This is a genomic window from Kitasatospora sp. NPDC058492, assembly GCF_042720685.1.
Classification (GTDB): Bacteria; Actinomycetota; Actinomycetes; order Streptomycetales; family Streptomycetaceae; genus Kitasatospora.
This window is the reverse complement of sequence record NZ_JBHXMU010000012.1, coordinates 1-111,161: the sequence shown is the minus strand read 5'-3', so window position 1 is coordinate 111,161 and position 111,161 is coordinate 1. Positions and strand designations below refer to the sequence as shown.

The following is a 111,161-nucleotide window of genomic DNA, read 5'->3' as shown; positions in this document are numbered from 1 at the left end:
CCGGACCGGTGCGGGCCCGGCGGCCGATTGTCAGTGGTATCGGCTACGGTCCCCGACATCCGAGAAGAATCCGAGAAGAAATCGTTTCCGAGGAGGGCCGGATGGCGATCCACCGTCGCATTCACGCCGCATTTCCCGTTCACGCCGTCATCCGCGCTCACGCCGTCGTCCGCGTTCGCACGGCCATCCGTGTTCACGCCGTCCTCCGGAGACTCGGCCGGAAAGCACGGATGTGGTGGCCGGCGCCGCCGACCACCACATCCGTTCACGTGTACCTCAGGCCCCCTGGGGCCGCCCGGCCAGTCCTGCCGGGCGGGCCCGGCGGGACGTGCAGGCCTTGCGGGCCGGCACCGGCCGGCTGCTCAGCCTCGTCAGGCCGCCGGGAAGATCGCCGCGTCCGGCTTCAGCAGTTGGCCCGGCTTCGGCGCGGTGCCGTCCACCAGGTAGCGGGTGACCAGCGCGTTCAGCGCCTGGCTGCGGCCGACGGCGCAGTGCTCGATCGAGTCCACGCTGACCAGCACGGCGTTGCCCAGCTGCTGCTGCATCCGCTGGGCGAACTTGTACTGGGTGGCCGGGTCGTAGAGGTTGCCGATCACCATGACGGTGTTCGAGGTCTTCTTGTTCCACGGGCCGCTGAAGCGCTCGGCGTCCCGGGCCGGGGCCGGCCAGCTCGCGCAGGCGGGCGCGTCGAAGGCCTGGTAGCGGCCGAAGGTCGGCGACTCCTTCTCCCAGGCCTTGGCGACGTTCGGGAAGACCCGGTCGTTCGACGGGTACGGCTTGTCCTGGCAGTTGACGCCCATGTAGGAGTCGTCGGCGGTGTACTCGGAGTCGACCGGGGCCTCGCGCAGCGCCCGCGGGGCGTTCACCGCGAGGATGTTGGCGTCGTCGTCCGAGACGGTCGCCTTCGGCGCCATCAGGGTGTTCGCGGCCGGCTTCTGGACCAGCTGGTACGTCGCCTGCAGCGACTTGGCCAGCGGCGCCAGCTTGGCCTGCGAGTACAGCGCGCTGGCCACCTCGCTGGTGAAGGTGCTCAGCGTCACCTGGGAGCCGTTCGGCAGGGTGACCGGGCTGGTCCGCAGGTGGTCGCGGAGCTGGTCGAACTTGGCCCGGGTGTCGCCCTCGCCGAAGGCGCAGCGAGGGGCGCCGGCGGCCTGGCAGCGCTTCAGGAACTCGTCCAGGGCCAGCTCGAAGCCGCCCGCCCGCTGACGGTCGTACTCCAGGCCGTCGTGCAGGCGCAGGTTCGGGTCGACGTTGCCGTCGACGATGATCGTGCGCACCTTGTTCGGGTACATCCCGGCGTAGGTCGCGCCGATCAGGGTGCCGTAGGAGAACCCGGCGAAGTTGAGCTGGGAGTCGCCGACGGCGCGGCGCATCCGGTCGAGGTCACGGACCACGTTGATGGTCGACATGTGCTCGATCAGCGGGCCGGCGTTCTTGCTGCACGCGTCGGTGTAGTCCTGGTCCGCGTCCAGCGTCTCGTTGATCTCGGCCTTGGTGACCGGCACGCCGACCATGCGGCCGTTGACCGCGTCGGCGTCCTCCTGGGTCTTGAAGCACTTGAGCGGGTTGCTCCGGGCCACGCCGCGGGGGTCGAAGCCGACCAGGTCGAAGCGCGACTGCACCTCGGTACCGAATCGGGTGGTGGTCGCCCACAGGTAGCCGCTACCACCCGGGCCGCCCGGGTTGAGGAACAGCGAGCCGATCCGCTTGGACGGGTCGCTCGCCCGCCGGCGCATCATGGCGATGCCGATCTTCTCACCCGACGGGTTGTCATAGTCCAGCGGCACCGGGTACACGGCACAGTCGTAGATGCCTGGGTCCGGCTTGTTCGGGTCGGGGTTACACGGGGTCCAGTTGACAGCGGCGACCTTCGCCTCGGCCGCCGCACCCGGCGCCAGGTCTATCGGCGCCGCCGACGCCGCGACAGCACTACCGGTGACGAGGGCGAGGGCGCAGGTGACCGCTCCGGCCAGCGTGGATATACGGGACAAGGAACCTCCTCAGTACTGAAAGGGCGGCCCCAGCCTGTCAGTCTGAGATCTCCATGTGAAGACCTGGAAGCAGCGTAAATGTTTCGATGGCTTCCATTTTGCGACCGGATTATTCTGTGAATGAACCAACTTGACGGTTGGTTGACCTGATGATTCGTCACCATGGAACCCGGACCCCCGGACCCCCGGACCCCCGGGCCCCCGGACCCCCGGACCCCCGGACCCCCGGACCCCCGGAGCGCCGCTCGACAGCCGGCGGAGCACCCGCCCACACACCCGCCCGCCGCCGGCGCCCGGCCGCCCCGCGCAGCGCGGCCGCCACCGAACGCCGGACGGTCGACTTGACTGGGAAACTGATGAGGCGCCATATTACTTTCATGACGCAACGCCCCGACGCCGACAGCGGCGCCCCCACCCTCGACCAGGCACGCCGCCAGATCGCCCGCTACGGCCTCACGGCCGACCCGCAGGCGATCCTGGTCGCGGCCCGGCTGATGGCGGCGGGCGCCCGGATCGGCCAGGCCGGGGAGGTGCACTTCGCCCGGTTCGGGCTCTCCACCGGCCGCTACCGACTGCTGGCCGATCTGGAGGACCACGGCGGCGAGAAGTCACCCTCCCAGCTCGCGGCCGGCCTCGGCGTCTCGCGGGCGACCGTGACCGGCCTGGTGGACGGCCTGGAGCGGGAGGGCCTCGTGGTCCGCCGCCCGTCCGTCGAGGACGGCCGCGCCAACGTGGTGGTCCTCACCGCACGCGGCGCGCAGCGGCTGCGCGATCTGGCGCCCGAGCACTTCGCCCGAATGCAGGCGCTGGTCGGCGGGCTCTCGGTCGAGGAGCGCGCCACCTTCCTCGACCTCCTGGCCAGGGTGGTCGAGGGCGCCGACGCGCTGACCGCGGACTGACCCGGTCGAGAACGGCGGGCCGCGCAGGCGGCCCGCCGACTTCACGACCCAATAGTTAGGCACCTAAGCACAAATAGTTAGCCACCTAATCACTTTCACCCAAGCACCTCCGCAGGAGAGGCCCATGAGCAAGAAAGCACCCGGCGCACCACCCCCCTTCACCCTGTGGCGGGAGGTCCTCGTCGCCTACGCGATGCCCGCCGTGATGGCCGGCATCGGCGGGGCCGTCACGCACCAGCCGCAGCTGATGATCGCCGCGGCCACCACGATCGGCGGCACCTCGGCCGTCGTCGCCACCCTGGTCGGCTCCGCCCTGCGACGCCGGTCCAACCGCTCCCCGGACGGCCGGGCACCGCGCGCACTGCTGGCCCCCGCACTCGGCCTGGCCGCCGCGGCCGTCGCACTCACCGTCGGCCTCGCGGCCGCGCACTGGCTGCCGCAGATCCACGGGCTCGCCACCAGCCCCTGGCCCGGCCGCCTTCCGATCGACCTGCCGGTCTCGTCGGCGATCGCGGCCACCGTGATCACCTGGCGCTGGCGCGGCAGCCGCCGGCCCCGATCCCCGCAGCACCGACTCTCCACCCGACCGGAAGGACAGACCTCATGATCGTCGTCATGGGCGCCGGAGGCGCCACCGGCGGTGCCACCCTGCGCAGCCTCGCCGCCCTCGGTGCACCGAGCCGCTCACTCAGCCGCGACCCCGCCCGCCTCGCGGCCGGACTCGACGACCGGACCCTCGCACTGACCGAGACGCTCCCGGCCGACGCCGCCGACCCGGACTCGCTGCGCGCTGCCTTCCGCGGCGCGCACCAGCTCTTCCTCACCATGGCCAACGGCCCGCACCAGGTCGAGCACGAGCTGGCCGCGATCGACGCGGCGGTCGAGAGCGGCGTGGAGCACATCGTCAAGATCTCCGCACCCGCAGCCGAACCGGACTCCCCCGTGGCCGTCTCGCGCGGCCACCATCTGATCGAGGAGCGCCTGCGCGCGTCCGGCGTCACCGCGACGGTGCTGCGGCCGTACGCGTTCATGCAGAAGCTGCTGCTGCTGGCACCCGGCATCGCCGCCGCCGGGGTGGTGCACGGCGCCATGGGCCAGGCCCGCTGCAACTACGTCGACGCCCGGGACATCGGCGACGCCGCGGCCAAGGTGCTCACCCGCCCGGAGCTCGCCGGCGGAACGTATCCGCTCACCGGCGGCCGGGCGTACAGCTACCCGGAGCTCACCGGGCTGCTCGGCGAGCTGCTCGGCCGCCCGGTCCGCTACCTCGACCTGCCCCCGGCCGGGCTGCACGCCCATCTGGTCGAGCGGGCCGGGATGCCGCCCTGGCTGGCCTCCCACGTGGTGGAGATCCAGCAGCTCGCGGTGGTCCGCCGGGAGGCGCCCGACGACACCCTCACCCACCTCACCGGGCGCGCCCCGCGCACCCTGGAGGCGTTCCTCCAGGAGCACCTGCACTGCTTCCGCTGACCGGTCGGGCGCCACTCGGGCACCACCCGGGCGTCATTCGGGCGCCTCTCGGACACCGCTCCGACAGCGCTCCGACACCATGGCGGGCCCGGCTGCCAGGCCGGAACCGGGCCGGGAAGCCGGGCCCGCCACCCGAAGGGAGCAGCATTCCCTGTGGCGTGGATCACGATCGAGAATTCGTCCTGACGATCCGTCAATTCGACTGACATCCAGTCACATGACTTCCACGCCTATCCAGTTGTTGACTGACACAACGTCAGCTCAGGCCATTTCCGGCCTAGTTGGGCCAGGTGTCGGGCCGTACGGCGCCTCGCACCCGGGGCTACCATCAGTCGGGTTGTCCGCTCCGGCCCCGGAGTGGGGTCACCCCGTCAGGCGAGTGCTCCCACCGCCCCGAAGGGCCGGGCATCAGTCGGAACGGGGCGAGGACGAGGAGCGTACGGGCTGCCATGACAGCTGAACCGAGCACGGAGCAGTCCCCCACGTCGCCCCAAGCCACACCACCCCAAGCCACGCCACCCCATGCCGCACCGCCGCAGGCCCTCTTCCCGGGCCGTCCGGCCGCCGCACCGCGCACCCTGGTCGACGTCCTGGACGCCACCGTCCGCGCCCATCCCGACGAACCGGCCCTGGACGACGGGCGCACCGTGCTCGGCTACCGCGCCCTGGCCGCCGAGGTCGAGCAGCTGCGCCGCCGGCTGGCCGCCGCCGGGATCGGCCCGGGCGACCGGGTGGGCGTGCGGGTGCCCTCGGGCACCAACGACCTGTACGTCTCGATCCTCGCCGTGCTCGCCGCCGGCGCCGCCTACGTGCCGGTCGACGCCGAGGACCCGGACGAGCGTGCCCAGCTGGTCTTCGGGGAGGCCGGCGTCGCCGCGGTGCTCGGCGCCGACCGCGCGCTGACCGTCCACCGCGAACGCCCGGTGCCCCACCCCGGCGAGGCGGCCGCGGACCCCCGCCCCACCCCGACCGACGACGCCTGGATCATCTTCACCTCCGGCTCCACCGGCCGCCCCAAGGGCGTGGCCGTCACCCACCGCAACGCCGCCGCCTTCGTCGACGCCGAGGCGGCGCTCTTCCTCCAGGACGAGCCGATCGGCCCCGGCGACCGGGTGATGGCCGGCCTGTCGGTGGCCTTCGACGCCTCCTGCGAGGAGATGTGGCTGGCCTGGCGCCACGGCGCCTGCCTGGTGCCCGTCCCCCGCTCCCAGGTGCGCAGCGGCGCCGACCTCGGCCCCTGGCTGGCGGAGCAGGAGATCACCGTGGTCTCCACCGTCCCGACGCTGGCCGCGCTCTGGCCGGCCGAGGCGCTCAACGAGGTGCGGCTGCTGATCTTCGGCGGCGAGGCCTGCCCGCCGGAGCTGGTGCAGCGGCTGGTCACCGAGGGCCGCGAGGTCTGGAACACCTACGGCCCCACCGAGGCCACCGTGGTCGCCTGCGCCGCGCTGCTGACCGGCGACGACCCGGTCCGGATCGGCCTGCCGCTGGACGGCTGGGACCTCGCCGTGGTCGACGAGGCCGGCGATCCGGTCGCGGCCGGCGGCACCGGCCAGCTGGTGATCGGCGGGGTCGGCCTGGCCCGCTACCTGGACCCGGAGAAGGACGCCGAGAAGTACGCGCCGCTGGCCTCGCTCGGCTGGGAGCGCGCGTACCGCAGCGGCGACCTGGTCCAGGCCGACCCGGCCGGCCTGCTGTTCCTCGGCCGCACCGACGAGCAGATCAAGCTCGGCGGCCGCCGGATCGAACTCGGCGAGGTCGACGCGGCGCTCCAGGCCCTGCCCGGCGTGGCGGGCGCGGCCGCCGCCGTCCGCACCGCGCGCGGCGGCAACCAGCTGCTGGTCGGCTACCTGGTCGTCCAGGACGGCTTCGACCGCGAGCAGTCCGTCGAGCGGCTGCGCGCCGAGTTGCCGGCCGCCCTGGTGCCGCTGCTCGCGCCGGTCGACACCCTGCCCACCCGCACCTCCGGCAAGGTCGACCGGGCCGCGCTGCCCTGGCCGCTGCCCGAGCTGGAGAACGCCGGGCCGAGCGAGCAGCTGTACGGCACCGAGGCCTGGCTGGCCGAGCAGTGGTCCGAGATCCTCGGTGTGGCGGTGAGCGGCCCGCGCGACGACTTCTTCGGCATCGGCGGCGGCAGCCTGGCCGCCGCCCGGCTCACCACGCTGCTGCGCACCCGCTACCCGAACGCCGCCGTGCTGGACGTCTACCAGCACCCGACGCTGCGCAAGCTCGCCCGGCACCTGGAGCGCACCGCCGCCCAGGGCGGCCAGGCCCGCACCGTCGCCCTGGTGCCGACCAGGGCCAAGCTGCTCCAACTGCTCCTGCTGATCCCGCTGTTCACCGTGGTCGGCCTGCGCTGGACGGTCGCCCTGCTGGCCGCCGGCAACCTGCTCTCCCACCTCGGCGACTACCCGTGGGCGCCCACCGCCTCGTGGTGGGCGGTCGGCGCGGGCGCCCTGGCGCTGTACACCCCGGCGGGCCGGCTGGCGATCGCGGCCGGCGGCGCCCGGCTGCTGCTGCGCGGCCTGCGCCCGGGCAGCCATCCGCGCGGCGGCGCCATCCACCTGCGGCTCTGGACCGCCGAGCGGCTCGCCGAGCTCAGCGGCGCCACCGCGCTGTCCGGTGCCTGGCTGGTCCGCTACGCGCGGGCGCTGGGTGCCAAGGTCGGGCCCGAGGTGGACCTGCACTCGCTGCCGCCGGTCACCGGGATGCTGAAGCTGGGCCGGGGCTGCGCCGTCGAGGCCGAGGTGGACCTGTGCGGCTACTGGCTGGACGGCGACCGGCTGGAGGTCGGCCAGGTCAAGGTCGGCTCCGGTGCTGTGGTCGGCACCCGCTCGACCCTGCTGCCCGGTGCCCGGGTCGGCAAGCGCGCTCAGGTGCTGCCCGGCTCCAGCGTCACCGGGCAGGTGCCGACCGGCCAGCGCTGGGGCGGCGCGCCCGCCGTCAAGCTGGGCCGCGTCGAGCGGGCGTGGCCCAAGGAGCGCCCGCCGCACCGGGCGTTCTGGGCCGCGCTCTACGGCGCCAGCGGCACGGCGCTCGGCCTGCTCCCGGTGGCGCCCGCGCTGGCCGCGCTCGCGGTCCTCGCCGGTTTCGTCCACCAGGGCGACGACCTCGGCGCGGCGTTCGGCGGCGCGCTGCTCGGCCTGCTGCCCGCCACCCTGGCGTACGGCGCGGTGTACGCGGCGCAGTTGGTGGCCGCCGTCCGGTTGCTGAGCCGCGGTCTGGTCCCCGGGGTGCACCCGCTGCACGGCCGGGTCGGCTGGCAGGCGTGGACCGTCACCCAGCTGATGGACCGGGCCCGGGAGGTGCTGTTCCCGCTGTACGCGGGGCTGGTCACGCCGCTGTGGCTGCGGGCGCTCGGGATGAGGGTCGGCCGGGGCGCGGAGGTGTCCACGGTGCTGGCGCTGCCCAGCCTGACCACTGTCGGCGACGGCGCGTTCTTGGCGGACGACACCCTGATCGCGCCGTACGAGCTGGGCGGCGGCTGGGTGCGGCTCGGCGAGGCGAAGGTCGGCGAGCGGGCGTTCCTCGGGAACTCGGGAATGACCGCGCCGGGGCGGGCGGTGCCCAAGCGGGGCCTGGTCGGCGTGCTGTCGGCGACGCCGGAGAAGGCCAAGAAGGGCGGCTCGTACCTGGGCATGCCACCGATGCGGCTGCCGCGCGCGGTGGACGAGGCCGACCAGAGCCTGACCTACGAGCCACCGGCCCGGCTGCTCTGGGCGCGCGGGCTGGTCGAGCTGGCCCGGCTGCTGCCGGTGCTCGCCTCGGGGGCGCTCGGCATGCTGACCGTCGCGGTGCTGTCCCGGCTGTCCGTCTCCTGGCCGGCGGGCGTGGCCGCGCTGCTCTCGGGCCTGGTGCTGCTGGGCGCCGGCACGGTGGCCTGCCTGGTCGCGGTGGCGGCGAAGTGGCTGCTGGTCGGCCGGTTCCGGGCGGTGGAGCACCCGCTGTGGAGCAGCTTCGTGTGGCGCAACGAGCTCGCGGACACCTTCGTCGAGGTGCTGGCGGTGCCGTGGCTGGTCGGCGCGGTGCCGGGCACGCCGGTGCTGAACCTCTGGCTGCGGGCGCTCGGCGCGCGGGTCGGCCGCGGCGTCTGGTGCGAGAGCTACTGGCTGCCGGAGGCGGACCTGGTCACCCTCGGGGACGGCGTCACCGTCAACCGGGGCTGCGTGGTGCAGACGCACCTCTTCCACGACCGGATCATGCGGATGGATACTGTGGTCCTCCGCGAGGGCGCCACCCTGGGCCCGGGCGGCATCGTGCTGCCCGGCAGCACGGTGGGCGCGCGCAGCACGCTGGGCCCGGCCTCGCTGGTGATGCGCGCCGAGTCCGTCCCCGCCGACACGCGGTGGCTGGGCAACCCCATCGAGGCGTGGCAGCCCACGTCATGACCACCCGTCCCGGCCCGCAGGAAGTGCCCGCCCCCGTGAACCCCAAGCACGTCCCGGCGGCCGCCGGCGCCCCCGACCCGTACTTCCCGGCCAGCGGCGACCACCGCTACCGGGTCCACCGCTACGAGCTCGCGCTGGACTACCGGCCCGGGCCGAACCGGCTGGCGGCCTCGGCCCGGCTGAGCGCCGTGGCGGACGCGGCGCTGGCCGAGTTCGCGCTGGACCTGGCCGAGTTCCGGATCGGGCGGGTGCTGGTCGACGGCAAGGCCGCCCGCTACACCCACCGCGCCGGCAAGCTGCGGATCCGCCCGGCCAGGGCGCTGGCGGCGGGGGCGGCGTTCACCGTCGAGGTGCACTACACCGGCAACCCCCGCCCGGTGCGCAGCCCGTGGGGCGGCCTGGGCTGGGAGGAGCTGACCGACGGCTCGCTGGTCGCCAGCCAGCCGATCGGCGCGCCGTCCTGGTTCCCGTGCAACGACCGGCCCGCCGACAAGGCGACCTACCAGATCGCGATCACCACGCCGTCCCCGTTCACCGTGCTGGCGAGCGGCCGGCTGCTGACCCGCACCACCCGGGCGTCCAGCACCACCTGGGTGTACGAGCAGAGCGCGCCGACCTCGCCGTACCTGGTGACGGTGTCGATCGGCCACTACCGGCCAGTGCCGTTGGCGGCCCGCCCGGCCGTGCCGCAGACCGGCTACGTGCCGGAGCGGCTGGTCCCCGCGTTCACCCGGGACTTCGGCCGGCAGCCGGAGATGATGGCGTACTTCGGCGAGGTGTTCGGGCCGTACCCGTTCGGCGAATACGCGGTGGTCGTCGCGGACGAGGAACTGGACGTCCCGGTGGAGGCGCAGGGCGTCGCCACCTTCGGGACGAACCACCTCGGCGGCGGCTGGCAGCGCGAGCGGCTGATCGCCCACGAGCTGGCGCACCAGTGGTTCGGCAACAGCGTGACGATCGCCGACTGGCGGCACATCTGGCTCAACGAGGGCTTCGCCAAGTACGCCGAGTGGTTGTGGTCCGAGCACGCCGGCGGCCCGGCCGCGGCCACCCACGCCGCCGCCGCGCACGGCCTGCTGGCCGGGCTCCCGCAGGACCTCAGGCTCGCCGACCCGGGCCGCAGGCTGATGTTCGACGACCGGCTGTACCAGCGCGGCGGCCTGGCCGTGCACGCGCTGCGGCGGGCGCTGGGCGAGGACGCCTTCTTCGCGATGCTGCGGGACTGGACGAGCGTCCACCGGCACGGCGTCGTCGGCACCGCCGACCTGCTCGCGCACGCCTCCCGGTACACGACCGCCCCGCTGGCCCCGGTCTTCGAGGACTGGCTGCAGCGGCCCGAACTCCCGCCGCTGCCGGGCTGACCGGACCGGCGGCGACATCGCGGGGCGTTCACGGGGCATTCGCGGCGCGATCGCGGGGCGTTTGCGGAGATAACGGGTGGATCCTTCGGAGCGGCCTGGCTAGGTTGTTCGTCTGTCGCCCGTCCGTGTCGACCGGCGGCCCCCGCCTGCGGACCTCGCCGACGGTCTCGCCGGCGGACCTCGTGGCAGACCACGCCGACGGGCCTCCCCCGCCGGACCGCGCCGAAGGATTCAGAGGATCAGATGACCGATCAGTCCGACGAACTGCTGCCGACCACCCGCCGCGCCCTACTGCACCGGATCGCCGTCGCCCAGGCCGAAGGGCGCACGCCCTCCCTGGCCGCCGGAGTGGTCCGGGACGGCCGGCTGGTCTGGAGCGGCGCCCGCAGCATGATCGACGGACACGCGCCGACCCCCGACGTCCAGTACCGGATCGGCTCGCTCACCAAGACCTTCGTCGCCGTGCTGGTGCTGCGGCTGCGCGACGAGGGCCTGCTCGACCTCGCCGACCCACTCGCCCGCCACCTGCCCGGCACCCCGGCCGACGGCGCGACCATCGCGCAACTGCTCGCCCACACCGCCGGACTCGCCGCCGAGACGCCCGGGCCCTGGTGGGAGCGGACCGACGGCTCCCTGCGGCCCGGACTGGACGACCTGCTGGAGCCCGGCGCCGCGATCAAGCACCCGGCCGGGCGCCTCCACCACTACTCCAACCCCGGCTACGCGCTGCTCGGCGCGCTGGTCGAGCGGCTGCGCGGCGAGCCCTGGGGCGAGGTGCTGCGACGCGAGGTGCTGGCGCCGCTCGGCATGGACCGCACCACCCTGCTGCCCGAGCACCCGCACGCCGGAGGCTTCGCCGTCCACCCGTGGGCCGACGTCATGCTGCCGGAACCGCTCACCGACACCGGCCTGATGGGCCCGGCCGGCCAACTCTGGTCCACCGTCGCCGACCTGGCCCGCTGGGCGGCCTTCCTCGCCGCCGGGGACGACAAGGTGCTCGCCGCCGACTCGCTCGCCGAGATGCGCCGGCCCGCCACCGGCCCCGACAACACGACCTGGACCACCGGATACGGCCTCGGCCTGCAACTGCGCCGCCACGAAGGCCGGGTGCTGTACGGCCACACCGGCTCGATGCCCGGCTTCACCGCCGCACTGTGGGTCAGCGACGAGGACGGCCTGGCCGCGATCGCCCTGTCCAACGCCACCACCGGCGCCGGCACCACCCTGGTGGCCACCCAGTTGATCACGCTCACCGCCGAACACGAGCCCCGGCTGCCCGAGCCCTGGCGCCCGCTGCCCGAGGTCGACGAAGAGCTGCTGGCCCTCACCGGCCCCTGGTACTGGGGCACTTCGGCGCAGGCCCTGCGGCTGCGGGCCGACCGCGGCCTCGAACTGACCTCGCTCACCGGCGGAGCCCGCAGCTCCCGCTTCCGCGCCGAGCCGGACGGCACCTGGACGGGACTGGACGACTACTACACGGGCGAGACCCTGCGGGTGGTCCGGGCGGCCGACGGCACGGTCAGCCACCTGGACCTCGGCTCCTTCATCCTCACCCGCGAACCCTACGGCCCCGCGCCCGTCATCCCGGGCGACGTCGACCCGAAGGGCTGGCAGGCCTTCTAGGACCTGCCGGGGGCGCGCCCTGCTCGGGGCACGCCGGTCGCGCACAACATCGCACCCGTCCGCGGGAGTTCCGGGGGAATCCCCGGAGAGAGTGGCCGGCCCGGGCGCACAGGCGCCCGGGCTGTCCACCCCCGGCGGGCGAGCGCCCGGTGCCCGGCAGATGACCGGGAGGCGACGGGTGGTCCCATTCAGCAGTTGCACATCTGCGCTCCGCCGCGCCGCAACATGGATGCCAACCGGCTCGGAGAGATATACGGGGACCGGTTCGCGTGCAGGCCCAACGCCTGCGGGCCGGGCCGGTGCCCTGGCGATCCAGGGCGCCGCCGATCGTGCTGCCCTGGAGGGTCCGCCATGACCACCGTCCCCACGTACACTCCGACCGCAGTAGCCCCCACCCAGGACGCCCCCGCCGTCCCCGCCCCCCGCCGGCCGCAGGCCCCGGCCGCCTACACCGTCTCCCTCGCCCGCGACGCCGACGACGTGCGCGCCGCCCAGCGGCTGCGCCACCAGGTGTTCGCCGCCGAGCTCGGCGCCGTCCTGCACAGCCCGGTCGCCGGCCTGGACGTCGACCCCTTCGACGAGTACTGCGACCACCTCCTGGTCCGCGAGGGCGAGCACGGCGCCGTCGTCGGCACCTACCGGCTGCTGCGCCCCGAGGCCGCCCGGCGGGCCGGACGGCTCTACTCCGACGGCGAGTTCGAGCTCTCCGCCCTGGCGCCGGTCCGCCCGGGCCTGGTGGAACTCGGCCGCTCCTGCATCCACCCCGACCACCGGGGCAACGGCGCCGTCATCAACCTGATGTGGGGCGGCATCGCCCGGTACCTCTCCGACACCGGCAACACCTGGGTCGGCGGCTGCTGCTCGATCCCCCTGGACGACGGCGGCGCCACCGCGGCCCGGGTCTGGGACACCGTCAGCGCCAAGTACCTGGCCCCCGAGCAGTACCGGGTCACCCCGCGCCGCCGCTGGGACGCCACCGGCGTGCCGCGCGCCGAGCGCGGCGCACTGCCCGCCCTGCTCCGCGGCTACCTGCGGCTCGGCGCCTGGGTCTGCGGCGAGCCCGCGTACGACCCGGACTTCGACTGCGTCGACCTGTACGTGCTGCTGTCCCTGGAGCGCACCGACCCGCGCTACCTGCGGCACTTCCTGTCCGGACTGCCCGCCCGGCCCCTCGGCGCCTCATCATGAGCGTCTGGCTGCCGACGGCCCCCTGCCGGCCCGAGACCTGCCTGGCCGACCCGGCGCCCGCCGTCTCGCACCCCCGGCGGGCGCTGCGGCTGGCGGCCTGCCTGGCGGCGGTGCTGGCGGGCGTGCTGCTCAGCCTGCCCCTGCGCCTCCTCCCGTACGGGACCCGGGAGCGGCTGATCCGGCTCTGGGCGCGCGTCCTGTTGCACACCCTCGGGGTCACCGTCCACCTCGGGACGCCGGGCGGCACGCTCGGCGGCGGGACGCTCGTGGTGGCCAACCACGTGTCCTGGCTGGACATCCCGCTGATCGCGGCGGGCCGCCCGGGCCGCTCACTGGCCAAGACCGAGGTCCGCCGGTGGCCGGTGCTCGGGCCGCTGATCGCCTGGGGCGGCACGGTGTTCCTGGACCGCGACCGGCTGCGCGCGCTGCCCGACACCGTGGCGGCGGTGGCCGAGGTGCTGCGCGCCGGCCAGCCGGTGATCGTCTTCCCGGAGGGGTCCACCTGGTGCGGGCGGGAGAGCGGCCGCTTCCGGCCCGCACTGTTCCAGGCGGCGGTGGAGGCGGGCGCCTTCGTCCAGCCGGTGACGATCCGCTACCGGCTGGCGGACGGACGGCCGACCAGCGTGCCCGCCTTCATCGGCGACGACGGACTGCTCACCTCGCTCGCCCGGGTGGTCGCGGTGCGCGGGCTGGTCGCCGACGTGACGTTCCTGCCGCCGATTCCGCCGCCCGCGCCGCAGGCCACCCGGGCGGGGGCGCGCCGGGAGCTGGCCCGCACGGCGCAGGCGGCGGTCGAGGGCATCCGCTGACGTGGCGTCGGCACGCGGACCGGTCAGGTCGGTCAGGTCGGTCTGACCGGTCAGACCGGCCGGGCCTCGGCCAGCGGCTCCGGACCGGGGCTCGGGTCGAGGTCGGGGTCGGGGCCGGGGCTCGGGCCGGGGTCGGAGCCCGGGTCCGACGCGGAGTCGGGGGCCGATTCCGGGAGGCCGGTGCCGCCCGGGGCGAGCGGGCGGGCCCGGCCCAGCAGGACGGCGACCAGGACGGCGGTGACGGCGAGCGCGGCCGCACCGCAGCGCGCCGCGAGGTGGAGGCCCTCGATGAAGGCGCCGTCCACCGCGTCCTGGACCGGGCCGGGCAGCACGGCGGCCGCGCCGCCACCGCCGCGCCCCGCCCCGGCGGGCGCGTCCGCGATCGGGCCGACGGCGTCCGGCGGCACGCCGAGCCGGTGCAGGGCGGCGGTCAGGCTGCCGGTCATCCGGTTGGTCAGCACGGCGCCGAGCACCGCGATCCCGAGGACGCCGCCCAGCTCGCGCAGGGTGTTGATGCTCGCCGAGGCCATCCCGGTCTGCGCCGGGGCGACCCGTTGGAGCACCGCGATCGACACCGGGGTGAAGGTCATCCCCATCCCGAGGCCCATCGCGAACAGGGTCCACAGGTACTCGACGTAGTGGGCGTGCTCGCCGTAGAGGGACAGCCCGCCGAGGCCCGCCGCGCACAGCGCGAGACCGAGCACCAGCGGCAGTCGGGGCCCGTACCGCGAGGTCAGCCCGCCGGAGAGGGGGGCTGCGACGACGATCATCGCGGTCATCGGCAGCCCGGCGTAGCCGGCGTCGGACGGGGACCAGCCGAGCGGGCCCTGCATCAGCAGCGGCAGGAAGAAGAGCGCGCCGAAGATCCCGAAGCTGACCATGAAGCCGCTGAGCAGCGCACCGCCGAGGGCGCCGTCGCGGAACAGCCGCAGCTCCAGCATCGGTTCGGCGAGCCGCAGTTCGAGCACCAGGAAGGCGGCCAGCAGCACGAGCGCCGCGGCTCCGCAGAGGAGCACCCGGGTGTCCGTCCAGCCGCGGGTCGGCCCCTCGATCAGCGCGTAGACCAGCAGGCCGAGGCCCGCGGCGGAGAGGACGAGGCCGCCGAGGTCGATCCGCCGGGCACGCGGGGGGATGTCCGGGAGCACGCGGGCGGCGAGCACCAGTGCGGCCACGCCGATCGGCACGTTGATCCAGAACACGCTGGCCCACCCGAGGTGCTCGACCATCGGCCCGCCGACCACAGGGCCGATCGACAGGCCCAGCGCGGAGACCCCGGACCAGAGGCCGATGGCCTTGGCGCGCTCGCGCTCGTCGGTGAAGACGTGGCGCAGCAGGGCGAGGCTGCCCGGGGTGAGCAGCGCGGCCCCGACGCCTTGCAGCATCCGGGCGCCGACCAGCAGGCCGATCGTTCCGGCGAGCGCGGCGAGCGCGGAGCCGACCGTGAACAGCGCGAGGCCGAGCCGGAACATCCGGGTACGGCCGTACCGGTCGCCGAGCGCGCCGCCGGTCAGCACGAACCCGGCGTAGACGAGGCTGTATCCCTCGACGACCCATTGCAGGCCGCTGATCCCGGCATCCAGGTCCTGGCCGATGCGGGGCAGGGCGTTGTTGACGATGACGTTGTCCAGCATCGACATGAACATGGTGACGCAGAGCGTCAGTAGCGCGAGCCGTTTGCGCCGGGCGCTCGACTCCTGCATGGGAACCCTCCCGATTCCTAGCCCCTAACAGCGTTAGGGAGTGGTGCGGCACGCACAGAGTGCCCCTAACGGTGTTAGATTGCAAGCGGGATCTCGCGCACGGGCGCTCGCCACGGACAGTCGCCGCGAGACTCGCGACCGGAGAAGACCGGATGAGACCGCTGGAGGCGTCCGCACAGCCATGCCGGAGAACGACGACACGACACCGCCACTGACCAGGGACGCGCTGACCCAGGCCGCGCTGCGGGTACTGGAACGGGACGGCCTCGACGGGCTGTCGATGCGCAAGGTCGCCGCCGAGGTCGGCGTCAAGGCGGCCTCGCTGTACTGGCACGTCCGCAACAAGCAGGAACTGCTCGACCTGCTCACCGACGCGGTGATGGCCTCGGCCGAACCCCCGCCGCGCGAGGGCGGGTGGCGCGAGCAGTTCCACGCCTACTGCTGGCGCTACCGCCGGCTGCTGCTCGACAAGCGCGACGCCGCCAAGGTCGTCTCGGGCCGCCTCTCCCCCGGGCCCCACCTGCTCGGCCTGATGGAGGACCAGCTCGACCGGCTCCGCGCGGCCGGCTTCTCCGACGCCGACGCCGCCATGGCCACCTACCTGCTGGGCGCCTTCGTCCAGGGGTTCGTCCTCCAGGAACAGTCCCCGATCTCGGCCGCCGAAGTCCTCGGCACCAGCCGCCGGGACATCGCCGACGCCGCCGGCGACCGCTTCCGCGCCCTGCCCTCCGACACCTTCCCCAACCTCGTCGCCCTGGCCGACGAACTCACCGAACCCGACATGGACACCCGCTTCGAGTTCTGCGTGCAACGCGTCCTCGACGGGCTCGCGACCCTGCTGCCCGCCGAACAGCGCTGACCCCACCACGGCGGGCCCGGCCGGCCGGGCCCCGCCCCGGGCCCGCCGAAAATCCGCGGCCCGGCCTGCGAGCGCCCGCTAGGGTCTGTCCGGGCACCCCGGCCGCACATCCACGGAGGAGTTCCGCGATGCCCGAGCTGCACCCCCACTACGAGCCCTACGCACAAGGCCTGCTGGACGTCGGAGACGGGCAGCGGATGCACTGGAACGCCTCCGGCAACCCGGCGGGCAAACCCGCCGCGATCGTGCACGGCGGGCCCGGGTCCGGCCACCGGCCGGGCGCCCGGCGGTACTTCGACCCCGAGCGGTACCACGTGGTCCAGTTCGACCAGCGCGGCTGCGGACAGAGCCTGCCGCACGCCGCCGACCCGGCGACCGGGCTGGAGCACAACACCACCGAGCGGCTGATCGCGGACATGGAGCGGCTGCGCGACCACCTCGGCATCGAGAAATGGCTGCTGTACGGCGGCTCCTGGGGCTCGACGCTGATCCTCGCCTACGCCCAGGCCCACCCCGAGCGGGTCTCCGAGATCGTGCTCTGCGGCGTCACCACGACCCGCCCCGAGGAGACCGACTGGCTCTACCGGGGCGTCGCCCGCTTCCTGCCCGGCCCGTGGGAGGAGTTCCGGAACTTCCTGCCGGCCGCCGACCGCGACGGTGACCTGGTGGCCGCCTACAGTCGGCTGCTCAACAGCCAGGACGAGACCGTCCGGCGGGCCGCCGCGAACGCCTGGGCCACCTGGGAGGACGCCGTCATCGCGCACGAGGCGCTGGGCAAGCCGAACGCCTACAGCGACCGCCCCACCGACGCGCTGATGGCGTTCACCCGGATTACCGCGCACTACTTCGCGCACCACGCGTTCCTGGCCGACGGCCAACTGCTGCACAACGCCGGACGGCTGGCCGGTATCCCGGGCGAACTGATCCACGGCCGACTGGACCTCGGCTCGCCGCTCGACACCGCGTGGCGGCTGACCCGGGCCTGGCCGGAGGCCCGACTGACCGTCATCGACGAGTCCGGGCACACCGGGAGTCCGGCGATGACGGAGGCGGTCCTCGCGGCGATCGAGCGGTTCGCCTGACCTGCCCGCTCGTCCGGTCCCCTTGTCCGGTCCGTTTACCCAGTCCGCCTGTCCAGTCCGCCCGGCCGGTTCGTCCACGGGCGGACGGGCGGTTCACGCGAACGGCCTCCGCCTACGATACGAAGCATGATCGCCTATGTCCCAGCCGCCCTGTTCTTCCTGTTGTTCGGAATCGGGGTACTACGCGACCGCCGCCAGTTCAGCAATGCCGTCCTGCTCGGCATCGCCGTCTCCCTGCTCGCCCTCGCCCTGCTCACCGAGCTGCGCAAGGCGCCCACACTGGTGATGGAACTGGCGGCGGTGGCGATCATCCTGCTGCCGGCCCTCGGCACGGCGGCCCTGGTCTGGTTCCTGATCGCCAACGGCCTGACCATGACCCGCAAGGAGGGCAGACGGCCCGCCAACCTGCTGTCCCTCCTCGTCGGGCTGGGCATCCTCGCCGTCATCGCGCTGCTGCTCGCTGCTCTGGCCACCCGCTCGCCCCGGCTGGGCGTACTGGCGGGCACCGCCGTCCTGGTGGTCGGCTACATCTCCTTCCTGTTCGTCTGCTTCGTCGGCTACGCATTCCTCTACGGCCGCCACCGGCCGCGCCGGAACGTGGACTTCGTGGTCGTCCTCGGCTCCGGCCTGATCGGCGGCGAGCGCGTCCCGCCGCTGCTGGCCAGCCGGCTCGACCGGGGCCGGGAGGTGTACGACAAGCAGGCCGCGCGCGGCAACCCGCCGGTGCTGATCACCTCCGGCGGCCAGGGCCCGGACGAGAAACTGCCGGAGTCCCACGCGATGGCCGACTACCTGACCGGGCGCGGCTTCCCGGCCGAACACATCGAGCGCGAGGACCGCTCCCGCACCACCGAGGAGAACCTGCTCTTCAGCAAGGCCATCATGGAGCAGGCCAAGCCCGACTACCGCTGTGTCGTGGTCACCAACAACTTCCACGCCTTCCGGGCGGCGCTCACCGCCCGCAGGACCGGCGTCAACGGGCAGGTGTTCGGCTCGCCGACCGCCGCGTACTACTGGCCGAGCGCGACGATCCGCGAGTTCGCCGCCGTGTTCCTCTCGCACAAGCTGATCAACTTCGGGATCTGCGGCCTCCTCGCGCTCTGTGGGCTGCTCGCGGTCCTCTGAACCGCAGCCGACCCCGGGCCCCGGCCGCCGAAGCGACCGGGGCCCGGCCTTACCTTCAGCCGAACCTCCGTCAGGTCTCCCTCCGGTCCTCCGAACCTCTGCCCAGGCCTCCGGTCATGCCACCGGTCGGACCACCTGTCAGGCCGCCGGGCGGGGCGCCAGGATGGCGCAGGTGGTGGTGGCGTGCGCGTAGAGCTTGCCGTTCTCCACCCCGACCACCCTCGCCTCGGCCGTCGCCATCGTCCGGCCCAAATGCAGCACCAGGCCCTCGCAGCGCAGCAGCCCCGAGTCGGCGAACAGCGGGCGCAGCATGTGGACGTTCAACTGCGTGGTGGTGTAGCCGATCCCGGCGGGCAGCCGGCTCAGCACGGCGCAACCGAGCGCCGAGTCCAGCAGGGTGGCGAGGTAGCCGCCGTGCACGGTGTTCATCGGGTTGTAGAGGTGATCGCCGAGTTCGCCCTCGAACACCGCCGTGCCCGGCTTCACCTCGGTCAGATGGAATCCGAGGGTGCTGCAGATCGCCGGCTCCTGAATCCGGCCCGCGAGGATCTCGTGCAGGATCTCCTCTCCGCTCAGGCGCGGGAAGGCGGAGATCGGCGGGCCGGCCGTCCAGGTGTGGGTCCTGGTCCGGGGCACCTGGCCCTCCAGGGCCTGCCGGCCTTCAAGGAGCTCCTGGCCCTCCGGGGACGTCGCGCCGCCGGGGTCTGCCTCATTCGTCGTCATGGGATCAACCTGCCTTGTTCGCGCACGCCCCTCAAGTGCCTTCCGGGGTACGGCCGGCGCGCGGCCCCCGGACATCGGACCATGGCGGTCCACGCCATGGCGGGGCGGTGGACCTCGGGTGGCCGTCACATGGCACCGGGGCGCGGGGCGCGCCACGCTGCACGGCATCCGCCCCCACTCCTCCCCCACCCAGGAGCCCCCATGCCTCTCCGTCCTGCCGCCGCCGCGTTGCTGACGGCCGCCGCACTCGCGATCGGCACCACCGCACCCGCCCCGGCTGCGGCCGACACCGTGAGCGGAACCTTCCAGCAGGTCACCGGATTCGGCGCCAATCCGGGAAACCTCGCGATGTACTCCTACACCCCGGCCGGACTGCCGAGTGGCGCGCCGCTGGTGGTCGCGCTGCACGGCTGCCTGCAGACCGCCAACGACTACTACCGCAACTCCGGTTGGACGACCTTCGCCGACCGGTACGGCTTCGCGGTCGTCTTCCCGCAGACCAGCAGTGCCAACAACAGCCTCTCCTGCTTCAGCTGGTTCGACGCGACCAAGGACGCCCGGGGCGCCGGCGAGGCTGAGTCGGTGATCGAGATGGTCACCAAGGCCAAGGCCCTGTACGGCTCGGACGGCCGGCGGGTGTTCGTCACCGGGCTGTCGGCCGGCGGCGGGATGGCCTCCGACCTGCTGGCCGACTACCCGGACGTGTTCGCCGGCGGGGCGATCGACTCCGGCCTCCCGGCCCAGTGCGCGACCACCCAGGGCGCCGCCTCCGGCTGCCAGAACTCCGACCAGGGGCTCACCCCGGCCCAGTGGGGCGACAAGGTCCGGGCCGCGTACCCGGGCTACGCCGGGCCCTGGCCCCGGGTGGCGATCTGGCAGGGCAGCGCGGACACCGTGGTCAGGCCGGTGAACGCGACGGAGCTGCGCGACCAGTGGACCAACGTCCAGGGTGTCGGCCAGAGCCCGACCAGCACCCGGAGCCTGCCGGGCGGCACCACCGAGGAGGTCTACGCCGACGCGGGCGGGCGGCCCGCCGTGGCGCTGTTCACCATCGCCGGGATGGGCCACGGGCTGGCCGTCAACCCCGGCGCCGCAGCCGACCAGTGCGGGGCCACCGGCAGCTACTTCCTCAACACGATCTGCTCCAGCTACTACACCGCGCAGTTCTGGGGCCTGGACGGCGGCACGGGGCCCACCAACCCCGGCCTGCCCGCCCCGACCGGGCTGACCGCGACCCCGGCGGGCCAGAGCTCGATCGCCCTCGCCTGGCAGGCCGTCAGCGGGGCCGCCTCCTACCAGGTCTACCGGGACGGCACGATGGCGGGCAGTGCCACCGGCCCGTCCTTCACCGACACCGGGCTCGCCCCCGGCACGTCGTACGGCTACACCGTGGCGGCGGTCGACCCGTCGGGCGCGGTGGGCACCCGATCGGCGGCGGTGACGGCGACCACCGGCGGCGGCGCCGCGCAGTGCTTCACCGACAGCAACTACAACCAGGTCCGGGCCGGGCGGGCCACCCAGAGCGGCGGCCTGACCTACGCACTCGGCTCGGGCCAGAGCATGGGCCTCTGGAACACCTTCGTGACGCACACCCTGAAGCAGACCGGCCCGGGCTACTTCGTGCTCGCCGACGGCCAGTGCTGAGCGGGCGAAACCCGACCTCCGGCTCATCCGTCCCCCTCTCCCGGGCGCAGCCCCGCCTCTCCTGAGCGCAGCCCGGCGAACAGGTCGGTCTCGGACCCCTCGCCCTCGACCGGCACCAGGCTCCGGGCGAGGTGGTAGTCCTCCGTCGGCCAGACCTCGCGCTCGATGTCCCGTGGGTGGGCCATGAACGCGACCCCGGGCTCGATCTGGGTGGCGTGCGCCAGCAGTGCCGCGTCCCGTACGGCGAACTGCTCGGCGCACGCGATCCGGGTGGTGGTGGCGAGGGCGGGCGGGGTGTCCGGCCAGTCCGCGAGCAGTGCGCCCATGCCCGAGGGGACGCCCCGCTCCGTCATCGCGTCGTGCAGGGTCTGGAACCAGGCTCTGGAGAGCGCCAGGTGGTAGTAGAGCTTCGCCGCCTGCCAGGGTTCCCCCGTCCCGGGGTGGCGGCCCGGGTCGGCGGCGGCCTCGAAGGCCTCGACCGTGACCTGGTGGGTCATCACGTGGTCGGGGTGCGGATACCCCCCGGTCTCGTCGTAGGTGACCACCACGTGCGGACGGAACTCCCGGATCAGGGCGACCAGCGGCGCCGCGGCGGCCGCCACGGGCTGGGCGGCGAAGCAGCCCGCCGGCAGCGGTTCGCCCGGGCCCGGCATGCCGGAGTCCACGAAGCCGAGGAACTGCTGGCGCACCCCGAGGATGCCCCGGGCGGCTGCCATCTCCTCGCTCCGGATCCGGGCGAGGTCCGCCCGGACCTCGGGGCGGTCCATGGCCGGGTTGAGCACCGAGCCGCGCTCACCGCCGGTACAGGTGGCGACCAGGACGTCCACCCCCTCGGCGGCGTACCGCGCGAGGGTGGCAGCGCCCTTGCTGGACTCGTCGTCGGGGTGGGCGTGGACGCTGAGCAGGCGGAGCCGCCCGGCGTGCTGGGTGAACACGGCGCCTCCGTACGTGGCCGATGTGGTCATGCGCCCTCCCCGGGTCGTCCGTCCGGCGGCCGCTCCGACCGCCCGGAAGAAACTTAGGACGGACCCAGTGATTAGGTCAAGCCTAATTTCTGGGTCCGACCCAGCGAACTGCGCTACGCTGCCCCCATGACGGAACCCACAACGGAAACCGCGACGGAAACCCTGACGGGAACCGGGGCCGCCCCGACCCTGCGCGAGCTCAACAAGCGCCGCACCCGCGAGGCGATCTCGCACGCCGCGACCAGGCTCTTCATCGAGCAGGGCTTCGACCGCACCACCATCGCCGAGGTCGCGACGGCCGCCGGAGTCGCCAAGATGACCGTCACCAACCACTTCCCGCGCAAGGAGGACCTCCTCCTCGACCTGCACGAGGAGATCGTCGGTCGGCTCGCCCGGGCGGTCGCCGAGCGTGCGCCCGGCGAGTCCGCCCTCGCCGCGCTGCGCCGCGACTGCCTGGCCGGCCTCGACCGGCACGACCCACGGCTCGGCTTCTCCGGCCCGGCGTTCGCCCACACCGTCGCCGACAGCCCCGCCCTGGTCGCCCGGATCCGCGAGCTGCACGAACAGAGCGAGACCGCCCTGGCCGAGACCCTGGCCGAGGCCACCCGCCCCACGACAACCGGCACTCCGCCCGGCGCGCCGGGCAGCACACCGGCCGGCCCGCCGGTCGACTTCGAGAGCCGGGTGGCCGCCGGGCTGCTCGCCGCCGTCGACCGCACGGTGTTCACCGAAGTGTTCCGCAGGCTGCTGGCCGGCGACGAGGCCGCCGCCATCACGGCGGCGGTGCGCCCCTCGGCCGTCCGGGCCTTCGACCGACTGGAGGGCGCCCTGGGCACCTTCGCCGTCCGACCGGGCTCCTGACCTGCGGCGCGAGACGCCCACCCGTGGAGAGCCCTTGACGAAAGGTTGACCTGCTCACGGCAGAAGGTTGACGACCGCCGCCCCTATCGTCGGCCCATGCCCTCACAGCCCATCAGGCCCACCACCCTGCCGGTCCTGCCCTACCGCAAGCCCACCCGAGGCCGGGACTACTGGGTCCTGGACAACGTCCTCCCCGACCCGGACGCCGTCCGCGAGCGCTGTCTGGCCCGCGGCGACTGGACCGAAGGCTACCCGCACCGCCCCGAGACCTGGCCCGGCCTGCGCACCATGCCCGGCCTGGAGCCCGACGAGCTGGCCCGGGTGGAGGCCCTGGTCCGCAAGGCCACCGGCGCTCCCCGGCTCTGGGTGCAGAGCACCCCGGGCGGCGGCACGCTCAACCACAACTGCGTCCAGGTCGTCGGCGCCGGGGAGTCGGAGTCCCGCCCGCACACCGACTCCCGCGCGCTCTGCCGCTACGCCGCCGTGCTCTACCTCAGCCCAGGCGCGCCGAAGGACGCCGGCACCAGCTTCTACCGCCAGCAGTTCCCCGGCGGACGCCTCGGCGGGAACCTCGTCAACGCGCCGCACAACAACCTGGTCGAGGCGCTCGGCACCCGCCACGTGCCCGCCGACCACTTCACCGAGGACGTCCGCGTCCCCAACCGCTACAACCAGCTGCTCCTCTACCACGCCAACCTCATGCACAGCGCGACCTCCTACTACGGCGCCGAGCTGCCGGAACGTCGGATGACGGCCGTCTTCTTCTGGATGGCCTGACGGACCGACAGCACGCCCGACCACCGAACGCGGCAACCGAACGCGGCCGCCGAACGCGGTCTCCGGAGCTGCCGAGGACTCACCGCCCCCTTGACCCGGCCCCGCCCGCACCCCCGAGAGTGGCAGGGGCGGGCCGCGCCACGGCGGCCGCAGCGGAGAGGGGACCACCCGTGAACGCACCCTGTCTCATCCTCGACATCGGCGGCGTCCTGGAATACACGCCGAGGACGGGCTGGCCGGAGCGCTGGGAGCGCCTGTTGGAGCTGCCGCCGCACGCGATCGACGAGCGGCTGCGGGACGTCTGGCAGGCCGGCGCGATCGGTGGCATCACCGAGCCGGAGGTGCGTGAGCAGGTGGCCGCCCGGTTGCACCTCGGTCCGGCCCAGGTCGAGGCCTTCATGGCCGACCTCTGGGAGGAGTACCTGGGCACGCCGAACGAGGAGCTCATCGCCCACGTGCGCGGGCTGCGCGGGCGGGCCCGGCTCGGCATCCTCAGCAACAGTTTCGTCGGCGCCCGCGAACGCGAGGTCCCGCTCTACCGGTTCGACGAGCTGGTGGAGCACATCGTCTACTCGCACGAGATCGGGACCGGCAAGCCCGACCCGCGCGCCTACGAGATCACCTGCGCCGAGTTGGGCGTCAGCCCGGTCGACTGCCTCTTCATCGACGACCACGCGCCCAACGTCCAGGCCGCCCGGGCGGTGGGCATGCAGGCCCATCTGTTCGAGGACAACGCCCCCGCCATCGCCCGCATCGCCCGTCACCTCGGCGACGGCGACGGCGACGGCGACGTCCGTTGACGGGCTGAACGGGCTGAGCACTCACTCCGTACGTGGGGGCAGGACGGACACCCCTGACGGCCCGGCGCCCGCCACGGCGCCACCCCGACCGAGGCCCCGGAGACCACGCGCGGCCCCGCACCGATTGGCGACCGCCGCGTCCGGGGACGCTGGCCGCATGCACCAGGACGCCGTACCGCCGACCGAGACGATCCGCCCCGATTGGGCCGGGATCGACCAGCTGCCGACCACCGACCTGCTCCGCCTGATGAACGCCGAGGACCGCACCGTCCCCGCCGCGGTGGCCGGGGAGTTGGTCCGGATCGCCGCCGCGGTGGACGCCACGGCGGCACGGATGGCGGCCGGTGGGCGGCTGGTCTACGCCGGGGCGGGGTCCGCCGGGCGGCTCGGAGTGCTGGACGCCGCCGAGTGCCCGCCGACCTTCGGCACCGATCCGGGCCTGGTGGTGGGCCTGATCGCGGGGGGCGGGACCGCCGTGACCGAGGCCGTCGAGGGCGCCGAGGACCGCCCGGAGCTGGCGGCGGCCGACCTGGCCGCGCTCCGGCTCACCCCGGCCGACACCGTGGTGGGCGTCTCCGCCTCCGGCCGCACGCCGTACGCGCTGGCGGCCGTCCGGACCGCACGGGCGGCCGGGGCACTGACGGTCGGACTGACCTGCAACCGGGGCTCGGCGCTGGTGGCGGCGGCCGAGCTGGGGATCGAGGTGGAGGTCGGCCCGGAGGTGCTGGCAGGGTCAACCAGGCTGAAGGCGGGCACGGCGCAGAAGCTGGTGCTCAACATGCTGTCGACGGCCGTCATGGTCCGGCTCGGCCGGACGTACGGCAATCTGATGGTCGACGTCCGGGCCACCAACGCCAAGCTCCGCGCACGGGCCCACCGGATCGTCACGGAGGCCACCGGCGCCGACGAGGCGGCGGTCCGCCGCGCGCTCGCCGCCACCGGGGGCCGGGCCAAGGACGCGATCCTGGTCCTGCTCGCGGACGTGGACGCGCCGACCGCCGCCCGGCAGCTCGCCGCCTCCGGCGGGCGGCTGCGCGAGGCACTGCGCGCCCACCGCCGCTAGTACTCCAGCAGGACTTCGATGTTTTTCCTGCCGGAGTACTGACGGCTCGCCGGTCAGGGCACCGGGACGCGGTACGGCTCCGGGGCCGGCTCGGCCCGGTGGTGGTGGCGGGCCGGGCGGAGCGGCCACCAGAGGGCGCGGCCGAGCAGGGCGGCGACGGCGGGCACCAGGACCAGGGACAGGACGACGGCGGAGAGCAGGATGCCGAGCGTCAGCGCGAAGGCGACCTGTTCGCTGCCCGGGGTGGCGGCGAGGGTCGCGAAGGAACCGGCCAGGACCAGGCCGGCCGTGGCGATGGCGGGCGTGGTGTGCCGTACGGCGCGGGCGACGGCGGCGCGGGGCGGGCCGGGGCGCTGCATCTCCTCGCGGATCCGGTCGGTGATGAGGATGTTGTAGTCGGTGCCCAGCGCCACGACGAACAGGAACAGCACCAGCGGGAGGGTGAAGCTGACGCCCGGTTCGCCCAGCCCGTGCTGGAACAGCAGGGTCGCGGCGCCGAGGGTGGCGGCGAAGCCGAGCCCGACCGAGAGCATCAGGACCAGCGGGGCGAGCAGGCTGCGCAGGAGCAGCAGCAGGATCAGGGCGATCAGGGCGGCCGCGACCGGGAAGACGATCGCCAGGTCGTGGTCGACGGCGGTGGAGATGTCGGCGAAGATCGCCGCCGTGCCGCCCACGTGGGCGCTGGTCCCGGCGGGTGTGTGGGCGGCGACCGCGGCGCGGACCGGGCCGGAGGCCAGGTCGCGGGCGCGCCGGCTCTGCGGGTCTGCGGTCAGGTAGAGGTCGATCCGGGCGGCGCGCCGGTCCCCGTTGAGGACGGTGCCGCCCGTCTTGCCGACGCCCTCGACCTGGGTGAGGGCGTGGGAGAGGCCGTCGAGCCGGCCGGGGGTGAGGGTGGTGCCGTCCGTGGTGACGACGTAGACGCTCGTCGGGTCGGAGACGCCGGCCGGCAGGGTGCGGGAGATCTCGGCGGCGGTGGCGGCGGCCGGGGTCCGATCGCCGGCGCCGCCGAGGCCGTAGTCCATCCGGATCCCGGTCATCCCGGCGGCCAGCGCGCCGAGCAGGGCGAGGGCGGCGAGCAGCATCGGCAGCGGCCGCCGGGCGACGAGCGTGCCGAAGCGGGCGGCGAAGCCCTCGTCCGGCTGGCGGCGCAGGCTGCGGGAGGGCCAGAACATGCCGCGGCCGCAGGCGGCGAGCAGGGCGGGCATCATGGTGAGGCTGCCCAGCAGCATGACCAGGACGGCGACGGCGATGGCCGGGCCGAGCGAGCGGAACTGGCCGAAGCTGGCCACGCCGAGGGTGGCGAAGGCGGCGACGATGGTCAGCGCGGCCGAGGTGATCGCGGTGCCCACCCGGGCGGTCACCTGGGCGGCGGCTTCGCGGGCGGGCTGCTCGGGCCGGGCCCGCAGGTGCTCGCGGAAGCGGAAGAGCAGGAAGAGCAGGTAGTCGACGCCGATGCCGAGCAGGACCACGGAGACCAGCCCGGGGGTGCCGGCGTCGAGCTTGAGGCCGGTCAGCGTCGCGGCGACGGCCACGGCTCCGCCGGCCGCGCTGCCGATCATGGCGACGGCGAGCAGCGGCAGCAGGGCCGCCGCCACGCTGCGGAACACCAGCACGTTGAGCAGGACGATCAGCCCCATGACGAGCGCGCTGCCGACCGTCGCGGCGGTGCGGTGGGAGTCGGCGGTGTCCACGGCGTCGGCCAGTCCCCCGGTGAACCCGGTGCGCATCCCGGCGTCGGCGAACTGGGCCCGGGTGGCGTCCCGGAACGCCCGGTAGACGCCCTGGACGCCCTCGGCCGCGGCGTTGCCGGTCAGTTCGACGGAGAGCAGTTCGAAGCCGCGGTCGGGCGCCACCATGGCCGGGGCGACCCGGGGGGTCTGGGACCGGTCGGGGACGAGGAAGGCCGGCTCGTCGTCCTTCCTGGGCATGACGACCCGGCGCTGGGCGAGCTTCGCCGCCTCGGCCTCGACCCGCTGCTGGTCGGCGGCGGTGAGCGCCTGGCCGTCGGTCCTGGCGACCAGCACCGTGACCGTGGTGGCGTCGGGCTTCATCCCGAAGTTCTCCTCGGCGATCCGCAGCGCGGCGGCCGAGTCGTAGCTCTTGGGCAGGAAGTCCCCGGTCTGGGACTGGGTGACGCGGGCGAGCAGCATCGGGCTCAGCAGGGCCAGGGAGAGTCCCAGCACCACCCAGAGGGTGATCACCTTCCACGGGTTCCTGGTGGAGTATCCGGTCAGTGCGCGGATCACGATTTCCTCCGGCGGTGGACGCGAGCGTCCGCAAGGTCGGTCTCGGCTCCGGGGGTTCCCGGCCGGGTTCCAGACCATCACCCGGGGTGGGCCGCGGACGTCCCTGCGACGGACGATCCGCACCGGGGCCCCTACTCCTCGGCCGGGCCCGGACCCGGGACCGTGGTCCTGGTCCGGCCCCCGTGATCGGCCGTGGGGACCATGCCGGGGCGGGGTGGGCCGATGCCAGAATGGGGTCATCGGGCCTGTTCAGAGCCTGTTCAGGGCCTGAAACAGGCTCTGATCGGGGCCTGATCGGGCTCATCGGGGCTCGTCAGGGCTCATCGGGGCTCGTGGCTCGTGGCTCGTGGCTCGTGGCGCGTCAGGGCTCATCGGTGAGGCGCGGCGCGGGCCGGGCACGGAGGGGGAACGGACATGGGCGGTCATCAGCGCCCCGCGATGGACACGGCACTCGGGGCGGACCCGGCACACCCGGCACACCGGGCGAGCGGGAGCCCGGGGCCCGGCGGGGTGGCGGACGCGCCGCCGGAGACCGACGGCGCGCCGTGGACCCACGCCGACGCGCTGGTGGCCGCCTGCGTCTGCACGCTCGACCTGCTCAACTACCTGCTCTTCAGCGAGATGGACGGGGTACGCCGGGTGACCCCGCCGGGCCTGCTCCTCGTCGCGCTGTCGGCCCTGCCGCTGCTCGTCCGGCGCCGCCACCCGGTGCCGGCGCTCGCCGTGGTCCTGGCCGTCGAGGCCGCGATCGACCTGTCCACACCGGCGAGCACCCACTTCGGCGCCGTCCTGATGGTCGGCCTGTACTCGGTCGCCCGGGTCCGCCCCGCCCCGGTGACGGCGGCCGCCGCGGCGGCGACGACGGTGCTGACCACGCTGAGCCAAAGCCACCTGCGCGTCCCCTCCTGGCAGGCGCTCGCCGGCACCTCCTGCTCCACCCTGCTCGTGGCCGGCGCCGGCCTCGCCGTGGCGCGCTGGCAGCGGGAGGTCGCGGCCAACCGCAAACTGCTGGCCGAACGCGCGGTGGCCGACGAACGCCGCCGCATCGCACGGGAGTTGCACGACATCGTGGCGCACCACATCACCACCATGCAGCTGATGGCCGGCGGCGCCCGGGCCAACCTCGCCCACCCGGAGGTGGTCCGGGACGCCCTGGTCACCCTGGAGTCCTCCGGGCGACTGGCCCTGCGGGAGATGCGCCAGCTCCTGGACGTCCTGCGGGCCGGCGACGAACCGGACACCGCCCCGCCCTCGCCCCAGCCCGGGGCCGAGGACCTCGGCCGGCTGGTGGACGAGTCCCGGGTGGCCGGCCTGCCGACCGACTTCGGCGTCCACGGGCCCCGCCGCCCGCTGCCGCCCACCGTCGGCCTGACCGTGTTCCGGATCGTCCAGGAGGGCCTCACCAACGCCCGCAAGCACGCCGGGCCCGCCCGCGCGACCGTCACCCTGACGTACGGTCCGGACCGGGTCACCGTCGAGGTGCGCGACGACGGGAGCACGGCGGGCACGGGCGGCGCCGCACCGCAGGAGGCGGTGCCGGCCGGCGGCAGGAGCGGGTACGGCCTGATCGGCATGCGCGAGCGCGTCGCCCTGCACGGCGGCACCCTGCGGACCGGACCACGTCCGGAGGGCGGCTTCGCCGTCCTGGCCGACCTGCCACTGGCCCCGGAGGAGACGGCCGACGCGGCCGTCCAGCACGGAACGGCGACGGCCCGGTGAGCGCGCACGACGGCGGCCCGGTGGGCGCGCACGACGACGACCCGGTGAGGTCGAACGACGACGGCCCGGTGGGCGCGGTGGCACCGGGTATCCGGGTCCTCATCGCGGACGACCAGCCGCTGGTGCGGCGCGGCCTGTCCCTGATCCTCTCCCCCGACCCGTCCTTCGAGGTGGTGGGCGAGGCCGAGAACGGGGAGCAGGCCGTCACCGCCGCCCGCCTGCTGCGCCCCGACGTCGTGGTGATGGACATCCGGATGCCCGTGCTCGACGGGGTCGGCGCGACCCGGGAGCTGGCCCGCACCCTCCCCTCCTGCCGAGTCCTCGCCCTCAGCACCTTCGACATGGACGAGTACGTGGTGGCCGCGCTGCGCGCCGGCGCCCACGGGTTCCTGCCCAAGGACGTCTCACCGGAGGAACTGGGCGCGGCGATCCGCACCGTCCACGCCGGCGAGGCGGTGGTCGCCCCGCGCCTGCTCACCCGGCTGATCTCCACCTACGTCCGGGCCCCGGTCGGCGCCCCGCCGCCGGTCACCGACACGGGCGGGCTGACGCCCCGGGAGGTCGAGGTGTGGCGGCTGATGGCCACCGGCCACGACAACACCGAGATCGCCCGGGCCCTGGACATCAGCCTGTCGACGGTGAAGAACTACATCACCAGCATCTTCGGCAAGCTCGACGTCCGGGACCGCGCCCAGGCGGTCATCGCGGCCTACGAGTCCGGCCTGGTCACCGCGCGCACGGGAGGCGGGTAGCGGGGGCTTTCCGTCTGCGGGCCCTTGTCGACCGCGAGCTCCACCTGCCCAGGTCCTGGACGGAGTATCGGGACCGCTGCCGCGCGGCGAAGATCCCCGGCCGACGCCTGGCAGCGGATCCCGTACGGTGCCGGCGCAAAAGGACCGCGTATCCACGACCGGGCGGCCATCCGGCTGCCCGCCGTGGCGGAGTTCGACTACCGGGGCGAGGTCCAGGTCCGCCAGCGGTGGGCACCGGCCCGCCGCAGCCTGAGCAGGCCCAGGGTGGTCATGACGGTCACGCGAGCCCATCCGCCCCGAGTGCCTCGCGCGCGATCTCGGCCCGGAAGCCCTCGATCAGGACGCGCAGCCCGTACTCGAAGTCGGCGTCGTGGTCGGTCATGCGCAGCACGTCGGCCGCCTCGCGCAGCAGCGGGAGGTCGCGCAGGGCTTCGTCCGGGAAGGGCGGCCGGGCGCGGTCGGCGGCGTCCTGTCGCCAGGCCTGCTCCTCGGTGACCCAGCCCATGATGTAGCGGTCGATGGTGAGCAGCAGTCGCAGCGCGGTGCGGGGCCGCAGGCCGGCCTGCCGGAGGGCGTCCAACTGGGCTTCAACGGCGGGCAGTTCGTCTTCGGTGGGCAGCGTTCCGGCGTGCACCCGGGCGCCGTCGCGGTAGGCGAGCAGGGCGTGGCGCTTGGCGCGGGCGTCGGCGGCGAGCCAGTCCGGCCAGTGCTCCGGATCCGGGCTGCGGTCGGCCGGGAGGGCCTCGGCGAGCATCGCCTCGGCCATCAGGTCGAGCAGTTCCCGCTTGTTCTTGAAGTGCCAGTACAACGCGGGTGACTGGACGCCGAGTTCGCGGGCCAGCCGCCGGGTGGTCAGGCCGTCGATGCCTTCCTCGTCGAGTACGCGCAGCGCGGTGCGCACCACCTCGTCGCGTTGCAGTGCCACCGCCGGCCGCCTCTCCGTCATTCGCTTGCCCACTCCACCTTATCGCCGCTAAGTTCCCGAGCTGGAATTTATCAGCGATAAGGAGAGCCGTCATGGTCGACGGCCCGAAGGGACCACCACCCCATGACCTCCGGAACGGACCGCCCCCGGTCCCGACTGCTGCCGAACACCGCGCCCTGGCGGTCCTCCCGCGACTTCCGCCTCACCTGGACGGCCGGCACCGTCACCCTGCTCGGCTCCGTCCTCACCATGACGGCGATCCCGCTCCAGATCGCCGACCTCACCGGTTCACCGCTGGCCGTGGGCGCGGTCGGCGCCGTCGAACTCCTGCCGACCATCGTGTTCGGCCTCTACGGGGGCGTCCTCGCCGACCGTGCCGACCGCCGAACCGTCGCCCTGGTCACCGAACTCGCACTCGCCGCACTGAGCGCCCTGCTGCTCGCCAACGCGCTGCTCGGCACCCCCGCGCTCTGGCCGCTGTACGCGGCCGCCGGACTGGCAGCGGCACTGCAGGGCCTCCAGCAGCCCTCGGCGGAGGCGATGATCCCCCGGCTGGTGCCGCCCGACCAGCTGGTGGCGGCGGGCAACCTGCTCTCGCTGCGCTGGAGCATCGCCGGGCTGGCCGGCCCGGCCACCGCCGGAGTGCTGATCGCCACGGCCGGCGTCCCGGCCGCCTACCTGGTCGACCTCGGCACCTTCCTGGTCTCGATCGCCCTGCTCACCCGGGTCCGGCCCGTCCCCTCACAGCGGGACGCCGAGGCACCGCGGCTGCGGGAGTTCGTCGACGGCGCCCGGTACGCGGCCCGCCGCCCCGACCTGCTGGGCACCTACCTGGCGGATCTCGCGGCCACCGTCTGCGCCCTGCCGACCGCACTGTTCCCCTTCCTCGCCCAGGAGTTGGACGCGGTGTGGGCGCTCGGCCTGCTCTACTCGGCCGCTGCGGCGGGCGGCCTGCTCGCGGCCGCCACCGGCGGCTGGACCGAGCAGGTGCACCGGCACGGCCGACTGGTGCTGCTCTGCGCCGCCCTCGTCGGCGCGGCGACGGCCGCGGCCTCGTTCGCCCCCGGCCTGTGGGCCGTCCTGCTCTGCCTGCTCGTCGCGGGCGGCGCCAACCAGATCGGCGACACCTTCCGCAGCGCGATCTGGAACCAGTCCATTCCGGACGAACTTCGGGGCCGTGCCGCCGGTCTGGAGATGCTGATCGGCTCCGCCGGCCCCGCCCTCGGAGACCTGCGGGCCGGCGGTCTCGCCGCCCGGCAGGGCATCCGCGTCGCGCTGCGCACCGGCGGCCTGCTCTGCCTGGCCGGCACCGCCGCCCTGTCGGCCGCGCTGCCCGCGCTCTGGCGCTACGACCAGCGCGACCAGCTAAGCCACCTCGACCAGTCTGCCCAGCCCGACCGACACCATCAGCCCGCCCGACCCGACCGACAACCCACGCCATGACCGCCCACCCCGACAGCGGCGAACCGGGGCGCCGTCCCTCAACCCCGGGCGGGCACCGTGGCGTGCCGGGCGATCAACGCGCCGAGCCGGCCCGGGTCGCCGGTGCCGCGCTTGGGCAGCAGGGTCAGCACGTGCGTCTGCTCGTCCCCGCCCAGCAGGACGAAGAGTTCGGGCGTCTCCAGGTAGTACGGAAGCTCCCGCCAGGCGAGTTCGGTGCTGGACACCGCGTTGGTGACGGTCACCCCGGCCTCGCCGAGGACGATCCGGAACTCGCCCTTGTCCGCCGCCATCCGCCGCACCTGACGCAGTTGCAGCCAGGGCAGTCCGACCACCAGCAGCAGCGCGACCGCGAGCATCACCAGGGCCGGCGGTCCCACCGTCCGGTCGGCGACCGAGGTCAGCACCGCGCCGGCCGCGGCGCAGGAGGCGATCAGGTACCTCGACCGCCGGGCCCGTCGACCCGCCGCCGTGCCCCGGGCCCGGGCCGCGAAGGCCGCCCGGAAGTCCGCGGTCGTCGGCGTGTAGCGGACCTCGACCGACTCCTCCACCTGCTTGCCGCCCTCCGCCCGCGCCCCCTCCGCACCCTCCACCCGCAACCCCTCCGTACCCTCCGCCCGACGCCTCTGCCGCCGGATGCTAGCAAAGGCCGTGTGCACCCGATCCATCACCCTCTCCCTCCCTTCGCGGTGACGCGATTCCGCCGCTCCCGGGCGGGCATCGTTGACCTCCCGCCGCACCCGGCGGTTGGCTCACCACGAGCCGGCCGCCGGGGAGTTCGGCGCGGCCGGCCGTACCCAGGGGAGGGACCAGATGACCCGCACACGTTCCGCACCACACCTGCTGCGCGCGGCCGGCGCGCTGGCGGCGGCCGCGCTGGCCGCCGTCACGGTGGCGACGCCCGCCCAGGCGGACGCGCCGCACGGCCGCACCGAACGGGTGTCCGTCGGGCTCGGCCAGGCGCAGCCCGACGGCGCCTCGTACGCCGCCGGTCTGAGCGCCGACGGCCGCTTCGCCGTCTTCACCTCGAAGGCCGCCAACCTGGTGCCCGGCGACACCAACGGCAAGTCGGACGTCTTCGTCCGGGACCTGTGGACCGGCCGGACCGAGCGGGCCAACACCGGCGCGGACGGCGCCCAGGCGGCCGACGACTCCTTCGACGCCACGATCAGCGGCGACGGCCGCTACGTGGCGTTCAGTTCCTACGCCACCAACCTCGCCCCCGGCGGGAACCTCGGCTTCGAGGACGTCTACGTCCACGACCGCTGGACGGGGACCACCGAGCTGGTGTCCACCGGCCACGACCCGGCCAAGCCGCAGGCCGGCCGGCAGTCCGGCCACCCGTCGATCAGCTGGGACGGCCGGTACGTCGCCTACCAGTCCAACCGCTCCGACCTGGCCCCCGGCACGGTCACCTGGACAGGCGGCAACATCTACGTCACCGACCGCCGGACGGGCGGGACCCGCCTGGTCAGCGTCGGCGCGGACGGCACCGAGGCGAACGCCTCCTCCGCCGAGCCGGTGATCAGCGGGGACGGCGGCTCGGTCGGCTTCATCTCCAAGGCCACCAACATCATCGGCCAGGACAAGCCCGGCGCCCTCGCCGCGAAGGCCGCCGCCGAGCTCGACGCCGTTTCCGACGAGGAGTTCGTCCGCGACTCCTTCCGGCACGACGACCAGCCGACGATCCTCAAGCCCCGCTTCTACCCCCTCTACGTCCGCGACCTCCGCGCCGAGCAGAGCGTCCTGGCGAGCACCGACGGGGCGGGCGGCTACCGCGGGGCGGCCTCGCCGGCGCTCAGCCAGGACGGCCGGTACGCCGTCTACTCGGCGCTGCTCCAGGACGGCAACGGCCCCTGGGGGCACCACTTCGAGGTGTACGTCCGCGACTTGGAGGAGGGCACCGAGACCCTGGTCAGCGCCGGGCTCCCGGGGACGAAGACCTCCGGCGACTCCTACCACGCGCAGATCACCGCCGACGCCCGCTGGGTCTACTTCGATTCCGACGCGGCGAACCTGGTGCCCGGGGACACCAACAACGCCGGGGACGTCTTCCGGCGCGACCTGTGGACCGGCCGCACCGAGCGGGTCAGCGTGGCGACGGACGGCTCGCAGACCGCCGGCGCCTCGGAGCGGCCGTTCGTCGACGCCCTCGGCACCACGGTGCTGTTCACCTCCGAGGACGGCACCCTCGTCCCGGGCGACACCAACCAGGCCCCTGACGTCTTCCTCCGCCGACTGCCGCTGCTCTGACCCGGAGCCGGCCGAACCCGGCCCGTCCTGGTCCGTCCGGGCCGGGCCGGGCCGGGCCAGGCCGGGCCAGGCCGGGCCGGACCCGGCCGTGCTCAACGCGCCGGCAGCAGGTACCCCAACTGCGATACCGCAGGCCACAGTTCGTCCGCCAGCCGGGCCGCGCCCGCCACCGCGCCGACGAACACCTCGGGCGCGCCCGCCGCGGCCACCAGCCCGCCCTTGGCCACCGTCGCCAGCCCGGCGACCAGCCCCGCCCCGGCCGCCGCCCAGATGCCCAGCGCGAGCAGCGCACCCGCGCCCAGCCCGGCCAGGAACAGCTCGCCCTCACGGGTGAACAGCCGCTGGTCGCGCTGCACCGCGGTGGCCAGTTCGGGGAGCAGCGTCGGCCCCAGCGTGCGGGCGCGCTGGCGGGCGGCGATCAGCCTGAGCATCGCCTCGCGGATCTTGTCGGGCAGTTGCACCGACCGCAGCGGCACCCGGTGGATGTGGTAGAGCACCAGCCCGTCGTAGCCGGGGCGCCCGTTCGCGGGCCGCGGGTGGTCCTTGAACTCCGCCCGGTTGGTGGGCCAGTAGCAGATCCAGTCGACGGAGGTCTCCCCGTTCGCCTCGGTGACGTTGAGCGGCATCGGCAGCACCATCAGCCCCGCGCCGAGCCGCCAGTCGGTGCCCGCGCCGACCACCGTGTCGGGCAGCTGCTTGACGGCGGTCTGCTGCATGACGGCCAGCCGGTTCCCGATCATCCGGCCGCACGGGTCCCGCAACACCGAGATCTTGCCCTGGAGTTCGCGGTAGGTGTCGAGGGCGCCGCCCTCGGTGCCGACCTCCAGGGCTTCCAGCCTCAGCTCCGGCACGTGGTTCTGGATGCCGAGCATGTCCGGTTTGAGCGCCCCGCCGGGGGTGAGCTCGCGGATCGCCTTGACCAGTTTGACCGCCGGGGTGCTCCGGTCCTTGAGCATCCGGGTGATCGCCTCGACCTTCGCCGCCGGGAAGACGTTGCGCAGGTCCTCGGAGAGCACCTGGAGCACCATCCGCAGTACCGGGTCCGGCGGCTGCTGGGTGAGCCTGGCGTAGGGCAGCGCGTCCTGCTGGTCGAGCCTGCCCCGGCCGGGCGTGCCCCACCACTCGCCGATCCGGTCGAGCTGGAAGGTCACCCAGGTCGCGCCGGGGCGGGCCTCGAAGTCCGTCCCGAAGTGGTGGCGGATCCACAGTTCGGCGGCCAGGTACTCGAAGACCGTGGGCGGCTCCGCGCGTGGCGGGCCCAGCAGTTGGCAGGCGTCCTCGTCGCGCAGGAAGCTCACGACATGTCCTTGAGCGGGCTGCTGACGGCGATGTCGGTGCCGGAGGTCGGCGTGTACTCGTTCCACTCGGCGATCAGGGTGCCGCGCCGGCCCGGGCGGCGGACCGGGAACGGTGTCAGGGTGCCGTCGTGGCGGTGGGTGAGGCCGGCCAGCAGCAGGTGCCGCCCGTCGTCCGGGACCCGCACCACCCGGGCGGTCTCCTGGATCCGGCGGTCGTCGTACTCGTCGACGAGCACGACGGCGTCCGCCTCGAAGCCCGCGCTGGACGCCACCGGCACCAGGACGGGCGCTCCCCCGGCGGCCGGTTCGACCGCGGCGGCGCAGGTGGTCACCACCTCGTCCTCCAGCAGCAGCGCGCTGCTGCCGGGGTTGGCCGGCGGGATGCCGGGGTAGTTCCGGTCGTCGTAGGCGGCGATCTCCCGGGCGATGGTGAGGTACGGGTGGTCGGCGGGCAGCGGGGCGCCGTGGAAGCCGCCTTCGGCGAAGCGCACCCAGGCCTCCTCCCAGCCCTTGCGCACGGTGAGCACCACCCGGGCGCTGCCCGCGCGCAGGAAGGCCTGCCGGTTGGCGTCGGGGTGGGTGATCCTGCTGACGAAGCCCCAGGCGGCGGGCGCGTCCCAGAAGTACGAGTAGAGGAAGGTGACGACGTTCTCCCACTCGATGGCCTGGTTGATGAAGGCCACCTCCGCCTCGTGCCCGAGCACGGCCGCCCAGGCCGCGGCGCTCACCCCGATCCCGCCGGTGTCGTCGCCGGGGAAGCCGGCGCCGTGGCGCAGCCGGTCGGGGTCGTTGCCGACGGAGGCCTTGAACGCGTCGACCACCTCCTGCGGCATCACGTGGTAGTCCACGCCGAGCAGGAAGCGCAGCACGCCCTTCATGACCTCGTCGCTCTCCTCGCGCCGGAGCGTGAGGGTGTCCACGCCGTTCAGCCGGTCCCGCAGGGCGGCGGCGCGGGCGGCGAGGTCCTGCTGTTCGGCGTAGTACTTGGTCTGGGCGGCGTTGAACAGGGCCGACCAGACGCCGTTCTGCCACTGCCGCCGGGCCTCGTCGGTGGGTTCGACGACGGCCGTGAGGCTGAGCCAGGTCTGCCGGTTGTTGACCAGGTGGAAGCTCACCACGGACGGCCCGCCCGCGTGCCGCAGCAGCGCGCCGTTGGCCGGGTCGGCGAGGTCGACCGGGCCGTGGGAGCCGAACGGCTCGTTCCACTCGGGGATGGTGCTGCCGAGCACCTTGAGGTTGTAGTTGTAGTCGCCGGTGCGGCTCTCGGAGGCGAACTGGAACCAGAGGTTCTTGATCCAGTAGCCGTCCGGGACGGTGAGCGGCGGCGCGTCGTAGATGCCGGCGCCGTCGTTGTTCGGCGCGGTGGCGTTGACGTGGACGTCCGGGTGCGGGCCGGGGGCGAGCTGCACCACGGCGCCGTACCGCTCGGCGAGCACCAGGTAGTGCGGCTGGCTCTCGCCGGGGCGGACCTCCTCGGTGATGTCCGAGTGCGGCACGTCGAACTGGAACGGCCCCACCTTCGATTCCAGCGCGGCGAGTTCCGCGTAGGCCTCGCGCAGCGCGCCGGCCGGTTCGGGGATCGCCAGGTCGTAGGTGAGGCGCAGCCCGGAGCGGTAGAGCCGGACCCGCCACTTGCGCATCATGCTGAAGTAGTCGATCCGGATCGGGTCGGTGGGGCTGGCGTTCTTCAGCGTGCGGGTGGTGGTCTCCGAGGAGCCGGTGACGGTGGTCGTCGTGATGGTGACCTTGTGCTCCTGCTTGGTGCGGGAGGAGGCCTTCTGGGTGAGCGTGGTCGCGTGCTTGCGGCTGTCGGTGGCGGACTGGGAGTCGGAGTTCTGGCTGGTCATGCCTGAGGTGACGGAGCCGGAGATGAGCGGGATGCCGCCGGAGACGGTGCCGGTGACGTTGAACTGGTTGCTGTGCTGCAACTGGTTGGTGGTGGACTGGGAGAGTTCGGTGTTGTCGGTGACGCCGGTCTCGCTGACGTTCTCCAGCGTGTCGGTGACGATCGAGCTGAACTCCTTGGAGGTGACGGACCACTCCTTCTGGGAGACGGCCGTCTCCTCCAGCGGCGCGAGCGGGATGGTGGCGACGAGTTCGCCCCGCTCGATGCCGGCCGGGGCCATCTCCAGGCGTTCCAGGTTCATCATGCCGATCGGGGTGACGGCCGCGTTGTGGTCGTAGGCGGCGTTCGCGGCGGCGGCCCGGGCGGCCAGCGCCAGGCCCTCCTCGGTGCCCGCGGCCCGGCGCACCCGCTCCAGCGCGTCGCCGAGGGCGCGCAGCGCGGCGCCGTCGACGGCGGCGAGGGCGGCGAGGGCGGCGGCCCGCAGCGTGCGATCGGCCGGGGCGGCGGCGCCGGCGGCGAGCAGTTCCCAGGGCAGGTCCGCCGTCACCTGCTCGCGGACGGCGGCCACTTCGCCGGGGCGCAGGTCGAGTCCGCGCAGGTAGGCGTGCCCGGCGAAGGCCGGGCCGCGCTGCGGGCCGTCCACCCGGAGCGGGACGAGGGTGGCCTTCGGGATGCTGCGGGCCGCGTGGCCGAGCACCGGCGGCTGGCCGTCCGGCCACGGTGGTGTGGGCGGGGTCGGCGGCGTCGGCGGTGCGGGTGTGTCCGGGAAGTGGTCGGGCATGGCGGTCCCCTCCGTCCGTCTGCTGCCCCGAGCCCTACCCGGCGCCGCCCGGGGGACGCGCCGCGCCCGAACGGCTCGCGGCGCACGGCGGGTTGCGAGGAAGTGCGGCAGGGCTGCCGGGCCCGCCCGCACGCCCCTCAGAGCGTGAGCGCCCGCGCCGACGCCCAGAGCATGAGCGCCCGCACGCCCCTCAGAGCGTGAACGCCCGTACGCCCCTCAGAGCGTGAACGCCCGTACGCCCCTCAGAGCGTGAGCGCCCGCGCCGACGCCCGGATCGGCGCCGGGAGTTCGGTGCCGCCGCGCAGATGGCGGTCCACCGCCGCGGCCGCCGCCCGCCCCTCGGCGATCGCCCACACGATCAGTGACTGCCCGCGCCCGGCGTCCCCGGCGACGAAGACGCCCGGCGCGCCGGTGGCGAAGTCGTCGTCCCGGGCCAGGGCGCCGTCCGGGCCGGTGGCGAGGCCGAGTTGGGTGATCAGCCCCTGGTCCGGCTCCGGGCCGCTGAAGCCCAGCGCGAGCAGCACCAGCTCGGCCGGGACGCTCCGCTCGGTGCCGGCCCGGGGGCTGCGGTCGGCCGGTTCGGCCTCGGCGAAGCGGACGGCGGCCAGCCGGCCGTCCGGTCCGGCCTCGAAGCCGAGCGTGGTCGCCGCGAACACCCGGGGCCCGGCCGCCGTGGCCCCCGACTCCTCGTGCGAGGTGGTCTCCCGGTACACCTTCGGGTGGACGGGCCAGGGCTGCCCCGGCGCCCGGCACACCGGCGGGCACGGGTTGATGTCGAGCTGGGTGACGGAGGCCGCGCCCTGGCGCAGCGCCGTCCCCAGGCAGTCGGCTGCGGTGTCCCCGCCGCCGACGATCACCACGTGCCGGCCCTCGGCGGACACCGGCGGGGCCGCGCGGTCGCCCTCGTCGACCCGGTTCGCCCAGGTCAGGTAGTCGATCGCCTGGTGCACGCCGGGCAGGCCGCACCCCGGCACCGCCAGCTCCCGGCAGGCGGTCGCGCCGACCGCCACCACCAGCGCGTCGCACCCGGCCCGCAGTTCCCCGGCCGCGAGGTCCCGGCCGACGAACACCCCGGTGCGGAAGTCCGTGCCCTCGGCCCGCATCTGGTCGAGCCGCCGGTCCAGCCGGTGCTTCTCCAGCCGGAACGGCGGGATCCCGTAGCGCAGCAGCCCGCCTAGGCGGTCGGCCCGCTCGTACACCGTGGTGGCGTACCCGGCCCGGGTCAGCTGTTGCGCGGCGGCCAGGCCGGCCGGGCCCGACCCGACCACGGCCACCCGCCGCCCGGCGCTCCGCTCGGGCGGCTGCGGCAGGTCCCAGCCCTCTTCCCAGGCCCGGTCGGTGATCGCCAGCTCGACGTTCTTGATCGTCACCGCCGCGCCGTCGATGGCCAGCACGCACGCGCTCTCGCAGGGCGCCGGGCAGAGCCGTCCGGTGAACTCGGGGAAGTTGTTGGTCGCCAGCAGCCGGGCGGCGGCGGCCCGCCAGTCCGCGTCCGCCACCAGCCGGTTCCACTCCGGCACCAGGTTTCCCAGCGGGCAGGCGTGGTGGCAGAACGGCAGCCCGCAGTCCATGCAGCGGCCCGCCTGCCCGCCCACCACCGGCAGTGGCGCCCGCGGCCGGTACACCTCCCGGGAGTCCCCCAGCCGCTGCTGTGCGTCCCGCCGCTCGCGCTCGGCGCGCGGGGTGGTGAGGAAGGCCATCCGGTCTGCCATCGCGGCCTCCGGCGGGGTGTGCCGACAAGGACCCGGTGGCACCCCCGGCGGACACGCCACCGTGTGGCCACCGTACGCCCGTCCCCGGCGCTGCGAAAGCCGCAGCCGGTACGGCCACCGGCCGGGCCCGGACCCGCGGACCCAGGGACCCGACGGAGGCCGTCGCCCGGACCCGCCGGACGCCGCCGCGGGCGCGCCGGGGAGAATCGGGGCCATGACCCACACCGTGCTGATCGCCGAGGACGACCGGGCCATCCGCGACTCCCTCACCCGCGCCCTCCAGCTGGAGGGCTACCGGGTGAGCACCGCCGCGGACGGCGCGCAGACCCTGGCCGCCCTCACGGAGCAGCGCCCGGACCTGCTGGTGCTGGACGTGATGATGCCCGGCCCGGACGGCCTGGAGGTCTGCCGCCGCCTGCGCGCCGACGGCGACCGCACCCCGGTCCTGATGCTCACCGCCCGGGTCGAGGTCCCGGACCGGATCGCCGGGCTCGACGCCGGGGCCGACGACTACCTGGTCAAGCCCTTCGACGTGGACGAGCTGTTCGCCCGCCTGCGCGCCCTGCTGCGCCGCAGCCCGCCCGAACCCGCCGGCGGCGGCGTCCTCGCGGTGGCCGACCTGCGGGTCGAGCCGCACGCCCGGCGGGCCTGGCGGGCCGGGCAGGAGCTGGAGCTCTCCCGGACCGAGTTCGACCTGCTGGAGCTGCTGACCCGGCACGCGGGCTCGGTGCTCGACCAGGCCACGGTGTACGAGCAGATCTGGGGCTACGACTTCGGCCCCGGCTCGAAGAACCTCGCGGTGTTCATCGGCTACCTGCGCCGCAAGCTGGACCGGCCCGGCCTGACACCGCTGATCCACACCATCCGCGGCGTCGGCTACACGCTGCGCGAGTCGTGACCGGCCGTGGCCGGCCGCGGCCGCGGCTGCTGTGGCCGCGCCCGGGGCTGCGCACCACCGTCTCGCTCGCCTTCGCCGCGATGGCCGCCCTGGTCGCGGTGCTGATCGGCGCGCTCGGCTACCGCTCCGCCGCCCGGCTGATCCGGGACGATGAGGCCGCCGACTTCACCGCGGCCGTCCAGGCGGTGCACCAGCAGGTCGGCCGGGAGATGCTGTTCCCCGGTGACTTCAACGGCACGAGCGGCCTGAGCGAGGATCTGCTGCGCCCGATCCGGGTCACCTCGCAGTCCCTCGGCCCCGACGGGGAGGTGCTGCCCGGCACCGCCCGGATCGACCTCCGGCCGACCCCGGAGGACCGCTCCCTCGCCCGCTCCGACGCCCCCGGCCAGGCCTCGTCCGGACTTCGGCCCGTGCACGGCGACACCTACCGGGTGGCCGTGGTCTCGCTCGGCGGCGGCCGCGGCGCGGTCCAGATCGCCCAGCAACTGAGCCCCACCGAGCACCTGCTGGCGACGCTGCGGATCCGTACCGGGGTGTCGGTGGCGGTGGTCGCGGTGCTCGCGGGCGGGGCCGGCTGGCTGCTCGCCCGGCGGATCACCGGCCGACTGGTCCGGCTCACCGACGCGGCCGAACTGGTTGCCGCCAGCGGACGGTTGGACGTTCCGGTGCCGGCCGCCGGGACGGACGAGGTCGGCCGGCTCGGCCGGGCCTTCGACCGGATGCTGGGCCGGCTCGCCACGGCGAAGGAGAACCAGCGCCGGCTCGTCCAGGACGCCGGGCACGAGCTACGCACCCCGCTGACCAGCCTGCGCACCAACCTCTCGGTCCTGCCCAGCCTGGACCGCCTGCCGCCCGCCGAACAGGCCGCACTGATGGCCGATCTGGCCGAGGAGGCACGGGAGTTGACGCTGCTGGTGGAGGAGCTGGTGGCGCTCGCCGCGGACCGGAAGGCCGACGAGGAACCGACCGAGCTGGTGCTGGCCGAGCTGGTGCGCGAGGCCGCCGCACAGGCCCGGCGGCGCAGCGGCCGGGAGATCACCGTGGACGCCGACGACACGGTGGTCACGGCCCGCCCGGACGCGCTGGCCCGGGCGGTGGGCAACCTGCTGGACAACGCCGCCAAGTTCGACCCGGCCGGGACGGCCCCGATCGAGGTGGTGGTGCGCGGCCGCCGGGTCGAGGTGCGCGACGGCGGGCCGGGGATCGACGAGGCCGACCTCTCCCGGGTCTTCGACCGCTTCTACCGGGCCACCGCCGCGCGCAGCCTGCCCGGTTCGGGGCTGGGCCTGGCCATCGTGCACGAGGTGGCCGGCTCGCACGGCGGCGAGGCCTTCGCCGCCAACCGGGACGGCGGCGGCGCCGTGATCGGCTTCACCCTCGGCCCGTAGGGCGTGTCCTCGAAACCGCCGTCCGCGCAACGCCGCCGTGAGACCGCCGTCAAACCGCCGCGAGCAGCCCGCGTCCGAGCCAGTCGGCGTTGTCCTTCACGCCCGGCAGGACGAAGAAGTACCCGCCGCCGGTCGGCGAGATGTAGTCGACCAGCGGCTCGTCGATGAGCCGGGTCTGGGTGGCCTCGAACTGCCGCACCACGTCCTGCTGGTAGCAGCAGAACACCAGGCCCATGTCCAGGTTGCCGGCCTTGTCGACGCCCCGGTCGTAGTTGAAGCCGCGGCGCAGGATGCGCGAGGTGTCGGTGTCGGCGGTGCGCGGGTTGGCGAGCCGGATGTGCGCCTTGAGCGGGATCGCCTTGCCCTCCGGGTCCTTGCCGTAGTCCGGCGCGTCGGTCTCCTGGCGGCCGTCCAACGGCGCGCCGGTGTCGCGGCGGCGGCCGAACATCTTCTCCTGCTCGGCGAGGGTGACGCGGTCCCAGAACTCGATCAGCATCCGGATGATCCGGATCACCTGGTAGCTGCCGCCGGTCGCCCAGGCGGGCTCGCCCAGTCCGTCGGTGACCCAGATCAGCCGGTCCATCTCGCGGGCGGAGGTGGTGTCGGGGTTGACTATGCCGTCCTTGAAGCCGAGCAGGTTGCGCTGGGCGCCGTCCGGGCGGGACTCGTTCTGGAAGCCGTCGATCCGCCAGAGGATCTGCATCGCGCCGCGGGTGTGCCGGGTGATGTCGCGCAGCGCGTGCAGCACGGTGTCCTGGCGGTCGGCGCAGATCTGCAGCGAGAGGTCGCCGTGGAGTTCGGCGGCCTGCAGATTGTCGTTGGGGAAGGTCTTCATCGGGGCCAGCTTGGTCGGCTTGGCCTTGGCCAGCCCGTACCGGTCGTCGAACAGCGAGGCGCCGACGCCGACCGTGACGGTCAGGTTGTCGGTGGGCACGGTGGGGCCGAGGATGCCGCTGTCGGCGGGCGGCGCGCCGACGCCGAGGTCGGGCGGGGTGCCGCCGGCGGTGAGGAAGCGGATCCGCTCGGTCAGGGTCTTGAGGAGGTCCTCTAGGCCCTTGCGGTCCTGGGCTATCACCTGGCAGGACAGGAAGGCCGCGTAGCCGGGGGCCGGGGTGGTGACGCCGGCCTGGTGGTCGCCGTGGAACGGGACGGCCCCGCTCTTCGCCTGGCGGCTGTCCCCGGCGGAGGCCGGGCCGGCGGCCAGGGTGAACGCCCCGCCCGCCAGGACGGCCGCCCCGGCGGAGGCGCCGAGGGCGGTCCGGACGAAGCTGCGGCGGGCCGGGCCGGCCGGGCAGCCGCCCTCGGCGACGGCCGGGGCGGGCGCGGCGGCGTGCGGGAACGGGCAGGAGCCTCCGGTGGCAGCGGTGTGGTCGGTCATCAGGCGGCCTTCCGGATCTCGAGCAGGGCGGGGATGGGGGCGAGGTCTTCGAGCAGCTCGCCGGTGGCGCCGTTGAGCTGGCGGCGGGCGTCGGCGGGGAGCTGCTCCAGCGCGGTCCAGCCCTCGGGCTTGTGGGCGGCGGCGACCAGGTCGCCGACCCGCTTCATCCCCGCGTCGACGCGGGTGAGCAGCTGCGGGTCGCGCTCGTCGAGCAGCGGCTGCAGGACGGTCAGCAGTTCCCGGGTGCCGGCCAGGTTGGCCTGGGTGGTGGCCAGGTTGGTGCCGCTGCCCTGGTCGGTGTCGCCGGTGAGCTCGAACTGGAGGGTGTTCTCCAGGATCTCGTGGGCGCGCAGCGGGAGGTCTCCGGGGTCGAAGTCCTGGCCGGGGAAGTCCTGCCCGAGCTTGGCGACGTCGGCGGCCAGTTGGTCGGCGACGGGCGTCAGGTCGGCGGCGGACTGGCCGTGCCAGAGGCCGTACTCCAGGCGCAGGAAGCCGGTGAAGTCCTTGTCCTGGGCCTTGTCGGCGAGCCCGTCGGGCCGGCCGTCGATCTTGCCGTCGAGGTCGGCGAAGGTGCCGTAGGCGGCGCCGAGCGAGGCGTACTGGAGGTGGGCGGTGAGCCAGTCGGCCTTGGCGGTGGCGAGGTCGCCGCCGTGGACGTCGGCCTGGAGCTTCTGGGTCTGCGTCAGCAGGGTCGCGAGGCCCTTGTCGACGTAGTCCTTGTAGGCGTCGAGCGGGCCCTTGAGGTCGTCCTCGGCGACCGGCTTGACGGCCTTGACCTGGCCGCCGCCGGTGACGTGCACGGCGGCCGAGGTGACGGAGGTGCCGCCGGTGGGTACGCAGCGCCAGGCGTAGTCGCCGGAGCCGATGGTCGCGGTCAGCGCGCGGGTGGTGCCGGGGGCCAGGCCCTCGATCTCGCCGTAGACGGCGCCGCTGGCCGGGTTGACCAGGTAGACCTCGGAGACCTTGTCGCCGGTGTTGTGCATCTGGAACACCTGCTGGCCGGGCAGCGGGGTGCTGAAGCCCTTGCCGCACTCCTGCTCGGAGACGGACACGGTTGCGGAGCTGCTCTGCTTGCCGTCGCTGACCGCGATCACGGCCCCGGCGATCACCACCGGCACCGCGACCAGCGCGGTCGGCACGGCCCAGCGCGGCCGTCCGGACCGCACCGGCCCGGCGGCCTCGGGCGCGGCCGCGGCCGCCCCGGCCTTCTCTCCCTGCGCCGCCTTCCCGGGGGCCGGAGCGGTCTTGCCACCGCGGACGCCCTCGACGAACAGCGTCATCACGATGCACAGGTAGGCGAGGTAGCCGACGACCTGGAGGACCGTCATGGTGACGGTCAGGTTGAGGGTGCCCTGCACCAGCGTGGCGTACCAGGAGGAGGCGTCCAGGTGGCCGCTCAGGTCGAACGCGTACGAGCTGCCGCCGCCGACCAGCCCGGACTCCTGCAGGTCGCGCAGGCCGTAGCCGAGCACGCCCGCCGCGACCACGATCAGGCCGGCGCCGGTGATGGTGAAGAACCGGGTGAGGTTCATCTTCAGCGCCCGCCGGTACAGGCCCCAGCAGAGGCCGGCCGAGAGCACCAGGCCGACGGCCGCGCCGAGCAGCGGCCCGGTGGACTCCCCGGCGGTGCGCACGTTGGTCCACAGGAAGAGCGAGGTCTCCAGGCCTTCGCGGCCGACGGCCAGGAAGCTGGTGAGCACCAGCGCGCCGGCGCCCATCGCCAGCGAGGCCTGGACCTTCTCCTTCAGCTCGGCGGAGAGGGTGCGCGCCGAGCGGCGCATCCAGAACACCATCGCGGTGACGAAGCCGACCGCGATCAGGCTCAGCACCCCGCCGAACGCCTCCTGGGCGTGGCCGGAGAGGTTGGCGGCGGTGAAGGTGAGCACCGCGCCGAAGCTGAGGCTGAGCGCGATCGCCGCCGCGACGCCGGTCCACACCTGCGGCAACCGGGCCTTGTGCCCGAACCGGACGAGCGTGGCGACCAGGATCGACACGATCAGTCCGGCTTCCAGACCTTCGCGCAGCCCGATCAGAAAGCTGGGAAACGCCTCATCCCACATGCAGCGGGCTCCTCCCCCGGTCACCCCGGGTCGTACCTGAACTCGGCGGCCCGCCGCGGGTGGCGGCGGCGCGGCACAGCCGAACGCCCCGGACACGAGGGTCCGGGGCGCTTCGACTTAGCTTAGGCAAACCTTAGAGCCGTCGTGGTCAACAGCACCCCCCGTTCAGGTAAGGGTTCGGTATGAGGGCTGCCGAGCCGGCCCGGCTCAGCCCCACCACTGCTCCGGCACCGTCTCCGGCTCCGCCGGCACCGCCACCGGCGCGGCGGCGGGCGTCACCAGCAGCTCGCCGCCGCCCGTCTCGGCGACCAGGTAGCCGCACTCGCGCAGCACGACGGCGGCCGCACCGCTGACCGCCTCGCGCGCTCCCCGGGAGGGCGGCCCGTCCGGCCCCTCCCCCGGCGACCAGCCGACCGCCACCCCCGGCGACCGATGGCCGATCCGCAGCAGGGACGGGCCCGGCCCGGCGTCGATCCCGGCGCGGGCGAGGGCCGCGGTGACGTCCTCGAAGAGTTCAGGGTGATCCACCATTGGCGCAGCGTAGGCCCGGGATCGCGCGACCTCCGGACGCGGCGCGCGCCGAAACGGTTCAGCGGCACCCGGGCGCAGCACCGCCACCCGTCCGGCGGCCGATCAGGCGCCAGGACCCCCCGTACGGACCGACACGAGCGGCCGTACGGACCGATGGACGTGCACAGTCGGCCCCCTGCCGACAGCATGACAGAGTAAGCGCTCCATCACCCTGAGCAACGGGCCAGTGGGTCACCCGCTCCGCGTGCCGGTTCAGCCGGCGGGCCCGTATCGAGAGGTCCCATGATCACAACACTTCGCCGGCCGGCGTCTTTGCCGGCGGGCCTCCAGCCCGGCACGCCGAGGACGCCGGGGAGCCCGTCGTGAGAACCGACCAGCAGTCGCAGCCGGGACCGGTGACCAGCACGCGCGCCAACCCCGCGAACAAGGCCGAGGCCCTGGCCGACTGGACCGACGGCCGGGTCGGCATCTACTCCCTGGCCAAGGCCAATCTGCGCAAGATCTTCCCGGACCACTGGTCCTTCATGCTGGGCGAGATCGCGCTCTACACCTTCGTCATCATCATCATCACCGGCGTCTGGCTGACCCTCTTCTTCAAGCCGAGCATGGGCGAGGTCATCTACGACGGCTCGTACGTCCCGCTCAAGGGCATCCAGATGTCGGAGGCCTACGCCTCGACCATCGACATCAGCTTCGAGGTGCGCGGCGGCCTGCTGATGCGCCAGGTCCACCACTGGGCGGCGATCGTGTTCGTCGCCTCGATGCTGACGCACATGATGCGCGTCTTCTTCACCGGCGCGTTCCGCAAGCCCCGCGAGATCAACTGGGTCTTCGGCGCGCTACTGCTGTTCCTCGGCATGTTCGACGGCTTCATGGGCTACTCGCTGCCGGACGACCTGCTCTCCGGCACCGGCATCCGGTTCATGGAGGGCGCCGTCCTGGCCGTGCCGATCGTCGGCTCGTACCTGCAGTTCTTCATGTTCGGCGGCGAGTTCCCCGGCCAGGACATCGTGCCGCGGCTGTTCACCGTGCACGTGCTGCTGATCCCGGGGGTCATGGTGGGCCTGCTCGCGGCGCACCTGATCCTGGTCTTCTACCACAAGCACACCCAGTTCGCCGGGCCCGGCCGGACCAACGACAACGTGGTCGGCATGCCGCTGATGCCGGTCTACATGGCCAAGGCCGGCGGCTTCTTCTTCCTGGTCTTCGGCGTGGTCGCGTTCATGTCGGCGATCGCCACCGTCAACCCGATCTGGGCCTACGGCCCCTACCGGCCCGACCAGGTGTCCACCGACGCCCAGCCGGACTGGTACATGGGCTTCTCCGAGGGCCTGGTGCGCGTGATGCCCGGCTGGGAGATCAGCGTCTGGGGCGGCCACACCCTGAACCTCGGGGTGTTCGTCCCGCTGATGGTCTTCCCGACCGTGCTGCTGATCATCTGGTGCTACCCGTTCCTGGAGGCCTGGGTCACCGGGGACCGCGGCGAGCACCACATCGCCGACCGGCCGCGCAACGCACCGGTGCGCACGGCCTTCGGCGCGGCCTGGATCGGCCTCTACCTGATCCTGCTGGCCGGCGGCGGCAACGACCTGCTCGCCACCCACTTCCAGCTGTCGATCAACGCGATCACCTACGCGGTGCGCACCGGCTTCTTCGTCGTGCCGGTGGTCGTCTTCGTGGTCACCAAGCGGTGGTGCCTGGGCCTGCAGCGGCGCGACAAGGAGAAGGTCCTGCACGGCCGGGAGACCGGCGTCATCAACCGGCTCCAGCACGGCGAGTTCGTCGAGGTGCACGCCCCGCTCCCGCCGGGCCGGATGTTCACCCTCACCGCGCACGAGCAGCCGCAGCCGGAGGACCTGCCGCCGGAGGTGGACGAGAACGGGGTGGTCCGCAAGGCCGGGCTGTTCGCCCGGGCGAGGGCCAAGCTGTCCCGCGGCTTCTACGGCGAGGGCAGCCAGATCGCCAAGCCCACCGCCGAGGAGCACCAGGAGATCAGCAGCGGCCACGGCCACCACTGATCCCCGCGCACACCCGAGGGCCCGCTGCGCCGTCATCGGCGCGGCGGGCCCTCGGGCGTGCCGGCGGATCGGCCCGGCTCAGGCCTCAGGCCCGCAGGGCCGCCGGGACGACGGCGAACAGCGCCGCCGCCAGGGTGACGGAGAGGCAGAGCGCGGCCCAGCGGGCGCAGATCCGGCGGCACTCGCTGCGGTAGCGGGCGGCCAGTCGGCGGCAGCGCTCGACGGCACGGTCGACGACCTCCTCGGCGTAGCGCAGGCGGTCGGCGGCGTAGGCCTGCTCCAGGCTCTCCCGCTCCGCGGCGGGCAGCCACGGGAACTGCCCGGCGAAGGCCCGGGCGTCCCGTTCGGCCGCCGCCACCTCGGCCTCCCAGGCGAGATAGCCCTCCAGCCGGGCGATCTCCGCCCGGGCGTTCACCCGGCCGCCCCCGGCGGGCCGGCCCTGCCGAGGGGTCCGCGCTCCCGGCGGACGCTGTCTGCCACCCATGACCGCTCCTCATGTCCTGTCGAGGCGTGCTGTCGGGACGCCCTGTCGAACCGTCCCGCCGAACCGGCGCGGGAGACCGCTCCGCAACCAGGCCACTACTATCAGTGACCACACGGGCGGGCAGGGCGACTCGCCGAGCCGCCGCGCGACTCCTCGCAACCCCGCCGGGGCGGATCCGCCCCGGAGTGTCGGCTCCGAAAAAGTTGCGTGCCGCGCACTCTTGCGCGGCGCGCAGGTTTCCAGGGAGAGTGGCTGGCATGACGAAGAGTCAGATCGGTCTGCGGGAACGGAAGAAGGCCGCGACCCGGGAGGCACTGAGCTGGGCCGCACTGCGCCTGGCGGTGGAACGGGGCCTGGAGAACGTCCGGGTGGAGGACATCGCGGCCGCGGCCGGGGTGTCACCGCGCACCTACAACAACTACTTCTCCAGCAAGGCCGAGGCCATCGTCTCCCGGCACTGCGACCGCATCCGGCTCGTCGGCGAGGCGCTGCGCGAGCGGCCCTTGGCCGAACCGCTCTGGGAGGCGCTCACCCGGGCCACCCTCGCGCCCTTCGACGGCGCGGCGGAGCAACCGGACCCGCAGTGGACCGCCGCGGTGCGGCTACTGCTGCGCGAACCGGCCCTCCAGGCCGAGCTGGCCCGCGCCGGCGCGGACGCCGAGGCCGGGCTCGCCGCAGCGGTGGCCGCCCGGACCGGGGCCGACCCCGGCGGCCTCCACCCCAGACTGGTCGCCGCCGGCGTCCTGGCCGCGCTCAGGGCGGCCAGCGACGTATGGCTGCGCGCCGACCCGCCGGTACCGCTGCAACCGCTCCTGGCGGAGGCGCTGCGGCAGCTGGCGGCCGGCCTCCCCGAACCGTCGTCCTCGTGAACTCACCGTCGCACAGGGGGATCTACCATGACCCACGATGTCATCATCGCCGGCGCCGGCCCGAACGGCCTGATGCTGGCCTGCGAACTGGCGCTGGCCGGAGTCCGGCCGGTGGTGCTGGACCGGCTGGCCGAACGCTCGTCGGAGCAGAAGGCGAACGGGCTGGTCGGCCAGGTGATCCGGCTGCTGGACCACCGCGGCCTGTACGAGCGGCTCGGCGGCCCGGGCGCCCCGGCCCCGGTGCCCCGCTTCGTGTTCGGCGCGTTCCCGCTGGACCTCCGGGAGCTCGACGGAAACCCGCTGTACGCCCTGCCGGTGCCGCAGCACCGGATCGAGCAGGCCCTGGCGGAGCGGGCCCGCGAACTCGGCGTGACCGTGCACCACGGCCGCGAGGTCACCGGCCTGACCCAGGACGAGGCGGGGGTGACCGTCGAGGTCCACGGACCGGACGGGCCGCAGCGGCTGCGCGCCCGCTACCTGGTCGGCGCCGACGGCGGCCGCAGCACCGTCCGCAAGCTGGCCGGGATCGGCTTCCCCGGGGTCACCTCGCCCGACCCCGTCGCGCGCATCGCCCACGTGCGCCCGCCCGAGGGGCTGCAGGTGCTCGACACCGGCGAGGTCCTGCTGCCCGGCTGCCCGACGCCGTTCCGCCCGTTCACCCACACCCGCACCGCGCACGGGGTGTTCGTGCTCGCCCCGATGGGCCCGGAACTCGCCATGATGGCCACCATGGAGTGGGACGGCCCGCCCGTCGACGAGACCGTGCCGGCCACGCTGGACGAACTGCGCGCCAGCGTCCGCCGGGTGACCGGCGCCGACCTGCCGCTCGCCCCGGCCGGCACGCCCGGCGCGCACACCCCGCGCCGCCAGGTCGGGCACAACACCCGGCTCGCCGAGCGCTACCGCGAGGGCCGGGTGCTGCTGGTCGGCGACGCCGCGCACGTGCACGCCGCCACCGGCGGTCCGGGCCTCAACCTCGGCCTCCAGGACGCCGCGAACCTCGGTTGGAAGCTGGCCGCCGACCTCCAGGGCTGGGCCCCGCCCGGCCTGCTGGACAGCTACCACCGCGAGCGGTACCCCGTCGGCGAACGGGTCTTCATGCACTCGCAGGCCCAGATGGCCCTGATGTCCCCGGGCCCGGCCGTCACCGCCCTGCGCGCCCTGTTCGGCGAACTGCTCGCGTACCAGGACAACCTCGGGCGGATCGCCGCGCTCATGGCGGGCAGCGACGTCCGGTACGACACCGACTGCCCGCACCCGCTCGCCGGCGGCTTCGCGCCGGACCTCCCGCTGACCACCGCCGCCGGCCCCACCCGGCTCGCCGAACTGGCCCGCGGCGGCCGGGCCCTGCTGCTCGACCTCGCGGGGGGCTCACCACGGCTCGCCGACCTCGCGGCCGGCTGGAAGGGCCGGGTGGACGTGCTCACGGCCGACTGCCCGCAACCGCCCGCCGGCGCGCTGCTGGTGCGCCCGGACGGCTACGTCGCCTGGGCCGCCGCACCCGGGGAGGAGGATCCGGACGGGCTGCTGCGCGCGCTGCACGCCTGGTTCGGCGAACCGGACTCCGCCCGCTGCTGAGCACCCGCACCCGGACGCCCCCCGGCCCCGGTCGGGGCGTCCGGGGCCGGGGGGAGAGAATGGACCGCATGTCCCCACGTCGCCCCGCGCCCCGCGCCGCCGCCTCCACCCCCCGGCTGCTGCCCTCCTCCCCCTGCCCCTGCGGCCTGCCCGCCGCCTACGGCGACTGCTGCGGGCGGCTGCACCGCGGCCAGACGGCGGCCACCACTGCCGAGTCCCTGATGCGCTCGCGGTACAGCGCCTTCGCCGCCCAGGACGAGGCCTACCTGCTGCGCACCTGGCACCCGGACACCCGGCCCGCCGAGGTGGACTTCGACCCGGCGCTGCGCTGGACCGGCCTGGAGGTGGTGTCCACCACCGAGGGCGGCGCCTTCCACGCGGAGGGCACGGTCGCCTTCCGGGCGCACTGGACCGAGGGCCGCGAGCAGGGCGTACTCACCGAGCACAGCCGGTTCGTCCGGCACGAGGGCGCCTGGGTGTACCTCGACGCACTCTCGCTCGGCTGACCCTCGGGGCCCTCGGGGCCCTCGACGGGCGAACTCCTACAGGTAGTCGTCCAGTCGGCCGAGGGCGAAGCCCTGCGCGGTGACGTCGTTGACGACCTTGCGGAGCAGGTCCGGCATCGAGGCCTTCCAGAGGTCGACGCCCCGGAAGTGGGTGAGGATGATGTCGCCCGGGTGGAGCTTCCGGTCGTCGTAGCGCCACTCCATGTGGTCCGGGAAGGCCTCCTCGTTCCAGAGCGGCACCGCCTGGACCCCGCAGGACGCCGCCGCGCGCAGCGTGTCGTCGTTGTACTCGCCGTACGGGGGCCGGAACAGCCGGGGGCGGACGCCGATCTGCTTCTCCAGCTGGTCCTGCTGACGGCAGATCTCGTCGCGCTGGGCCCCGTAGTCGAGGACCTTCAGGTTGCGGTGGTTGATGGTGTGGTTGTTGATCTCCACCCCCTGGGCGTGCAGATCGCGGAAGTAGCCGTAGTTCTCGCGGGCCAGGTAGTCGGAGATGTAGGTGCTGAGCGGGATGCCGAGTTCGTCGGCCATCCGGGAGAACTCCGGGTCCTTCTCGGAGCCGTCGTCGACGGTGAGGAAGACCACCTTCTCGTCGGTCGGCACCCGGTAGACCACCGGCGGCCGCCCCTCCTTGAGCTTCACGCCCTGCGACTGGGCCAGCACCGGCCTGGTCGCCGGGCGTGGCGGCGCCTTCAGCGGCGGGGCCTCCAGGCCCCATCGGTGCGCGGTCTCCAGGGCCGCCCCGGTTTCCGACTCCTGGCGGGCGACCGCCTCGGTGCCGGCCTCCTCCTCCTTGCGGGCCAGGCCCGGCAGCACCGGCAGCGCCTCGGGCGGGCGGCCGACCCCGTGTTCGACGACGGGCACGGCACCCGGCGCGGGCGGGACGACAGCCGGCCGCGCGGGGTCGACCGGCCCGGCACAGCCGGCGGCGACGGCGGAGAGGCAGACGGTGGCCAGCAGACCGGTCCGCACACCCGCCCGCACACCGGCGCCGCGTCCCTGAATTCCCCTCAAACCCGCATTAATGCGATGATTTGATGATCGGTTCATAGCAGCACTGCTCCCCCGCAGCGCACCCCCGCCAATCCCCTCGTCACCCGTACGGGGCAACGACGCGCCGGGCCCCTTGCCCTTCCTTTGCCGAACCGGCCGGGCACCCGAACCGGCCGGGCACCCGAGTCGACCGGGCACCCGCGCGAAAACCCGATTGCGGCCCGGGCCGGCGACCACCGATCATGCGCCCATGACCGACACCGCGCCCCGCACCGCCCGCCTCTGGTCCGTCGCCACGGCGGACGTCACTGCACCCGAGGCCCTGGCCCTGCTGCGCGAGTACTACTACGACGTGGCCAACCGCTACTACCGCCTGCACCTCGGCCGCGAAGGCACCCCCGAGGAACTGGAGTCGGGGCTGGCCGGCTCCCCCAGCGACGACCTCGCCGCACCGGACGGGCTCTTCCTGCTCGGCCACTACGACGGCGCGGCCCAGTCCTGCGCCGGGCTGCGCCGACGCGACGCCGACACCGTCGAGCTGACCCGGGTGTTCGTCCGCCCCGGCCTGCGCGGCACCGGCGGCGGCGCCCGGCTGCTCGCCGCCGTCGACGAGGCCGCCCGCTCGCTCGACGCCCGGCGGATCGTCCTCGACACCCGCCTCGACCTGGTCGAGGCCCGCGCGCTCTACACCCGCCACGGCTACCGCGAGATCCCCGCCTACAGCAGCGGCCCGTACGCCCAGGTCTGGTACGGCAAGGAGCTGGCCGGCTAGGTCGTGCCCTTAACCCGCCTGCGTCAGGGCGGCCGCCAGCTCCGCCGTCGAGGGCGGGTTGGCGCCGGGGCGGGAGACGGTCAGCGCGGCGGCCGTCACCGCCTGGGTGAGGCAGCCGGCGAGGTCGGCGCCGGCCGCGCGGGCGTGCAGGAAAGCCGCCGTGAAGGAGTCCCCGGCGCCGACGGTGTCGGCGACCGGCACCGGAACGGCTGCGGCCCGCGCGTGCCCGCCCTCGGCGGTGAGCGCGAACGCGCCGCCGGCACCCAGGGTCACCGCGACCACGGCCGGGCCGAGGGCGAGCCAGCGGCGCGCGACCGCCTCCGCGTCCTCGCCGGGGTAGAGCCAGGCCAGGTCCTCGTCGCTCGCCTTGACCACGTCGCTCAGCGCCACGCAGCGCTCGACCCGCCGCACGGCCTGCGCCCGCTCGCCCATCAGCGCGGGGCGCACGTTCGGGTCGTAACTGATCTGCGCCCGGCCGCGCCACCGCTCGACCAGCGCCAGCACCACCGCCGCGCCCGGGTCGGTGACCGCCCCGATCGAGCCGAGGTGGATCGCGCCCGGCGCTTCGGCGAGTTCGGTCGGCGGCAACGTCCACCCGATGTCGAAGGTGTAGCGCGCCCGCCCCTGTCCGTCGAGGCGCACCACGGCCGAGGGGGTCCGCGCCACCCCCGCGGCCCGGACCACCACCCCCGCCGACTCCAGGTGCGCCCGGATCAGCCGGCCGTTGGCGTCGTCCCCGAGCTGGGTGAGCAGGGTGGCGGGCCGCCCCAACCGGGCCAGGCCGTACGCGACGTTCGCGGGGCTGCCGCCGGGGTGGACGGTGTCCGGGGCGCCATCCGTGCGGACGACGTCGGCGACGCACTCGCCGATCACCAGAACGTGCGAATCGGGGCTGGTCACGGCGGCTCCTGGCATCCGGTACGCGGGCGTCGTCTCGGCCGCCAGCCTACGGGGTGCACCCGGGCATGAAGGACGGCCGCCGGACCTGGCCAGGTTCTCCGACGGCCGTGGCCTCGTCCGTCAGGGGGCGAAGCACTTCGAACGTTAGTCAGCGCGCGGCGGCCCCGCCATCGCTGTAGGCCGTCCGGGGGATGGCCTCGTGTCGACAGCCGTCCGGGCGGCGGCGCCGGGCGGGTGCCCCGGTCCGCTAGGGTCCGTGCCCGGTGCGTCGCGCACGTACCGCCGGCCGGCCCCGCTGCTCACCGGGGCTCCCGAAGCCACGAGTCCCGAAGCCAGGCCCCCCGGGGCCACGACTCCCGAAGTGCGGTGATCGCCCTGTCCAGGCCCCGTCTCGGCCTCGTCCTCCCACTCGTGCTCAGTGCGGCGCTGCTGTCCGCCGGCACCAGGGCCGCCACCGCCGCGGACGGCCTCGGCGACCCGGTCTTCCCCTCGCTCGGCAACAGCGGGTACGACGCCCTCGCCTACGACCTGTCCTTCGACTACCGGGCCGCTACCCGCACCGTCGACGCGACCGCGGTGATCACCGCCCGGCCGTCCCGCACCCTGGCGCGCCTGGAGCTGGACGCGCTGGGCCTGACCGTGCGCGCCGTCCGGGTCGACGGGCGCCCGGCGGGGTTCGCCGCCCACGACGAGAAGCTGACCATCACCCCGGCCCGGCCCCTGCACCGCGGCACCACCGCGCGGCTGACCGTCGAGTACACCGCCGACCCGCGCGCCAGGCTCCCGCACACCGGCTGGGTCCCGACCCCGGACGGCTTCGCGGTGGCCGGCCAGCCGGACAGCGCGCACACCGTCTTCCCGTGCAACGACCACCCCAGCGACAAGGCCCGGTTCAGCATCGCCGTCACCGCGCCCGACCGCCTGCTGGGCGTCGCCAACGGGGAGTTGGCGCAGACCGAACGGCTCGGCGACGGCCGGACCACCCGGCGCTACGCCTCCCGCGAGCCGATGGCCACCGAACTGGTGCAGGTCTCCGTCGGGAACTACACCGTCCGCGAGCGCACCGGCCCGCACGGCCTGCCGCTGCGCGACGTCGTCCCGACCGCCCGGGCCGCCGAACTCGAACCCGCCCTGGCTCTCACCGCCGACCAGCTGACCTGGGCCGAGCAGCACCTCGGGCCGTTCCCCTTCGAGACCTACGGCCTCCTGCCGGCCGACACCGACGACCCGGCCGCGTTCGGCTTCACCGGCCTGGAGACCCAGACCCTCACCCTCTACAAGCCGAACTTCCTGCGCCAGCCCGAGTCCGCGATCGGCTCGCACCAGATGCACGAGCTGGTGCACTCCTGGTTCGGCGACAGCGTCTCCCCCGCCAGCTGGGCGGACCTGTGGCTCAACGAGGGGCACGCCGACTACTACGCCCTGGTCTACCGCTACGAGCGCGGCTGGCCGGACGCCTGGGGCCACACCACCCTGGTCGACCGGATGCGGGCCCTCTACGGCCTCGGCGACCAGTGGCGGCACGACTCCGGACCGGTCGCCGCCCCCAGCGCCGCCAAGCTCTTCGACAGCCAGCGCTACACCGGCGGCGCGCTGGTGCTGTTCGCGCTGCGCGAGCGGGTCGGCGCCGAGGCCTTCGACCGGATCGAGCGCACCTTCCTGCGTGAGCACCGGTACGGCACCGCCAGCACCCGGGACTACCTGCGCATCGCCTCCGAGGTCTCCGGCCAGGACCTCTCCGGCTTCCTCACCGACTGGCTGTACGGGCTGCGCACCCCGCCGATGCCCGGCCACCCCGACTGGACGGTCACCCCGGTGACCGCGGACCCTGCGGCCGCCGCCCGTGGTGTCCCCACCGAGGCGCCGCACGGCTCCGGGACGCTCTGACCCACCGTCGCCCGGCCGGCCCGATCCGCGGTCCGCCCGATCCGTGGTCCACCGCCCCCTGCGTCCCACCCGTACGCCCCTGGCGCGCCGCATCGTGCGCCCGGACGCCCCGTGAGCGCCTCTGGCCGGACGGGCCCGACGGGGCCATCGTGGTGCCCACGGCCCGCCCGCCGCCCGGCCGAGTCCCGGCCGGCTCGCGGGCCGTCCAACCTCCCCGCGCCGGCCAGCCGAAAATCCCCGTGCCCGGAAGACAACCCGGAACACCGTCCAGCACGTTCATCAGCTGTGAGTAGGACACCACGATCGCGGCCCAGCAGGCCGCCACGGCTGACAGGGACGGCACGGACACCATGGCGGGGACGGCGGGATGAGGGATGGCACACCGGACTTCGAGGAGTTCGTCTCCGCCTGCGGCCCGAAGATGCTGCGGGTGGCCTGGCTGTTGACCGGCGACCCGCACCAGGCCGAGGATCTGCTGCAGACCGCGCTCGCCAAGGTCTGGCCCAAATGGGACCGGATCTCCATCGACCGGCCCGAGGCCTACCTGCGGAAGGTGCTGGTCAACTGCAACGTCTCCTGGTGGCGCCGCCGCTGGACCGGCGAACTGCCGCACGGCGAACTGCCGGAGCCGCCGCCGGCGAACGCGGACCCGTACGAAGGGGTGGTGCTCGGAGAGGTGGTCGCCCAGGCCGTCCGTGCCCTGCCGCCGCGCCAACGGGCCGTGGTGGTGCTGCGCTTCTTCGAGGACCTCAGCGTCGAGGAGACCGCCGAGGTCCTGGGCTGCAGCACCGGCACGGTCAAGAGCCAGACGCACCGCGCGCTCGCCGGCCTGCGCGGCCGGCTGCCGGCCCGGGAACTGCTGCTGGCGGGGGGACCTCGTGATCGGTACTGACCTGCTGGACCCGGACGACCCGAGGCCGGACGGCGGTGAGGGCGAGGACGAGCTGCGGATCCTGCTCCACCAGGCCGTACCGGAGCTCGCCACGCCCGAGGACCGGATGGAACGGGTGCGCGCCCGCGCCATCGGCACCCAACGCCGACGGCGGGCCGCCGGGCTCGGGGCCGGACTGACCGCCGGGCTGGTCGCCGCGGCGCTGGCCGCCGCGCCCGCGATCGCGCCCACGCCGGAGCGGGGGGTGGCGGCGGGGCCGAACATGGCGGCCGGACCGGCCGAGACGGTGCCGGGCGGGGAACCGCCCGCTCCGACGGCCGGCGCCGGCGCCAGCACGACACCGACCATGGTGCCGACGGCCAGGTCGCAGATCCACTTCACGTCGTACCCGAACCTGGCCCTCGACCTGCCGAGCGGCTGGTACAGCCAGGGCACCTTCAGCGGCGACCCCCGGAACGGCATCGGCTACCTGGCCAACGGGCCGATCGGCCCCGTGTCCCCCTGCCGGACGGCGGGCATCGCCTGCCCGTCCGACACGCTGTTGCCCGTCGGCGGCGCCCTCCTCACCCTCCGGTTGGTGGACCAACCGGACCTGGTCGGGAAGTTCACCACCTCATCGGCCGTCACCTCCGACATCGCGCTCGACAAGGAATGCCTCACGCTCGGCGGCACCCGTGAGCTCATCGGCCACCGGGCCGTCGCCCGGACCGGCACGCTGGTGCTGATCCAGCTGACGGCCTGCATGCGGGTGCCGTCGCACCTGACGATCCAGCAGGTGCAGCAGGTGCTGGACTCGATCCGGGCCGCCGAGGGGAGCAGTCCCTCGCCGACCACGACCCGCTGAGGACCGTCCGGGCCGTCCGGACCGCCCCGGGTTCAGTGTCAGTGGCTCCTGCTAGCGTCCCGAGCACGATCAGAGAACGGGGGTCCTCTCATGGGTGGCGAGCGGCGACGGGCAGGTGCCGGGGGCTGCGACCGGTGGACGGCGCGGCGGAACGGCGAAGGTGGCGTGGCGGCCCTGCACGGTGCGGACGCCCTGCCGATCACCGGCGGGCTGATACCCGGGGTCTGGTCGGTCTCCTCGGGTGCTGCCAGGCGGGCGTTCCACCGGTCCTGACGCGACCGGGACACGGCGGTGCGGGCCCGGCGGCCGTTGCCGGGCCCGCACCGGGCGGGTCAGTACCGGGCGGCTCAGTACCGCAGGACGGCCGCGATGTGGCCGCGGGCGTCGAGTTCGCCGGTGGGGACGAACTGCACCTTGGCTCCGGTGTCGAGGGCGCGCTCCACGATCTCGTCGACCATGTCCTCGCGGACGTCGGGCTCACCGGCCGCCGCCGGGACGAGGTGGTTGTCGGTCACCCGGACGGGCTGCCAGTAGTCCTCCTCCACCGCGACCACCGCGGCGCGGCCCTCGGCGACGGTCTGCCAGACCTCGTCGATGCCTGCGGCCAGGCCCTTCACACCCTGGGCCTGGTCGAGGCGCTCGTGCAGCTCGGTGACGGCCTTGCTGCCCTGCTCGGCGACCGTGGACCGGACGGCCTCGGCCACCGCGGCGGCGGCGGCATGGCCGAGGCCGCCGCGCGAGACCTGGGCGGTGGCCCGCTTGGCGGCGGTGCCGACCTCGTCGAGCAGGGAGATCGCGGCGGCCTCGCCGAGCACGTACAGCGGGCGGTTGTCGGCCTCCAGCACGGCGGCCAGCGCGGTGTCGGCCGAACGCAGGAAGCGGCGGGTCTCCTCGTCTCGGAAGGTGCTCGGTACGTCCCCGATCCGCTCCTTGCGCTCGACGTCCCAGTCCGGCGGGACCTGGTCGAGCGGGAAGGCGGCACTCGTGTGCTCGGCCAGGTGCGCCCCGCTGCCGCTGAAGAGGGCGACCCGGTCGGCGGCGACGGTCAGCACCCAGTAGGGCGCACCGGCGGTGTAGGCGGAGACCAGGTTGCGGGTCAGGAAGGTCTCGGACAGCACGACCCGGGCGGGCACCGGGCGCGGCAGGGACCACACCTGGTGCTCGCCGGGGGCGGCGTAGATCACCAGGCCGTCCTCGGCGTGCACGAGGTCGACCTCGGTGAGCGCGCGGTCCAGCTGCTCGACGACGTCCAGCCGGTCGGCCCGGCTGACCGCCTCGTCGGCGTGCAGCCGGTTCTTCGCCTCGGCGACGAGGTTGCGCAGGCGGACCGGGTCCTGGGTGTTGTCGGGCTCGCTGCGGTGGGTGGGCAGCAGAACGGAGACGGCCGGGTAGCGCCGGGGGCGGCGCAGCTCGGCGAGGACGGCTGGCGTTAGCTCGGCTGCGTGCATCGGGTGCCCTTCGTGTCGCGGTGGGGGGTCCTGGTCGATGAGACCGACGTCGATGAGACCGAAAGTGTGGTGATTCAACCGATTTGCCGGAATCATTCCCGACCCCTCCCCATCCCACCGCCCTCCCACGCCTCCCGCCACCGGAAAAGGCCCGGGGCCCGGCAGCCCGTCCGGCGCCCGCGGTGCCGCCGTTCGGCCGACCGGCCGTCACCGGGCTGCGGCTGTGCCACGGCCCCGGCCGCACGGCCACGGACGAGGGAATCCGCCGCCGCCCTCGTAACCCGCCCGGCGGATCGTCGTTGGACCCGCCATGAAGAAGCGCAGCATGCTCGCCGTCGCCTCGCTCGCCGTGGGTTTCGTGGCCTCGCTCACCGCACCGAGTGCGCACGCCAGTGCCGTCGGGGGGCAGGACGGAATGTCCGGGTCGCTGACCAGTGCGCCGGACGCGTTGCCGGGGCAGGTCGGGGACGCGGGCGGCGTGGTCGGGGAGGCGACCGGGTACGTGACGGGCTCGGCCGACGGACTGGTCGGTGTCACCCCCGCATAGCTCGCAGCAGCGCGGCGGTACGGCGTCAGGGCAGCTGGGCGCCGAGGTCCTGGGTCCAGTAGACGCCGGCGGGGCCGGTGGCCAGACCGATGCCGACGTCCTTGAAGCCGCAGTCCAGCATGTTGGTCTGGTGGATGCCGCCGTCCATCCAGTGGGCGACCACCGTGGCGGGGGACGTCGGGCCCCGGTCGAGGTTCTCGCCCCACTGGGACCAGCGGTAGCCGACGGCGGTCAGCCGGGCGTCGGTGCGGACACCGTCCGGGTTGACGTGGTCGAAGAAGCCGCGGGCGACCATGTCGTCGGCGTGCTTCTGGGCGGCCGTGTGCAGTCGGGGGTCGATCCGCAGGGGGGCGCAGCCCACCTTGCCGCGTTCGGCGTTGACGAGGTCGACGAGTTGGCGCTCCGGGCTTGGCGGCGGCGGGGCCACCGACCGGGTGGCGGTGGGTGACGGCGTGGCCGTCGCCGTCTCGCTGGGGGTCGGCGTGGGCGTGGCCGCCAGGGTGACCGGGGCGGAGGCCGGGGTCGCGGTGGGCACCGGGGCGGCGGGAGCGGCGGCCGGGGTGGTGGGTTCGGGGGCCGCCTCCAGCGGGGTTTCGGCGGGGTGCGACCAGACCAGGGCGAGGGTGGTGACGGTCACCACCGCCACCGCACCGCTCGCCAGGACGGCCTTGCGCGCGGCGGTCCCGGCCCAGCCGCCATGGGTGCTCGCGGCGGTCGGGGCGGCGGTGGCGACGGTGGCCGCGGTGTGCTGGAAGTGCAGCAGCGCGGGCGATCCGAGCGGGATCGGCACCAGGGCGAGGCCGGCCAGCAGCCCTTCGGCGGGGAAGAGGTCGCGGCCGAGGCGGTCGCAGGTGGCGCAGCCGCGGATGTGGCGGGCGATGCGCTTGCGCCACACGGAGTTGGGGGTGCCGTCGAAACCGGTGGTGACGTCGGCGAGTTCGGGGCAGCGGGGGTAGGCGCCGAGGGCGCGGACGACGATCCGGCCGGCTTCGAGCTGCTTCTTCATCCGCTGCACGCGGACGGCGGTGTGCTGCGGGGTCAGGTCGAGGGCTTCGGCCAGTTCGGCGCGGGTGAGTTCGCCGCTGGCCTCCAGCCACCAGAGGGCGAGGAGTTCGCGGTCGTCGGGGTCGAGCCAGCGGGTGGCCTCGGCGACTTCCCGGCGCTGGCCGGAGAGGCCGAGGCGCAGGACGGTGAGGTCGGTGAAGTCGGCCCTGGGGTCGGCGAGTTCCCAGGTCTCGTCGAGGCCGCCGACGGTGGGCTGCTGCTGGCCGGCGGCGTGGCGGCGACGGATCTGGTTCATGGTGATGGCGACCAGCCAGGAGCGGAAGGACTCCGGCTCGCGCAGCCCGTCCAGGCCGTCCAGGGCGCGGATCATGGTCTCCTGGGCGACGTCGTCGACGTCGGCGTGACCGTCCAGGGCGCGCCCGGCGACGTTGTAGACGAGCGGCAGCCAGGCGGCGACCAGCGCCTCCTGGGCCTGCCGGTCGCCCGCCTGGGCCGCGCGTACCAGGGTGGTCCCGGTCCTGTTCTGCACGTCAGCGTTCATGGTCCGCACTCCGTCTTGCCGTGTTCCGTCCGCCGCTGCCTCCTCGGAGACCTGTGGTGAGTGATCAGATAACAACAATTTGCGCGGAATCGGAAAACGGGCCCTGCCGGAGGGCCGGTCAGGCCGGGGCGGCGAAGACCTGGGTCCACCAGGGGCCGCCGGAACCGGTCCGCACACCGACCCCGAGCTGCTTGAACGCGCAGTTCAGGATGTTCGCACGGTGACCGGGGCTGTTCATCCAGGACTCCATCACCGCGGCCGGGTCCTTCTGGCCGCGGGCGATGTTCTCGCCCCAGGTGCTCCAGCGGTAGCCGGTCGCCTCGATGCGGTGGTCGGCGTGGTCTCCGTCGGGGCTGGCGTGGTCGAAGTAGTTGCGGTCCGCCATGTCGTCGCTGTGCGACTGGGCGGCGCTGGCCAGCCGGGGCTCGGCGCTGACCGGGCCGCAGCCGGCCTTGGCGCGTTCGACGTTGACCAGGTCGACGACCTGCTGGGCGGAGGAGGGCGCGGCGCCGCCGCCGACCGGGGTGGGCACCGAGGCGCTCGTAGGGGCCCCGGTGCGCTGCGCGGCGGCCGGGGTGCCGGTGGGCTTGGCGGGAACGGGAGCGGTCACGGGCGTGCTCGGGCCCGGCTTCCCGGTGGCCGTCGGGGTCGGCGTCGCCCTCGCGGTCGCCGGGGCTGTCGGGGACGCCGGGGCGGCGGGGGTGGTCGCGGCGGCACTGGCCGGAGCCGACGCCGGGTCGGTGGCGGCCGAGGTGGCCGGGGTGGCCGGCGGCGCGGCGACGTCGGGGCCCGCTCCCCCGGCGCCGGGGACCTGGATGCCGTCGTGGGTGCCGGCCTCGGCGGCTATCAGGGCGGCGTCCGCCGCCATCGCCTGGCCGGTGGTGTCCCGGTCGGCCTGCTTGCCGCCGTAGGCCGCGTAGCCGGCGCCGACCAGGGCGGCAAGCAGTCCGGTGCCGGCCACGGCGGCGGCGACGGCGGCGACCGGACCGACCGGACCGCGCCGTCGGGCCCGGCGGCCCCGACCTCCGGGGCGTTCCGTGTGCCGCTGGGCGGCCCGACGCGCGGCGCGGCCGCCGGGTCGGCCGGAGGCTCCGCTCCGTGCACCGCTCTCGGCACCGATCGCCGGGAGGATGGTCGTCCTGTCGTCGCTGTTCACGTGCCCACGCTTTCTGTCCGGGTCGGCGGGTCGGGTGCCGACACCTGGGAGACCGCCCGGCGGCGCGCCGATAACAGAAAGTCCGAACGAATGTCCGGCGGCAGGATCACGGGCCCGGCCGCGACCGCACCCGGGGCCCGCTCCCAGGGCACGACCTCAGGCCGCCCGGACACGGGTCACGGGGCGTCCGGGGCCATGTCGTAGGTGACGAACATGGTCCGGGTGGCGACCTGGTCGTACTTGCTGCGGGCGCGGTGGTTGTCGTCGGCGGTGATCCAGCGGACGGTGTTCCAGCCGCGCTCGGCGGCGATCGCCCGCAGCCGGGCCAGCAGCTGGTCCACCGCTCCGCCGCCGCGCACCTCGGGCGCGACGAACAGGTCGTCGAGGAAGCCGCCGACGGCGCCGTGCAGGGGGCGGGCGAAGGGGCGGTAGTGGGCGAGCCCGACCGGCGTGCCGTCGCCGTCGCGGACCAGCAGGCCCTCCAGTTCGTGGTCCGGGTCGTGGAGCCAGGACCAGACCAGTTCGGCCTTCTCCTCCGGCATCGGCACCCGGTAGAACGCGCAGTAGCCACGGAAGAGTTCGCGCCAGGCGGGGTAGTCGGCGCGCTCCGGCGCGCCGACGCTCCAGCGGGTCGTGGTGGTCAACTCGGTCTCCCTCGGTCGGGCGGGCCCCGGGGTCGCCGGGCCGCGGTGTGGCGCCAGCATGACGGGCCGCCGGCTCCGCGCCGAACTCCACCACGGCCAAGACCGGCCGCCCGCGCACTCCACTCCGGCGCGGTACGGGCGCGCCGCCCGCCGTGCGCCGGCCGGTCGGGTGGCCGATCCTGGACGCCCGGCCACGCACCACCCGAGGAGCGCCATGCGGCTGCGGCACCTGGCCCAGACGTCCCGCGCCGTCGCCGCCGAGCCCGGACGGCGGGCCAAGACGGCGCTGCTCGCGGACTGCCTGCGCGCACTGGGCCCGGCCGAGGCCCCGGCGGCCGTGGGCCTGCTGTCGGGCGAGTCGCAGCGGCTGCGCACCGGCGTCGGCCCGGCGGGCCTGCGCGACCTGCCGCCGCCCGCCGCCGAGGCCTCGCTCGGCGTCCGGGATACCGAACGGGAATTGGAGCGGATCGCCGGGGTGCACGGGCCCGGCGCGCAGGCCGAGCGGCGGCGGCTGCTGGCCGGGCTGTTCGCCCGGGCGACCGAGGTCGAGCAGGCGTTCCTGCGCGCGGTGCTGGTCGGCGAGCTGCGCCAGGGCGCGCTGGACGTGCTGGTCGGCGACGCCGTCGCCCAGGCCGCCGGGGTGCCCGCGGCGGCGGTGCGCCGGGCGCTGATGTTCCGTGGCTCCGCCCGGGCGGTGGCGGAGGCGGCGCTGACCGGCGGGGCGCCCGCGCTGGCCGCGTTCCGGCTGGAGGTGGGCCGGGCGGTGCGGCCGATGCTGGCCGCCTCCGCGCCCGACGTGGCCTCGGCGCTGGAGCGCACCGGCCCGGCCGCGCTGGAGTGGAAGCTGGACGGCGTCCGGGTGCAGGTGCACCGGGACGGCGCGGAGGTCGCGGTGTTCACCCGCGGCCTGGACGACATCACCGCGCGCGTCCCCGAGGTGGCCGAGGCGGCGCTCGCGCTGCCGCTGCGCTCGGCGGTGCTGGACGGCGAGGCGATCGCGCTCGGGCCCGACGGGCGGCCGCGTCCGTTCCAGGAGACCGCCGCGCGCACCGCCTCCCGGCGGGATCCGGAGCGGCTGCGCGCCGAAGTCCCGCTCAGCGCCTTCTTCTTCGACCTGCTGCACCGGGACGGCGAGGACCTGGTGGACCGCCCCGGCCGGGAGCGGTGGGCGGCGCTGGACGGGGCGGTGCCGGAGGGCCTGCGGGTGCCCCGCACCGAGACCGGGGACGGCGAGCGGGCACTGGCGTTCTTCCGCGAGACCCTGGCCCGCGGTCACGAGGGCGTCCTGGTCAAGGACCCGGCGGCCGGGTACGCGGCCGGGCGGCGCGGTGCCGGCTGGATAAAAGTGAAGCCCCGGCACACGCTGGACCTGGTGGTGCTGGCCGCCGAGTGGGGCAGCGGCCGGCGGCGCGGTCTCCTCAGCAATCTGCACCTGGGCGCCCGGGCGGCGGGCGAGCCCGGACTTGGCCCGTGGGTGATGCTCGGCAAGACCTTCAAGGGCCTCACCGACGAGACGCTCGCCTGGCAGACCGCCGAACTCCTCGCCCGCGAGAGCGGGCGGGACGACTGGACGGTGCGGGTCCGGCCGGAACTGGTCGTCGAGATCGCCTTCGACGGTCTCCAGCGCAGCCCCCGCTACCCGGCGGGGCTGGCCCTGCGGTTCGCCCGGGTGGTGCGCTACCGGCCGGACAAGGGCGCGGCCGAGGCCGACACCGTCGCCACCGTCCGGGAGATCGCCGCCGCCGAGGGGCTGTGAGCCGTCCTTTGGCGGAGTAACGTCAATTTCAAACCCCTTTGCGGCGGCGCTGGACCGGCTCCGAACCGAATCGGCCATTCTGGACGATCCCCGCATCGCCCCTCCGTGGACGCAAGGGTGGCGGTTAGGTTGGCAATGACAACGAGAGGCGGCCGCCGGACGCCCGGCGCCGCATTGGCGAGAGGTGCTCGACCATGAAGGTGAGCGTCGACCGGGACCGCTGCTGCAGCTCCGGGATGTGCGTCCTGAACGCTCCGGAGATCTTCGACCAGGACGAGCAGGACAGTCTGGTGGTCCTCCGTCAGACCGAGTTCAAGCCCCCGCAGTTCGCCGTGCTGAGGCTCGCCGCCGAGCTCTGCCCGGGCGGCGCGATCACCGTCACCGAGGAGGACTCCGCCGAGGACGCCGGCTGACGCCCCCACCGGCTCCCGACGGTCCCCTGCCCGCGCCGACCCCGGCCACCGTGACGACCGCCGCTCCCGGCCGCCGTCGCGCGAACCGTCGACCCCGGCGCCACCCCACCCACCCGAGGACATTGCGACGCAAGGAGACCCCACCTTGACGAGCACACCCACCGCCCGGACCTTCCCGATGCCGGCCCCGCGCGACGCCGGCTGCCCGTTCAGCCCGCCGCCCGCCTACACCGAGGCCGCCGCGACGGCGCCCATCACCCGCGCCGCCCTGCCCGACGGCGAGTCCTGCTGGCTGGCCACCGGCTACGCCGAGGTCCGCACCATCCTGTCCGACCGCCGCTTCAGCGCGGACGCCCGCCACCCGGGGTTCCCGATGCTGGTGCCCGGCCGCCGGGAGGCCCTCCTCGCCAACCCGAGCTTCCTGCGGCTCGACGACCCCGAGCACGCCCGGCAGCGCCGGATGGTCACCGGCGACTTCCTGGTCAAGCGGGTCGAGGCGATGCGCCCCGGCATCCAGCAGATCGTCGACGAGGCGCTCGACCGGATGACCGACGGCCGGACCGAGGCCGACCTGGTCGCCGACTTCGCGCTGCCCGTCCCCTCGCTGGTGATCTGCCTGCTGCTCGGCGTCCCGTACGAGGACCGGGACCGCTTCCAGGGCCTCAGCCGGACCCTGCTCAACAAGCACAGCTCGGCCGAGGAGGTCCAGGCCGCCTCGGACGAACTGCGCGAGTACCTGGGCGGCCTGGCCGCCCGCAAGCGGGAGGAGCCGGGCAACGACATACTCAGCCGGCTCGCCGTCCGGGACGACCTCACGCCGGACGAGGTCGCCACGACCGGCATCCTGCTGCTGATAGCCGGGCACGAGACGACCGCGAACATGATCTCGCTCTCCACCGCCCTGCTCCTCGACCAGCCCGAGCAGATCGCCAGGCTGGCCGACCCGGCCGCGCTGCCCGGCGCCGTCGAGGAACTGCTGCGCCACCTGACCATCGTGGACCACGGGCTGCCCCGGGTCGCCTTGGAGGACGTCGAGCTGGGCGGCACCGTGATCAAGGCCGGGGAGGGCGTGATCGCGCTGATCTCCACCGCCAACCAGGACGAGGAGATGTTCGGCGGCGCCGACCTGCGGCCGGCCGACGAGCTCGACCTCGACCGGGACGCCCGGCGGCACATGGCCTTCGGCTTCGGCGTGCACCAGTGCCTCGGGCAGCCGCTCGCCCGCGCCGAGCTCCAGATCGCCCTGGCCACCCTGTTCCGGCGGCTGCCCGGCCTGCGGCCGGCGGCCACCGGGGAGGGCCGGAAGTTCCGCTCGGAGGCGTTCATCTACGGAATGCGGTCGCTGCCCGTCACCTGGTGACGGCCGTCGGACGGAGGGCGGGGCCGGCCGGCGACCGGACAGGGTCCAGGTCCTGTCCGGTCGATCTTGGCGCCCGGCAAGATCGGCCGGACAGGGTCTAGGGGCTCTCTTTCGGATCACGTCGGATCAGCGCGCGGCGTCGGAGTGCGTGCATCGCAAGGCGGAGGAGGGAGTCCATGCGGTGGGGGCACCTCCCGGCCGGAGGCTGGGGGCCATCGGCGACCGACGACAACGCGGCGAGGTGCGTGCTCCGGCGTCGCGCGCCCGGCATGATCCGAAAGAGAGCCCCTAGGCCGTTCGGCTGGCCCCGGGGCCGGGGCGGGGGCAGGCTGGGGGGTGAGAGACAGACCCGGCCCTGCCGCACCCCGGCTCGGAGCGCGCCCGGACCGGCCGAGGAGACGGAGCCCGCCATGACCGACATGAGCGAACGGGCCGAGATGAGCACGGACCGTGACGAGGACGTCCGCGCCGCGGATCCCGAAGAGGGCATCACCTCGATGCAGAACCTGCACGCGCAGGACACCTCCCAGGCGGAGGGCGAGCCCACCCTGGAGGAGTCCGGTCCGGACCGCTGAACAGCTGTGAGCACCCGACCGCCCGGTGGGACCGGGCGGTCTTCGCGACCGCAGGTGTCGCTGCCCGGACAGCGGCTCACCGGCGGGGGAGGATAAGCGCATGACCGAACACGATCAAAACGGCAGGCAGGCCCGACCGCCCGTCGACCCGCGCACGTCGTGGGCGACCTGGACCACCCAGTCGATCATCAGCGGCCCCGGCGGGGTCGCCACCACCGAGATCGGCCCCATCTCCGGCGACCTCACCGTGCACACCACCTGGGTGGACGGCGAGGCCCGGCTCACCGTCCAGTACTCCGGCGCGCTGGACTGGTACACGGTGACCGGAAGCCCCGTCCCGGCGGCCGACGAGACCACCGCGCGGGCGATACACCAGGCGATGGTGAACGGCGTCAAGGCCGGCCGGGGCGCGGCCGCCCCGGCCCCGCCGGACAGGCTCTAGCCAGGAGCCCCCCACCGGACAGGACCCAACCAGAAACCTCAGTCCCCCGGGACGACCTCGCCCCGCACCGCCGGCGCCGCGGCGGCCCAGTAGGCGCGGTCGACCGGGGGACGCGCACGCAGGTCCGCGCGGACCTCGCCGGCCAGCCGGCGGGTGTCGCGCCGGTTGACGGTGGCGCCGATGCCGGCGCCGACCAGCAGCGGGGTGAGCGACGGCAGGCGGCGCAGCGAGCTGCGGGTGAGTCGGCGGCTGAGCTGCTGGCGCACCTCCGCCCCGAGCGCCAGTGCGGCGAACCCGGCCGGCCGGGACAGCAGCTTCGCGTCGATCCCCCGGCGGTTGGCCCAGGCGCTCAGGTAGGCCCCGGCCCGCTGGGTGACACTGCCCGGCGCCCGGGCGCCGTAGACCTCGTGCAGTTCGGCGATCAGCTTGATCTCCACGGCCGCGACGGCGAGCGTCTCGGCCGCGATCTCCACCGGCATCGCGGGCGGCACCGGCAGCATCGCCGCCGCGCCCACGCCGGCGCCGAGCGCGCCGGAGGCCCGGGCCGCGCCGGTGACCAGCAGGTCGGCCAGCGCCTCGGGGTCGGCCGCGCCGGGGTGCTGGGCGCGCAGCGTGGCGAGGTCGCGCACGGGGATCCGCGGCGCGGCCTGTACCAGCTGCTCGGTGAGGGCCCGGCCGCCGAACGCGGCACCCTTGGCGGCGACCCGGCCACCCCGGCCGAGCAGGTGGGCCACGTTCGCCACCAGGGCCCGGCCGCGGCCACGGCCGGCCCGGTACTCGGCGATCTGCCACTCGCCCTCGGGCTGCTCGGCCCGCTCGACCAGTTCGGCGAGCTCGCCGGCCAGGCCGGCGTCGGGCACGGGGGCGGGCACGGGGGTCGGGGCGGGCTCGGGGACAGGCCTGGAACGTCCGGGTTTACGGAAGACTGCCATGGATGTCCGGTACCCCCTCCGCCCCCGGGGTACGCCCTACCCGGTGATCTCGACCCCGCGCCAGAACGCCACCCGGCCGCGGATCTCCTCGGCCTCCGGCTTCGGGTCGGCGTAGTACCAGGCCGCGTCGGGGTTGGTCCGCCCGTCCACGTCCAGCGTGTAGTAACCGGCGGTGCCCTTCCAGCCGCAGACGGTGGTGGTGTCGGACGGACGCAGGAATTCGGTCCGGACGGATTCGACCGGAAAGTAGTGGTTGCCCTCGACGACGACGGTCTCGTCGCTCTCGGCGACGACGGTGCCCTGCCAGCGCGCTGTGGTCATGCCGCCGATTCTGCCCCAGGGGCGGACGGCACCCCGGTGGTTCGCGGAAATCGTCCGCGGATGCCGGACGGCCAGGACGGCGGTCAGAGCAGCGGCCAGGGCAACGGTCAGGGCAGCGGCTCGGCGTGGACCGGCAGGTGCGGGGACTGGTGGCCGCCGCTGGCGAGCATCCGGACCTCGCCGGCGTTGCTGATCTCGGCACGGACGATGCCGCTGGCGTCCTCGTACACCGGGTGTCCGCCCGGGCCCGTCGCGCTGGTGCGGACGACCACGACGACGTCCTGCGGGGCCTGGGTGCCGGGGGTGCCGGGGAAGGTGAGCACGTAACGGTTCGCGGGGGTCATCTCCATCTCCTGTCCCGATTGTCCCGATCTCCTGGTCCCGATGCGTGGCCGCGTTCGGCGGGCCCGCCGAACGGCGGTCGGCCTACGCGGTGGCCTCGGCGGCCCGGGCGGGCGCGCCGCGGACCTCCAGCTCGGTGAGCAGCCGGGCGGTGGCCTCGGCGACCGCGTCCACGGCCCGGTCGAAGGCCTCGCGGTTGTGCGCCGCCGGGGCGCGGAACCCGGATACCTTGCGGACGTACTGCAGCGCGGCGGCGCGGAAGTCGTCCTCGTCGGCGTCGAGCGTCACCGGCGGGCGCAACGTCTTGATGTTGCGGCACATGCACCCAGTCTCGCGCGTGGACGCCGTACTGGCGACCCCCTCCCGTCACACGCACCTCACGGCGGCGTCATCCGGCCGGATTAGGATGCCGGACGAACGAATCCCCCCGTCCCGCCGCGCCTCCCCGTCCGCGGGCGTCACCCCGGAGTCACCCCCTTGCCTCTCGCGCTGCTCGCGCTGGCCGTCACCGCGTTCGCCATCGGCACCACCGAATTCGCCGCCATGGGGCTGCTCCCCCAGGTCGCCGACGATCTGCACGTCTCCATCCCGCAGGCCGGCTGGCTGATATCCGCGTACGCGCTGGGCGTGGTCATCGGCGCCCCGCTGCTCACCGCGCTGGCCTCCGGCCGGCCGCGCAAGGCGGTGCTGGTGGCGCTCGCCGGGCTGTTCGCCACCGGCAACCTGCTGTGCGCGCTCGCACCGGACTTCTGGACGCTGGCCGCCGCCCGACTGGTCACCGGACTGCCGCACGGCGCATTCTTCGGGGCCGGCGCGGTGGCCGCGGCCGAACTGGTGGCCCCCGACCGCCGGGCCCGGGCAGTGGCCGTGATGTTCTCCGGCCTGACCATCGCCAACATCGTCGGCGTGCCGGCCGCGACGCTGCTGGGCCAGCACCTGGGCTGGCGGGCGACCATGCTGGTGGTCGTCCTGATCGCCGCCGCCGGGACGCTCGCCATCGCCCGGCTGGTGCCGTCGCTGCCCTCCCCCGGCCAGGCCGGGCTGCGGCACGAGCTGCGGGCCTTCCGCGACGGGCAGCTGTGGCTGGCGCTGGCCACCGTGGTGTTCGGCTGCGGCGGCTTCTTCGCCTGCTACAGCTACATCGCGCCGCTGCTCACCGAGGTCTCCGGGTACGCCACCGGCTCGGTGACGCTGGTGCTGGCGCTGTTCGGGGTGGGGATGACGATCGGCAACGTGATCGGCGGGTTCGCGGCCGACCGGGCGCTGCGCCCGACGGTCTGCGCCGCCTTCGTGCTGCTGGCCGCCACCCTGGCGCTGTTCGCGGTGACCGCGCACGCCCGCTGGTCGGCCGCCGTCACGGTGGTGCTGATCGGACTGTTCGGCTTCGCGATCGTGCCGGCGGTACAGACGCTGGTCCTGCAGAAGGCGCGCAGCGCGCCGACGCTGGCCTCGGCGACGGTGCAGGGCGCGTTCAACCTGGCCAACGCGCAAGGCGCCTACTTCGGCGGGCTGGCCCTGGACGCCGGGTTCGGCTGGACGGCGCCGACCCTGGTGGGCGCCGTCCTGGCCGCTTCGGGCGCGCTGATCGCGGTGCTCGCCTGGGCGGCCGACCGGCGCCGGCCCGTGCCCGCCGCACCCGAGCGGGCCGCGGCGGCTCCGGCCACGGCGGCTCCGGTCGGCGTCCAGAATTAGGCCTGGGGCTGGGGCTGTGCCAGGGGTTCGAGCTCGCGGTGGGCGGCGGCCAGCAGCAGGTAGCCCTCGCCGTTGGCCTTGATGCCGGCCTTCTCGTCCTCGGTCAGCTCGCGGCGGACCTTGGCCGGGACTCCGGCGACCAGCGAGCCGGGCGGCACCCGCATCCCCTGCGGCACCACCGCGCCCGCCGCGACCAGCGAACCGGCGCCGATCCGGGCGCCGTTGAGCACGGTGGCGTTCATCCCGACCAGGGCGTCGTCCTCGACCACGCAGCCGTGCAGCACCGCGTTGTGCCCGACCGAGATCCGCTCGCCGACCACCAGTGGGAAGCCGGGGTCGGCGTGCAGGGTGCAGTTGTCCTGGATGTTGCTGTCCTGGCCCACGGTGATGGACTCGGCGTCGCCGCGCAGCACCGCCCCGTACCAGACGCCCGCGCCGGAGCCGATCGTCACGTCCCCGACCACGACGGCGTTCGGTGCGAGGAAGGCGCTCGGGTCGACGGTGGGCGCCTTGCCCCCGACTGCGGCGATCAGCGGCTCTGCCATGTCTCGTCCTCCTGGTGACGGTCGGCCGTTCCTGTCGCCGGACAGCGTAGGGGGCGGTCCGACCCGCGGCCCACGCCCTACCCCTGCCCGCCGCAGACGCCGGCGTTCACCACCCGCTGCCAGGCGGCGAGGGCCGCGGCCGGATCCGGCGTGTCGTAGAAGGTCGTGCTGTTGGCGAACTGGCGCTTCCCGTCGAGCGAGCCGAGCATCATCGTGCTGTAGCCGGGGATCCCGCCGGCGTGGCCCCAGAACGCGCCGCACGGGGTGTCCACCCGCTGGAGGCCGAGCCCGTAGGCCTGGCCCCCGCCGTGGGCGGTGGTCTTCTGCATCTCGGCGAGTTCGGCGGGGCGCAGCAGCCGGCCGCCGAGCAGGGCGCGGATGAACGTCGTCAGGTCCGCGGTGGTGGAGATGCCCGCGCCGGAGGGGCCGGCCATGGAGGGGTTGAGCGCGGTGACGTCGGCCGGGCCGCTGTCGAGCTTGAGGTAGGCGTGGGCGTGCGGGCCGGGGATGACCGGGGAGTAGAGCGGCATCGAGGTGCCCGTCAGGCCGAGCGGGCGGATGATCCGGCGTTCCACCTCCTCGTTCCAGCCGTGGCCGGTGAGGTGTTCGATGATCAGCGCGACCAGGGCGTAGTTGGTGTTGGAGTACTGCCAGTCCTGGCCGGGGCGGAAGGCGGGCGGGTACTTGTCGGCGAGGTCCACCTGGTCCTGCGGGCTGTAGGACGTGTAGCGGCCGGTGTCGAGCCAGTTCTGGTCGTAGGAGTTGAAGGCCGGGTCCTGGGTGTAGTCGGCGACGCCGCTGGTGTGGTTGAGGAGTTCGCGGACGGTGATGTCCGCGCTGTTCGGCACCGCGCCGGGCAGCAGGCTCTCCACGCGGTCGTCCAGTCCCAGTCGTCCCTCGCCGACGAGTTGGAGCAGCACGGTGGCCACGAAGGTCTTGGTGGTGCTGCCGATCCGGAAGCGGCCCGCGGGGTCGGCGGGGGTGTCGGCGCCGAGCCGGGCGACGCCGCCGGCGGCGCGGTGGACGAGCCGGCCGTTCTCCCGTACGCCGGCGAGGGAGGAGGTGGCGACGTTCTTCGCGGTCAGGTCGGCGAGGGCGGTGTCGAGGGCCGTCCAGTCGGTGCTGCGCTCGGTGGCACTCGCCGGGCGGGCCGCGTCCTGGGCGGCGGCGGCCGGGGCGAGCGCGGCGATCAGGCCCGCGCCCGCGAGGGCCGCGACGGCGGCGCGCAGGGCCGGCCCGCGTCGGCGGCGCGGGGTGGTGGCGGCTGGGTCGGTGGTCATGACGTCCTCCCTGGTCCGGTCGGCAGGGCGGTCAACATCCGCCGCTGCCACGGTCTTTGACACCATGGCAGGGCGACTGCGGGGCGGTCGTCAGCCTCCGGGGCAGCACGTCTGCTACCTGGGGAGGGGCGTGACCCTGACGGGGTCCCGGAGCCGCGCCCCCGAGACGGGTCGGGGGCGCGGCGGGCCGGGGCGGGTCAGGAGGCCGGTGCCTTGGTGCGCAGGATCTCGATGAACGCGCGCAGCCACGCCGGGTGGTCGGGCCACGCGCGGGCCGAGACGACCACGCCGTCCACCACCGCCTCGCCGTCGACGAATTCGGCGCCCGCCGCCTTCACGTCCGGTGCCAGCGCCGGGTAGGCGGAGCTGCGGCGGCCGGACAGCACCCCGGCGGCGGCGGTGATCAGCGGGCCGTGGCAGATCTGTGCGACCGGCTTGTCGCCGGCGAAGAAGTGCTGGACGATCCGCTGCACGTCCGGGTCGTTGCGCAGGTACTCGGGGGCGCGGCCGCCGGGGATGACCAGCGCGACGTAGTCGGCCGGGTCGACGTCGGCGAAGGCGAGGTCGGCGGGCCAGGTGTAGCCGGGCTTCTCGGTGTAGGTGTCGTAGCCGTCGACGAAGTCGTGGACGACGAACTGGAGTCGCTTCCTGGTCGGGGCGGCGATGTCGACCTGGTAGCCCTCCTCGCGCAGCCGCTGGTACGGGTAGAACACCTCCAGCGACTCGGCGGCGTCCCCGGTGACGAGCAGGATCTTCGATGTCATCGCCGACATCCCTCCACATGGTCGAGCGTCCGACACGGCGTGGACCCCGGCCGGTGGCCACCGGCCGCGGGCCCGGACCAACCTCCCGCACCGGCCGCGCCGTTGGCAACAGGGCGCACCGGGCGTACTGCGGCGCGTCACCGGGCGTACGCGCCCGCCGGGGGCCGTGCGCGCCCGGTCACCGCCCGGCTGCGGGCCGCGGCTGCCCGCGTCCTAGACTCCTGCTGCCCGCCACGACCGCACACCGGAGGAGCCCATGCCGGACCGCACCACCTACCTCGTCCTGCCCGGCTACCAGGACTCGGGCCCCGAGCACTGGCAGACCCGCTGGGAGGCCGCCGAACCGGACGCCTTCCGCCGGGTCCAGCAGGCGGACTGGGACCACCCCGACCAGAGCGACTGGATCGCCCGGGTGGACGCGGCGGTGGCCGGGGCCGCCGCCGACGGGCCGGTGGTGCTGGTCGCCCACAGCCTCGGCTGCGTCACGGTGGCCCGCTGGGTGGCCGCCGCGCCCGCCGGGCGGACCGCCGCGGTGCGCGGCGCGCTGCTGGTCGCCCCCGCGGACATCGACACCGCCGAAGTCCCGCAGCTGACCGGCTTCCGCCCGGTGGCCCTGGCGCCGTTCCCGTTCCCGGCCGTGGTCGTCGCCAGCACCGACGACCCGTGGGTCAGCCCCGAGCGGGCCCGGCTGTTCGCCGGGGCGTGGGGCGCCCGGTACGTCGAGCCGGGCGCGTACGGGCACCTCAACTCGGGCTCCGGGCTGGGCGACTGGCCGGAGGGCCGCAAGCTGCTCGCAGAGCTGTGACGCATCGGACGGGGGGACGATGAGGAACCGGATGCCGAAGGCCAGGCGCACCCTGGTCCGGCTGCTGCTGGCGGGCGGGGCGGCGGCCGTGCTGCTCTACACCGAGGGGCAGTGGGAGAGCCGCTCGGGCGGGCTGATGCTGGTCGCCGACCTGCTCAACCGGCCCGAGCTGCTGCTCGGCGCGGCGCTGGCCGCGCTGATCGCCGCCGCCTGGCTGGGCGACCGGCGCACCGCCGTACGGACGGCCACCCGGGCGGTCACGGTGACGGCCGGGGTGGTGTTCCTGCTCGGCGTGCTGGCCGCGCACAAGGTCTCGGCGGCCGAGACGCGCAGCCGGGAGACCGCCCCGGCTCGCCAGGAGCTGGCGCTGGTCGTGGTGCACCGCTCGTACGCCACCGCGCCGAAGGACAACGACGACTGGCAGGTGCTGCTGGAGGTCGGCGCGGGCTGGTCCGCGCGGCGCTGGTCACTGGCCCAGATCGGCCGGGCACCGGACGACGCCCGGCTGGTGGAGGCGAGTTGGACCGGCCGGGACCAGATCACCGTGGTCACCGACTCCTACCGGCGGGTCTTCAACCTGGACCAGGACACCGGCGAGCCGGTCGAGGCGCGGTAGCGTCCGCGCTACGGCAGCCCCACCGCGTGGGCGAACCGCCTGAGTACGGGTACTCAGGCGGGGCCGGGCGGTTCACTGGTCCTGGTTGTCGCCGGGGTCGGCCGGCGCGGCGGGGGCCAGCGGGGTGGACTGCCCGGACTGCGTGGACTGCCCGGACGGCGCGGAGCGGCCGACCGGACTGTTCGGGTTGAGCGGGCCGACCGGGTTGCCCGTGCTGCCCGGGGTACTCGCGTTGCCCGGAGTGCTCGCGTTGCCGGGGCTGCTCGGGTTGCCGGGGCTGCTCGGGCGCTGCTTGCCCGAGCCGCTCCCGCAGGTGCCGGTCGGCGAGCCGCTGGGGGTGGCGCAGTTCGGGTCGCGCTTGGGCGGGTCCGGGATGTAGACCGTCGGGAACTCCTTCTCCGGCATGTTCCGGACGGCGTCGCTCATCGCCTGCTCCCAGATCGGGCCCGGGCCGGTCGCGCCGAAGACCTCCTGCTGGTAGTGGCCGCCGATCCGGATGTTCTTCATCGGCACCTTGGTGCCCGGGCTGCCCAGCCAGACCGAGCCGACCAGGTTGCCGGTGTAGCCGGTGAACCAGGCCGACTTCTTCTCGTCCGTCGTCCCGGTCTTGGCCGCGATCTGCCGGCGGTCGTCCAGCCTGAGGTCCTTGGCGGTGCCCTTCTCCGTCACGCCGAGCAGCACGCTGTTGATCACGTCGGCGGTGTCCGTGGACATCGCCTCGGTGCACTTGGCCGGGCTCACCGGGACGTCCTTGCCGTCCACCGTGGAGATCTTGTTGATCGCCAGCGGCGCGCAGTAGGTGCCGCGGGCGGCGAAGCTCGCGTACACGTTCGCCATCGTCAACGGGCTCACCTCCTGGGTGCCGAGGCCGAGGGCGGGCAGCTCCTGCAACGGGTCACCGCCGGCCTTGCCGGTGACACCCAGCTTGTTGGCCATCTGCTTGACCGCGCAGAGGCCGATCTCCTGCTCCATCTGCACGAAGTAGGTGTTCACCGAGAGGGCCATCGCCTCCTTGAGCTCGTACGGGCCGACCTCGCGCGCGCTCTCGTTCGGGATGCTGCCCTCCTTCTTGCCCTTGCTCAGGTTCTTCCAGGTGCCGTCGCAGGTCCTCATCGTCGGCCAGTCCATGCGGTTGGGCGAGTCGTACCGCTGGGTGGGCGGCAGGCCGGCCTCCAGGGCGGCGGCGGCCACGATCGGCTTGAAGTTGGAGCCGGGCTGGAAGCCGATGCCGCCGCCCATCGCCGCGTCCACGTTGTAGTTGACGACGGTCTGGTTCTTCTCCTTCGCCAGACCGTAGGGGCGGGTCTGCGCCATCGCCAGGATCTTGCCGGTGCCGGGCTCGACCATCGTCATCGCCGCCGAGACCGGGTCGGTCACGTACACCTGCTCGGAGACGGCGTTCTGGGCGGCGGCCTGCTTCTCCGGGTCCAGCGTGGTGTAGATGTTGAGGCCGCCGGTGTCCCACAGCTTCTTGCGGTCGGCGGCGCTCTTGCCGAACACCGGGTCCTGCTTGACCACGTGGCGCACGTAGTCGCAGAAGAAGCCCATGCCGGCCTGGGCGGTGATGCAACCGTTCTGCGGGTCCCGGTACTTCAGGCCCAGCGGGGCGGCCTTCGCCTCCTTGGCCTGGTCCGCGGTGATGTGCTTGTTCTCGACCATCTTGTCGATGACGGTGTCCCGGCGCTTCTGCGCGGCCACCGGGTGCAGCTTCGGGTCGTACTGGGACGGGTTCTGCACCAGCCCGGCGAGCATGGCCGCCTCGGGGAGGGCGAGGTCCTTCGCGTCCTTGCTGAAGTAGCGCTGGGCGGCCGCCTGTATGCCGTACGCCTGATGGCCGTAGAAGGTGATGTTCAGGTAGTTGGTGAGGATCTGATCCTTCGTCAGGTCCTCCTCCAGCTTGATGGCGTACCGGAGTTCCTGGATCTTGCGGCCGAGCGTCTTGCGCTGCGCCTCCAGGACGGCCACCGGGTCGTCGCCGGCCTTCTCCACGTTGACGTTCTTCACGTACTGCTGGGTCAGCGTCGACGCGCCCTGGACGGCGGCGCCGCTCTCCGCGTTCTTGGTGATCGCCCGCAGGATGCCCTTGAGGTCGACGGCGCCGTGCTCGTAGAAACGGGCGTCCTCGATGTCCACCTGCGCCTGGCGTATCAGCGGTGACATCTGTTCGGCGGGTATCACCGTGCGGTCCCGCTCGTAGACCTTGGCGATCAGGCCGCCCTTGGCGTCGAAGACCTGTGTGGCCTGCGTCAGCGCCGGCGCCTTGAAGTCGTCGGGGATGCTCTCGAAGCCCTCGGCGCTGCTCTTGGCCCCGAGCCCGACGGCGCCCGCCGCGGGAAGGATGAGGCCGGCCAGCAGGACACCGCCGAGAGTGCAGCAGCCGAGGAACGTGACCGTGTGACCCAGGAATCCGATCGGGGTCTCACGGCGCCGCGGGCGCGGCACCCAGGTGTCGCCCGCGTCCGGGGCAGGTATGCGGCTCTTCGGTGACATAACTGGAACACTACGGCCGCGAATACCGTGCCAGGGCAGGGTGTTGGCGAAGCTTTGTCACAAATCCGCCACAGATTCGGCTCATTCCAGCTGGTCGGACGGGCGCCCGGGTTCGGACAAGGACCGTTCGCCTACGGCCTGTTGCTCCCGCCCGGATGCGCACCCGCCCGCAGCGCCCCGGCTACCGGAGGGTCAGGACGCGCGGGCCGTCCTCGGTGATGGCGACGGTGTGCTCGATGTGCGCGGCACGACTGCCGTCGAGGGTGCGCAGCGTCCAGCCGTCCGGGTCGGTGCGGTAGTCGTCCCGGCCGCCCGCCGTCAGCATCGGCTCGATCGCCAGCACCAGGCCGGGGCGCAGCGGGTAACCCCGGCCCGGGCGGCCCTCGTTGGGCACGTGCGGGTCCTCGTGCATGCTCCGCCCGATGCCGTGCCCCCCGAAGCCTTCGAGCAGGCCGTAGCGCCCGGCGCGGGCGACCTTGCCGATGGCGTGCGCGATGTCACCGATCCGGTTGCCGACCACGGCGGCGGCGATCCCGGCCTCCAGGGCGCGCCGGGTCGTGTCGATCAGTGCCGCATCCTCGGGCCGGGCGGCGCCGACGGTGAAGCTGACGGCGGAGTCCCCGGCCCAGCCGTCCAGGAGGGCACCGCAGTCGATGCTCACCAGGTCGCCGTCGCGCAGCCGGTAGCCGCCCGGGATGCCGTGCACGACGGCGTCGTTCACCGAGGCGCAGATGACGGCCGGGAACGGCACGGGCGCGAAGGACGGCCGGTAGCCGAGGAACGGCGAGGTGGCCCCGGCCGCCCGCAGCACGCCGTGCGCCACCTCGTCCAGCTCCAGCAGGCTGACGCCCACGGCCGCCGCGTCCTGCACGGCGGCCAGCGCGTCCGCCACCACTCGCCCGGCTTCGCGCATCGCGTCCAGGGCGGCGTCCGACTTGATTTCGACCATGGTGGGTCGTCTCCCCTCGATCCAATTCTTATACCGGTATTTGTATCACGGTCGAAGGTGGGGCGGCCGCGCGGCCGGACGGGAGCACCGGGGCGGGGCACGCGGCATGACCCCGGCAGGGAGGCCCTAGTATCGAAGGCATGGTGAGGACTCCACTGACCCCGTGGGAGCGCGAGCGCGGGGAGCGCTTCGGGGCGCTGCTGCGCGAGGCGCGCGGCGCACGCAGCATGGTCGAGGTGGCGGCGGTGGCCGGCGTCTCGGCGGAGACGCTGCGCAAGATCGAGACCGGACGGGCGCCGACGCCGTCGTTCTTCACCATCGCCGCGCTGGCGTTCGCACTGGATCTGTCGCTGGACGAGCTGGCGGCCGTGTGCGCGCTCCCGGAGGACGGCGAAGCCCTGTCGGCGTGACGCCTTAGCGCCTTGACGCCGACGGCTGAGCCCCGAGCGGCGCTCCCGGGCGATGGTCCCGGACGGCGGCGGCCCGCCGGGCGCGTGCTGCGCCGGGCGGGCCGTCGTAGGGCGGGCCGGTGGCCGTGAGTCGGGCCGGTGGCCGTTGGGCAGGGAGGTGGTCAGTTCACGGAGCTGTTGTAGCTGTCGATGGCGGGCTGGAGTTCCTTGGCCGCGTCGGCCAGGGCCTGCTGGGCGGTCTTGGAGCCGGCGATGGTCTGCTCGATGGCGGTCTCGACGCCCTTGCGGGCCTGCGGCATCACGCCGAGCAGGCAGCCGGCGGTGGCCGGGGAGGGCTTGGTGGCCTTGAGCTGCTCGATGGCCGTCTGGAACTGCGGGTACTTGGCGACCCACTCCTTGTCCTTGGGGTCGTCCAGGGACTTGCGGTTGACCGGGAAGTAGCCGGTGCCGGTGTGCCAGGCGGCCTGCTGCTCGGGGGCGGTGACGAACTTCTCGAACTCCCAGGCGGCGCGCTTCTCGGCGTCGGAGTGGCCGGGGCCGCTGATCCACAGCGAGGCGCCGCCGATGACCGGGCCGCCCTGGTCGGCGGCGGCGACCTTGGGGAAGGCCGCGGTGCCGACGGCGAACTTGGCGGCCTCGGTGTAGCCGCGCAGCACGCCGGTGGACTCCAGGTGCATGGCGACGGTGCCGGCCTTGAACGCGGCCTGGGCGTCGTCGGTGTTGCGGCCGGTGTTGGCCGCGTAGCCGCCCTTGACGAGGTCGGCCCACCACTGGACGACCTGCGCGCCCTGGGCGGAGTCGAAGACGGCCTTGCCGGCCTTGTTGCTGCGGCCGTTGTCCTGGTCGCAATACATGGTGCCGGACTCGGCGAGCAACTGCTCGACGAACCAGCCGTAGATGGCGGCGCCGAAGCCGTAGCGGACGGTCTTGCCGTCGGCGTCCTTCTTCGTCAGCTTCTTCGCCAGCTCGCCGAGTTCGGCGAGGTCCTTGGGCGGCTGGGCCGGGTCGAGGCCGGCCTCCTTGAAGGCGTCGGCGTTGAGGTAGAGCAGCGGCATGGAGGAGTTGAACGGCATCGAGACGAGCTTGCCGCCGACGGAGTAGTAGTTGCGGATGTTCGGGTCGAGGTCGTCGAGGGCGAAGCCGTCCTTGTCGGCGAAGGCCTGGGCCGGGACGGTCTGCTTGGAGTCGATCATGAACCGGGTGCCGATGTCGTAGACCTGCACCAGGGCGGGGGTGCCCTTCTGCTGCACCGCGGCCTTGTACTTGGCGACCAGGTCGTCGTACTTGCCCTGGAACTGCGCCTTGACCTCGATCTTGCCCTGGTGGGCGGCGTTGAACTGGCTGACCAGCCCGGTGAGGACCTCGGCGTTCTTCCCCGTCATCGAGTGCCAGAACTCGACGCCGGTGACGCCCGAGGCCTGGTCGAGCGCCTGGGCGCCGGGGGCGGCGTCGGAGGAGCCGCCGGAGCCGGAGGTGGAGTCGCCGGAGCTACAGGCGGTCAGGGACAGGCCGGCCACCAGCAGGGCCGCGAGCGCGCGGGCACTCTTCTTCACGGGAGGGTTCTCTCTCTGTCGGGAGGGACGTGCTCGAAGGAGCGGGAGGAGGCGGCGCAGCGGGTCAGCGGACGGCGCCCGCGGTGAGACCGCGGACGATGAAGCGCTGGCCGAAGACCACCAGGGCGAGCGTGGGCAGCAGGGAGAGCACGACGCCGGCCAGGATCAGGCCCGGGTCGGACATCTCGGAGTCGCGCAGCGAGGTGAGGCCGATCTGCAGGGTCTGCATGTTCGCCGTGCGGGTGATGATCAGCGGCCAGAAGTACTGGTTCCAGGCGGACAGGAAGACGTAGATCGACAGCGCCGCCAGGGCCGGCTTGTTGAGCGGGACGACGATCCGCCACAGGAACCGCCAGTGGCCCGCGCCGTCGATCCGCGCGGCGTCGCGCAGTTCGCCGGGCAGCTGCCGGAAGGCCTGCCGCAGCATGAAGGTGCCGAAGCCGGAGGCGAGGAAGGGCAGCACCAGGCCGAAGTAGGTGTTCCCGAGCCCCCAGCCGGACAGCGTCAGGTAGTTGGGGATGATGATGGCCTCCCACGGGACCATCAGCGTCGCCAGGAACACCCCGAACACCACGGCCCGCGCCTTGAGCGGCAGGAACACGAAGGCGTACGCGGCGAGGACCGAGGTGAACAGCTGGGCGAGCGTGATGACGGTCGCCACGATCGCCGAGTTGGCGTACTGCCTCGCCAGCGGGACGGTGTCGACGGCGCCGGAGAAGTTCCGCCCGGTGACCGAGTGGGGCACCAGCGCCGGCGGGTAGGAGGAGAGTTCGGACGGACTCATGAAGGCGCCGGCGATCGCGTAGTACACCGGGAAGGCCACGGTGACGACGGCGACGGCGAGCAGCAGGTAGACGGCGGCGCGGCCGAGCAGGTCGCGCGGCGAGCGGCCGGCCAGGACGCGGGGGCGCGGGCGCGGCGCGGCGGCCCCGTCCTGGGCCCCGGGCCCGGCCTCGGTGGCGGTCACGGTCATGCGTAGTGCACCTTCCGCTCCAGGACGCCGAACTGGACGGCCGTGCAGGCGAGGACGACCACGAGCAGCACCACGGCCTGGGCACTCGCGGTGCCGAAGTCGCTGGAGCCGTAGGCGAAGGCCTTCTCGTAGACGGAGTAGACGAGGGTCCGGGTGGCGCCGTCGGGGCCGCCCTTGGTGAGGATGTGGATCTGGCCGAAACTCTGCAGCGAGTGGACGGTGGAGACCACGGTCAGGAAGAACAGGTTCGGGCCGAGCATCGGCACGGTGATCGAACGGGCCAGCCGCAGCCCCGAGGCGCCGTCGATCCGCGCGGCCTCCAGGATCTCGCCGGGGATCGAGCCGATGCCGGCGGACAGCACCAGGACGTTGTAGCCGAGGCTCATCCACACCGTGGTGACGGCCACCGAGACCAGCGCGTACCGGGAGTCGGTCAGCCAGCCGATCGGGCCCAGCCCGACGTGCGAGAGCAGGCCGTTGAGCACCCCGCTGGCGGGGTTGAAGAACACCGCGAAGACCACGGACGCGCTGGCCACCGAGAAGGCGAAGGGCAGCGCGAACGCGGAGCGCAGCAGCCGCACGCCCCGGATCCGGTTCTCCAGGAGCAGCACCAGCACCAGCGCGCCCAGCACGCCGGGCACCACGGTGAGCAGCGTGAACAGGGCGGTGGTGACGAGCGTGCGCCGGAAGTCCGCCGAGGTCAGCAGCTCGGTGTAGTGCTTCAGCCCGACGTAGCGGGAGGGCGCGCCGAACAGGTCGTTGGCGTGTCCGCTCAGGTAGACGGTCCGTCCCAGCGGGTAGCCGATGAAGAGGACGAAGACCACCAGGGAGGGCAGCAGGAAGGCCCAGGCGAGGCCGTGCTCACCCCAGCGGCTTCGGCGGCCCGGGTGGGGCTTGGTGTGCGGTGCGGTCGGCATGGGTTTGCGCGTCCCGCCTTTCGTTGCGTCGGTTCCGGCCGAAACCGTGTCCTGCCCACACGACGGGTTGGAAACCCCACGGTGAGCAACGGGTGTCGGTGGGATTACGCGTTCGCGTCAGATTCGGCCGGTCGTGGGCGGACGGGCGTTGGGACGCGTCCCCGGCCGGTCGTGGGCGGGCGAGGTGTGCGGCGCGCCCCCGCCCGTTCCGGTACGCCCTCCGGTGGCCCCGGACTGTCGGTGGGGCGGGACTGTCGGTGGGGCGTCGTACGGTTCCCGGATGGACGACACCGAATTCGACATCCGGGCCGCGATGGCCGAATCCCTGCGGGGCCGCACGGGCACCCGGGCGCTGGTCGAGGGCTTCGCCGCCTACTGGGGCGAGCCGCTGCGGCCCGACGACGGCTTCACCGACGCCGAACTCGACGCCGCCGAAGGGCGCCTGGGCCTGTGGCTGCCGGCCGCGCTGCGCGAGGCGTACCGGCTGTTCGGCCGCCGGGAGGACCTCACCGGCAACCACAACCGGCTGCTGCCGCCGGAGGAACTGTTCGTCCTGGAGGGCGCTTTGGTGTACCAGGAGGAGAACCAGGCGTGCGTGCACTGGGGCGTCCTGCTGGCCGACCTCGACCAGGACGATCCGCCGACGGTGGGCCGGCTCGACCTCGCGGACAAGTCGGCGGAGTGCTGGGAGCCCTGGGAGGAGCGCTTCTCGACGGCCGCGGCGGTGATGGTGATGGTGGAGAAGCTTTTGCAGGACGACGAGTTGAGCGTGTTCGCCGAGTCCGGGGCGGAGGTGCCGGAGGGGCTGGCGGAGCTGCCCCGGCTCGGCCGCGGCTGCCGCTGGTTCACCGGGCCGGACGTGCTGGTCGTCGAGCTCGACGAGGACTTCGTGGTGGCCCGGGCCCGGACCGAGGAGGCCCGGGACGCGCTGGCCGAGCAGTGACCTGACGGCCCAACGCCTGGGTGCCGCCCGGCCGTTGGGCCACGGGTGGATCAGGCGACGGCCCAACGACGGGGCACCGAGCGGTCGTTGGGCCGTCGGCGGGTCAGGCGGTGGCGCCGCCGTCCAGGACGAGGTCGGCGCCGACGGTGAAGCCCGCCTCGGACGAGGCCAGGTACAGCACTGCGGCGGCGACCTCCTCGACCGCACCCGCCCGGCCGACGGGGAGGCTGTCCTTCATCCGCGCGGCCTTGTCGTCGGCGTTCTCGCCGGGCCGGGTGGACATGCTGGTGTCCACCGGGCCGGGGCTCACCATGGTGATCCGCACGCCGTCCGCGATGTGGTCGAGGGCGGCGCTGCGGGTCAGCGCGGTGACGGCGGCCTTGCTGGCGGCGTAGGCGCCGAGGCCGGGCACCCGCATGTGGACGCCGAGGTTGGACGACACGTTGACGATCGCGCCGCCGCCGTGGGCCCGCATGTGGCCGATCTGGTGCTTCATGGCGAGCCAGGTGCCGGTCAGGTTGACCGCGAACACCCGGTGCCACTCGTCCTCGTCGATGTCGGCGACCGGGCCGACGGCGCCGAACACGCCGGCGTTGTTGACGGCGACGTCCAGGCCGCCGAGGAGTTCGACGGTCTCCCGGACCAGCCGGGCGGCGTCCTGACCGTCCGCCACATCGCCCGTCAGCGCTACGGCCTTGCCGCCCGCCTGCTCGATCAGCTCGACCGTCTCGGCGAGCGGGCCCGCGCTGCGGCCCGCGACCGCGACCCGGGCGCCCTCCCGGGCGAAGGCGAGCGCCACGGCCCGTCCGATACCGCTGCCGCCGCCGGTGACCAGGACGGACTTGTCGGTGAAACGCGTGGTCATGAGAGGTGCTCCTTGATCTGGATGGTGCGTTCTGGGGCGGTGTCGGTATCTGTGGCGGCCTCGGGAGTCGCCCGCGACAGCGTGGCGACGGCGAGGGCGGTGAGGGCCAGGGCGGCGCCCGCCGCCGCGAAGGCCGTGGCGTAGCCGCCGACCACGCTCGGGCGGGTGGCGGCGAGCGCCATCAGGGCGGCCACCCCGGCGGTGGGGCCGAGTTCCATCGCGGTGTTGAGCACGCCCGCGGCGAGACCGGTCCGCTCGGGCGGCACGCCCGCGGTGGCGAGCACGGCCGCGCCGGCGAAGGCGGCCGCGGCCCCGGCGGGCAGCAGGAGCAGACCGGGCAGCAGCCCGGTGGCGTAGTCGCTGCCGGGGGCGAGGCCCGCCAGCAGGCCGAGCCCGGCCGCCGCGAGGGCGAGCCCTCCGGCGGTGACCGCGACGGCGCCGTAGCGGGCGGTCAGCGGCCCGGCCAGGCGGCCGGCCGTCAGCAGCGCCGCCGCGTACGGCAGGAACGCGGCGGAGGTGGCCAGCACGCCCCAGCCGCGGACCTGTTGGAGGTAGAGCGCGAGCAGCAGGAAGGTCAGCGCGGTGCCGGCGGCGGTCGCCATGACGGCGGCGAGGGCGGTGGCCCGGCGGCGGTCGGCGATGAAGCCGGGCGGCAGCAGCGGGTCGGCGGTGCGCCGTTCGACGGCGGCGAAGGCGAGCAGCAGGGCGAGCCCGGCCGCCAGCGGCAGCAGCGTCCCGGGGTTTCGCCAGCCGTGCTCGGTGGACGCCACCAGGCCGTAACTGGCCGCGCAGACACCGGCGGCGGCCAGCGCGGCGCCGGGCAGGTCCAGGGCCGGCCGGCGGTCGGCGGACGGTCGACCGGCCGGGTCGGCGGGCGGTCGACCGGCCGGGTCGGCGGGCGGTCGACCGGCCGGGTCGGCGGGCGGTCGACCGGCCGGGTCGGCGGGCGGCAGCGAGCCGGAGCGGGCCAGGCCGACGAGGGCGACCAGGACGGGCACCGCGAACAGCCAGCGCCAGGAGACCCAGGCGGCGACGGCGCCGGAGAGCAGGTTGCCCGCCGTGGCGCCGAGCACCGAGAGGCCGCCCCAGGCGGCCATCGCCCGCCGGTAGTCGGCGGGTTCGGGCCGCAGCACCCGGACCACGGCGACCGCCGCCGGGGCGGCCAGGGCCGCGCCGACGCCCTGGGCGAAGCGGCTCGCCAGCAGGACGGGGTAGCCGGGCGCGAGGGCGCAGGCGATCGAGGCGGCGCCGAGCAGGGCCAGGCCCACCCGCAGCAGCCTGCGGCCGCCGTGGCGGTCGGTCAGCCGCCCGCCGAGGAGCAGCAGAGCGCTGAAGGAGAGTCCGTAGGCGGCGCTCAGCAGCAGCACGCCGGACGGGCCGAGCCCGAACTCCCGGGCCACCAGGGGCAGCGGCACGGACAGGATCATGATCGTGAAGATCAGCGTGGCCTGCACGCCGCCGAGCAGCGCGAAGCCGGGCCGGTCGGCCGTGGCGACACTCATGGAAACCCCCCTTCCCCAAAATGACCGTTCGGTCCAGTATCGAGACAGCAAGAGGCGGCCTCCACCATCGCCCCACCGTCGCCCCACGAACCGTCAGTCGATCCGCGAGTCGATCCGTCAGTCGAGCAGCACCAGCGCCTGCTCGGCGGCGTCCCGCACCCGGGACGCGCCGTCGGCCGTCTTCCCCATCACCCGCATGCCCTGCATCAACACCATCAGCATCCGGGCCAGCGCCCGGGGTTCCCGCCCGGCGGGCAGCTCCCCCCGCGCCTCGGCACGCACCAGGGCGGCGGTCAGCACCGTCTCCAGGTGGGCGAGGCTGGCTCCCACCTGGCGGGCCGCCGAGGGATCGTGCGGGGCGAGCTCGACGGCGGTGTTGGTGACGAAGCAGCCGCGCTCCCGGCCGTCCCCGGCCGACTCCGCCGCGAACCGGCGGACCAGCGCGCGGACGGCCGGCAGCACCGGGCCGGGCTGGGAGAGCTCGGCCAGCAGCACCGGGTCGGCCTGCTCGCCGTACCGCTCCAGCGCCCGCAGGAACAGCTCGTGCTTGCTGCCGAAGGTGGCGTAGATGCTCGCCCGGGCGATCCCGAGCTCCTCGACCAGGTCGGCCATCGAGGTGGCCTCGTAGCCGCGCCGCCAGAACAGCTCAAGGGCCGACTGGAGCACGGCGTCCGGGTCGAATTCCTTCGTTCGCGCCATGGGTGAACGCTAACCCTTTCCAGAACGATCGGTCAAGATCCTCCCCGAAGGTCGCACACGTGGGATCTGACGGAGCATTGCCAAGTGGACTAGACCAAGGCTACCCTTACCGCCCCGTACCTCCTCCTCCCCCCACAGGAGGCGTTTCCCCATGCCCGCGAACCTTCCCGCCTCTCCCCAGCAGGCGGCCGAGGCCGCCCGCCCGCTCGTCCTGACGGCCTTCCGGGTCGTCGTCGGGCTGCTCTTCGCCTGCCACGGCGCCGCCTCGCTCTTCGGCGTCCTCGGTGGCGCCAAGGGCGGCGGCACCGTCCCGCTCGGCCAGTGGCCCGGCTGGTGGGCCGCACTGATCCAACTGGTCGGCGGCGCCCTGGTGCTGCTCGGCATCGGCACCCGGACCGCCGCCCTGCTCTGCTCCGGCTCGATGGCGTACGCCTACTTCACCGTCCACCAGGAGCACTCCCTGCTGCCGCTGCAGAACGGTGGCGAACCCTCCGTCATGTTCTGCTGGGCCTTCCTCGCCATCGCGGTGCTCGGCTCCGGCCCGTACGCCCTGGACCGGCTGCTGACCCGGCGCACCACGGCCGAGCCGGCCGCCCAGCCCGCCGCGGCCGGGGCACACCCGGGGCCGACCGGCTGAGCGCCCCCGGCCCGGCGGACGGCTGAGAACCGGGCCGCCGGACGGCTCGACGGACGGCACGACGGACTGACTGTGCGGGGTCAGTCCGTCGACGGCCCCGTCGTGGCCCGGGCCGCGCCCGCCCGTCCTCACACCACGGTCGGCAGCGGCGGTTCGACCGCGAGCGGAGCGGTGGAGCGGGCCCGGTGCTGGGCGGCCCACGCGGTGAGGGCCACCGTGCAGGCGTGGTCCAGGTGGCGCAGCCCGGACCAGTCGAGTTCCACCGGCCGGTCGGCCGGCAGCCGTTCCAGGGCGTCCAGCAGCCGGGGCAGCCGCAGGAAGGTCGCGTTGCCGCTGAGCCGGACGCGCTGCAGGGCCTCGCCGGACGGCAGGACCAGTTCCTCCAGGCCGATCTGCAGGTGCGAGGTCTGCCAGGCGGACTTGGCCACGGCCAGGCCGATGCCGATCAGCACACCCTCGAACAGGTCGGTGGCGATGATGGCGCCCGTGGTCACCGCGAGCACCAGCGCCTCGCCCCGGTGGCCGCGGCAGAGCGCGGCGATCCGCCGCAGCGGGACGAGCTTGGCGCCGGCGTGGACCAGGACGGCGGCCAGCGCGGTGAGCGGGACGAGCCCGAGCACGCCGGGCAGCAGCGCGGTGAACAGCAGCAGCCAGAGCCCGTGCAGGGTGCGCGAGGCCTTGGTCCGCGCCCCCGCCTGGACGTTGGCCGCGCTGCGGACGATCACCGCGGTCATCGGAAGGGCACCGAGCAGCCCGCAGACGGTGTTGCCGATGCCCTGGGAGGTCAGCTCGCGGTCGTAGTCGGTGCGCCGGCCGTGGTGCATCCGGTCGACGGCGGCGGCGCTGAACAGCGTCTCGGCGGAGGCGATCAGGGTGAAGGCGACGACCGTACCGAGGCCGGCGGTGCCCGCCACCGCGCCGAGCGCGGCACGGTCGGGCAGGTGGACGACATCGAGCAGGCCGGACACCCGGACCCTCGCCACCGGCAGGTCGACGGCGGCCGTGACGGCGGCGGCCAGCCCGACCGCGGCCAGCGGCGCGGGGACGCCGCGGGCGACGCGCCCGGGCAGGTACTTCCAGCCGACCAGCACGAGCAGGGTGGCCAGGCCCAGGGCGACCGCGCTCGGGGTGGCCACGCCGGTGACCACGTCCGCCAGCAGGTCGGGCAGTCCGGCGATCTTCTCCGGTCCGGTGGCCGGGGCGCGGCGGTCGGCGAGCGCGTACAGCTGGCCGAACAGCAGGGTCAGCCCGATGCCGGCCAGCATGCCGTGCACCACCGAGGCGGACATCGCCCGGAACCAGCGGCCGAGCCGGAGCGCTCCCATCGCGATCTGGAGCAGCCCGGTGCCGAGGACGAGCAGGCCGAGGGCGGTGACGCCGAAGCGCTGGACGGCCTCGTAGACCAGGACGGTCAGCCCGGCGGCCGGGCCGCTGACCTGGAGGCTGCTGCCGGGCAGGACGCCGACGAGCAGGCCGCCGACGACGCCGGTGACCAGACCCAGCTCGGCGGGGACGCCGGAGGCGACCGCCACCCCGACGCACAGCGGCAGGGCGACCAGGAACACCACCAGCGAGGCGGGCAGGTCGTAGCGCCAGGGGACGGCGCGCAGCACGGCGAGCGGGGGTCGGCGGCGGCCCGGCGGGGCGGCCTTGCCGGGGTGGCCCGGCGGGGCCTTGCGGCGGCGGGGCGTTCGGCTCACCCGGTCACCACCGGGGGGCGGGCAGGGAGACAGCGCATGGCGGCGTTCCTTTCGCGCGCCCGCCTCTGCGGGCACGCCGTCGCAGGGGGGTGAGGAAGTCGCAGGGGGGTGAGCAGGTCGCCGGGTGGGGTGAGGAGGGAGAAGGGAGGTGGACCACACGGGGGCGACAGCGGTACGGCCGCAGGTCCGGGCGGACCGGACGGCGGCGGCGGGTGTCGGGTCGGTGCGGCCAGGGGGTGCGTCCCTCGCTCGGGTGCGGCGGACCGGGCACGCTGGTCCTGGACGGGACCGGCCGCCGGAGCTCCCCCGCTCCCGGACCGTCCCGAATCCCCCTTGCCGCGGCCTCAGTTGGACATCACGGGCCCGGCGTGCCACCGACGGTACCCAGGGGTGCGGGGTGGGCCGACCTCGGGCACCGTCCCTTCACCCGCACTGCACACCGGCCGCGCTTTCCGCCGCGGAACGGCCGGTTCCCTGGGTACACCAGCGCGATCAGCGCCCACCTGTACGAACCCGACCCCGCCTCCCCGCCCCCGGACGCCCGCAGCGACCTGCGGTTTCACCCCCCGGGCCGGCTTCCACATTCTGTTGAACCTCCCCTTGACGCCCCGCCGAGCCCAGCCGTACCGTATTTCCACATACAGAAACCGTTCTTCCGTATGGTGGAATTCTGGAGATGAGCCCTCCGACCCACTGCGGGCCGACGCAGGAGAGACCCGATGCCTCGTATGACAGCCGCCCGCGCGGCCGTGGAGATCCTCAAGCTCGAAGGCGTTGAGGTCGCGTTCGGCGTGCCGGGCGCAGCCATCAACCCCTTCTACGCCGCGCTCAAGGCCTCCGGCGGGATCAGGCACACGCTGGCCCGGCACGTCGAGGGCGCCTCCCACATGGCCGAGGGCTACACCCGCGCCAAAGCCGGCAACATCGGCGTCTGCATCGGCACCTCGGGCCCGGCCGGCACCGACATGATCACCGGCCTGTACTCGGCGATCGCCGACTCCGTCCCGATCCTGTGCATCACCGGCCAGGCCCCCGTCGCCCGCCTGCACAAGGAGGACTTCCAGGCCGTCGACATCGCCTCGATCGCCAAGCCCGTCACCAAGGCCGCCACCACCGTGCTGGAGGCCGCACAGGTCCCCGGCGTGTTCCAGCAGGCCTTCCACCTGATGCGCTCCGGCCGTCCGGGCCCGGTCCTGATCGACCTGCCGATCGACGTCCAGCTGACCGAGATCGACTTCGACCCCGAGGCCTACCAGCCGCTCCCCGTCTACAAGCCGGCCGCCAACCGGATCCAGATCGAGAAGGCCCTCGCGCTGCTCCAGGCGTCCGAGCGCCCGCTGATCGTCGCCGGCGGCGGAGTCATCAACGCCGACGCCGCCGAGCTGCTGCGGGAGTTCGCCGAGCTGACCGGCGTCCCCGTGGTCCCGACCCTGATGGGCTGGGGCATCGTCCCCGACGACCACGAGCTGAACGCCGGCATGGTCGGCCTGCAGACCTCGCACCGCTACGGGAACGAGAACTTCCTCGCCTCCGACTTCGTCCTGGGCATCGGCAACCGCTGGGCCAACCGCCACACCGGCGGCCTGGACGTCTACACCGCGGGCCGCACCTTCGTCCACGTCGACGTCGAGCCCACCCAGATCGGCAGGATCTTCGCCCCCGACCTCGGCATCGCCTCCGACGCCAAGGCCGCACTGGAGCTCTTCCTCCAGGTCGCCCAGGAGCTCAAGGCCGCCGGGCGGCTCAAGGACCGCAGCGCGTGGGCCGCCGCCACCCAGGACCGCAAGGCCCGGCTCCAGCGCCGCACCCACTTCGACGACGTGCCGCTCAAGCCGCAGCGCGTCTACGAGGAGATGAACAAGGCGTTCGGCCCGGACACCCGCTACGTCACCACCATCGGCCTCTCCCAGATCGCCGGCGCGCAGCTGCTGCACGTCTACCGGCCGCGGCACTGGATCAACTGCGGCCAGGCCGGCCCGCTCGGCTGGACCATCCCGGCCGCGCTCGGCGTCGCCACCGCCGACCCCGAGGGCCAGGTCGTCGCGCTCTCCGGCGACTACGACTTCCAGTTCATGGTCGAGGAGCTGGCCGTCGGCGCCCAGCACCGCATCCCGTACGTCCACGTGCTCGTGAACAACGCGTACCTGGGCCTGATCCGCCAGGCGCAGCGCACCTTCGACATCGACTTCCAGGTCAAGCTGGAGTTCGAGAACATCAACGCGCCGGAGCTGGGCGTCTACGGCGTGGACCACGTCCGGGTCGCCGAGGGCCTGGGCTGCAAGGCGATCCGGGTCACCGAGCCCGAGGGCCTGCTGCCGGCCTTCGAGGAGGCCAAGAAGCTGGCCGCCGAGTTCCGCGTCCCGGTCGTCGTCGAGGCGATCCTGGAGCGGGTCACCAACATCTCGATGGCCGCCGCCGACATCGACAAGGTCAACGAGTGGGAGGAGATCGCCACCCTCCCCGAACACGCGCCGACCGCCGTCAAGCCACTGGCGCTCTGAGCCCGCCGTGGGCCACTCGGGGCAGGCGCCGTGCTGCGCCCGCCCCGAGTGGCCCGGAGGCGTAGCGGGTACAAACCGGAAGACGCTCGCGCCCGACCACCGTGCGCGGGCCCGGAGCCCCCGGGAGCGCACACCATGCCCTTCACCATGGACAGGGCCGAGCGCGAGCGGTTCCTCGCCGCACCGCACGTCGGCGTGCTGGCCGTCGACTCCGGCACCGGACCGGACCGGGGACCGCTGGCCGTACCGGTCTGGTACTCCTACGTCCCGGGCGGCCTGCTCACCGTCATCACCGGCCGCGACTCCGTCAAGGCCCGACGGATCCGGGCCGCCGGGCGGTTCACCCTCTGTGCCCAGCACGAGCAGCACCCGGCCGCGTACGTGAGCGTCGAGGGCCCGGTGGTGGCGATCGAGGACCGGCTCGACCCGCACGAGTGGGCCGCCCTCGCCAACCGCTACCTGCCACCCGAGGCCGCGCGCGACTACCTCGCCTCCGCCCGGGAACAGTTGGCCGCCGACATCACGCTCCGGATGCGCCCCGAGCACTGGTCGAGCGCCGACTTCTCCGCCTTCGGGACCGATCTGCCGGAAGACCGGTAGGTCGGGCCCGGTCCAGGTGGTCGCGGCCACTACGGTGGCTCGGCGAGACTCCGTTCCACACACCTGCCGAAAGGACCACCCCCGTGAGCCTGTACGACATCCCGCTGCGCACCCTCACCGGCGAGCCCACCTCGCTGGCCGAGTACAAGGGCAAGGCGCTGCTGATCGTCAACGTCGCCTCCAAGTGCGGCCTGACCCCGCAGTACACCGGCCTGGAGAAGCTCCAGCAGCGGTACGCCGCGCGCGGGTTCACCGTGCTGGGCTTCCCCTGCAACCAGTTCGCCGGGCAGGAGCCGGGCAGCGCCGAGGAGATCCAGACCTTCTGCTCCACCACCTACGGCGTCACCTTCCCGCTGTTCGAGAAGATCGACGTCAACGGCGACGACCGGCACCCGCTGTACCGGCAGCTGACCCAGGTCGCCGACGCCGAGGGCGAAACCGGTGACGTCAGCTGGAACTTCGAGAAGTTCCTGGTCTCCCCCGACGGCACCGTGGCCGCCCGCCTGCGGCCGCGCGTCGAGCCGGAGTCGGCCGAACTGACCGCCGCGATCGAGGCCGTCCTGCCGGCCTGATCCACCCACCGACGGACCGGCCCCGGGCACCCGCCCGGGGCCGGTCCGTTGTTCCGTTCCCGGCCCGGCCGGCATCACCCACTGGCGCTGCTGATCCCAGCCCTCCATCGGTGTCCACTCGTGCTCCAGGATCGAGTAGGTGATCGAGTCACGCCAGGCGCCGTGGACGAAGACGTGATCGCGGATCCGCCCGTCCTCAGTCATGCCCGCTCGCAGTAGGGTGCGTGCGGAGGCCTCATTGAGCGGGGATCGGGCTGCCCAAATGCGGTGCATTCCCAGGACGTCGAAGCCGAGCGCGCACAGCAGATGGACGGTCGCCGTGCCGAGGCCCTTGCCCCACTCGGCGGGATGGAGGGCGAAGCCGACGGTGGCGGCCTGCTGCGGCTCGGTGGCCAATCGGGCGTAGCCGATCAGTCGATGCTCACCGAGGTGGGTGACAACAAGGCCGTACTCGGTCCTCGGGCCGTCCTTCGCCGTCATCCTTACCCCGGTCCTCGCCCCTTGGGGCGGAGCACATTGGCGCGTTGGATATCCCAAGGGCTGCCCAACGCGCCACCCTCGACCGGGGGGTCGAGGGCCAGTCATCTGGTGATCGCAGAGAGCCGCCTTCGCAAGGGCTCCTCCAGGTCGAGGTTGTCGCCTCGAGTAATGGTCTGCAGCAGTTCAGTGATGACGACAAGTTCGGCAAACTGCCCGGCTGGCGTGTCGAGGATGTGGGCGAGTCGGTGACGGACCTGGGCGGCGGTGTCCGGCACGAGGACGCTGTACGAGTACAACAGTGCCGCGTCGTACCCGGCAGGCGCGACGCCCCAGCCTTCCCAGTCGAGGACGGTGAGGGTCGGGCCCGTGAGGTTGGCCCAGTGCAGGTCACCGTGGGCCGTCGTCCAGGCAGGCACCCTGGTGTCGATCGGGATGCCCAAGTACTGGGGCATGGCGCGGTCCAGGTATTCCTGCCGGACCGCCACCCGGTCGCTGGGGACGGCGGCGATGGCGTCGAGGGCGGTGCTGAGCCCGTCCCACCAGGTGTGGTCCAGGTCAGGTGTTTCCCGGAGGATCGGCTCGTGGGTGGCGATGGTGGAGGCGGTGATCTTGTCGTACAGCTCCGCCAGGTAGCCGTGCTCGCCCTCGGTCCAGGTACGCCGCTCCCGCAGGCGTGGCCTGGGTACCGCAGAAGGCATGAGCCGTTCTGCCTCCTGCGGTCCCTCCCAGAGTTTTCCGCCGGCCTTGTCGGCCGGAGCGGACACCATGCGGAGCCAGCCCTCGCCGGACGCCGTGGCAACCGGGCGGCTGAGGGTGCGTCCGCGCCAGCCCCACGCTTCGCGGGAGCCGATCGGCCTCGCGTTGAAAACGGTTGCTGCTACGGCGTGCATCTCACGCATCCGCCTGGCGGTGTCCGGCTCAGGTTCCGAGTACATCAACGACCCTTCGGAGTACGTCCGGAGACAACGGCGGTCGGCCGACAGCTTCGACGGCCCCCATCCAGTGTTCCGGGTTCCCCGTCGACAGGAGTACACGCTTCACCCCTGGGGCTGAAGCAACGACGGCGAGGGCGGTCTCGACACTGGTCTTGCCCGGGGCGATCAGCTCGGACAGTTCAGGAGTGGCCAGGCCCGGGATCTCCCCGCCGTGGAGCGGGGCGGAGGCGAACACCTCCAGTCCCGCATCCAGGGCATCGGCCAACGGGCCGTGTCCGTCGAGAGCCTGAGCGATGGGCACGAGGTGGACGAGGGAGACCGGGAGCTGGATGGCCCACAGGTGATGATTCGGCCCGCCGGCCTTGATCGCGAGTTCGATCAGCATGGGTACTTCGAAGAGGCCACTGCTGAAGCCGCGCCAGGTCGCCACACCATAGGCGCTGATGATCTGTTGGCTGCACGCCTCCTCCAGAGCCAGGAAGGCGTTGTAGAGCCGGCCGGTGATCTCGCCGTCCGGGCAGGCGTGCTCGGGGTTGTGGACGAACACCAGGTCGGGTACCCGGCTGAGCATGAGCTTGGAGCGCGCGAGCTGCCAGGCGATGTAGTCCGGGGTGAGGCAGTACCCGCGCTGGGCGTCCGCCGCGGACAGGGCACCGGCTCGTACCCCGATGTGCCTGGTGCCGGCCGGGACGAAGCCCACCTTCGTGGAGACGCACAGATTCGGGTAGGCAGCCAGAGCCACTGCGAGCGACGCCTCCGCCCGGCCGCCTGCGTAGTTGGGCGCCGTGTCCACCCAGTCGGCACCTCGGGAGGCGGCCATCAACGCTGCCTCGGCCACATCGAGGCAACGGTAGGTGCCGAGGCCCAGCCGGGCGGTCATCGTAGGCCTCCGATCGCGGCGGCCTGGCCGTCGACCAGCTCCGTCACGACACCGGCCGCCTGTCCGAGAGCAACGCCCGCGGCCTGCGCGAGATCGGCCAGCCGGTGAGGTTCCCCATCGGCGAGGAGCGCGAGCATCGGCTCGGCCCTGGCGGCAAACGTCCACTCCTCGCCGCCAGCGGTCAACCGGACGGTGTCGTCGGGCAGAGCCCTGAGCACGGGCCGCGTGGTGACCAGGCGTACCTGCAGGGCCGCCGTGATGTGGGGCAGCGACGGCGCGAGCCGGGCTCGCTCGGTGGCGTCGCGAGCGGAGGAGAAGCGGGCGATCAGGTCGTCGCTCTCCAGCTCGGTCGCGATGAGCTTGCCGATTGTGTCGAGGAAGGCGCGCTGCTCCTCGGCGGCCCCGAAGCGCGGGACGTCCGCCCGGACGGTCTCGTGGGCACGCAGCATCTCCGACAGCCAGGTGATCAAGTCGGCACCCGTCGTGCTCTGCAGCCCGCACGTGACGTGCAGCGAGTGCTGGCCCTCGGAGGCGGCGACGGCGTGCCACCAGCCCCGAGGCAGATAGAGCACATCGCCAGCGGTGAGAACCAGATCAGCGACGGGCTCTTCGGGCGGCGGCTCGGGCGTCTCGACGTCACGGTGCATCGGCACCGTGCGGGTGGGACCGTAGATGCGCCAGCGCTTCGCGCCGTCGAGCTGGACGACGACCACGTCGTGATCGTCCCAGTGGACGCCGAAGCCCTCGATCCCGGTCCAGGAGGCGTACAGGTTGACCTGCACGCCGGTTCGCAGCCGGCGCTCAAGCTGGCTGGCCAGAGCACCGATGCCGGGGTGAAGTTCCTCGACAGCATCCAGGACCAGCGTGGCACCCGCGGCGAGCCTCTTGTGCAGCTCGGAGGGCTGGAGCTGGTACCAGACGGTGCTCCGCCGGGTGGTGATCGGCCGGGAGTGCGTGTGCGCGGGCACCTGCTCCCCGTTGGCGGCGAGGCGGAAGCGAGGCGGTTCGAACCGGTGGTGGGTCAGGATGGTGTTGAGGTCATCCCAACTCATGAGTCCGGCGAGCGACGCGGATTCGCCGCGTGCGACCTTGAAGCTGCGGCCGAGCGTCTGGGCGAGGAAGTCATCCCCGCCCAGACGCTCAACCACCGAGAAGTGCTCGGCGGTCATCGTGATACAGCCGTCAGTCGTTGGTGTCGGTTCGGCCGGTGGAGCCGCCGTCCGACGGCTGCTCGCCACGCGAGCGGGCCGCGGCGACCTTTGCACGGGCGACCAGCAGGCCGTCGCCCTCCGGCTCGGTGCTGGTCGTCAGGTTCTCGAGCATGAAGCACTCCTTCAGGATCATGGGGCGGGCCGACTGCTCAGCCCCCGTCGTTGGTGCAGCGATGGATCCGTTGCCAGGACAAGCCGCTGGCAAGGAACCTCAGGTGCTTGTGCCGCACGGCTGTTGACCAGCGCGGCCACCTGCATCCCCCCAACCCGCGTCAGGGCGGGAGGAAGTTTTGTCATGCACTGGTCGGGATGACGTCCCGTGCCTTCGGGGCCGCGGCCCTCACCAGCGTGGTGAGTCGCTCGTCGCCCGAGACGGCAGTGGTGGTGCCGACTTCGAACCAGATCCGCTTGCCGGCGGGGTCCGGGTCGGCGCCCCAGTTCGTCGCGAGCGCTGCCACCAGGAACAGCCCTCGCCCGTCGGTGGCATCGAGATCGATCCCGCCGATAGCCGGCAGTTCGTGGCCGACATCCGTCACTTCGACGCGCAACCGTTCACCGTCCCAGGACACGCACACGACGCACGGGGCGTGAGTGTGGGACACGGCGTTGGTGATCAGCTCGCTGGACAGCAACTCGACATCGCGGAGCGCGTCCTCCGCCAGCGGCAGGCCCCAACCGCGCACGGTCCGTATCACCCGCCGCCGTGCGTCCGGCACGGCCTTGACACTGGGCAGCACGCGAAAGCCGAACGGGGCGGGGGCAGTGGCCTGCCGGGTGGCGACGGACATGAGCGCGGACCTTTCACCGGGACGAGGTCGGCAGCGGGCCGATTCGCGCCGGGATTCACCCGGCAGGTATCTACGGAACCGCCTCCAACGCCGGTGAACCAGAGCAGAATTGAGGCGGCAACGAGACATCCGTGCTGCAAACCCGGGCATGACCTGGCCTGTTACGGCTGCAGACGAACTGACGTACCTCTGGAGGACGCGGGATGGCATCCAGGAGGTCCCGGCTGATCCAGCGCAGGGAGGCGGTCGGCCACACCCAGGAATCCCTGGCTGAAGCTCTCGATGTGGACCGTACGACCGTGGGGCGATGGGAGAGCGGCAGGGGTGCCCCACAGCCCTGGATGCGGCCGAAGCTCGCCCGCGTCCTGAAACTCTCGGTCGACCAGTTGGCCGACCTGCTGACAGCACCCCCGGCAGCCGCCGAAGCAGTTCCACCGCCCAGCAGCGGCGGCGAGGCTTCGCCTCCTGTGCCTGCCCAGCGCACGGAACGCCACAACGATCTCGTAATGGCCGTGGCAGCCGACTCGGCAGAGTCCGCACTCTTCCTCCGCTTCGCGAGCGCCTCCAACGTGGACGACACGCTGCTCGAACAGATCGACGCGGACATCGCGAGGCTGGCAGGGGACTACGTGAGCAAGCCGGTATCCGAGCTCTTCCACGACATCGGAGCCCTCCGGCGAGGAGTGTTCGACTTACTCCGAGGCCGCCAACACCCCTACCAGACAAGCCATCTCTACCTGCAGTCCGGACGCCTCTGTGGCCTGGCCACCCATGTCGCCCTCGACCTCGGCCAGTACACGGCCGCAGCTACGCATTCGCGAACGGCCTGGCGCTGCGCGGAGTCAGCCGGCCACAACGGTCTCCGGGCCTGGATCCGATCCGTCCAGTCCCTGATCGCCTACTGGCAGCAGGACCACCGCCAGGCCGCCGAGCTGGCCAGAGCCGGACTGCCGTACGCGGACAGCGGGACGATCGCAGCCCGCCTGCTCAGCCTCGAAGCACGGGCCACCGCCGCGCTCGGCGACAGCGCGAGCGCGCTACGAGCCGTGGAAGCGGCCGCGGCGGCGCGGAGCGCAGTAGCCGCCGTGGATCTTCCCGGCGTATTTACGTTTCCCGAGGCCAAGCAGTGGACCTACGCCGGCACCGCCCTCCTGGCCTTGGGCAGCCAGCGTCACGTGAACCGCGCCATCGAGGCGTCCTCCCAGGCCATCGCCCTGTACGAGTCTGCACCGCAGCAGGAACAGTCCTCCGGCGACCTGCTGGCTGCCCGCCTCGACCTCGCCAACGCCCACCTTGCCCACGGTGACCTCGACGGTCTGCAAGAGAAGCTCTCGGTGGTGCTGGGCGCCGCACCGGACCGGCGAACAGCGAGCATCTCCAGCCGCCTTCGGGCGCTGAGCACTCGTCTCGCCGAGCCCGCCTACGCAGGCTCCCCGATCGTCCTGAGCCTCCGTGAGAATGTCAGAGAAGCCTGCTCTCGACCCGCACTCACGAATCCCCCGGAGCTGCCACAGTGACGAGCAACACCGCACAGCAGGACGCCGCTGTCGCCGACAAGTCCATCCTCGCGAACAGCGCCTACGCCGACGGGCGCCATCTGGCCGCCCGCCAGTCCATCTACCGGTGGCAGCAGCCGCAGTACGACCTGCCCGGGATCGTCCTCGAAGAGCTGGCCGACACAAGCGGGATCGTCCTCGACGTCGGCTGCGGCAACGGCAAGTTCGTCAGTCGCCTGCACAAGGACCGTCCGGACCTTCAGGTCATCGGGATGGACATCTCGACGGGCATCCTCGCCGAAGTTGAGAAGCCGGTTCTGGTGGCCGACGCCCAGTTCCTGCCCTTCGCCGACAATAGCGCCGACGCCTTGTTGGCCCTACACATGCTGTACCACGTCAGCGATATCGAGGCCACGATCAAGGAACTGGCCCGCGTCCTCCGACCTGGCGGTGTGCTCATCGCCTCGACCAACAGCGACACCGATAAACAGGAGTTGGACCGGCTCTGGGCCCGGGCCGCAGGCGACATCCTCGGGATCCCCGAGGGGCCTGCGCGGGTCTCCCTCAGCTCCCGCTTCTCCCTGGAGAAGGCCCCCGGCTACCTCGGGACAGCGTTCAAGGACATCCGGGTGCGGGAACTACCTGGCACCATCAAGATCACTGATCCTGCGCCGATCGTTTCCCACCTCGCCTCCTACGAAGCGTGGGCTGACCAATGCGGCGTCCCTTTCCGCGAGACGGTCAGTCGGGCAGCAGAGATCGCTGCCGCCGCCATCAAGACAGAAGGCTCATTCAAGATCACGTGCCTCGGTGGCATTCTGACCTGCAGGCGGTAAGACGGCCAAGCGAGGTGGTCGCTGCCTAAAATGACAAGGTGATTTCCTCACGCCATCATGACTGCTCTGACTCATCCGGCCTCCTCCAGGGCGGAAAGAGCAGTCATTCATATGCCTTCTTTGTGTCTCGGATGAAATTAGGATGATTGCCGCTGTGCAGCTCTATCCACGCGGTTCCCGCATCCATCTTTCCAATCTCGGCGCAGAGACTTCCAAGTGGCCCCGCCTACTGGCTCGATAATGTGAGCCAGTCCAGATCTGCTGACCGCAGCCGCTGTGGCGTCGGCCTATGACGATGTGTTACATGGCGTCGGCCTGCTGCGTACTTGCTAGACAGAAGGCGGTCCCCGGCCTTCACCTCCAGCTTGCTCCCCTCGGCCATGCCCCCTTCTCCCGGTCGACACGGCGTCTACTCGCATTGGTCATTTCATGACGAACCTTCACGTTGTGCCATTCAAGAAGAAGAGCCGCCACCGTCGTCGCCCGCCTGCGGCCGCGCGTCGAGCCGGAGTCGGCCGAACTGACCGCCGCGATCGAGGCCGTCCTGCCGGCCTGATCCCCCCGCCGACGGACCGGCCCCGGGCACCCGCCCCGGGCCGGTCCGTCGTTTCCCGGGAAGTGGATGCACCAGGCGGCTGCGGCCTAGATGATCGGGGGCCGGCCGAGCCGGGTCATGGTCCACACCGTGCGCCAGCGCATCGGCTTGCGCCGACCGCACGGTGTGCGCCAGCCCTCGGCGAAGCCCGAGAACCAGGCCTTCAACCCGGTGGCGTTCCTGGTGCGGGCGACCGTGAGCGCGACCCACACGCCGAGGTAGACCGGCACCAGCAGCGCGGGCAGGTGGCGGCGCGCGAGGTACACGCGGTTGCGGGCGTTCACCCGGTAGAAGAACGCGTGGCGGGTCGGGCTGGTCCGCGGGTGCTGCAGCAGCAGCTCCGGTGCGTACAGCACCCGCCAGTCCGCGTCGATTGCCCGCCAGGCCATGTCGGTCTCCTCGTGCGCGAAGAAGAACGCGTCCGGCCAGTCCCCGACCTGCCGCAGCATCTTCGTCGACAGACCATGGCCGCCGCCGAGGAAGCTGGTCACCTCGCCACCGCGCATCGGATCGCCGGCCCGCAGTCGGGGAACGTGGCGGCGCTGGGTAAGCCCGGTCTCGTCGGCGATCCGGAAGGACACGATGCCCAGCCCGGGGTCCGCCTCGTACAGCGCCTCGATCCTCGCGAACACGTCGTCGGCGACGAGCAGGCCGTCGTCGTCCAGGTCGATCACCACGTCCACGTCGCGCAGGTGCTCCAGCGCTACGTTCCGGCCACCGGTCACCCCGAGGTTCTCGGCCAGCTCGACGCCCTCCACCCACGGCGGCAGCTCCGGCAACGGGCAGCCCTGGGCGACCACCACCGTCCGCGCCGGCCTCACGGTCTGCACCTCCACCGAGGCCAGCAGCTCGGCCAGTTCCTTCGGCCGCGTGCCCATGGTCAGGACTGCCACGCCCAGCTTGACGCCCACCGAAACTCATCCCTTCGAGGAAGCACACATGACCCGACGAACGCACCGCTCGGGCGCCGCGTCGCTCAGGGAACTCGCCGAGAGGCGGATGCTTCCGAACCACCAGATCATGGACCAGCCCACACTGAACCGGATCGCCGGGATGCGGCCCGAGGTCTTCGCCGCGCCGCCCACCCTGCCACACTCGCCACTCATGTCGGTACCGGACGTCACCTGGTACTACCTCTGCGAACTGCGAAAACGCACCAGAAGGGGGCCCTGTCGGCGACCGACAGGGCCCCTCTCATCGCTGCGCAGCACCCCGTTCCGGAACGGGCGGAGATCAGCCCGTACCGAAGCGTGGGCGAGGGCGTATCACTCGCCGTCAGTGCCTACCGGGACCTGGTCCTCCCGGATAATGACGTGCTCCTCACCGTCGACCGTGATTTCAGTGCCTGCGTACGTGCCAGACGGAGTCTTGTCCTTGCTGTCCTCAGCCATGTCTCCTCCTTCAGTTCGACACGTTGTCGACCCGCACCGATCCTGCCATGACTGACAGTCACCGGGCTGTCAGCTTGACAGATCGGAGTGAGCCCTGTCGATGCCGACTGGTCGACAGCATTCGCAACCTGATGGAACGTCAGAATTTTGAGAATTCCACGTCACAGCAACAGGCGTGTCCCCGGCGGGAGTTCACCGGAACCGGCAGCATGGTGCAGATGCGCCAGCAGGGTCGTGCGCAGGGCCTCCGCGGCGCGGGTCAGCGGCACCTCGTGGCCGTGTGCGACGGCGATGGTGCGGCCCAGGCCCGGGGCGGCGAAGGGTGTGACGGACAGTCCCGAGCGGGCCGCGACCATTCCGGGGACGACCGCGGGGCCGAGTCCGGCCCGGACGAAGCCGAGGACGGCGTCCATCTCGCCGCCCTCCACCGCGAACTCCGGCTCGAAGCCGGCCGCCCGGCAGGCCGCCAGGGTCGCCTCCCGGACGTCGTAGCCCTCCCGGAACATCACCAGCGGGCGCCCCCGCAGCTCCGCCACCCGCGCCTTGCGCCGGGTCTGCCGCTCGGCGGAGACCAGCACCAGTTCCTCGTGCAGCAGCTCGGTGACGGCCGGCGCCGGTGCGGCCTCCCCGCTCGGCGGGGTGATGATCAGCGCGAGGTCCAGCTCCCCCGCCGCCAGCGAGCGGACCAGGTCGCGCGAGCCGCCTTCCCGGACCGCCAGCGCCACCCCCGGGTGGCGGTCCCGGAACACCCGCAGCACGTCCGGCACCAGGCTGGTGCACAGGCTCGGCGGCGCGCCGAGCCGGACCCGGCCGCGGCGCAGCTGGACCGTCTCCTGGACGGCCAGCCGGGCGCTCTCGGTGTCCGCGAGGATGCGCCGGGCCAGTGGCAGCAGCGCCTCCCCGGCGTCGGTCAGGGCGATGTTGCCCCGGGTGCGGTGGAACAGTTCGGCGCCCAACTCCCTTTCCAGTGACCGGATCTGCTGGGAGAGCGAGGGCTGGGCGACGTGTGTCGCCTCGGCGGCCCGCGTGAAGTGGCGGGTCTCGGCGACGGCCAGGAAGTAGCGGAGTTGCTGGAGCTGCACCCGACCAGGATAGGCCGCATCGATAGGCCCCGGCTATCGTCACGAGCTGCAGCATGTCTTGGACGCACCCTGGTGGCCGTCCCTACCGTTGCAGCCATGACAACCGCGACTCGGACGGCCCGGCATCCGTCCACCCTGGCGACGCTCTGGCGGTCGACCGTCGGCAAGAAGGCGGTCATGGCCGTCACCGGACTGGCCATGCTGCTCTACCTGGTCGCGCACATGCTGGGCAACCTCAAGGTGTTCGCCGGCCCGGACGACATCAACGGCTACGCGGCCTGGCTGCGCACCATCGGACAGCCGTTCCTGGGCCACGAGTGGTTCCTGTGGATCGCCCGCTTCGGCCTGCTGGCCGCCGTCGTGCTGCACGGCGTCTCGGCCTACCAGCTCAGCCGCCGCGATCTCGCCGCCCGGCCGAGCAAGTACGTCCACAAGCGTCGCCGGGCGAGCTACGCGACCCGGACCATGCGCTGGGGCGGGGTGATCCTGGCACTGTTCATCGTCTGGCACATCCTCGACCTGACCACGCTCACCGTGAACCCCGCCGCCGAGCACGGCCGCCCGTACCAGAACATCGTGGCCTCCTTCGGCCAGTGGTACAGCTGCGTGATCTACATCGTCGCGATGCTCGCCGTCGGCCTGCACATCCGGCACGGCTTCTGGAGCGCCGCGCAGACCCTCGGTGCCAACAACGCCCGCCGGGACCGGGTGCTCAAGCTGACCGCCAACGGCCTGGCGCTCGTGCTGACCGTCGGCTTCCTGTCCGTCCCCGTGGCCGTGATGTTCGGAGTCGTCAAATGAGCTACCTGGACTACACCGTCGGCGAGCCCGTCGCCGACACCAAGGCCCCCGCCGGGCCGATCGAACAGCGCTGGGACCAGCGGCGGTTCGAGGCCAAGCTGGTCAACCCGGCCAACCGGCGCAAGCACACCGTGATCGTGGTCGGCACCGGCCTGGCCGGCGGCGCGGCCGGCGCCACGCTGGCCGAACAGGGCTACCACGTCGTCCAGTTCTGCTTCCAGGACTCCCCGAGGCGGGCTCACTCGATCGCCGCCCAGGGCGGCATCAACGCGGCGAAGAACTACCGCAACGACGGCGACTCGGTCCGCCGGCTGTTCTACGACACCGTCAAGGGCGGCGACTTCCGCGCCCGCGAGTCCAACGTGCACCGGCTCGCCCAGGTGTCGGTCGAGATCATCGACCAGTGCGTCGCCCAGGGCGTCCCGTTCGCCCGCGAGTACGGCGGCCTGCTGGACACCCGTTCCTTCGGCGGCGTGCAGGTCTCCCGCACCTTCTACGCGCGCGGCCAGACCGGCCAGCAGCTGCTGCTCGGCGCCTACCAGGCGCTGTCCCGGCAGATCGCCGCCGGGAACGTGGAGATGCACCCGCGCACCGAGATGCTCGACCTGCTGGTCGTCGACGGCCGGGCGCGCGGCGTCGTCGCCCGCGACCTCGTCACCGGTGCGATCAGCACCCACACCGCCGACGCCGTGGTCCTCGCCAGCGGCGGCTACGGCAACGTCTTCTACCTCTCCACCAACGCCAAGAACTCCAACGCCACCGCGATCTGGCGGGCCCACCGGCGCGGCGCCCACTTCGCCAACCCGTGCTTCACCCAGATCCACCCCACCTGCATCCCGCGCTCCGGCGACCACCAGTCCAAGCTCACCCTGATGAGCGAGTCGCTGCGCAACGACGGCCGGATCTGGGTGCCCAAGGCGCAGGGCGACACCCGGCCGCCGGCCGAGATCCCCGAGGACGAGCGGGACTACTACCTGGAGCGGATCTACCCGGCCTTCGGCAACCTGGTGCCGCGCGACATCGCCTCCCGGGCCGCCAAGAACGTCTGCGACGAGGGCCGCGGCGTCGGCCCCGGCGGGCAGGGCGTCTACCTGGACTTCGCCGACGCCATCCGCCGGCTGGGCCGGGACGCCGTCGCCGCCAAGTACGGCAACCTGTTCGACATGTACGAGCGGATCACCGCCGAGGACCCGTACCGGGTGCCGATGCGGATCTACCCCGCGATCCACTACACGATGGGCGGACTCTGGGTCGACTACGACCTGCAGACCACCGTCCCCGGCCTGTTCGCCGTCGGGGAGGCCAACTTCTCCGACCACGGCGCCAACCGGCTCGGCGCCAGCGCGCTCATGCAGGGCCTCGCCGACGGCTACTTCGTCCTGCCGCCCACCCTGAACGACTACCTGGCCCGCAACCCGCTGCCCGCCGTCCCCGCCGACCACCCGGCGGTCACCGAGGCCGAGGCCGAGGTCGAGGACCGGCTGAACCTCATCCTCGCGGTCGACGGCGACCGCACCCCCGACTCCTTCCACCGCGAACTCGGCGAACTCCTCTGGGACGAGTGCGGGATGGCCCGCGACGAGGCCGGACTGCGCCGGGCCCTGGCGCGGATCCCGCAGCTGCGCGAGGAGTTCTGGCGCCGGATCAAGGTGCCCGGCACCGGGCAGGAGCTCAACCAGTCGCTGGAGAAGGCCAACCGGCTCGTCGACTACTTCGAGCTCGCCGAACTCATGTGCCTGGACGCCCTGCACCGCGCCGAGTCCTGCGGCGGCCACTTCCGCACCGAGAGCCAGACGCCCGACGGCGAGGCCGCCCGGCGCGACGAGGAGTACGGCTACGCCGCCGCCTGGGAGTTCACCGGCACCGGCGCCGCCCCCGTCCTCCACCGCGAGGCCCTCGACTTCGCGTACGTCCACCCCACCCAGCGGAGCTACGCATGAACCTCACCCTGCGCATCTGGCGCCAGCCGGGCCCGGACGCCCCCGGGTCGATGACGACCTACCAGGTCGGCGGCATCAGCCCCGACATGTCCTTCCTGGAGATGCTCGACAGCCTCAACGAGGAGCTGATCACCAGCGGGGACCAGCCCGTGGCCTTCGACCACGACTGCCGCGAGGGCATCTGCGGCGCCTGCGGCATGGTCATCAACGGCCAGGCCCACGGCCCCGAGCGGACCACCACCTGCCAGCTGCACATGCGGCACTTCCGGGACGGCGACACCATCGACGTCGAGCCGTGGCGGGCGGCGGCCTTCCCGGTGGTCAAGGACCTGGTGGTGGACCGCTCCGCCTTCGACCGGATCATCGGCTCCGGCGGCTACATCTCCGCCCCCACCGGCAGCGCCCCCGACGCGCACGCCACGCCCGTCCCCAAGGAGGCCGCCGACACCGCCTTCGAACACGCCGAGTGCATCGGCTGCGGCGCCTGCGTGGCGGCCTGCCCGAACGGCTCGGCGATGCTGTTCACCTCCGCCAAGGTGGTCCACCTCAACGTGCTCCCCCAGGGCGCGCCGGAGCGCGCCTCCCGGGTGCGGGACATGGTCACGGCCATGGACGCCGAGGGCTTCGGCGGCTGCACCAACACCGGCGAGTGCGCCACCGCCTGCCCCAAGGGCATCCCGCTGCCCAGCATCGCCGCGATGAACCGCGAGTTCCTGCGGGCCGCGCGCGGTTGACGGGCCGCTCCGACCGGCCCCGTGCCCCGGCCCCGCGCCCCCGGGTGCGGGGCCGACGGCGCGCAGTGGGGCGTGTGGGGCATTCGCACGCTCCCCCGAGGGGTGGTGGATCGTCAGGTCCCGCGCCCGCGCCCGGGAATTCGCGCTACCGTGGTCCTCCGCTACGGAAGGACGGCATATGCCCGAGGTTCAGTCCTGTTCCGGTTGCGGCGGGTCCGGGGGGACCCAGAAGACCGAAGCCACGGTCGAACGGGACGAGGAAGGGAGCATGGTGCCGAGGATCCACACCTTCTGGTCGCCCTGCGGTCGGTGCCACGGATCCGGGACGGTGATCGCCGGATGAGGCTGGTCTTCGAGTGTGTCGAGTGCGGCGGACACTACCTGCCGCCCGAGAGCATGGCGTACCCGGACGGGCCCGCCTCCCCGATCTGGTGCTCGCACTGCCAGGCGGCCAAACGGTCCGCCGGCGTCCAGGAGGACCCGCTGCTCACCCGCGTGGCCCTGGCCGCCGCCCGGGCCGCACTCGCCCGGCGCACCGCCGAGGGCGAGCCCGCCGCGCGCGCCGACGTCCGCCCGTCCCGGCCGCCGCTGTCCCGCCGGGCCCGCTCCGGCCCGGGCGGGGTGCGCAGCAAGCTGGGCTGAGCCCTCAGCCCCCGGGCTCGCGGGGAACCACCCCAGCCCGGATTCACTCTAGAAGAGCGCCTCCTGGGTGTCCGGCTCCGGCGGGCGGACCCGCTCCTCCAGGGCCACCCCGGACGTCGGACGGCCGGAGACGGGCGCGAGCGTCCAGCCGGTGAGCAGCCGGGTGTCCAGCAGCAGCGGCCCCGAGCCGTCGGCCTGGTCCAGGAACAGGTGGCGGCCCACCGGCGGCCGCAGGGTGCCCGCGATCACCGCCCCGTCGGCCAGGCCGCCGACCTGCCGGTACGCCTCCGGTGCGCCGTCGGACAGCCCGAACCGCGCCACGTGGTCGACCACCGGGCGCTCGGCGAGCAGCTCCAGCGCGTGGCCGGCCAGCAGGCGGTGCGCCTGGGCCCGGGCCTCGGCCAGCACGGCCCGGCGGTACGGCTCGTCGCCGTGCGCCCACCAGTGCTCGGTCTTCAGCCTGGCCTTGAACCGCTCGCGGGCCAACCCGGAGGCGGCGACGGTGAGTTCGGCGCGCCGGATGGCCGGCAGTCCGCCCCGGGCGGTGAACGCGTAGGCCAGCGCGCCCTGTTCGAGCAGTCGGCTGTCGCCGCGCTGTTCGGCCGTCAGGCCGACCTTCAGCAGGCCGTCGCCGAACCAGGCGAGGTAGAGCAGGTAGGTCCGGCCGTCGTCGAGGATCTGGTCCCGGGCGAGGGCCAGGCCCCGGTCGACGCTCTGGCAGGCCGGGCACTGCACGGCGGCGCCGTCCGGCGCGATCACCGCGTGGTGCGGGCACGGGGTGCGCTCCGTCGCCCCGGCCAGCCAGGCGCCGGTGCAGCGGCGCGGCCCGCCCAGCAGCCAGCCGACCTCCGCGCCGGGCGTGACGGCCCGCTCGTGCGTCTGGCCGCCGCGCACGGCGCCGAGCAGGGCGCGGCCCTCGTGCCAGCTCAGCCCGGTGGAGACCCAGCCGGCGGGCCGGTCCGGGTGGTGCTGCGGTGCGATCGTCACGGGCATCCCTCCCTCTCGAACCAGTGCAGAGTACCCGCCACCCCTGACAGTGCTCCCGTGACAGTGCCCCCTGCTAGCCTCCGCGACCATGACGCCCGAGCCCGCCGCCCAGTCCCCCGTCACCGCCGACGACCTCGCGCTCGTCCTCCGGCTCGCCGCCGCCACCCTGCGCGCGGCGCCCGCGGACGCCGACTGGTCCCGGCCCGCCGGGACGGTCACCTGGGACTGCTGGACCACCGTCGAGCACCTCGCCGACGACCTGCTCGCCTACGCCGCCCAGCTCGGCCCGGCCGCCCCGCCGCGCGAGCGGTACGTCCCCTTCGCCACCGAGCGCCGCTTCCCCGGCGGGCCGAACAACTTCGTCCGCGCCGACCGCGCGAGCGGGCCCGACGGGCTGGTCGAGGTGCTGGAGGCGAGCGGCGGGCTGATGGTCGCGATCGCCCGCGCCGCCGCGCCCGAGGTCCGCGCCTACCACCCGTGGGGTGTCGCCGACCCGGCCGGGTTCGTCGCGATGAGCCTGGTCGAGACACTGGTGCACCTGCACGACGTCGCCCAGGGCCTCTGCCTGCCCTGGGACCCCCCGGCCGACCTCTGCCGCCGCGTCCTGGCCCGCCTCTTCCCCGACGTCCCCGTCACCGCCGCCGACGCCCCCTGGCCGACCCTTCTGTGGGCCACCGGCCGCGCCCCGCTGCCCGGCCGGCCGCTGCGCACCGACTGGCGCTGGCACGCCCGGCCCGGGGACGCGCCCCAGGTGCACTGACCGGTGCAGTGCAGCCGTGCTGCTCGCGGGGCTTGGCCCGGTGGGGTGTTCACGTTCTATTGTTGCGGGCGCGGTTGGCGGCGCGGCCGGGAGGCGTGCGGCGCGACCGGTCCGGCGTGCAATGAAGGGGTGGACGGTGGCGGGGCGGCGGAACGACGGAGTGCTGGCGATCTGGGCGGAGGCGCAGCGACAGCAGCAGCGCCGGGAGGAGGCCCGCTGGCGTGCCGAGGCGGCGCAGCAGCGCCGGCTGGAGCGCGAGCAGCGGGATGAGCAGCGGGCGACAGCCCGCAACGAGCGGGAGGCACAGCGGGCCTACCAGCAGTCCCGGGAGGCGGAGGCGGCCCGACTGACGGCCGAACTGGAAGCCCGGGTCGAGGAGTTGCGCGGGTTGCTGGCCGCCGGGCTGGCGGCTCCGGCGTTCGGCCCGCAGGCGCTGCTGGCGCCGCGCCCGGTGCCGCCGTTCGACCCGGGCCCGCTGGGCCGGCCGGTGGAGCTGCCCGATCAGGGCGGCCCGAAGTACCACGTGCCGCCGCCGGACCAGGTGCAGGCGCGCAATCCGGGGGTGCGGCGGCAGTACGAGCAGTACCTGGCGCAGGCCCGGGCCCGGTTCGAGCAGGACTGGTACGCCGCCCAGGCGCAGGAGGCCGACCGGCAGCGCCGGCTGGCCGCGTACCACCAGGAGTACCTGGCCTGGGCGGCGCAGTGCCGCCGCCAGGACGAGGACCGCGCCGCCCGTACCGAGGAGTTGCTGCGGCGGCTGCGCGCGGGCGAGCCGGAGGCGGTGCAGGAGTACTTCACCGCCGGCCTGTACGCCTCGGCGGCCTGGCCGGAGGGCTTCCCGCACCGCCTGGTGGCGGCCTGGGAGGCGTCGACCCGGCAGCTGGTGGTGAACTGGGAGCTGCCCGGCCCGGACGTGGTGCCGGCCGCCGGCCGGGTCCGGTACGTGAAGACGGACGACCGCGAGGCGGAGGTGGCCCGCCCGGCGACGGAGCGCAAGGCGCTGTACCGGGAGGTGCTGGCGCAGTCGGCGCTGCGGCTGGCGGCGGAGCTGTTCCGGGCGGACCGGGACGGGATGCTGGACTCGGTGGTGCTGAACGGCTTCGTCCTGGGCATCGACCCGGCGACCGGCCGGGAGGCGGAGCGCTTCCTCGCCACCCTGACCGCCTCCCGGGCCGAGTTCGCCGGGCTGGCGCTGGACCGGGTGGCGCCGGTGGACTGCTTCCAGGGCCTGGGCGGCAAGCTGTCGGCGCGCCCGGAGCGGCTGGACGAGGTGCGGCCGGACCGGCTGCCGGAGACGGTCGGCGGGAGCCTGGCCGGGCACGGCGGCGACGACGACCCGGACCTGTTCGAGATGGACCCGATCGAGTTCGAGGAGCTGATCGCCGAGCTGTTCCGGCTGCGCGGCTTCCGGGTGATGACCACGGCCCGCAGCGGCGACGTCGGGGTGGACGTGGTCGCCGAGGACCTGGACCCGGTGACCGGCGGCAAGATCGTGATCCAGGCCAAGCGCTACCGCAAGACGGTGTCCCCGACGGCCGTGCGCGACCTGGAGTCGACCGTCCGGCACCACGGGGCTAACAAGGGCATCCTGGTGACCACCGCCGGCTTCGGCCGCGGCTCGTACAGCTACATCGAGGGGAAGCCGCTGACGCTGGTCAGCGGGCCGGAGCTGGTGGAGCTGCTGGCCGAGCAGGGGCTGCGGGGGCGGCTCGGCGGCGGCTCCGCGGAACAGGAGAAGCCCGCACCGGCGGCCGCGCCGACGGACCGTCACAGCAGCCTGACGGTCAGCTGGCAGAGCCGGACGGCCGGCGGCGACGCGGTGGAGCTGGACGTCACCGCGTTCCTGTGCGCCGCCGGGCGGGTACTGAGCGACGAGCACTTCGTGTTCTTCAACAACCCGCAGGACCCGGACGGCGCCGTGCGGCTGCACCCGACCCACTCGGTGCCGGGCGAGCCGGCCCGGGCGGTCCGGCTGACCCTGGACCTGGAGCGGCTGGCGGCCACGGTGGACGAGGTGGTGGTCGCCGTCTCCACCGAGGAGGAGGAGCCGCGGGCCCTGCCGCTCGGCTACGTGCACGGTGTCGCCCTGGCGGCGACGTACGGTCCGGGCGCGGCCGGTCCGGCGGAGTGGGCGGCCGGCACCGGCGGCGTGCCGGACAGCGCGATGCTCATGGGTTCGTTCCAGCGTGCGGGCGGCGGTTGGCAGTTCAGCCCGTCGGGCCGCTCGGTGACGAACGGTCTGCTCGGGCTGGCGGGCGCGTTCGGCGTCGCGGTGGAGTAGCACCGGGACCATCGTCCGCAGCACAGGGACCATGGTCCTCAGGGATCGGTGTCATACCTGAGGATGAGAAGACCCCCGCCGAGCCGCCGAGACGGCGGGGGTCGCCCCTCCTCGGGACATACGCATCGCGCTCGAACGGATTGGGAGGATGGAACGGAACCCGATTGTCCGTTCCCGCCCTCAGGAGCACCCCCGTGACGACCCCCGCAACCGCCGTCCGTACCGGCCTGGCGGCCGCCCGCGCCACCGGCCTCAACAAGGTCTACGGGGACGGGGAGACCCGCGTCGTGGCCCTCGACAACGTCAGCGTCGACTTCCCGCAGGGCCAGTACACCGCCATCATGGGCCCCTCCGGCTCCGGCAAGTCCACCCTCATGCACTGCATGGCCGGCCTCGACACCATCAGCTCCGGCTCCACCACCATCGGCGACACCGAACTCGTCGGCCTCAAGGACAAGCAGCTCACCCAGATCCGCCGCGACCACATCGGCTTCATCTTCCAGGCCTTCAACCTGCTCCCCACCCTGACCGC

General features: G+C 73.7%; 99 protein-coding genes and 2 pseudogenes. 55 read left to right on the top strand and 46 right to left on the bottom strand.

What is annotated here, in order from left to right; genetic code table 11:
- Window positions 1-371: 371 nt before the first annotated feature.
- A complete protein-coding gene (locus ACFWPI_RS11280; protein ID WP_380371072.1) occupies window positions 372-1,991 on the bottom strand; it encodes an alpha/beta hydrolase in 1,620 nt (539 codons plus the stop codon).
- Between the two features lie 377 nt (window positions 1,992-2,368).
- Here ACFWPI_RS11280 and ACFWPI_RS11275 point away from each other — a divergent pair, with 377 nt between their 5' ends.
- The 8 genes from ACFWPI_RS11275 to ACFWPI_RS11240 all read left to right on the top strand — a co-directional run bounded on the left by ACFWPI_RS11275 (window position 2,369) and on the right by ACFWPI_RS11240 (window position 13,726).
- Window positions 2,369-2,890 carry a MarR family winged helix-turn-helix transcriptional regulator gene (locus ACFWPI_RS11275; protein ID WP_380371075.1) on the top strand — a complete coding sequence of 174 codons (522 nt, stop codon included), beginning with the start codon at window positions 2,369-2,371 and terminating at the stop codon, window positions 2,888-2,890.
- Window positions 2,891-3,014: 124 nt separating this feature from the next.
- Window positions 3,015-3,497, top strand: coding sequence for a hypothetical protein (locus ACFWPI_RS11270; RefSeq protein ID WP_380371078.1), 483 nt, complete (start codon window positions 3,015-3,017; stop codon window positions 3,495-3,497).
- Window positions 3,494-4,360: an NmrA family NAD(P)-binding protein gene (locus ACFWPI_RS11265; protein WP_380371081.1), complete on the top strand. Its 867-nt coding sequence runs from the start codon at window positions 3,494-3,496 to the stop codon at window positions 4,358-4,360. Before ACFWPI_RS11270 ends, ACFWPI_RS11265 begins: the two co-directional genes overlap by 4 nt.
- Before the next feature lie 449 nt (window positions 4,361-4,809).
- On the top strand, window positions 4,810-8,745 hold the full coding sequence (locus ACFWPI_RS11260) for a Pls/PosA family non-ribosomal peptide synthetase (protein WP_380371084.1): 3,936 nt from the start codon (window positions 4,810-4,812) through the stop codon (window positions 8,743-8,745).
- Window positions 8,742-10,106 (top strand): M1 family metallopeptidase, encoded by a 1,365-nt coding sequence (locus tag ACFWPI_RS11255; RefSeq protein ID WP_380371087.1) that lies wholly within the window; start codon window positions 8,742-8,744, stop codon window positions 10,104-10,106. The genes ACFWPI_RS11260 and ACFWPI_RS11255 overlap by 4 nt, the downstream gene beginning before the upstream one ends.
- Window positions 10,107-10,349: 243 nt before the next feature.
- Window positions 10,350-11,729: a serine hydrolase gene (locus ACFWPI_RS11250; RefSeq protein ID WP_063346034.1), complete on the top strand. Its 1,380-nt coding sequence runs from the start codon at window positions 10,350-10,352 to the stop codon at window positions 11,727-11,729.
- A gap of 351 nt (window positions 11,730-12,080) precedes the next feature.
- Entirely contained in the window at window positions 12,081-12,917 is an 837-nt protein-coding gene (locus ACFWPI_RS11245) for a GNAT family N-acetyltransferase (RefSeq protein WP_380371091.1), read from the top strand.
- On the top strand, window positions 12,914-13,726 hold the full coding sequence (locus tag ACFWPI_RS11240; RefSeq protein WP_063346036.1) for a 1-acyl-sn-glycerol-3-phosphate acyltransferase: 813 nt from the start codon (window positions 12,914-12,916) through the stop codon (window positions 13,724-13,726). The genes ACFWPI_RS11245 and ACFWPI_RS11240 overlap by 4 nt, the downstream gene beginning before the upstream one ends.
- Window positions 13,727-13,776: 50 nt before the next feature.
- On the opposite strand, the gene ACFWPI_RS11235 is transcribed toward ACFWPI_RS11240, so the two are convergent.
- On the bottom strand, window positions 13,777-15,426 hold the full coding sequence (locus ACFWPI_RS11235; RefSeq protein ID WP_380371094.1) for an MFS transporter: 1,650 nt from the start codon (window positions 15,424-15,426) through the stop codon (window positions 13,777-13,779).
- Between the two features lie 181 nt (window positions 15,427-15,607).
- Between ACFWPI_RS11235 and ACFWPI_RS11230 the strand changes: the two genes are divergently transcribed.
- From ACFWPI_RS11230 to ACFWPI_RS11220, 3 genes are all read left to right on the top strand, one after another.
- A complete protein-coding gene (locus ACFWPI_RS11230; RefSeq protein WP_380371097.1) occupies window positions 15,608-16,285 on the top strand; it encodes a TetR/AcrR family transcriptional regulator C-terminal domain-containing protein in 678 nt (225 codons plus the stop codon).
- A gap of 128 nt (window positions 16,286-16,413) precedes the next feature.
- Window positions 16,414-17,367: a prolyl aminopeptidase gene (gene pip, locus ACFWPI_RS11225; RefSeq protein WP_380371101.1), complete on the top strand. Its 954-nt coding sequence runs from the start codon at window positions 16,414-16,416 to the stop codon at window positions 17,365-17,367.
- Window positions 17,368-17,493: 126 nt separating this feature from the next.
- Window positions 17,494-18,492, top strand: coding sequence for a YdcF family protein (locus ACFWPI_RS11220; protein ID WP_380371104.1), 999 nt, complete (start codon window positions 17,494-17,496; stop codon window positions 18,490-18,492).
- Between the two features lie 138 nt (window positions 18,493-18,630).
- Here ACFWPI_RS11220 and ACFWPI_RS11215 read toward each other — a convergent pair whose 3' ends face one another.
- Window positions 18,631-19,215 carry a hotdog fold thioesterase gene (locus ACFWPI_RS11215; RefSeq protein ID WP_380371106.1) on the bottom strand — a complete coding sequence of 195 codons (585 nt, stop codon included), beginning with the start codon at window positions 19,213-19,215 and terminating at the stop codon, window positions 18,631-18,633.
- Window positions 19,216-19,416: 201 nt separating this feature from the next.
- On the opposite strand from ACFWPI_RS11215, the gene ACFWPI_RS11210 reads away from it, so the two are divergent.
- Window positions 19,417-20,859, top strand: a complete 1,443-nt coding sequence (locus ACFWPI_RS11210; protein ID WP_380371109.1) for a PHB depolymerase family esterase — start codon at window positions 19,417-19,419, stop codon at window positions 20,857-20,859.
- Between the two features lie 23 nt (window positions 20,860-20,882).
- On the opposite strand, the gene mca is transcribed toward ACFWPI_RS11210, so the two are convergent.
- Window positions 20,883-21,824: a mycothiol conjugate amidase Mca gene (gene mca / locus ACFWPI_RS11205; RefSeq protein ID WP_380371112.1), complete on the bottom strand. Its 942-nt coding sequence runs from the start codon at window positions 21,822-21,824 to the stop codon at window positions 20,883-20,885.
- A gap of 126 nt (window positions 21,825-21,950) precedes the next feature.
- On the opposite strand from mca, the gene ACFWPI_RS11200 reads away from it, so the two are divergent.
- The 4 genes from ACFWPI_RS11200 (at window position 21,951) to murQ (ending at window position 25,325) form a co-directional block, all read left to right on the top strand.
- The gene (locus ACFWPI_RS11200; protein WP_380371115.1) at window positions 21,951-22,685 is read left to right on the top strand and encodes a TetR/AcrR family transcriptional regulator; all 735 of its coding nucleotides are present in this window, start codon (window positions 21,951-21,953) and stop codon (window positions 22,683-22,685) included.
- A 96-nt stretch (window positions 22,686-22,781) separates the two neighbouring features.
- A complete protein-coding gene (locus ACFWPI_RS11195; RefSeq protein ID WP_380371118.1) occupies window positions 22,782-23,462 on the top strand; it encodes a DUF6445 family protein in 681 nt (226 codons plus the stop codon).
- Between the two features lie 170 nt (window positions 23,463-23,632).
- A complete protein-coding gene (locus ACFWPI_RS11190) occupies window positions 23,633-24,262 on the top strand; it encodes an HAD family hydrolase (protein ID WP_380371121.1) in 630 nt (209 codons plus the stop codon).
- A gap of 157 nt (window positions 24,263-24,419) precedes the next feature.
- The gene (gene murQ / locus ACFWPI_RS11185) at window positions 24,420-25,325 is read left to right on the top strand and encodes an N-acetylmuramic acid 6-phosphate etherase (protein WP_380371124.1); all 906 of its coding nucleotides are present in this window, start codon (window positions 24,420-24,422) and stop codon (window positions 25,323-25,325) included.
- 53 nt (window positions 25,326-25,378) lie between these two features.
- Here murQ and ACFWPI_RS11180 read toward each other — a convergent pair whose 3' ends face one another.
- Complete coding sequence (locus ACFWPI_RS11180; RefSeq protein ID WP_380371127.1) at window positions 25,379-27,571, bottom strand: MMPL family transporter; 2,193 nt, start codon at window positions 27,569-27,571, stop codon at window positions 25,379-25,381.
- 414 nt (window positions 27,572-27,985) lie between these two features.
- Between ACFWPI_RS11180 and ACFWPI_RS11175 the strand changes: the two genes are divergently transcribed.
- The gene (locus ACFWPI_RS11175; protein ID WP_380371129.1) at window positions 27,986-29,290 is read left to right on the top strand and encodes a sensor histidine kinase; all 1,305 of its coding nucleotides are present in this window, start codon (window positions 27,986-27,988) and stop codon (window positions 29,288-29,290) included.
- A gap of 44 nt (window positions 29,291-29,334) precedes the next feature.
- Window positions 29,335-30,042, top strand: coding sequence for a response regulator (locus ACFWPI_RS11170; protein WP_380371181.1), 708 nt, complete (start codon window positions 29,335-29,337; stop codon window positions 30,040-30,042).
- Window positions 30,043-30,319: 277 nt separating this feature from the next.
- Here ACFWPI_RS11170 and ACFWPI_RS11165 read toward each other — a convergent pair whose 3' ends face one another.
- The gene (locus tag ACFWPI_RS11165; RefSeq protein WP_380371132.1) at window positions 30,320-30,967 is read right to left on the bottom strand and encodes a TetR/AcrR family transcriptional regulator C-terminal domain-containing protein; all 648 of its coding nucleotides are present in this window, start codon (window positions 30,965-30,967) and stop codon (window positions 30,320-30,322) included.
- A gap of 123 nt (window positions 30,968-31,090) precedes the next feature.
- On the opposite strand from ACFWPI_RS11165, the gene ACFWPI_RS11160 reads away from it, so the two are divergent.
- On the top strand, window positions 31,091-32,410 hold the full coding sequence (locus ACFWPI_RS11160) for an MFS transporter (RefSeq protein ID WP_380371135.1): 1,320 nt from the start codon (window positions 31,091-31,093) through the stop codon (window positions 32,408-32,410).
- 38 nt (window positions 32,411-32,448) lie between these two features.
- Here ACFWPI_RS11160 and ACFWPI_RS11155 read toward each other — a convergent pair whose 3' ends face one another.
- Complete coding sequence (locus ACFWPI_RS11155) at window positions 32,449-33,000, bottom strand: YcxB family protein (protein WP_380371138.1); 552 nt, start codon at window positions 32,998-33,000, stop codon at window positions 32,449-32,451.
- A gap of 220 nt (window positions 33,001-33,220) precedes the next feature.
- Here ACFWPI_RS11155 and ACFWPI_RS11150 point away from each other — a divergent pair, with 220 nt between their 5' ends.
- Window positions 33,221-34,660 carry a hypothetical protein gene (locus tag ACFWPI_RS11150; RefSeq protein WP_380371141.1) on the top strand — a complete coding sequence of 480 codons (1,440 nt, stop codon included), beginning with the start codon at window positions 33,221-33,223 and terminating at the stop codon, window positions 34,658-34,660.
- Window positions 34,661-34,752: 92 nt separating this feature from the next.
- On the opposite strand, the gene ACFWPI_RS11145 is transcribed toward ACFWPI_RS11150, so the two are convergent.
- From ACFWPI_RS11145 to ACFWPI_RS11135, 3 genes are all read right to left on the bottom strand, one after another.
- Entirely contained in the window at window positions 34,753-35,958 is a 1,206-nt protein-coding gene (locus ACFWPI_RS11145) for a hypothetical protein (protein WP_363373022.1), read from the bottom strand.
- Window positions 35,955-38,585, bottom strand: coding sequence for a hypothetical protein (locus tag ACFWPI_RS11140; RefSeq protein ID WP_380371145.1), 2,631 nt, complete (start codon window positions 38,583-38,585; stop codon window positions 35,955-35,957). Before ACFWPI_RS11140 ends, ACFWPI_RS11145 begins: the two co-directional genes overlap by 4 nt.
- A gap of 242 nt (window positions 38,586-38,827) precedes the next feature.
- Window positions 38,828-40,297 carry a glutamate synthase subunit beta gene (locus ACFWPI_RS11135; protein WP_380371148.1) on the bottom strand — a complete coding sequence of 490 codons (1,470 nt, stop codon included), beginning with the start codon at window positions 40,295-40,297 and terminating at the stop codon, window positions 38,828-38,830.
- A 214-nt stretch (window positions 40,298-40,511) separates the two neighbouring features.
- On the opposite strand from ACFWPI_RS11135, the gene ACFWPI_RS11130 reads away from it, so the two are divergent.
- Both ACFWPI_RS11130 and ACFWPI_RS11125 read left to right on the top strand, forming a co-directional pair.
- Window positions 40,512-41,195: a response regulator transcription factor gene (locus ACFWPI_RS11130; RefSeq protein ID WP_380371150.1), complete on the top strand. Its 684-nt coding sequence runs from the start codon at window positions 40,512-40,514 to the stop codon at window positions 41,193-41,195.
- Complete coding sequence (locus tag ACFWPI_RS11125; protein WP_380371153.1) at window positions 41,192-42,583, top strand: sensor histidine kinase; 1,392 nt, start codon at window positions 41,192-41,194, stop codon at window positions 42,581-42,583. Before ACFWPI_RS11130 ends, ACFWPI_RS11125 begins: the two co-directional genes overlap by 4 nt.
- Before the next feature lie 49 nt (window positions 42,584-42,632).
- Here ACFWPI_RS11125 and efeB read toward each other — a convergent pair whose 3' ends face one another.
- The 3 genes from efeB to ACFWPI_RS11110 all read right to left on the bottom strand — a co-directional run bounded on the left by efeB (window position 42,633) and on the right by ACFWPI_RS11110 (window position 46,552).
- The gene (gene efeB, locus ACFWPI_RS11120) at window positions 42,633-43,961 is read right to left on the bottom strand and encodes an iron uptake transporter deferrochelatase/peroxidase subunit (protein WP_380371155.1); all 1,329 of its coding nucleotides are present in this window, start codon (window positions 43,959-43,961) and stop codon (window positions 42,633-42,635) included.
- Window positions 43,961-46,021 (bottom strand): iron uptake transporter permease EfeU, encoded by a 2,061-nt coding sequence (gene efeU / locus ACFWPI_RS11115; protein WP_380371158.1) that lies wholly within the window; start codon window positions 46,019-46,021, stop codon window positions 43,961-43,963. Before efeU ends, efeB begins: the two co-directional genes overlap by 1 nt.
- A 207-nt stretch (window positions 46,022-46,228) precedes the next feature.
- The gene (locus ACFWPI_RS11110) at window positions 46,229-46,552 is read right to left on the bottom strand and encodes a hypothetical protein (protein WP_380371161.1); all 324 of its coding nucleotides are present in this window, start codon (window positions 46,550-46,552) and stop codon (window positions 46,229-46,231) included.
- A gap of 395 nt (window positions 46,553-46,947) precedes the next feature.
- On the opposite strand from ACFWPI_RS11110, the gene ACFWPI_RS11105 reads away from it, so the two are divergent.
- Window positions 46,948-48,570: a cytochrome bc complex cytochrome b subunit gene (locus ACFWPI_RS11105; protein WP_380371184.1), complete on the top strand. Its 1,623-nt coding sequence runs from the start codon at window positions 46,948-46,950 to the stop codon at window positions 48,568-48,570.
- 85 nt (window positions 48,571-48,655) lie between these two features.
- Here ACFWPI_RS11105 and ACFWPI_RS11100 read toward each other — a convergent pair whose 3' ends face one another.
- Window positions 48,656-49,054, bottom strand: coding sequence for a cytochrome C oxidase subunit I (locus tag ACFWPI_RS11100; protein WP_159398309.1), 399 nt, complete (start codon window positions 49,052-49,054; stop codon window positions 48,656-48,658).
- Between the two features lie 257 nt (window positions 49,055-49,311).
- Between ACFWPI_RS11100 and ACFWPI_RS11095 the strand changes: the two genes are divergently transcribed.
- From ACFWPI_RS11095 to ACFWPI_RS11085, 3 genes are all read left to right on the top strand, one after another.
- A complete protein-coding gene (locus ACFWPI_RS11095; RefSeq protein ID WP_380371164.1) occupies window positions 49,312-49,923 on the top strand; it encodes a TetR family transcriptional regulator in 612 nt (203 codons plus the stop codon).
- 27 nt (window positions 49,924-49,950) lie between these two features.
- Window positions 49,951-51,501, top strand: a complete 1,551-nt coding sequence (locus ACFWPI_RS11090) for an FAD-dependent monooxygenase (RefSeq protein ID WP_380371166.1) — start codon at window positions 49,951-49,953, stop codon at window positions 51,499-51,501.
- Between the two features lie 68 nt (window positions 51,502-51,569).
- Window positions 51,570-52,007 carry a YchJ family protein gene (locus ACFWPI_RS11085; RefSeq protein WP_380371169.1) on the top strand — a complete coding sequence of 146 codons (438 nt, stop codon included), beginning with the start codon at window positions 51,570-51,572 and terminating at the stop codon, window positions 52,005-52,007.
- A gap of 36 nt (window positions 52,008-52,043) precedes the next feature.
- On the opposite strand, the gene ACFWPI_RS11080 is transcribed toward ACFWPI_RS11085, so the two are convergent.
- The gene (locus ACFWPI_RS11080; RefSeq protein ID WP_380371172.1) at window positions 52,044-53,021 is read right to left on the bottom strand and encodes a polysaccharide deacetylase family protein; all 978 of its coding nucleotides are present in this window, start codon (window positions 53,019-53,021) and stop codon (window positions 52,044-52,046) included.
- A gap of 229 nt (window positions 53,022-53,250) precedes the next feature.
- Here ACFWPI_RS11080 and ACFWPI_RS11075 point away from each other — a divergent pair, with 229 nt between their 5' ends.
- Window positions 53,251-53,772 (top strand): GNAT family N-acetyltransferase, encoded by a 522-nt coding sequence (locus tag ACFWPI_RS11075; protein ID WP_380424739.1) that lies wholly within the window; start codon window positions 53,251-53,253, stop codon window positions 53,770-53,772.
- Between the two features lie 9 nt (window positions 53,773-53,781).
- Here ACFWPI_RS11075 and ACFWPI_RS11070 read toward each other — a convergent pair whose 3' ends face one another.
- The gene (locus ACFWPI_RS11070) at window positions 53,782-54,672 is read right to left on the bottom strand and encodes a carbohydrate kinase (protein WP_380380210.1); all 891 of its coding nucleotides are present in this window, start codon (window positions 54,670-54,672) and stop codon (window positions 53,782-53,784) included.
- 366 nt (window positions 54,673-55,038) lie between these two features.
- On the opposite strand from ACFWPI_RS11070, the gene ACFWPI_RS11065 reads away from it, so the two are divergent.
- The 3 genes from ACFWPI_RS11065 to ACFWPI_RS11055 all read left to right on the top strand — a co-directional run bounded on the left by ACFWPI_RS11065 (window position 55,039) and on the right by ACFWPI_RS11055 (window position 58,295).
- Window positions 55,039-56,559, top strand: a complete 1,521-nt coding sequence (locus tag ACFWPI_RS11065; protein ID WP_380380211.1) for a M1 family metallopeptidase — start codon at window positions 55,039-55,041, stop codon at window positions 56,557-56,559.
- Between the two features lie 367 nt (window positions 56,560-56,926).
- On the top strand, window positions 56,927-57,451 hold the full coding sequence (locus ACFWPI_RS11060; protein WP_380380212.1) for a SigE family RNA polymerase sigma factor: 525 nt from the start codon (window positions 56,927-56,929) through the stop codon (window positions 57,449-57,451).
- A complete protein-coding gene (locus ACFWPI_RS11055; RefSeq protein WP_380380214.1) occupies window positions 57,438-58,295 on the top strand; it encodes a hypothetical protein in 858 nt (285 codons plus the stop codon). The genes ACFWPI_RS11060 and ACFWPI_RS11055 overlap by 14 nt, the downstream gene beginning before the upstream one ends.
- A 347-nt stretch (window positions 58,296-58,642) precedes the next feature.
- Here ACFWPI_RS11055 and ACFWPI_RS11050 read toward each other — a convergent pair whose 3' ends face one another.
- Window positions 58,643-59,743 carry a hypothetical protein gene (locus tag ACFWPI_RS11050; protein ID WP_063346065.1) on the bottom strand — a complete coding sequence of 367 codons (1,101 nt, stop codon included), beginning with the start codon at window positions 59,741-59,743 and terminating at the stop codon, window positions 58,643-58,645.
- 310 nt (window positions 59,744-60,053) lie between these two features.
- Between ACFWPI_RS11050 and ACFWPI_RS11045 the strand changes: the two genes are divergently transcribed.
- Window positions 60,054-60,290, top strand: a complete 237-nt coding sequence (locus tag ACFWPI_RS11045) for a hypothetical protein (protein WP_063346066.1) — start codon at window positions 60,054-60,056, stop codon at window positions 60,288-60,290.
- A 25-nt stretch (window positions 60,291-60,315) separates the two neighbouring features.
- Here ACFWPI_RS11045 and ACFWPI_RS11040 read toward each other — a convergent pair whose 3' ends face one another.
- From ACFWPI_RS11040 to ACFWPI_RS11030, 3 genes are all read right to left on the bottom strand, one after another.
- Window positions 60,316-61,836: a sigma-70 family RNA polymerase sigma factor gene (locus ACFWPI_RS11040; protein WP_380380216.1), complete on the bottom strand. Its 1,521-nt coding sequence runs from the start codon at window positions 61,834-61,836 to the stop codon at window positions 60,316-60,318.
- 118 nt (window positions 61,837-61,954) lie between these two features.
- Window positions 61,955-62,992: a CAP domain-containing protein gene (locus ACFWPI_RS11035; protein ID WP_380380218.1), complete on the bottom strand. Its 1,038-nt coding sequence runs from the start codon at window positions 62,990-62,992 to the stop codon at window positions 61,955-61,957.
- 176 nt (window positions 62,993-63,168) lie between these two features.
- Window positions 63,169-63,636, bottom strand: coding sequence for a GNAT family N-acetyltransferase (locus ACFWPI_RS11030; protein ID WP_063346069.1), 468 nt, complete (start codon window positions 63,634-63,636; stop codon window positions 63,169-63,171).
- Window positions 63,637-63,850: 214 nt separating this feature from the next.
- Between ACFWPI_RS11030 and ACFWPI_RS11025 the strand changes: the two genes are divergently transcribed.
- The 5 genes from ACFWPI_RS11025 to ACFWPI_RS11005 all read left to right on the top strand — a co-directional run bounded on the left by ACFWPI_RS11025 (window position 63,851) and on the right by ACFWPI_RS11005 (window position 68,182).
- Window positions 63,851-65,392, top strand: coding sequence for an ATP-dependent DNA ligase (locus tag ACFWPI_RS11025; RefSeq protein ID WP_380380222.1), 1,542 nt, complete (start codon window positions 63,851-63,853; stop codon window positions 65,390-65,392).
- A gap of 194 nt (window positions 65,393-65,586) precedes the next feature.
- A complete protein-coding gene (locus tag ACFWPI_RS11020; RefSeq protein ID WP_363587319.1) occupies window positions 65,587-65,805 on the top strand; it encodes a ferredoxin in 219 nt (72 codons plus the stop codon).
- A gap of 145 nt (window positions 65,806-65,950) precedes the next feature.
- Window positions 65,951-67,165, top strand: a complete 1,215-nt coding sequence (locus ACFWPI_RS11015; RefSeq protein ID WP_380380224.1) for a cytochrome P450 — start codon at window positions 65,951-65,953, stop codon at window positions 67,163-67,165.
- A gap of 410 nt (window positions 67,166-67,575) precedes the next feature.
- A complete protein-coding gene (locus tag ACFWPI_RS11010) occupies window positions 67,576-67,740 on the top strand; it encodes a hypothetical protein (protein ID WP_159398310.1) in 165 nt (54 codons plus the stop codon).
- A gap of 100 nt (window positions 67,741-67,840) precedes the next feature.
- Window positions 67,841-68,182 carry a hypothetical protein gene (locus tag ACFWPI_RS11005; protein WP_063346072.1) on the top strand — a complete coding sequence of 114 codons (342 nt, stop codon included), beginning with the start codon at window positions 67,841-67,843 and terminating at the stop codon, window positions 68,180-68,182.
- Window positions 68,183-68,220: 38 nt separating this feature from the next.
- Here ACFWPI_RS11005 and ACFWPI_RS11000 read toward each other — a convergent pair whose 3' ends face one another.
- The 4 genes from ACFWPI_RS11000 to ACFWPI_RS10985 all read right to left on the bottom strand — a co-directional run bounded on the left by ACFWPI_RS11000 (window position 68,221) and on the right by ACFWPI_RS10985 (window position 70,098).
- Complete coding sequence (locus ACFWPI_RS11000) at window positions 68,221-69,114, bottom strand: hypothetical protein (RefSeq protein WP_380424735.1); 894 nt, start codon at window positions 69,112-69,114, stop codon at window positions 68,221-68,223.
- A 36-nt stretch (window positions 69,115-69,150) separates the two neighbouring features.
- Complete coding sequence (locus ACFWPI_RS10995; protein ID WP_363372965.1) at window positions 69,151-69,435, bottom strand: DUF427 domain-containing protein; 285 nt, start codon at window positions 69,433-69,435, stop codon at window positions 69,151-69,153.
- 107 nt (window positions 69,436-69,542) lie between these two features.
- The gene (locus ACFWPI_RS10990) at window positions 69,543-69,779 is read right to left on the bottom strand and encodes a DUF6296 family protein (protein ID WP_063350858.1); all 237 of its coding nucleotides are present in this window, start codon (window positions 69,777-69,779) and stop codon (window positions 69,543-69,545) included.
- 82 nt (window positions 69,780-69,861) lie between these two features.
- Window positions 69,862-70,098: a DUF2277 domain-containing protein gene (locus ACFWPI_RS10985; RefSeq protein WP_350886016.1), complete on the bottom strand. Its 237-nt coding sequence runs from the start codon at window positions 70,096-70,098 to the stop codon at window positions 69,862-69,864.
- A 156-nt stretch (window positions 70,099-70,254) separates the two neighbouring features.
- On the opposite strand from ACFWPI_RS10985, the gene ACFWPI_RS10980 reads away from it, so the two are divergent.
- Window positions 70,255-71,469: an MFS transporter gene (locus tag ACFWPI_RS10980; RefSeq protein WP_380379829.1), complete on the top strand. Its 1,215-nt coding sequence runs from the start codon at window positions 70,255-70,257 to the stop codon at window positions 71,467-71,469.
- On the opposite strand, the gene ACFWPI_RS10975 is transcribed toward ACFWPI_RS10980, so the two are convergent.
- The 3 genes from ACFWPI_RS10975 to ACFWPI_RS10965 form a co-directional block, all read right to left on the bottom strand.
- Complete coding sequence (locus ACFWPI_RS10975) at window positions 71,466-72,014, bottom strand: gamma carbonic anhydrase family protein (protein ID WP_380379826.1); 549 nt, start codon at window positions 72,012-72,014, stop codon at window positions 71,466-71,468. The two genes, ACFWPI_RS10980 and ACFWPI_RS10975, sit on opposite strands and share 4 nt — an antisense overlap.
- Window positions 72,015-72,091: 77 nt before the next feature.
- Window positions 72,092-73,294 (bottom strand): serine hydrolase domain-containing protein, encoded by a 1,203-nt coding sequence (locus tag ACFWPI_RS10970; protein WP_380379823.1) that lies wholly within the window; start codon window positions 73,292-73,294, stop codon window positions 72,092-72,094.
- A gap of 197 nt (window positions 73,295-73,491) precedes the next feature.
- On the bottom strand, window positions 73,492-74,058 hold the full coding sequence (locus ACFWPI_RS10965) for a DJ-1/PfpI family protein (protein ID WP_063346079.1): 567 nt from the start codon (window positions 74,056-74,058) through the stop codon (window positions 73,492-73,494).
- Window positions 74,059-74,314: 256 nt separating this feature from the next.
- Between ACFWPI_RS10965 and ACFWPI_RS10960 the strand changes: the two genes are divergently transcribed.
- Window positions 74,315-74,863, top strand: coding sequence for an RBBP9/YdeN family alpha/beta hydrolase (locus tag ACFWPI_RS10960; RefSeq protein WP_380379820.1), 549 nt, complete (start codon window positions 74,315-74,317; stop codon window positions 74,861-74,863).
- A 31-nt stretch (window positions 74,864-74,894) separates the two neighbouring features.
- Window positions 74,895-75,479, top strand: coding sequence for a hypothetical protein (locus tag ACFWPI_RS10955; protein WP_380379817.1), 585 nt, complete (start codon window positions 74,895-74,897; stop codon window positions 75,477-75,479).
- A gap of 72 nt (window positions 75,480-75,551) precedes the next feature.
- On the opposite strand, the gene ACFWPI_RS10950 is transcribed toward ACFWPI_RS10955, so the two are convergent.
- On the bottom strand, window positions 75,552-77,969 hold the full coding sequence (locus ACFWPI_RS10950; RefSeq protein WP_380379814.1) for a transglycosylase domain-containing protein: 2,418 nt from the start codon (window positions 77,967-77,969) through the stop codon (window positions 75,552-75,554).
- A gap of 181 nt (window positions 77,970-78,150) precedes the next feature.
- Window positions 78,151-78,918 (bottom strand): type I methionyl aminopeptidase, encoded by a 768-nt coding sequence (gene map / locus ACFWPI_RS10945; protein ID WP_380379812.1) that lies wholly within the window; start codon window positions 78,916-78,918, stop codon window positions 78,151-78,153.
- A gap of 140 nt (window positions 78,919-79,058) precedes the next feature.
- Between map and ACFWPI_RS10940 the strand changes: the two genes are divergently transcribed.
- Window positions 79,059-79,328 carry a helix-turn-helix domain-containing protein gene (locus ACFWPI_RS10940; RefSeq protein ID WP_063346085.1) on the top strand — a complete coding sequence of 90 codons (270 nt, stop codon included), beginning with the start codon at window positions 79,059-79,061 and terminating at the stop codon, window positions 79,326-79,328.
- A gap of 161 nt (window positions 79,329-79,489) precedes the next feature.
- Here ACFWPI_RS10940 and ACFWPI_RS10935 read toward each other — a convergent pair whose 3' ends face one another.
- The 3 genes from ACFWPI_RS10935 to ACFWPI_RS10925 all read right to left on the bottom strand — a co-directional run bounded on the left by ACFWPI_RS10935 (window position 79,490) and on the right by ACFWPI_RS10925 (window position 82,771).
- Window positions 79,490-80,881, bottom strand: coding sequence for an ABC transporter substrate-binding protein (locus ACFWPI_RS10935; protein WP_380379809.1), 1,392 nt, complete (start codon window positions 80,879-80,881; stop codon window positions 79,490-79,492).
- Window positions 80,882-80,945: 64 nt separating this feature from the next.
- Window positions 80,946-81,854, bottom strand: coding sequence for a carbohydrate ABC transporter permease (locus ACFWPI_RS10930; protein ID WP_079135349.1), 909 nt, complete (start codon window positions 81,852-81,854; stop codon window positions 80,946-80,948).
- Window positions 81,851-82,771, bottom strand: a complete 921-nt coding sequence (locus ACFWPI_RS10925) for a carbohydrate ABC transporter permease (RefSeq protein WP_063346087.1) — start codon at window positions 82,769-82,771, stop codon at window positions 81,851-81,853. Before ACFWPI_RS10925 ends, ACFWPI_RS10930 begins: the two co-directional genes overlap by 4 nt.
- A 280-nt stretch (window positions 82,772-83,051) precedes the next feature.
- Here ACFWPI_RS10925 and ACFWPI_RS10920 point away from each other — a divergent pair, with 280 nt between their 5' ends.
- Entirely contained in the window at window positions 83,052-83,714 is a 663-nt protein-coding gene (locus ACFWPI_RS10920) for an SMI1/KNR4 family protein (protein ID WP_380379805.1), read from the top strand.
- A gap of 103 nt (window positions 83,715-83,817) precedes the next feature.
- Here the strand turns inward: ACFWPI_RS10920 and ACFWPI_RS10915 are convergent, their stop codons facing one another.
- The 3 genes from ACFWPI_RS10915 to ACFWPI_RS10905 all read right to left on the bottom strand — a co-directional run bounded on the left by ACFWPI_RS10915 (window position 83,818) and on the right by ACFWPI_RS10905 (window position 86,780).
- Entirely contained in the window at window positions 83,818-84,579 is a 762-nt protein-coding gene (locus ACFWPI_RS10915; RefSeq protein ID WP_063346089.1) for an SDR family NAD(P)-dependent oxidoreductase, read from the bottom strand.
- On the bottom strand, window positions 84,576-86,081 hold the full coding sequence (locus ACFWPI_RS10910) for an MFS transporter (protein WP_380424732.1): 1,506 nt from the start codon (window positions 86,079-86,081) through the stop codon (window positions 84,576-84,578). The genes ACFWPI_RS10915 and ACFWPI_RS10910 overlap by 4 nt, the downstream gene beginning before the upstream one ends.
- A 117-nt stretch (window positions 86,082-86,198) precedes the next feature.
- Window positions 86,199-86,780: a TetR/AcrR family transcriptional regulator gene (locus tag ACFWPI_RS10905; protein ID WP_380379030.1), complete on the bottom strand. Its 582-nt coding sequence runs from the start codon at window positions 86,778-86,780 to the stop codon at window positions 86,199-86,201.
- Window positions 86,781-86,931: 151 nt separating this feature from the next.
- Between ACFWPI_RS10905 and ACFWPI_RS10900 the strand changes: the two genes are divergently transcribed.
- Window positions 86,932-87,417, top strand: coding sequence for a DoxX family protein (locus ACFWPI_RS10900; RefSeq protein WP_380379028.1), 486 nt, complete (start codon window positions 86,932-86,934; stop codon window positions 87,415-87,417).
- Between the two features lie 128 nt (window positions 87,418-87,545).
- On the opposite strand, the gene ACFWPI_RS10895 is transcribed toward ACFWPI_RS10900, so the two are convergent.
- Entirely contained in the window at window positions 87,546-89,030 is a 1,485-nt protein-coding gene (locus ACFWPI_RS10895; RefSeq protein WP_380379035.1) for a SulP family inorganic anion transporter, read from the bottom strand.
- A gap of 806 nt (window positions 89,031-89,836) precedes the next feature.
- Between ACFWPI_RS10895 and gcl the strand changes: the two genes are divergently transcribed.
- From gcl to ACFWPI_RS10880, 3 genes are all read left to right on the top strand, one after another.
- Window positions 89,837-91,618, top strand: coding sequence for a glyoxylate carboligase (gene gcl / locus ACFWPI_RS10890; protein WP_380379027.1), 1,782 nt, complete (start codon window positions 89,837-89,839; stop codon window positions 91,616-91,618).
- A 135-nt stretch (window positions 91,619-91,753) separates the two neighbouring features.
- Window positions 91,754-92,218, top strand: coding sequence for a pyridoxamine 5'-phosphate oxidase family protein (locus ACFWPI_RS10885; RefSeq protein WP_380379025.1), 465 nt, complete (start codon window positions 91,754-91,756; stop codon window positions 92,216-92,218).
- An 83-nt stretch (window positions 92,219-92,301) separates the two neighbouring features.
- The gene (locus tag ACFWPI_RS10880) at window positions 92,302-92,790 is read left to right on the top strand and encodes a glutathione peroxidase (protein WP_363372928.1); all 489 of its coding nucleotides are present in this window, start codon (window positions 92,302-92,304) and stop codon (window positions 92,788-92,790) included.
- A gap of 210 nt (window positions 92,791-93,000) precedes the next feature.
- On the opposite strand, the pseudogene ACFWPI_RS10875 reads toward ACFWPI_RS10880, so the two are convergent.
- The 6 genes and pseudogenes from ACFWPI_RS10875 to ACFWPI_RS10850 form a co-directional block, all read right to left on the bottom strand.
- Window positions 93,001-93,375, bottom strand: a pseudogene (locus ACFWPI_RS10875) (GNAT family N-acetyltransferase); the annotation flags it as partial.
- Entirely contained in the window at window positions 93,372-93,968 is a 597-nt protein-coding gene (locus ACFWPI_RS10870) for a hypothetical protein (RefSeq protein ID WP_380379023.1), read from the bottom strand. The gene ACFWPI_RS10870 and the pseudogene ACFWPI_RS10875, both read right to left, overlap by 4 nt.
- A gap of 220 nt (window positions 93,969-94,188) precedes the next feature.
- Window positions 94,189-95,085, bottom strand: a complete 897-nt coding sequence (locus ACFWPI_RS10865) for an aldo/keto reductase (RefSeq protein WP_380379021.1) — start codon at window positions 95,083-95,085, stop codon at window positions 94,189-94,191.
- Entirely contained in the window at window positions 95,082-96,254 is a 1,173-nt protein-coding gene (locus ACFWPI_RS10860) for a cupin domain-containing protein (protein ID WP_380379019.1), read from the bottom strand. The genes ACFWPI_RS10865 and ACFWPI_RS10860 overlap by 4 nt, the downstream gene beginning before the upstream one ends.
- Window positions 96,255-96,267: 13 nt before the next feature.
- Entirely contained in the window at window positions 96,268-96,408 is a 141-nt protein-coding gene (locus ACFWPI_RS10855; protein ID WP_380379017.1) for a hypothetical protein, read from the bottom strand.
- A gap of 181 nt (window positions 96,409-96,589) precedes the next feature.
- Complete coding sequence (locus ACFWPI_RS10850; protein ID WP_380379016.1) at window positions 96,590-97,084, bottom strand: ATP-binding protein; 495 nt, start codon at window positions 97,082-97,084, stop codon at window positions 96,590-96,592.
- A gap of 203 nt (window positions 97,085-97,287) precedes the next feature.
- Between ACFWPI_RS10850 and ACFWPI_RS10845 the strand changes: the two are divergent.
- The 3 genes and pseudogenes from ACFWPI_RS10845 to ACFWPI_RS10835 form a co-directional block, all read left to right on the top strand.
- Window positions 97,288-97,470 (top strand): annotated as a pseudogene (locus ACFWPI_RS10845) (helix-turn-helix transcriptional regulator); the annotation flags it as partial.
- A gap of 126 nt (window positions 97,471-97,596) precedes the next feature.
- The gene (locus ACFWPI_RS10840) at window positions 97,597-98,601 is read left to right on the top strand and encodes an XRE family transcriptional regulator (protein WP_380424747.1); all 1,005 of its coding nucleotides are present in this window, start codon (window positions 97,597-97,599) and stop codon (window positions 98,599-98,601) included.
- Window positions 98,598-99,416, top strand: coding sequence for a class I SAM-dependent methyltransferase (locus ACFWPI_RS10835; RefSeq protein WP_380379012.1), 819 nt, complete (start codon window positions 98,598-98,600; stop codon window positions 99,414-99,416). The genes ACFWPI_RS10840 and ACFWPI_RS10835 overlap by 4 nt, the downstream gene beginning before the upstream one ends.
- A 642-nt stretch (window positions 99,417-100,058) precedes the next feature.
- Here ACFWPI_RS10835 and ACFWPI_RS10830 read toward each other — a convergent pair.
- The 3 genes from ACFWPI_RS10830 to ACFWPI_RS10820 form a co-directional block, all read right to left on the bottom strand.
- On the bottom strand, window positions 100,059-100,889 hold the full coding sequence (locus ACFWPI_RS10830; protein ID WP_380379034.1) for a glycosyltransferase family 2 protein: 831 nt from the start codon (window positions 100,887-100,889) through the stop codon (window positions 100,059-100,061).
- 387 nt (window positions 100,890-101,276) lie between these two features.
- Window positions 101,277-101,402: a hypothetical protein gene (locus ACFWPI_RS10825; RefSeq protein WP_380379010.1), complete on the bottom strand. Its 126-nt coding sequence runs from the start codon at window positions 101,400-101,402 to the stop codon at window positions 101,277-101,279.
- 161 nt (window positions 101,403-101,563) lie between these two features.
- Window positions 101,564-102,484, bottom strand: a complete 921-nt coding sequence (locus tag ACFWPI_RS10820; RefSeq protein ID WP_380379008.1) for a LysR family transcriptional regulator — start codon at window positions 102,482-102,484, stop codon at window positions 101,564-101,566.
- A 96-nt stretch (window positions 102,485-102,580) separates the two neighbouring features.
- On the opposite strand from ACFWPI_RS10820, the gene ACFWPI_RS10815 reads away from it, so the two are divergent.
- From ACFWPI_RS10815 to ACFWPI_RS10800, 4 genes are all read left to right on the top strand, one after another.
- The gene (locus tag ACFWPI_RS10815; RefSeq protein ID WP_380379007.1) at window positions 102,581-103,285 is read left to right on the top strand and encodes a succinate dehydrogenase cytochrome b subunit; all 705 of its coding nucleotides are present in this window, start codon (window positions 102,581-102,583) and stop codon (window positions 103,283-103,285) included.
- Window positions 103,282-105,225, top strand: coding sequence for a fumarate reductase/succinate dehydrogenase flavoprotein subunit (locus tag ACFWPI_RS10810; protein WP_063346104.1), 1,944 nt, complete (start codon window positions 103,282-103,284; stop codon window positions 105,223-105,225). Before ACFWPI_RS10815 ends, ACFWPI_RS10810 begins: the two co-directional genes overlap by 4 nt.
- Window positions 105,222-105,959 (top strand): succinate dehydrogenase/fumarate reductase iron-sulfur subunit, encoded by a 738-nt coding sequence (locus tag ACFWPI_RS10805; protein ID WP_363372913.1) that lies wholly within the window; start codon window positions 105,222-105,224, stop codon window positions 105,957-105,959. Before ACFWPI_RS10810 ends, ACFWPI_RS10805 begins: the two co-directional genes overlap by 4 nt.
- Window positions 105,960-106,298: 339 nt before the next feature.
- Window positions 106,299-106,601, top strand: coding sequence for a hypothetical protein (locus ACFWPI_RS10800; protein WP_380379004.1), 303 nt, complete (start codon window positions 106,299-106,301; stop codon window positions 106,599-106,601).
- Between the two features lie 48 nt (window positions 106,602-106,649).
- Here ACFWPI_RS10800 and ACFWPI_RS10795 read toward each other — a convergent pair whose 3' ends face one another.
- Window positions 106,650-107,588 (bottom strand): DUF2797 domain-containing protein, encoded by a 939-nt coding sequence (locus ACFWPI_RS10795; protein ID WP_380379003.1) that lies wholly within the window; start codon window positions 107,586-107,588, stop codon window positions 106,650-106,652.
- 88 nt (window positions 107,589-107,676) lie between these two features.
- On the opposite strand from ACFWPI_RS10795, the gene ACFWPI_RS10790 reads away from it, so the two are divergent.
- The 3 genes from ACFWPI_RS10790 to ACFWPI_RS10780 all read left to right on the top strand — a co-directional run.
- Window positions 107,677-108,348 carry a maleylpyruvate isomerase N-terminal domain-containing protein gene (locus ACFWPI_RS10790; RefSeq protein ID WP_380379001.1) on the top strand — a complete coding sequence of 224 codons (672 nt, stop codon included), beginning with the start codon at window positions 107,677-107,679 and terminating at the stop codon, window positions 108,346-108,348.
- 136 nt (window positions 108,349-108,484) lie between these two features.
- Window positions 108,485-110,629 (top strand): restriction endonuclease, encoded by a 2,145-nt coding sequence (locus tag ACFWPI_RS10785; RefSeq protein ID WP_159398312.1) that lies wholly within the window; start codon window positions 108,485-108,487, stop codon window positions 110,627-110,629.
- Window positions 110,630-110,823: 194 nt separating this feature from the next.
- Window positions 110,824-111,161, top strand: a 338-nt coding sequence (locus tag ACFWPI_RS10780; protein WP_380378999.1) for an ABC transporter ATP-binding protein, incomplete at its 3' end; no start/stop codon positions are given.

Excerpts from the sequence above, each read along its gene's own strand:
- ACFWPI_RS11275 (WP_380371075.1), top strand. The coding sequence starts at position 2,369 with ATGACGCAACGCCCCGACGCCGACAGCGGCGCCCCCACCCTCGACCAG.
- ACFWPI_RS11270 (WP_380371078.1), top strand. The coding sequence starts at position 3,015 with ATGAGCAAGAAAGCACCCGGCGCACCACCCCCCTTCACCCTGTGGCGG.
- ACFWPI_RS11265 (WP_380371081.1), top strand. The coding sequence starts at position 3,494 with ATGATCGTCGTCATGGGCGCCGGAGGCGCCACCGGCGGTGCCACCCTG.
- ACFWPI_RS11260 (WP_380371084.1), top strand. The coding sequence starts at position 4,810 with ATGACAGCTGAACCGAGCACGGAGCAGTCCCCCACGTCGCCCCAAGCC.
- ACFWPI_RS11255 (WP_380371087.1), top strand. The coding sequence starts at position 8,742 with ATGACCACCCGTCCCGGCCCGCAGGAAGTGCCCGCCCCCGTGAACCCC.
- ACFWPI_RS11250 (WP_063346034.1), top strand. The coding sequence starts at position 10,350 with ATGACCGATCAGTCCGACGAACTGCTGCCGACCACCCGCCGCGCCCTA.
- ACFWPI_RS11245 (WP_380371091.1), top strand. The coding sequence starts at position 12,081 with ATGACCACCGTCCCCACGTACACTCCGACCGCAGTAGCCCCCACCCAG.
- ACFWPI_RS11240 (WP_063346036.1), top strand. The coding sequence starts at position 12,914 with ATGAGCGTCTGGCTGCCGACGGCCCCCTGCCGGCCCGAGACCTGCCTG.
- ACFWPI_RS11235 (WP_380371094.1), bottom strand. The coding sequence starts at position 15,426 with ATGCAGGAGTCGAGCGCCCGGCGCAAACGGCTCGCGCTACTGACGCTC.
- ACFWPI_RS11230 (WP_380371097.1), top strand. The coding sequence starts at position 15,608 with ATGCCGGAGAACGACGACACGACACCGCCACTGACCAGGGACGCGCTG.
- pip (WP_380371101.1), top strand. The coding sequence starts at position 16,414 with ATGCCCGAGCTGCACCCCCACTACGAGCCCTACGCACAAGGCCTGCTG.
- ACFWPI_RS11220 (WP_380371104.1), top strand. The coding sequence starts at position 17,494 with ATGATCGCCTATGTCCCAGCCGCCCTGTTCTTCCTGTTGTTCGGAATC.
- ACFWPI_RS11215 (WP_380371106.1), bottom strand. The coding sequence starts at position 19,215 with ATGACGACGAATGAGGCAGACCCCGGCGGCGCGACGTCCCCGGAGGGC.
- ACFWPI_RS11210 (WP_380371109.1), top strand. The coding sequence starts at position 19,417 with ATGCCTCTCCGTCCTGCCGCCGCCGCGTTGCTGACGGCCGCCGCACTC.
- mca (WP_380371112.1), bottom strand. The coding sequence starts at position 21,824 with ATGACCACATCGGCCACGTACGGAGGCGCCGTGTTCACCCAGCACGCC.
- ACFWPI_RS11200 (WP_380371115.1), top strand. The coding sequence starts at position 21,951 with ATGACGGAACCCACAACGGAAACCGCGACGGAAACCCTGACGGGAACC.
- ACFWPI_RS11195 (WP_380371118.1), top strand. The coding sequence starts at position 22,782 with ATGCCCTCACAGCCCATCAGGCCCACCACCCTGCCGGTCCTGCCCTAC.
- murQ (WP_380371124.1), top strand. The coding sequence starts at position 24,420 with ATGCACCAGGACGCCGTACCGCCGACCGAGACGATCCGCCCCGATTGG.
- ACFWPI_RS11175 (WP_380371129.1), top strand. The coding sequence starts at position 27,986 with ATGGGCGGTCATCAGCGCCCCGCGATGGACACGGCACTCGGGGCGGAC.
- ACFWPI_RS11160 (WP_380371135.1), top strand. The coding sequence starts at position 31,091 with ATGACCTCCGGAACGGACCGCCCCCGGTCCCGACTGCTGCCGAACACC.
- ACFWPI_RS11150 (WP_380371141.1), top strand. The coding sequence starts at position 33,221 with ATGACCCGCACACGTTCCGCACCACACCTGCTGCGCGCGGCCGGCGCG.
- ACFWPI_RS11140 (WP_380371145.1), bottom strand. The coding sequence starts at position 38,585 with ATGCCCGACCACTTCCCGGACACACCCGCACCGCCGACGCCGCCGACC.
- ACFWPI_RS11135 (WP_380371148.1), bottom strand. The coding sequence starts at position 40,297 with ATGGCAGACCGGATGGCCTTCCTCACCACCCCGCGCGCCGAGCGCGAG.
- ACFWPI_RS11130 (WP_380371150.1), top strand. The coding sequence starts at position 40,512 with ATGACCCACACCGTGCTGATCGCCGAGGACGACCGGGCCATCCGCGAC.
- efeB (WP_380371155.1), bottom strand. The coding sequence starts at position 43,961 with ATGACCGACCACACCGCTGCCACCGGAGGCTCCTGCCCGTTCCCGCAC.
- efeU (WP_380371158.1), bottom strand. The coding sequence starts at position 46,021 with ATGTGGGATGAGGCGTTTCCCAGCTTTCTGATCGGGCTGCGCGAAGGT.
- ACFWPI_RS11110 (WP_380371161.1), bottom strand. The coding sequence starts at position 46,552 with ATGGTGGATCACCCTGAACTCTTCGAGGACGTCACCGCGGCCCTCGCC.
- ACFWPI_RS11100 (WP_159398309.1), bottom strand. The coding sequence starts at position 49,054 with ATGGGTGGCAGACAGCGTCCGCCGGGAGCGCGGACCCCTCGGCAGGGC.
- ACFWPI_RS11095 (WP_380371164.1), top strand. The coding sequence starts at position 49,312 with ATGACGAAGAGTCAGATCGGTCTGCGGGAACGGAAGAAGGCCGCGACC.
- ACFWPI_RS11090 (WP_380371166.1), top strand. The coding sequence starts at position 49,951 with ATGACCCACGATGTCATCATCGCCGGCGCCGGCCCGAACGGCCTGATG.
- ACFWPI_RS11085 (WP_380371169.1), top strand. The coding sequence starts at position 51,570 with ATGTCCCCACGTCGCCCCGCGCCCCGCGCCGCCGCCTCCACCCCCCGG.
- ACFWPI_RS11075 (WP_380424739.1), top strand. The coding sequence starts at position 53,251 with ATGACCGACACCGCGCCCCGCACCGCCCGCCTCTGGTCCGTCGCCACG.
- ACFWPI_RS11060 (WP_380380212.1), top strand. The coding sequence starts at position 56,927 with ATGAGGGATGGCACACCGGACTTCGAGGAGTTCGTCTCCGCCTGCGGC.
- ACFWPI_RS11050 (WP_063346065.1), bottom strand. The coding sequence starts at position 59,743 with ATGCACGCAGCCGAGCTAACGCCAGCCGTCCTCGCCGAGCTGCGCCGC.
- ACFWPI_RS11045 (WP_063346066.1), top strand. The coding sequence starts at position 60,054 with ATGAAGAAGCGCAGCATGCTCGCCGTCGCCTCGCTCGCCGTGGGTTTC.
- ACFWPI_RS11040 (WP_380380216.1), bottom strand. The coding sequence starts at position 61,836 with ATGAACGCTGACGTGCAGAACAGGACCGGGACCACCCTGGTACGCGCG.
- ACFWPI_RS11025 (WP_380380222.1), top strand. The coding sequence starts at position 63,851 with ATGCGGCTGCGGCACCTGGCCCAGACGTCCCGCGCCGTCGCCGCCGAG.
- ACFWPI_RS11020 (WP_363587319.1), top strand. The coding sequence starts at position 65,587 with ATGAAGGTGAGCGTCGACCGGGACCGCTGCTGCAGCTCCGGGATGTGC.
- ACFWPI_RS11010 (WP_159398310.1), top strand. The coding sequence starts at position 67,576 with ATGACCGACATGAGCGAACGGGCCGAGATGAGCACGGACCGTGACGAG.
- ACFWPI_RS11005 (WP_063346072.1), top strand. The coding sequence starts at position 67,841 with ATGACCGAACACGATCAAAACGGCAGGCAGGCCCGACCGCCCGTCGAC.
- ACFWPI_RS11000 (WP_380424735.1), bottom strand. The coding sequence starts at position 69,114 with ATGGCAGTCTTCCGTAAACCCGGACGTTCCAGGCCTGTCCCCGAGCCC.
- ACFWPI_RS10995 (WP_363372965.1), bottom strand. The coding sequence starts at position 69,435 with ATGACCACAGCGCGCTGGCAGGGCACCGTCGTCGCCGAGAGCGACGAG.
- ACFWPI_RS10990 (WP_063350858.1), bottom strand. The coding sequence starts at position 69,779 with ATGACCCCCGCGAACCGTTACGTGCTCACCTTCCCCGGCACCCCCGGC.
- ACFWPI_RS10985 (WP_350886016.1), bottom strand. The coding sequence starts at position 70,098 with ATGTGCCGCAACATCAAGACGTTGCGCCCGCCGGTGACGCTCGACGCC.
- ACFWPI_RS10975 (WP_380379826.1), bottom strand. The coding sequence starts at position 72,014 with ATGGCAGAGCCGCTGATCGCCGCAGTCGGGGGCAAGGCGCCCACCGTC.
- ACFWPI_RS10970 (WP_380379823.1), bottom strand. The coding sequence starts at position 73,294 with ATGACCACCGACCCAGCCGCCACCACCCCGCGCCGCCGACGCGGGCCG.
- ACFWPI_RS10965 (WP_063346079.1), bottom strand. The coding sequence starts at position 74,058 with ATGACATCGAAGATCCTGCTCGTCACCGGGGACGCCGCCGAGTCGCTG.
- ACFWPI_RS10960 (WP_380379820.1), top strand. The coding sequence starts at position 74,315 with ATGCCGGACCGCACCACCTACCTCGTCCTGCCCGGCTACCAGGACTCG.
- ACFWPI_RS10955 (WP_380379817.1), top strand. The coding sequence starts at position 74,895 with ATGCCGAAGGCCAGGCGCACCCTGGTCCGGCTGCTGCTGGCGGGCGGG.
- ACFWPI_RS10950 (WP_380379814.1), bottom strand. The coding sequence starts at position 77,969 with ATGTCACCGAAGAGCCGCATACCTGCCCCGGACGCGGGCGACACCTGG.
- map (WP_380379812.1), bottom strand. The coding sequence starts at position 78,918 with ATGGTCGAAATCAAGTCGGACGCCGCCCTGGACGCGATGCGCGAAGCC.
- ACFWPI_RS10940 (WP_063346085.1), top strand. The coding sequence starts at position 79,059 with ATGGTGAGGACTCCACTGACCCCGTGGGAGCGCGAGCGCGGGGAGCGC.
- ACFWPI_RS10930 (WP_079135349.1), bottom strand. The coding sequence starts at position 81,854 with ATGACCGTGACCGCCACCGAGGCCGGGCCCGGGGCCCAGGACGGGGCC.
- ACFWPI_RS10925 (WP_063346087.1), bottom strand. The coding sequence starts at position 82,771 with ATGCCGACCGCACCGCACACCAAGCCCCACCCGGGCCGCCGAAGCCGC.
- ACFWPI_RS10920 (WP_380379805.1), top strand. The coding sequence starts at position 83,052 with ATGGACGACACCGAATTCGACATCCGGGCCGCGATGGCCGAATCCCTG.
- ACFWPI_RS10915 (WP_063346089.1), bottom strand. The coding sequence starts at position 84,579 with ATGACCACGCGTTTCACCGACAAGTCCGTCCTGGTCACCGGCGGCGGC.
- ACFWPI_RS10910 (WP_380424732.1), bottom strand. The coding sequence starts at position 86,081 with ATGAGTGTCGCCACGGCCGACCGGCCCGGCTTCGCGCTGCTCGGCGGC.
- ACFWPI_RS10905 (WP_380379030.1), bottom strand. The coding sequence starts at position 86,780 with ATGGCGCGAACGAAGGAATTCGACCCGGACGCCGTGCTCCAGTCGGCC.
- ACFWPI_RS10900 (WP_380379028.1), top strand. The coding sequence starts at position 86,932 with ATGCCCGCGAACCTTCCCGCCTCTCCCCAGCAGGCGGCCGAGGCCGCC.
- gcl (WP_380379027.1), top strand. The coding sequence starts at position 89,837 with ATGCCTCGTATGACAGCCGCCCGCGCGGCCGTGGAGATCCTCAAGCTC.
- ACFWPI_RS10885 (WP_380379025.1), top strand. The coding sequence starts at position 91,754 with ATGCCCTTCACCATGGACAGGGCCGAGCGCGAGCGGTTCCTCGCCGCA.
- ACFWPI_RS10870 (WP_380379023.1), bottom strand. The coding sequence starts at position 93,968 with ATGCCTTCTGCGGTACCCAGGCCACGCCTGCGGGAGCGGCGTACCTGG.
- ACFWPI_RS10865 (WP_380379021.1), bottom strand. The coding sequence starts at position 95,085 with ATGACCGCCCGGCTGGGCCTCGGCACCTACCGTTGCCTCGATGTGGCC.
- ACFWPI_RS10860 (WP_380379019.1), bottom strand. The coding sequence starts at position 96,254 with ATGACCGCCGAGCACTTCTCGGTGGTTGAGCGTCTGGGCGGGGATGAC.
- ACFWPI_RS10855 (WP_380379017.1), bottom strand. The coding sequence starts at position 96,408 with ATGCTCGAGAACCTGACGACCAGCACCGAGCCGGAGGGCGACGGCCTG.
- ACFWPI_RS10850 (WP_380379016.1), bottom strand. The coding sequence starts at position 97,084 with ATGTCCGTCGCCACCCGGCAGGCCACTGCCCCCGCCCCGTTCGGCTTT.
- ACFWPI_RS10830 (WP_380379034.1), bottom strand. The coding sequence starts at position 100,889 with ATGGGCACGCGGCCGAAGGAACTGGCCGAGCTGCTGGCCTCGGTGGAG.
- ACFWPI_RS10825 (WP_380379010.1), bottom strand. The coding sequence starts at position 101,402 with ATGGCTGAGGACAGCAAGGACAAGACTCCGTCTGGCACGTACGCAGGC.
- ACFWPI_RS10815 (WP_380379007.1), top strand. The coding sequence starts at position 102,581 with ATGACAACCGCGACTCGGACGGCCCGGCATCCGTCCACCCTGGCGACG.
- ACFWPI_RS10810 (WP_063346104.1), top strand. The coding sequence starts at position 103,282 with ATGAGCTACCTGGACTACACCGTCGGCGAGCCCGTCGCCGACACCAAG.
- ACFWPI_RS10805 (WP_363372913.1), top strand. The coding sequence starts at position 105,222 with ATGAACCTCACCCTGCGCATCTGGCGCCAGCCGGGCCCGGACGCCCCC.
- ACFWPI_RS10800 (WP_380379004.1), top strand. The coding sequence starts at position 106,299 with ATGAGGCTGGTCTTCGAGTGTGTCGAGTGCGGCGGACACTACCTGCCG.
- ACFWPI_RS10790 (WP_380379001.1), top strand. The coding sequence starts at position 107,677 with ATGACGCCCGAGCCCGCCGCCCAGTCCCCCGTCACCGCCGACGACCTC.